This window comes from Arthrobacter sp. 05T45, from assembly GCF_056395875.1.
On the sequence record NZ_JBFTKI010000001.1, the window covers coordinates 1 to 112478 of the forward strand.

105 protein-coding genes, 1 tRNA gene and 1 pseudogene (1 of these 107 running past the window's edge) are annotated in these 112478 nt (G+C 68.3%); 56 read left to right on the plus strand and 51 right to left on the minus strand.

All coding sequences use genetic code 11. The features are described 5' to 3' along the window. The coding region (locus AC1DGD_RS00005; protein WP_476855499.1) for an enolase C-terminal domain-like protein at positions 1-351 on the plus strand (351 nt) is incomplete at its 5' end. 154 nt (positions 352-505) lie between these two features. On the opposite strand, the gene AC1DGD_RS00010 is transcribed toward AC1DGD_RS00005, so the two are convergent. From AC1DGD_RS00010 to AC1DGD_RS00020, 3 genes are all read right to left on the minus strand, one after another. After that, a complete protein-coding gene (locus tag AC1DGD_RS00010) occupies positions 506-715 on the minus strand; it encodes a hypothetical protein (RefSeq protein WP_028276129.1) in 210 nt (69 codons plus the stop codon). 202 nt (positions 716-917) lie between these two features. Beyond that, positions 918-2084, minus strand: coding sequence for a cyclase family protein (locus AC1DGD_RS00015; RefSeq protein WP_476855500.1), 1167 nt, complete (start codon positions 2082-2084; stop codon positions 918-920). Then, positions 2081-3739 (minus strand): purine-cytosine permease family protein, encoded by a 1659-nt coding sequence (locus AC1DGD_RS00020; protein ID WP_476855501.1) that lies wholly within the window; start codon positions 3737-3739, stop codon positions 2081-2083. The genes AC1DGD_RS00015 and AC1DGD_RS00020 overlap by 4 nt, the downstream gene beginning before the upstream one ends. Positions 3740-3973: 234 nt before the next feature. Here AC1DGD_RS00020 and AC1DGD_RS00025 point away from each other — a divergent pair, with 234 nt between their 5' ends. Further along, positions 3974-4756, plus strand: coding sequence for a phosphatase PAP2 family protein (locus AC1DGD_RS00025; protein WP_230007696.1), 783 nt, complete (start codon positions 3974-3976; stop codon positions 4754-4756). A 6-nt stretch (positions 4757-4762) separates the two neighbouring features. Here the strand turns inward: AC1DGD_RS00025 and AC1DGD_RS00030 are convergent, their stop codons facing one another. Continuing rightward, entirely contained in the window at positions 4763-5050 is a 288-nt protein-coding gene (locus AC1DGD_RS00030) for a MerR family transcriptional regulator (protein WP_028276131.1), read from the minus strand. Between the two features lie 140 nt (positions 5051-5190). On the opposite strand from AC1DGD_RS00030, the gene AC1DGD_RS00035 reads away from it, so the two are divergent. The 3 genes from AC1DGD_RS00035 (at position 5191) to AC1DGD_RS00045 (ending at position 6542) form a co-directional block, all read left to right on the plus strand. Then, positions 5191-5619, plus strand: coding sequence for an Hsp20/alpha crystallin family protein (locus AC1DGD_RS00035; RefSeq protein WP_290370254.1), 429 nt, complete (start codon positions 5191-5193; stop codon positions 5617-5619). A 65-nt stretch (positions 5620-5684) separates the two neighbouring features. Beyond that, positions 5685-6059, plus strand: a complete 375-nt coding sequence (locus AC1DGD_RS00040) for a J domain-containing protein (protein ID WP_476855502.1) — start codon at positions 5685-5687, stop codon at positions 6057-6059. A 93-nt stretch (positions 6060-6152) separates the two neighbouring features. Continuing rightward, positions 6153-6542 (plus strand): hypothetical protein, encoded by a 390-nt coding sequence (locus AC1DGD_RS00045; RefSeq protein ID WP_230007693.1) that lies wholly within the window; start codon positions 6153-6155, stop codon positions 6540-6542. A gap of 26 nt (positions 6543-6568) precedes the next feature. Here AC1DGD_RS00045 and AC1DGD_RS00050 read toward each other — a convergent pair whose 3' ends face one another. Continuing rightward, entirely contained in the window at positions 6569-7117 is a 549-nt protein-coding gene (locus tag AC1DGD_RS00050) for a TspO/MBR family protein (RefSeq protein ID WP_230007698.1), read from the minus strand. Between the two features lie 123 nt (positions 7118-7240). Here AC1DGD_RS00050 and AC1DGD_RS00055 point away from each other — a divergent pair, with 123 nt between their 5' ends. Beyond that, on the plus strand, positions 7241-8779 hold the full coding sequence (locus tag AC1DGD_RS00055) for a GH1 family beta-glucosidase (RefSeq protein WP_476855503.1): 1539 nt from the start codon (positions 7241-7243) through the stop codon (positions 8777-8779). 21 nt (positions 8780-8800) lie between these two features. Here AC1DGD_RS00055 and AC1DGD_RS00060 read toward each other — a convergent pair whose 3' ends face one another. Further along, positions 8801-9868 (minus strand): App1 family protein, encoded by a 1068-nt coding sequence (locus AC1DGD_RS00060; RefSeq protein ID WP_230010202.1) that lies wholly within the window; start codon positions 9866-9868, stop codon positions 8801-8803. A gap of 90 nt (positions 9869-9958) precedes the next feature. After that, positions 9959-10699, minus strand: a complete 741-nt coding sequence (locus tag AC1DGD_RS00065; protein ID WP_476855504.1) for a DUF72 domain-containing protein — start codon at positions 10697-10699, stop codon at positions 9959-9961. An 89-nt stretch (positions 10700-10788) separates the two neighbouring features. Between AC1DGD_RS00065 and AC1DGD_RS00070 the strand changes: the two genes are divergently transcribed. The 4 genes from AC1DGD_RS00070 (at position 10789) to AC1DGD_RS00085 (ending at position 14347) form a co-directional block, all read left to right on the plus strand. Beyond that, positions 10789-12576 carry a glycoside hydrolase family 15 protein gene (locus AC1DGD_RS00070; protein ID WP_476850261.1) on the plus strand — a complete coding sequence of 596 codons (1788 nt, stop codon included), beginning with the start codon at positions 10789-10791 and terminating at the stop codon, positions 12574-12576. Between the two features lie 154 nt (positions 12577-12730). Next, positions 12731-13036 carry a hypothetical protein gene (locus tag AC1DGD_RS00075; RefSeq protein ID WP_223913587.1) on the plus strand — a complete coding sequence of 102 codons (306 nt, stop codon included), beginning with the start codon at positions 12731-12733 and terminating at the stop codon, positions 13034-13036. Positions 13037-13099: 63 nt separating this feature from the next. Continuing rightward, complete coding sequence (locus tag AC1DGD_RS00080) at positions 13100-13417, plus strand: hypothetical protein (RefSeq protein WP_476855505.1); 318 nt, start codon at positions 13100-13102, stop codon at positions 13415-13417. Positions 13418-13585: 168 nt separating this feature from the next. Then, on the plus strand, positions 13586-14347 hold the full coding sequence (locus AC1DGD_RS00085) for an SDR family oxidoreductase (RefSeq protein WP_223913589.1): 762 nt from the start codon (positions 13586-13588) through the stop codon (positions 14345-14347). 60 nt (positions 14348-14407) lie between these two features. Here AC1DGD_RS00085 and AC1DGD_RS00090 read toward each other — a convergent pair whose 3' ends face one another. The 3 genes from AC1DGD_RS00090 to AC1DGD_RS00100 are packed head-to-tail and all read right to left on the minus strand — an operon-like array spanning position 14408 to position 17465. Beyond that, positions 14408-14824 carry a sterol carrier family protein gene (locus tag AC1DGD_RS00090; RefSeq protein ID WP_476855506.1) on the minus strand — a complete coding sequence of 139 codons (417 nt, stop codon included), beginning with the start codon at positions 14822-14824 and terminating at the stop codon, positions 14408-14410. Positions 14825-14837: 13 nt separating this feature from the next. After that, positions 14838-15854: an asparaginase gene (locus tag AC1DGD_RS00095; protein ID WP_079555582.1), complete on the minus strand. Its 1017-nt coding sequence runs from the start codon at positions 15852-15854 to the stop codon at positions 14838-14840. 36 nt (positions 15855-15890) lie between these two features. After that, entirely contained in the window at positions 15891-17465 is a 1575-nt protein-coding gene (locus AC1DGD_RS00100) for a molybdopterin-dependent oxidoreductase (protein WP_476855507.1), read from the minus strand. A 783-nt stretch (positions 17466-18248) separates the two neighbouring features. Between AC1DGD_RS00100 and purD the strand changes: the two genes are divergently transcribed. Next, positions 18249-19559, plus strand: a complete 1311-nt coding sequence (gene purD, locus AC1DGD_RS00105; protein WP_476855508.1) for a phosphoribosylamine--glycine ligase — start codon at positions 18249-18251, stop codon at positions 19557-19559. Continuing rightward, the gene (locus AC1DGD_RS00110) at positions 19556-20557 is read left to right on the plus strand and encodes a phosphoribosylaminoimidazolesuccinocarboxamide synthase (RefSeq protein ID WP_476855509.1); all 1002 of its coding nucleotides are present in this window, start codon (positions 19556-19558) and stop codon (positions 20555-20557) included. The genes purD and AC1DGD_RS00110 overlap by 4 nt, the downstream gene beginning before the upstream one ends. Before the next feature lie 33 nt (positions 20558-20590). On the opposite strand, the gene AC1DGD_RS00115 is transcribed toward AC1DGD_RS00110, so the two are convergent. After that, positions 20591-21856, minus strand: a complete 1266-nt coding sequence (locus tag AC1DGD_RS00115) for a helix-turn-helix domain-containing protein (protein ID WP_476855510.1) — start codon at positions 21854-21856, stop codon at positions 20591-20593. 131 nt (positions 21857-21987) lie between these two features. Here AC1DGD_RS00115 and AC1DGD_RS00120 point away from each other — a divergent pair, with 131 nt between their 5' ends. Continuing rightward, on the plus strand, positions 21988-22206 hold the full coding sequence (locus tag AC1DGD_RS00120; RefSeq protein WP_018776166.1) for a hypothetical protein: 219 nt from the start codon (positions 21988-21990) through the stop codon (positions 22204-22206). Positions 22207-22442: 236 nt separating this feature from the next. Here the strand turns inward: AC1DGD_RS00120 and AC1DGD_RS00125 are convergent. The 5 genes from AC1DGD_RS00125 to AC1DGD_RS00145 all read right to left on the minus strand — a co-directional run bounded on the left by AC1DGD_RS00125 (position 22443) and on the right by AC1DGD_RS00145 (position 29954). Next, positions 22443-22519: transfer RNA gene (locus AC1DGD_RS00125), tRNA-Pro, on the minus strand. 128 nt (positions 22520-22647) lie between these two features. Beyond that, complete coding sequence (locus AC1DGD_RS00130; RefSeq protein WP_476855511.1) at positions 22648-24573, minus strand: ABC transporter ATP-binding protein; 1926 nt, start codon at positions 24571-24573, stop codon at positions 22648-22650. Then, the gene (locus AC1DGD_RS00135; RefSeq protein ID WP_476855512.1) at positions 24570-26393 is read right to left on the minus strand and encodes an ABC transporter ATP-binding protein; all 1824 of its coding nucleotides are present in this window, start codon (positions 26391-26393) and stop codon (positions 24570-24572) included. The genes AC1DGD_RS00130 and AC1DGD_RS00135 overlap by 4 nt, the downstream gene beginning before the upstream one ends. A 318-nt stretch (positions 26394-26711) precedes the next feature. Beyond that, on the minus strand, positions 26712-27659 hold the full coding sequence (locus AC1DGD_RS00140; RefSeq protein WP_476855513.1) for a metallophosphoesterase: 948 nt from the start codon (positions 27657-27659) through the stop codon (positions 26712-26714). A 3-nt stretch (positions 27660-27662) separates the two neighbouring features. Further along, the gene (locus AC1DGD_RS00145; protein WP_476855514.1) at positions 27663-29954 is read right to left on the minus strand and encodes a transglycosylase domain-containing protein; all 2292 of its coding nucleotides are present in this window, start codon (positions 29952-29954) and stop codon (positions 27663-27665) included. 37 nt (positions 29955-29991) lie between these two features. Between AC1DGD_RS00145 and AC1DGD_RS00150 the strand changes: the two genes are divergently transcribed. From AC1DGD_RS00150 to AC1DGD_RS00160, 3 genes are read left to right on the plus strand one after another with little or no spacing between them, the layout of a single operon-like run. Then, complete coding sequence (locus AC1DGD_RS00150) at positions 29992-30147, plus strand: DUF4177 domain-containing protein (RefSeq protein WP_003797879.1); 156 nt, start codon at positions 29992-29994, stop codon at positions 30145-30147. A 2-nt stretch (positions 30148-30149) separates the two neighbouring features. After that, positions 30150-30740 (plus strand): RidA family protein, encoded by a 591-nt coding sequence (locus AC1DGD_RS00155; protein ID WP_476855515.1) that lies wholly within the window; start codon positions 30150-30152, stop codon positions 30738-30740. Between the two features lie 16 nt (positions 30741-30756). Further along, positions 30757-31668, plus strand: coding sequence for an NUDIX hydrolase (locus AC1DGD_RS00160; RefSeq protein WP_476855516.1), 912 nt, complete (start codon positions 30757-30759; stop codon positions 31666-31668). 419 nt (positions 31669-32087) lie between these two features. On the opposite strand, the gene AC1DGD_RS00165 is transcribed toward AC1DGD_RS00160, so the two are convergent. Then, positions 32088-32765, minus strand: coding sequence for a Crp/Fnr family transcriptional regulator (locus AC1DGD_RS00165; protein WP_011693220.1), 678 nt, complete (start codon positions 32763-32765; stop codon positions 32088-32090). Between the two features lie 215 nt (positions 32766-32980). Between AC1DGD_RS00165 and AC1DGD_RS00170 the strand changes: the two genes are divergently transcribed. Beyond that, positions 32981-34165: a MarP family serine protease gene (locus tag AC1DGD_RS00170; protein WP_476850249.1), complete on the plus strand. Its 1185-nt coding sequence runs from the start codon at positions 32981-32983 to the stop codon at positions 34163-34165. Positions 34166-34216: 51 nt separating this feature from the next. Here the strand turns inward: AC1DGD_RS00170 and AC1DGD_RS00175 are convergent, their stop codons facing one another. The 3 genes from AC1DGD_RS00175 to acs form a co-directional block, all read right to left on the minus strand. Beyond that, positions 34217-35410 carry a DUF2332 domain-containing protein gene (locus AC1DGD_RS00175; protein ID WP_476855517.1) on the minus strand — a complete coding sequence of 398 codons (1194 nt, stop codon included), beginning with the start codon at positions 35408-35410 and terminating at the stop codon, positions 34217-34219. A gap of 2 nt (positions 35411-35412) precedes the next feature. Further along, positions 35413-35889: a type II 3-dehydroquinate dehydratase gene (gene aroQ, locus AC1DGD_RS00180; protein WP_230009056.1), complete on the minus strand. Its 477-nt coding sequence runs from the start codon at positions 35887-35889 to the stop codon at positions 35413-35415. A 202-nt stretch (positions 35890-36091) separates the two neighbouring features. Then, positions 36092-38122 carry an acetate--CoA ligase gene (gene acs, locus AC1DGD_RS00185; protein WP_476855518.1) on the minus strand — a complete coding sequence of 677 codons (2031 nt, stop codon included), beginning with the start codon at positions 38120-38122 and terminating at the stop codon, positions 36092-36094. A gap of 431 nt (positions 38123-38553) precedes the next feature. Between acs and AC1DGD_RS00190 the strand changes: the two genes are divergently transcribed. The 3 genes from AC1DGD_RS00190 to AC1DGD_RS00200 all read left to right on the plus strand — a co-directional run bounded on the left by AC1DGD_RS00190 (position 38554) and on the right by AC1DGD_RS00200 (position 41570). After that, positions 38554-40026, plus strand: a complete 1473-nt coding sequence (locus tag AC1DGD_RS00190; protein ID WP_476855519.1) for a hypothetical protein — start codon at positions 38554-38556, stop codon at positions 40024-40026. Between the two features lie 96 nt (positions 40027-40122). Then, positions 40123-40893, plus strand: coding sequence for an endonuclease III (gene nth / locus AC1DGD_RS00195; RefSeq protein WP_230008030.1), 771 nt, complete (start codon positions 40123-40125; stop codon positions 40891-40893). Continuing rightward, positions 40890-41570 (plus strand): NUDIX hydrolase, encoded by a 681-nt coding sequence (locus AC1DGD_RS00200; RefSeq protein ID WP_230008029.1) that lies wholly within the window; start codon positions 40890-40892, stop codon positions 41568-41570. The genes nth and AC1DGD_RS00200 overlap by 4 nt, the downstream gene beginning before the upstream one ends. A gap of 85 nt (positions 41571-41655) precedes the next feature. Here AC1DGD_RS00200 and AC1DGD_RS00205 read toward each other — a convergent pair whose 3' ends face one another. Then, positions 41656-41979: a YegP family protein gene (locus tag AC1DGD_RS00205; RefSeq protein ID WP_476855520.1), complete on the minus strand. Its 324-nt coding sequence runs from the start codon at positions 41977-41979 to the stop codon at positions 41656-41658. A gap of 80 nt (positions 41980-42059) precedes the next feature. Continuing rightward, positions 42060-43802, minus strand: a complete 1743-nt coding sequence (locus AC1DGD_RS00210; protein WP_476855521.1) for a bifunctional 3'-5' exonuclease/DNA polymerase — start codon at positions 43800-43802, stop codon at positions 42060-42062. 134 nt (positions 43803-43936) lie between these two features. Here AC1DGD_RS00210 and ssd point away from each other — a divergent pair, with 134 nt between their 5' ends. The 8 genes from ssd (at position 43937) to AC1DGD_RS00250 (ending at position 51476) form a co-directional block, all read left to right on the plus strand. Then, entirely contained in the window at positions 43937-45046 is a 1110-nt protein-coding gene (ssd, locus tag AC1DGD_RS00215) for a septum site-determining protein Ssd (protein WP_476855522.1), read from the plus strand. Beyond that, positions 45043-46383 (plus strand): TadA family conjugal transfer-associated ATPase, encoded by a 1341-nt coding sequence (locus AC1DGD_RS00220; RefSeq protein ID WP_476855523.1) that lies wholly within the window; start codon positions 45043-45045, stop codon positions 46381-46383. Before ssd ends, AC1DGD_RS00220 begins: the two co-directional genes overlap by 4 nt. 161 nt (positions 46384-46544) lie before the next feature. Next, a complete protein-coding gene (locus AC1DGD_RS00225) occupies positions 46545-47279 on the plus strand; it encodes a hypothetical protein (protein WP_476855524.1) in 735 nt (244 codons plus the stop codon). Positions 47280-47295: 16 nt separating this feature from the next. Then, positions 47296-47907: a type II secretion system F family protein gene (locus AC1DGD_RS00230; protein WP_476855525.1), complete on the plus strand. Its 612-nt coding sequence runs from the start codon at positions 47296-47298 to the stop codon at positions 47905-47907. Between the two features lie 339 nt (positions 47908-48246). Beyond that, entirely contained in the window at positions 48247-49953 is a 1707-nt protein-coding gene (locus tag AC1DGD_RS00235; protein WP_476855526.1) for a hypothetical protein, read from the plus strand. Between the two features lie 253 nt (positions 49954-50206). Continuing rightward, entirely contained in the window at positions 50207-50533 is a 327-nt protein-coding gene (locus tag AC1DGD_RS00240) for a DUF4244 domain-containing protein (protein WP_476850273.1), read from the plus strand. Further along, on the plus strand, positions 50530-51000 hold the full coding sequence (locus tag AC1DGD_RS00245) for a TadE family type IV pilus minor pilin (protein ID WP_476855527.1): 471 nt from the start codon (positions 50530-50532) through the stop codon (positions 50998-51000). Before AC1DGD_RS00240 ends, AC1DGD_RS00245 begins: the two co-directional genes overlap by 4 nt. Further along, the gene (locus tag AC1DGD_RS00250) at positions 51000-51476 is read left to right on the plus strand and encodes an Rv3654c family TadE-like protein (RefSeq protein ID WP_476855778.1); all 477 of its coding nucleotides are present in this window, start codon (positions 51000-51002) and stop codon (positions 51474-51476) included. Before AC1DGD_RS00245 ends, AC1DGD_RS00250 begins: the two co-directional genes overlap by 1 nt. 178 nt (positions 51477-51654) lie before the next feature. Here AC1DGD_RS00250 and AC1DGD_RS00255 read toward each other — a convergent pair whose 3' ends face one another. Both AC1DGD_RS00255 and AC1DGD_RS00260 read right to left on the minus strand, forming a co-directional pair. Next, positions 51655-54081 (minus strand): DEAD/DEAH box helicase, encoded by a 2427-nt coding sequence (locus tag AC1DGD_RS00255; protein ID WP_476855528.1) that lies wholly within the window; start codon positions 54079-54081, stop codon positions 51655-51657. Positions 54082-54231: 150 nt separating this feature from the next. Then, positions 54232-54924, minus strand: coding sequence for a GNAT family N-acetyltransferase (locus AC1DGD_RS00260; protein ID WP_476850234.1), 693 nt, complete (start codon positions 54922-54924; stop codon positions 54232-54234). A gap of 117 nt (positions 54925-55041) precedes the next feature. Between AC1DGD_RS00260 and trhO the strand changes: the two genes are divergently transcribed. Then, positions 55042-55935, plus strand: coding sequence for an oxygen-dependent tRNA uridine(34) hydroxylase TrhO (trhO, locus tag AC1DGD_RS00265; RefSeq protein ID WP_028277710.1), 894 nt, complete (start codon positions 55042-55044; stop codon positions 55933-55935). Between the two features lie 34 nt (positions 55936-55969). Here the strand turns inward: trhO and AC1DGD_RS00270 are convergent, their stop codons facing one another. Continuing rightward, the gene (locus AC1DGD_RS00270) at positions 55970-56515 is read right to left on the minus strand and encodes a DUF6023 family protein (protein ID WP_476855529.1); all 546 of its coding nucleotides are present in this window, start codon (positions 56513-56515) and stop codon (positions 55970-55972) included. A 110-nt stretch (positions 56516-56625) separates the two neighbouring features. Next, on the minus strand, positions 56626-57084 hold the full coding sequence (locus tag AC1DGD_RS00275; RefSeq protein ID WP_476855530.1) for a hypothetical protein: 459 nt from the start codon (positions 57082-57084) through the stop codon (positions 56626-56628). A gap of 204 nt (positions 57085-57288) precedes the next feature. On the opposite strand from AC1DGD_RS00275, the gene AC1DGD_RS00280 reads away from it, so the two are divergent. Both AC1DGD_RS00280 and AC1DGD_RS00285 read left to right on the plus strand, forming a co-directional pair. Next, the gene (locus AC1DGD_RS00280; RefSeq protein WP_476855531.1) at positions 57289-58068 is read left to right on the plus strand and encodes a MerR family transcriptional regulator; all 780 of its coding nucleotides are present in this window, start codon (positions 57289-57291) and stop codon (positions 58066-58068) included. 91 nt (positions 58069-58159) lie between these two features. After that, a complete protein-coding gene (locus tag AC1DGD_RS00285) occupies positions 58160-59839 on the plus strand; it encodes a DUF7059 domain-containing protein (protein ID WP_476855532.1) in 1680 nt (559 codons plus the stop codon). A 117-nt stretch (positions 59840-59956) separates the two neighbouring features. Here the strand turns inward: AC1DGD_RS00285 and AC1DGD_RS00290 are convergent. Then, positions 59957-61216 (minus strand): annotated as a pseudogene (locus AC1DGD_RS00290) (MFS transporter); the annotation flags it as partial. Positions 61217-61295: 79 nt separating this feature from the next. Here AC1DGD_RS00290 and AC1DGD_RS00295 point away from each other — a divergent pair. The 7 genes from AC1DGD_RS00295 (at position 61296) to proC (ending at position 69729) form a co-directional block, all read left to right on the plus strand. Next, positions 61296-61997: an ArsR/SmtB family transcription factor gene (locus AC1DGD_RS00295; RefSeq protein ID WP_476855533.1), complete on the plus strand. Its 702-nt coding sequence runs from the start codon at positions 61296-61298 to the stop codon at positions 61995-61997. 236 nt (positions 61998-62233) lie between these two features. Next, positions 62234-64972, plus strand: a complete 2739-nt coding sequence (gene topA / locus AC1DGD_RS00300; RefSeq protein WP_476855534.1) for a type I DNA topoisomerase — start codon at positions 62234-62236, stop codon at positions 64970-64972. Between the two features lie 115 nt (positions 64973-65087). Further along, complete coding sequence (locus tag AC1DGD_RS00305) at positions 65088-65531, plus strand: SseB family protein (protein WP_028277718.1); 444 nt, start codon at positions 65088-65090, stop codon at positions 65529-65531. Between the two features lie 92 nt (positions 65532-65623). Then, positions 65624-66628: a Ppx/GppA family phosphatase gene (locus tag AC1DGD_RS00310; RefSeq protein WP_476855535.1), complete on the plus strand. Its 1005-nt coding sequence runs from the start codon at positions 65624-65626 to the stop codon at positions 66626-66628. A 114-nt stretch (positions 66629-66742) separates the two neighbouring features. Continuing rightward, positions 66743-67084, plus strand: coding sequence for a YciI family protein (locus tag AC1DGD_RS00315; protein WP_028277719.1), 342 nt, complete (start codon positions 66743-66745; stop codon positions 67082-67084). A 21-nt stretch (positions 67085-67105) separates the two neighbouring features. Further along, positions 67106-68407 carry an RNA polymerase sigma factor gene (locus AC1DGD_RS00320; protein WP_476855536.1) on the plus strand — a complete coding sequence of 434 codons (1302 nt, stop codon included), beginning with the start codon at positions 67106-67108 and terminating at the stop codon, positions 68405-68407. A 488-nt stretch (positions 68408-68895) separates the two neighbouring features. Then, complete coding sequence (gene proC / locus AC1DGD_RS00325) at positions 68896-69729, plus strand: pyrroline-5-carboxylate reductase (protein ID WP_476850224.1); 834 nt, start codon at positions 68896-68898, stop codon at positions 69727-69729. Between the two features lie 85 nt (positions 69730-69814). On the opposite strand, the gene AC1DGD_RS00330 is transcribed toward proC, so the two are convergent. Together AC1DGD_RS00330 and AC1DGD_RS00335 are read right to left on the minus strand one after the other, a co-directional pair. Further along, on the minus strand, positions 69815-70453 hold the full coding sequence (locus tag AC1DGD_RS00330; protein ID WP_374208249.1) for a potassium channel family protein: 639 nt from the start codon (positions 70451-70453) through the stop codon (positions 69815-69817). A gap of 40 nt (positions 70454-70493) precedes the next feature. Further along, a complete protein-coding gene (locus tag AC1DGD_RS00335; protein ID WP_028277722.1) occupies positions 70494-71924 on the minus strand; it encodes a TrkH family potassium uptake protein in 1431 nt (476 codons plus the stop codon). A gap of 118 nt (positions 71925-72042) precedes the next feature. On the opposite strand from AC1DGD_RS00335, the gene AC1DGD_RS00340 reads away from it, so the two are divergent. Further along, positions 72043-73266 carry an acetoin utilization protein AcuC gene (locus AC1DGD_RS00340; protein ID WP_476855537.1) on the plus strand — a complete coding sequence of 408 codons (1224 nt, stop codon included), beginning with the start codon at positions 72043-72045 and terminating at the stop codon, positions 73264-73266. 81 nt (positions 73267-73347) lie between these two features. After that, positions 73348-73911 (plus strand): ArsR/SmtB family transcription factor, encoded by a 564-nt coding sequence (locus AC1DGD_RS00345; protein WP_476855779.1) that lies wholly within the window; start codon positions 73348-73350, stop codon positions 73909-73911. 103 nt (positions 73912-74014) lie between these two features. Here the strand turns inward: AC1DGD_RS00345 and AC1DGD_RS00350 are convergent, their stop codons facing one another. Further along, on the minus strand, positions 74015-75361 hold the full coding sequence (locus tag AC1DGD_RS00350; RefSeq protein WP_476855538.1) for an alpha-hydroxy acid oxidase: 1347 nt from the start codon (positions 75359-75361) through the stop codon (positions 74015-74017). A 396-nt stretch (positions 75362-75757) separates the two neighbouring features. Between AC1DGD_RS00350 and AC1DGD_RS00355 the strand changes: the two genes are divergently transcribed. The 3 genes from AC1DGD_RS00355 (at position 75758) to AC1DGD_RS00365 (ending at position 77598) form a co-directional block, all read left to right on the plus strand. Continuing rightward, positions 75758-76873, plus strand: a complete 1116-nt coding sequence (locus AC1DGD_RS00355) for a 3-deoxy-7-phosphoheptulonate synthase (RefSeq protein WP_476855539.1) — start codon at positions 75758-75760, stop codon at positions 76871-76873. A 199-nt stretch (positions 76874-77072) separates the two neighbouring features. Beyond that, positions 77073-77294, plus strand: a complete 222-nt coding sequence (locus tag AC1DGD_RS00360; RefSeq protein ID WP_018775046.1) for a helix-turn-helix domain-containing protein — start codon at positions 77073-77075, stop codon at positions 77292-77294. 205 nt (positions 77295-77499) lie between these two features. Beyond that, a complete protein-coding gene (locus AC1DGD_RS00365) occupies positions 77500-77598 on the plus strand; it encodes a 30S ribosomal protein bS22 (RefSeq protein WP_003792170.1) in 99 nt (32 codons plus the stop codon). Between the two features lie 225 nt (positions 77599-77823). On the opposite strand, the gene AC1DGD_RS00370 is transcribed toward AC1DGD_RS00365, so the two are convergent. Further along, the gene (locus AC1DGD_RS00370) at positions 77824-78642 is read right to left on the minus strand and encodes an HAD family hydrolase (RefSeq protein ID WP_018775047.1); all 819 of its coding nucleotides are present in this window, start codon (positions 78640-78642) and stop codon (positions 77824-77826) included. A 131-nt stretch (positions 78643-78773) separates the two neighbouring features. Here AC1DGD_RS00370 and AC1DGD_RS00375 point away from each other — a divergent pair, with 131 nt between their 5' ends. Continuing rightward, the gene (locus AC1DGD_RS00375; protein ID WP_476855540.1) at positions 78774-79046 is read left to right on the plus strand and encodes a glutaredoxin family protein; all 273 of its coding nucleotides are present in this window, start codon (positions 78774-78776) and stop codon (positions 79044-79046) included. 74 nt (positions 79047-79120) lie between these two features. Continuing rightward, positions 79121-79816 (plus strand): redox-sensing transcriptional repressor Rex, encoded by a 696-nt coding sequence (locus AC1DGD_RS00380; RefSeq protein ID WP_079555510.1) that lies wholly within the window; start codon positions 79121-79123, stop codon positions 79814-79816. A 66-nt stretch (positions 79817-79882) separates the two neighbouring features. Here AC1DGD_RS00380 and AC1DGD_RS00385 read toward each other — a convergent pair whose 3' ends face one another. From AC1DGD_RS00385 to AC1DGD_RS00395, 3 genes are all read right to left on the minus strand, one after another. Next, positions 79883-80785, minus strand: coding sequence for a Yip1 family protein (locus AC1DGD_RS00385; RefSeq protein ID WP_476855541.1), 903 nt, complete (start codon positions 80783-80785; stop codon positions 79883-79885). 212 nt (positions 80786-80997) lie between these two features. After that, positions 80998-81735, minus strand: a complete 738-nt coding sequence (locus AC1DGD_RS00390; RefSeq protein ID WP_476855542.1) for a hypothetical protein — start codon at positions 81733-81735, stop codon at positions 80998-81000. Positions 81736-81953: 218 nt separating this feature from the next. After that, positions 81954-82502: a YceI family protein gene (locus AC1DGD_RS00395; protein WP_028278101.1), complete on the minus strand. Its 549-nt coding sequence runs from the start codon at positions 82500-82502 to the stop codon at positions 81954-81956. Between the two features lie 213 nt (positions 82503-82715). On the opposite strand from AC1DGD_RS00395, the gene AC1DGD_RS00400 reads away from it, so the two are divergent. Genes AC1DGD_RS00400 through ccsB form a run of 5 tightly spaced genes read left to right on the plus strand, consistent with a single transcriptional unit; the run spans position 82716 to position 87677 of the window. Continuing rightward, positions 82716-83381, plus strand: coding sequence for a histidine phosphatase family protein (locus AC1DGD_RS00400; RefSeq protein ID WP_230010601.1), 666 nt, complete (start codon positions 82716-82718; stop codon positions 83379-83381). A 2-nt stretch (positions 83382-83383) separates the two neighbouring features. Continuing rightward, positions 83384-84004, plus strand: a complete 621-nt coding sequence (locus tag AC1DGD_RS00405; RefSeq protein ID WP_476850216.1) for a TlpA family protein disulfide reductase — start codon at positions 83384-83386, stop codon at positions 84002-84004. Positions 84005-84016: 12 nt separating this feature from the next. Then, a complete protein-coding gene (locus AC1DGD_RS00410; RefSeq protein ID WP_028278104.1) occupies positions 84017-84772 on the plus strand; it encodes a cytochrome c biogenesis CcdA family protein in 756 nt (251 codons plus the stop codon). Beyond that, the gene (resB, locus tag AC1DGD_RS00415) at positions 84772-86559 is read left to right on the plus strand and encodes a cytochrome c biogenesis protein ResB (RefSeq protein ID WP_476855543.1); all 1788 of its coding nucleotides are present in this window, start codon (positions 84772-84774) and stop codon (positions 86557-86559) included. Before AC1DGD_RS00410 ends, resB begins: the two co-directional genes overlap by 1 nt. Further along, the gene (gene ccsB, locus AC1DGD_RS00420; RefSeq protein ID WP_476855544.1) at positions 86559-87677 is read left to right on the plus strand and encodes a c-type cytochrome biogenesis protein CcsB; all 1119 of its coding nucleotides are present in this window, start codon (positions 86559-86561) and stop codon (positions 87675-87677) included. The genes resB and ccsB overlap by 1 nt, the downstream gene beginning before the upstream one ends. A 905-nt stretch (positions 87678-88582) precedes the next feature. Here the strand turns inward: ccsB and AC1DGD_RS00425 are convergent. Together AC1DGD_RS00425 and AC1DGD_RS00430 are read right to left on the minus strand one after the other, a co-directional pair. Further along, on the minus strand, positions 88583-89521 hold the full coding sequence (locus AC1DGD_RS00425) for a hypothetical protein (RefSeq protein WP_476855545.1): 939 nt from the start codon (positions 89519-89521) through the stop codon (positions 88583-88585). A gap of 467 nt (positions 89522-89988) precedes the next feature. Next, entirely contained in the window at positions 89989-90417 is a 429-nt protein-coding gene (locus AC1DGD_RS00430; RefSeq protein WP_476855546.1) for a PLD nuclease N-terminal domain-containing protein, read from the minus strand. A 129-nt stretch (positions 90418-90546) separates the two neighbouring features. Between AC1DGD_RS00430 and AC1DGD_RS00435 the strand changes: the two genes are divergently transcribed. Continuing rightward, complete coding sequence (locus AC1DGD_RS00435) at positions 90547-90870, plus strand: DUF4229 domain-containing protein (protein WP_476855547.1); 324 nt, start codon at positions 90547-90549, stop codon at positions 90868-90870. 130 nt (positions 90871-91000) lie between these two features. Here AC1DGD_RS00435 and AC1DGD_RS00440 read toward each other — a convergent pair whose 3' ends face one another. The 6 genes from AC1DGD_RS00440 to AC1DGD_RS00465 all read right to left on the minus strand — a co-directional run bounded on the left by AC1DGD_RS00440 (position 91001) and on the right by AC1DGD_RS00465 (position 96764). Then, positions 91001-91882, minus strand: a complete 882-nt coding sequence (locus AC1DGD_RS00440; protein WP_028276409.1) for a 1,4-dihydroxy-2-naphthoate polyprenyltransferase — start codon at positions 91880-91882, stop codon at positions 91001-91003. 73 nt (positions 91883-91955) lie between these two features. Beyond that, positions 91956-93101: an AMP-binding protein gene (locus AC1DGD_RS00445; RefSeq protein WP_476855780.1), complete on the minus strand. Its 1146-nt coding sequence runs from the start codon at positions 93099-93101 to the stop codon at positions 91956-91958. Positions 93102-93124: 23 nt separating this feature from the next. After that, positions 93125-94093, minus strand: a complete 969-nt coding sequence (locus AC1DGD_RS00450; RefSeq protein WP_476850211.1) for a 1,4-dihydroxy-2-naphthoyl-CoA synthase — start codon at positions 94091-94093, stop codon at positions 93125-93127. Positions 94094-94114: 21 nt separating this feature from the next. Further along, the gene (locus tag AC1DGD_RS00455; protein ID WP_223913636.1) at positions 94115-94555 is read right to left on the minus strand and encodes a VOC family protein; all 441 of its coding nucleotides are present in this window, start codon (positions 94553-94555) and stop codon (positions 94115-94117) included. 39 nt (positions 94556-94594) lie between these two features. Continuing rightward, positions 94595-95824, minus strand: coding sequence for a S1C family serine protease (locus tag AC1DGD_RS00460; protein ID WP_476850209.1), 1230 nt, complete (start codon positions 95822-95824; stop codon positions 94595-94597). A gap of 178 nt (positions 95825-96002) precedes the next feature. After that, positions 96003-96764, minus strand: coding sequence for a CPBP family intramembrane glutamic endopeptidase (locus AC1DGD_RS00465; protein WP_459385540.1), 762 nt, complete (start codon positions 96762-96764; stop codon positions 96003-96005). 186 nt (positions 96765-96950) lie between these two features. On the opposite strand from AC1DGD_RS00465, the gene AC1DGD_RS00470 reads away from it, so the two are divergent. Together AC1DGD_RS00470 and AC1DGD_RS00475 are read left to right on the plus strand one after the other, a co-directional pair. Beyond that, on the plus strand, positions 96951-98633 hold the full coding sequence (locus AC1DGD_RS00470) for an ABC-F family ATP-binding cassette domain-containing protein (RefSeq protein WP_476855548.1): 1683 nt from the start codon (positions 96951-96953) through the stop codon (positions 98631-98633). Between the two features lie 269 nt (positions 98634-98902). Further along, positions 98903-100360 carry an amino acid permease gene (locus AC1DGD_RS00475; protein ID WP_476855549.1) on the plus strand — a complete coding sequence of 486 codons (1458 nt, stop codon included), beginning with the start codon at positions 98903-98905 and terminating at the stop codon, positions 100358-100360. 105 nt (positions 100361-100465) lie between these two features. Here AC1DGD_RS00475 and AC1DGD_RS00480 read toward each other — a convergent pair whose 3' ends face one another. The 6 genes from AC1DGD_RS00480 to AC1DGD_RS00505 are packed head-to-tail and all read right to left on the minus strand — an operon-like array spanning position 100466 to position 106972. Continuing rightward, on the minus strand, positions 100466-101293 hold the full coding sequence (locus AC1DGD_RS00480) for an aldolase/citrate lyase family protein (RefSeq protein ID WP_476855550.1): 828 nt from the start codon (positions 101291-101293) through the stop codon (positions 100466-100468). After that, a complete protein-coding gene (gene hpaH, locus AC1DGD_RS00485) occupies positions 101278-102063 on the minus strand; it encodes a 2-oxo-hept-4-ene-1,7-dioate hydratase (RefSeq protein ID WP_476855551.1) in 786 nt (261 codons plus the stop codon). The genes AC1DGD_RS00480 and hpaH overlap by 16 nt, the downstream gene beginning before the upstream one ends. 1 nt (position 102064) lies before the next feature. Beyond that, entirely contained in the window at positions 102065-103153 is a 1089-nt protein-coding gene (gene hpaD / locus AC1DGD_RS00490; RefSeq protein WP_028276400.1) for a 3,4-dihydroxyphenylacetate 2,3-dioxygenase, read from the minus strand. Between the two features lie 48 nt (positions 103154-103201). After that, complete coding sequence (gene hpaE / locus AC1DGD_RS00495; RefSeq protein WP_476855552.1) at positions 103202-104716, minus strand: 5-carboxymethyl-2-hydroxymuconate semialdehyde dehydrogenase; 1515 nt, start codon at positions 104714-104716, stop codon at positions 103202-103204. Positions 104717-104772: 56 nt separating this feature from the next. Beyond that, positions 104773-105474, minus strand: a complete 702-nt coding sequence (locus tag AC1DGD_RS00500; RefSeq protein ID WP_026537409.1) for a GntR family transcriptional regulator — start codon at positions 105472-105474, stop codon at positions 104773-104775. Beyond that, complete coding sequence (locus AC1DGD_RS00505) at positions 105467-106972, minus strand: fumarylacetoacetate hydrolase family protein (protein ID WP_476855553.1); 1506 nt, start codon at positions 106970-106972, stop codon at positions 105467-105469. Before AC1DGD_RS00505 ends, AC1DGD_RS00500 begins: the two co-directional genes overlap by 8 nt. Positions 106973-107221: 249 nt before the next feature. Here AC1DGD_RS00505 and AC1DGD_RS00510 point away from each other — a divergent pair, with 249 nt between their 5' ends. Beyond that, positions 107222-109135, plus strand: a complete 1914-nt coding sequence (locus tag AC1DGD_RS00510) for an FAD-binding monooxygenase (RefSeq protein ID WP_476855554.1) — start codon at positions 107222-107224, stop codon at positions 109133-109135. A 45-nt stretch (positions 109136-109180) separates the two neighbouring features. Here AC1DGD_RS00510 and AC1DGD_RS00515 read toward each other — a convergent pair whose 3' ends face one another. The 3 genes from AC1DGD_RS00515 to AC1DGD_RS00525 form a co-directional block, all read right to left on the minus strand. Further along, complete coding sequence (locus AC1DGD_RS00515; protein WP_223913646.1) at positions 109181-110038, minus strand: prephenate dehydratase; 858 nt, start codon at positions 110036-110038, stop codon at positions 109181-109183. An 88-nt stretch (positions 110039-110126) separates the two neighbouring features. Then, positions 110127-110900 (minus strand): dienelactone hydrolase family protein, encoded by a 774-nt coding sequence (locus AC1DGD_RS00520; RefSeq protein ID WP_476855555.1) that lies wholly within the window; start codon positions 110898-110900, stop codon positions 110127-110129. A 102-nt stretch (positions 110901-111002) separates the two neighbouring features. Beyond that, the gene (locus AC1DGD_RS00525; RefSeq protein WP_043435744.1) at positions 111003-111179 is read right to left on the minus strand and encodes a CsbD family protein; all 177 of its coding nucleotides are present in this window, start codon (positions 111177-111179) and stop codon (positions 111003-111005) included. A 175-nt stretch (positions 111180-111354) separates the two neighbouring features. Here AC1DGD_RS00525 and AC1DGD_RS00530 point away from each other — a divergent pair, with 175 nt between their 5' ends. Further along, positions 111355-111828: an SRPBCC family protein gene (locus tag AC1DGD_RS00530; protein ID WP_223913648.1), complete on the plus strand. Its 474-nt coding sequence runs from the start codon at positions 111355-111357 to the stop codon at positions 111826-111828. Then, on the plus strand, positions 111828-112478 hold the 5' portion of the coding sequence (locus AC1DGD_RS00535) for a pentapeptide repeat-containing protein (RefSeq protein ID WP_476855556.1). The gene runs 27 nt beyond the window's last position; 651 of the gene's 678 nt are visible here — the first part of the coding sequence; it begins with the start codon at positions 111828-111830; its stop codon lies beyond the right edge, outside the window. The genes AC1DGD_RS00530 and AC1DGD_RS00535 overlap by 1 nt, the downstream gene beginning before the upstream one ends.

The following is a 112478-nucleotide window of genomic DNA, read 5'->3' on the forward strand; positions in this document are numbered from 1 at the left end:
ACCCACTTCGGCGGGATCAGCCCGCTGAAGAAGGTGATGGACTACGCCGCGCAGTACCAGGTCAAGTCCGGCTTCCACGGCCCCACCGACATCTCCCCGGTCGGGTTCGCCGCGCAGCTGCACGTGGGCCTGGCGATCCACAACTACGGGATCCAGGAATACATGCAGCACTCGGATGCGACCAACGAGGTCTTCGAACAATCCATGACCTTCGTCGACGGCTACCTGCACCCCGGCGAGGCGCCCGGCATCGGCGTCGAATTCAACGAAGAAGCCGCCGCCGCGTTCCCCTACCAGCAGGCCTACCTGCCCTACAACCGCCTCGTCGACGGCACCGTCCATGACTGGTAACCCGAGGACCGGTAAACCGTCCACGACGGGTAACTGGCACTGACGGATGGCAGTGCCTTAAGCACCAAAAAGGTCCCGGGCGGCGAGTCGATGCTCAGCCGCCCGGGACCTGGCTCTTTTGAGTCCGGCTCTCAGCGTCCGGTTTGCTGGTTGCTTAGTGAACCTGTTCCCGGGTCATGCCGAAGGGGACCTGGTCGGAGAGGGCCGCGGTGTAGTGGCCCGGCTTGTGCCGCGTGAGCAAAATGCCGTGCGTCCCGGTTGTCATGGCGAGCTGCTGCAGCCCGCGGACGGCGTCGTTGAGTCGGTCGTCGAGCACGCGCCGGTTGTCGACCTGGATCTCAATGGGCTCGGTAATGGTGGTCATCGCTCTGTCTTTCTTGGAGTACTTCTAGTCGGCCCCAATGGATTCAGGAACAGTAACGTCATATTTATTGGCCCGTCAAATCACCACGCCGCATGTGCGCGTGGCCCGTGCGGACGCCAAATGCCCGCAGATTGCGGCCCGGGCGGCTGACCTGCAGATCCACCCAGGCCCGGGTGGTCCCAGTGAGTCTAATCACCCGGCATCACTGCGGGCAGGCCGAAAGATGCTCGTGGACGCAAACAATGCCTCCGTCGGAGGCGCGGGAGAAGATGATGGTCTCCCGTTCATCGCTCGTATCCCGGCCACCGTCCCGGTCAACCCGGACCGTCGTGGCCACGCGGTGCGAAAACACCGCGGTAGCACCGAGGAGCTGGATATCCTGCTCGCTGCTCCGGCATTCGAGCACACGCCAACCACCGGCGAGCCAGCTGTCCCAAAGGGTGCGGTAGGCGGAGCGGGACCCAAGGCGCCGGGCTTCCGGATGGAAGATGAAGGTCGCCTCCGGGCTGAAGGCCGCAAAGTAGGCCTCGGTGTCCGTGGCGGCGAAGGCGGCGACCAGGCGGCCGGCTGCCTCCTGGACCTCTTCGCGGCTGAGGGCGCGGGGCGCTGCCGGCTGCAGCGCCGCAGCCGGCAGCGGCCGGCCCACGGCCCGGATCGGGGCGCCGTCGGCCCCGGGGATATTGAGGGGAAAGAGGAAGAGCTCGACGTCGGATCCTGCGTCTGTGGCCCGCTGGACCTGCTCCAGTCCGGTGAGGTTTTCCACGATGATGCAGCCGTTTCCGGCCAGGATGTCGTGGGCGGGGAAGCCGCCGCCGGCCGGGTTGCCGTGCTGGTTGCCCTGCTGGTCGCCGTGCGTGGCGCCGGGGGAGGTTGGATCCACGCTGAGGGCATCCAGGCCTACGGCGCGGTAGCCGCGGTCCACGATCAGTTGCGCCGCCGCAGGCTCCAGCCATGGGTGCTTGAGGTACTCCTCCGTTCCCCACGCCGCTGCGCAGCCGGTGTGCAGCAGGAGGATCTTATCGGGATTGTCCGGATTTCCAGGTTCCGCAGGATTTCCGGCGGAGCCCGCCGGGGCGATCCCCGCCAGGTGCGCGGCGGTGATGGCGCCGCCGCGGGCCACGTCCCGGACATCCACGATTTCGGCGACGCCGCCGAAAAGGGACAGCGGCAATTCGTCCAAAGCTGCCCAGCCGTCGCCCACATGCAGGGGTGCGTCGGCGTGGGTACCCGAATGGGAGCCGAGCCCGAGCGAGAGCACGTTGGCGCCGTCGGCCTCCACGGTCAGTGCCGATGCGATCCGGACCTCCGGGTCGCCGGGATAGACAGGCATTCCGGTGCGCAGCGGAACGCTGAGATCGAACCACGTCACCGTTGGCCCACCAGTTCCGTGTCGAAGTCGCCGTGCAAGCCCGGCGCGGCTGCCTCCGGTGTTCCGGCAGCGACGGTGTTTCCAGCCGCATCGATGACCGGCGGCACCGGGGTGTCCTTCGAGGGGATCCAGCGCGGCCCGGCCGCCGGGAACACTCCGCGCGGCTCCGGGAAGATCCACAGCAGCCCGAGGTAGAGGACAGCGGCAAGCCCCAGCGATGCCGGCAGACTGATGTCCACACCGCCGGCCAGGTTGCCCAGGGGCCCCTGGAACTGGCCGGGCATGTTCACCATGCTCAACCCGGCGGCGGCGCTGACCAGCCAGGCCGTCATGCCGCGCAGGTTCCAGCCGTGGTTGAACCAGTACCGTCCGCCGGTGTGGCGCCGGTTGAACACCTGGAGGGCATCGGCGTCGTACCAGCCGCGGCGGGTGATGAAACCGATGATCATCACCACCATCCAGGGCGCGGTGCAGGTCACGATCAGGGTGGCGAACGTGGAAATGCTCTGGACGAGGTTGAAGGCGAAGCGGCCGGCGAAGATGAAGGCGATCGCCAGGACCCCGATGAACAGGGTGGCCTGGACCCGGTTGAACCTCGGGAAGACGCTGCTGAAGTCAAGGCCGGTCCCGTACAGCGAGGACGCCCCGGTGGACATGCCGCCGATCAGGGCGATGGCGCAGAGCGGGATGAAGTACCAGGCCGGGGAGACCGCCAGCAGGCCGCCGACGTAGTTCGGCGCCGCCGGGTCCATGAATTCCGGCGCCTTGGTGGCGATGATGGACGCCGTGGCCAGGCCAAAGACGAACGGAATAAGGGTGGCCAGCTGGGCCAGCAGCGCCGCGCCCATGACTTTGCGCTTCGGGGTGGCGGTGGGGATGTAGCGCGCCCAGTCGCCCAGGAACGCGCCGAAGGAGATGGGGTTGGACATGACGATCAGTGCCGCGCCGATGAACGCCGGGATGAACCCTGCGACGCCGACGCCGTCGAATCCGGTGCCGAAGGCACCCTCGAAGTTCAGGTTGAGGTCGCCCGCGAAGGCGATGAACCCGACAACGAACAGCAGGGTGGCCGCGGTGACGGCAATCTTGTTCACGAGCAGCATGAACTTGAACCCGTAGACGCAGACCACCAGAACGAGTCCACCGAAGAGGCCGTAGGCGACGGCGAACGAGCCCATGTCCTGCGGCAGGCCAACGAGCCGGTTCAGCCCGCCGACCAGGGCATCGCCGGAGCTCCAGACCGAGATGGAGAAAAATGCCAGCGCGGTCAGCAGTGACAGGAATGATCCGACCACCCGGCCGTGCACGCCCAGGTGGGCGGAGGAGGACACCGCGTTGTTGGTTCCGTTCGTGGGGCCGAAGACGGCCATGGGCGCCAGCAGGAGGGCGCCGACAACCAGGCCCGTCACCGTCGCGGCGAGCCCCTGCCAGAACGACAGGCCGAACAGGATCGGAAATGCGCCCAGGAAGGCGGTGGCAAAGGTGTTGGCTCCGCCGAACGAAACCCTGAACAAGTCAAAGGCGCTGGCATTGCGGTCCTTTTCGGGGATCCGCTCAATGCCGTAGGTCTCCACGTCGGTGACCTTGCCGCGGTTCCGCCTTGCGCCGGCGCCGTCAGGCTTTTCCTCGACCATGTTGTTCTCCATCCAGCTCATCATTGATTCCTAAGAGTTGCTTTATAAGCATCACAAGTTGTGTTGGAGGCTACACTGTGAAGCGGCTCACAGCAAGGCCCTGCCCTGTCCGGCCGGCGGGTTACGCAACCGGCCGCCGGCCCGGGACCATCCCGCGGGAAGCCCGGGCGGCCCATGTGCCCGCCGCCCGGTAAATAACAGGGATAATCTTCAACGGGGACCATCCACAACACGGCGCAAAGGCGGCACAGCGACATGGCACAGGCTCAAGCAGGCAAACCCCAGGGACGGTGGCGGACCTTCCACGAAAAGTTCGTCGTGGAGGAGCGCTTCATGAGCGTGACGGCGCGCCGGAATCTCTACCGGACCGCCGTCGTGCTGATGATCGCGGGCGCCGTGCTGTTCGTGGTAATCCTCGCCGGAGTCCTGCAGCACGCCGGCATCTCGGCAGCGGATGAGCCCGTGCGGACCTGGCTCCTGACCCTGCGCGCGGAACCCACCACCATCATCATGATCATCCTGGCGATCATCTTCGGCCCCATCGGCCTGCCAATCATCGTCCTGATCGTGACGGTGGCCTGGGGCCTGATCGCCAAGCATGCCTGGCGGCCGATGCTCCTGGCCGGTGCCATGCTGACCGGCGTCATTCTGGCGCAGATTATCGGCCACATCGTCGAACGCCACCGGCCTCCGATCGACCTCATGCTCTTCGGCGCAGACTCCACGTTCTCGTTTCCGTCCGGCCACGTCCTCGGCGCGTGCGACTTCCTGCTGGTGACCACGTACCTGGTCTTTTCGCGCCGGAAGAACCCCATGTCCGCTGTTATCGCCTTCATCGTGGCGGGGATCGGCATCTTCTTCGCCGCCGTCAGCCGCCTGTACCTCGGCTACCACTGGATGACCGATGCCCTGGGCGCCTTCTCGATCTCGCTCGTGATCCTGGGCGGCGTCATTGCGCTGGACACCTGGCGGACGGCGCGGATTCCGGGCGAACAGGTCACCGGGACGCTCTCCACCGCCGACACCAGCCAGGACTGAGCCCCGTCAGCGGCTGCGCGCCCGCTTGAGTTCGGCCCGCAGCCGGGCGTTGGCGGCCTCGAGTTCCATCACCTTGGCCACGCCGGCCAGGTTAAGCCCTTCTGCCAGGAGCTGGCCGATCCGCCGCAGCACCACAAGGTCTGCGTCGCTGTACTGCCGGGTGCCACCCGCGGTGCGGTCCGGCGCGAGGAGCCCCCGGCGCTCGTAGAGCCGGATATTCTGCTGCCCCGTGCCCACCAGCTGCGCCACGACCGAGATGGCGTACAGGCCTGAATTCGCGCCTCGGTCCGCCATGGTCTTCCTCCCGTTCCGGCCGGAAATTCCCTTGCATCAGTGTTTCACCGGTGCTATAAAAAATCTATACCCGCCACCACAGAAAACTTGAGGTGGGTTGTAGAAGGAATGCAGATCAAGTCTCGCTGAAGGAGTGGGAAATGATGTTGATTCGGACGGACCCGTTCCGTGACTTCGACCGGCTTGCCCAGCAGGTGTTCGGGACGGTGGCACGCCCCGCGCCCATGCCCATGGACGCATGGCAGGAAGACGGCGTATTCGTCGTCGCCTTCGATCTTCCGGGGGTCAATGTCGACTCGATCGGGCTCGACATTGAGCGCAATGTCCTGACGGTCCGGGCGGAACGGCGCGATCCGGCGCAGCCCGACGTGGAACTGATGGTCTCGGAGCGTCCCCGTGGAGTGTTCAGCCGCCAGCTGATCCTCGGCGACACCCTGGATACGGAGAACGTCAAGGCGAACTACGCCGACGGCGTCCTGACGCTCCGCATCCCGGTGGCGGAGGCGGCCAAGCCGCGGAAGATTGAAGTCACCCGTTCGCAGGACAAGATGCAGGAGATCGGGAAGTAGCCCCCGGGCCGGCGCGGCGCCCGCAGCGTCGCTCCGGCTCCGGCTCCATGCAACGGAGGCCGATCATGCCCGGCAGGAACCCTGATCCCCGAGGCTACTACGCGCTATTGCACGTCTCGCCGGAGGCGGGCCGGCAGGAGATTGGCCGCGCCTTCCGGGCGCTGATGCGCCGGCACCATCCCGACGTCGGCCAGTCTGACGTCGATCCTCCCGATGTCGGCGCCATTCTGCACGCTTTCGCCGTGCTGCGGGACGCCAGGAGCCGGGCGGAGTACGACGCCGGCCGCTGGCGTTCCGCCGTCGAGGCCGTCGAGGACGACACCTTCCAGCACCGGAACGACCATGCCGGCCAAGGCAGCCGCGACATCCCGGTGCGCATCATCCGGCGTCGGGATCCCCTTGTGCGCGTGCTCCCCGTCCGCTGGGAACCCGGGCCGTGACGGGGAAACTCTCCTGGCCAGGCCGCTGACCCGGGCAGGAACCCACCCAGCAGTTACATCCAGCAGCCCCATCCACTGAGGAGGAGACCAGCCATGAGCGCATGGCGCCGCTACGATTCGCACCTTATGCCGGTGTTCCACGAGCGCTTCGAAGCGCGCTGGGGCGAGGGAACGGCGCCGTTCCTGGACCCGGAGGCGCATGAGGCCCCGTTGCCCCGTGCGCAATGGATCAACATCGACACGGGTGCGGCGCTGGCGGTGGTCCCGGTCTGGACAGATGAAGACAGCCAGCACCGGTCCTTCGGCGTGTTCTACCTGCCGCCCGCGGGTGATATCTGGGTGCTGAGGCCCGGCTTCACGGAGTATCTGGAACCCTCGCTGGATGAGGCTGAGCAGCTCGTGACGCTGCGGAACGATGCCTTCCGCAAGGCCGTGGAGCACGCCAAAGTCTTCCTGTTCGGGCCGGAGACGTCGCTGTTCTGAACGGCAGGGACCAGCAGATGCCAGGATCAGTTGCTGGCGGCGGCATAGGCGTTCAGGCTCAGCGAGAACACGATCCAGGAGAGGTACGGCAGCATGAGCAGGCCCGCTGCCCGGCTGATCAGGCCGAACCGGACCACCGTGACGGCGGCGGCCACCGCATGGACGGCGATGAGCAGCAGGGCCAGCCAGAGCGCGGCCCCGCCGGCCATGGGGTACATGCCGAAGAACAGGGGCGCCCAGGCGAGGTTGACGAGCAGCAGGATGGCGTAGACGGTCATGGCCCCCCGGCCGCGCCCGGAGCGAAGTCCTGTTTCCCGGCGCCAGACGAGCCACGCCGCCACTGCCATTGTCGTGTAGAGCACCGTCCAGACCGCTCCGAAGGCCCAGCCCGGCGGAGTCCACGGAGCCTTCTCTGCCGCCGCGTACCAGCCGCCGGCGTTGCCGATAATGACCAGCGACGCCACGAAGGACACCCCATGGGAGACCGCCAGGAAGCAAAGGAGGGCTGCCGTCTGCCGGCCGGGGCTGGGCGGCGCCGATGGCGGCCGGCGGTTGACGCCTTGTTCAATTTTCACGTGCACCGATCAACAGTGGCCGTTGGCATCGCGTCCGTCAAACGGCCAGGGTCGTGGCGCTCACCCCCGGGGGAGCCTAAAATCAGTCAACCAACCACCGAAACTACATAGAGGTCCCCGTCGATGAACGCTTCCGCCAAGGATCTGGCTTCCCTTCTTCCGCCCGGCTTCACCCTGGGTGTAGCGACCTCCGCCTTCCAGATCGAGGGTGCACTCGATGAAGACGGCCGCGGCCCTTCCGGATGGGATGTCTTCGCCGCGAAGCCGGGTTCGATCGTGGAGGACCAGAGTCCGGCCGTTTCCTGCGACCACTACCACCGGATGCCCGAGGACGTGGCTCTGATGAAGGAGCTGGGGATCGACTCGTACCGGTTTTCGCTGTCCTGGTCCAGGATCCAGCCCGGCGGGAGCGGGCCCGCGAACCCTGCCGGGCTGGACTTCTACGACCGGCTGATCGACCTGTTGCTCGCCAACGGCATTTCCCCCATGGCCACGCTCTACCACTGGGACACCCCATTGCCCCTGGATGAGGCCGGCGGCTGGATGAACCGTGACACGGCCTACCGGCTGGGGGACTTCGCCGCCATCGCCGCGGCTGCCTTCGGGGACCGCGTGAGGCGCTGGGTGACTGTCAACGAGCCCGCCACAGTCACCACCAACGGCTACGCCCTGGGCATGCACGCGCCCGGGGAGGCCCTCATGCTCAAGGCCCTCCCCAGCGTGCACCACCAACTGCTGGGCCACGGCCTGGCGCTCCAGGCGCTGCGCGCCGCCAAGGTGCCGGGCGACATCGGCATCACCAACGTTTACTCACCGATGGTCCCGGCCACCGCGAACCCGCTGGACAAGGTCAGTGCCGGACTCATGGATGTGGCGCAGAACCGGCTCTACGCCGATCCGGTGCTGCTCGGCAAATACCCGGATGTCATCCGGGCCGCCACCTTCTTTTCGTCGTCCTTCAGCCCGTCCAGCGAAGACATGGAGCTGATTTCCCAGCCCCTGGATTTCTACGGCCTGAACTACTACATGCCCACCCTTGTCGGGGCGGGTCCGGGTGAGGGGGCCGTGCCGCCCGGCATGGCCGAGGCCATGGGGGACGACCTCAGTGGGACACCCGGTGCGCCCTTCCACATCGCGCAGTTCCCGGACACCGAGACCACGGCCTACGGCTGGCCGGTCAAGCCCCAATACATGTCCGTCGCCCTGGCCGAGATGGCCGACCGCTACCCGGATCTGCCCCCGGTCTTCATCACCGAGGGCGGGGCCAGTTTCGAGGACGTCGTGGTCCAGCCTGTCGGGGCGAACCAACGGATAATCCCGGACGAACGGCGCCTGCGTTACCTTGCAGACCACATCGGCACGGCCCTGGAAGCGACACGTCCCGGCGGCGCCGCCGAGGCCGTCGACCTTCGCGGCTACTATGTGTGGTCCTTCATGGACAACTTCGAGTGGTCCGCCGGCTACAAGCAGCCGTTCGGTCTGGTGCACGTCGATTTCGATACCCAGGTCCGCACGCCGAAGGCCTCCTACTACTGGCTCCAGGAGGTCATTGCGGCCCGAAGCTCGGCGTCCGCCGGAGAGCCCGGCAGCGCAGCGCAGCCCGGCGGCGCCGGCGGGCAGGACGAAACCGCCGACGTCGGAGAGCCGCACCCGGCGAGCTGACGCCCCTCAAACCGGGTCAACCTAGAGCAGATCCAAGTCCTGCAGGCCCTTGGCGAGCCCCGCGCCGTCGGGCGAATAGAACCACGGGACGGAGGACTCCGAGTGGTCTCCGGTGTCGGAGTGGCCGCCGGCGAAGACGGCCTCACTGGCCGAGAGCTGCCGGATGCCGATCGCGGCCACCTGGTCCGGGTGCTTCTGCGCGAAGCCGGAGTAAATCTCTTCATCGTGCTGGCCGTTGTCGCCGAACAGCAGCCAGCGCATGTTCGGGAACTCCTGGGCCAGCAGCTCAAGGTTCCGCCGTTTGTGTTCCTGGCCGCTGCGGAACCAGCGGTCGTGCGTCAGCCCCCAGTCCGTGAGCAGCAGCGCGCCCGAGGGATAGAGGTTCCGGGCGATGAAACGGGCCAGGGTGGGAGCTGCGTTCCACGGTCCGGTGGACAGATAGATCACCGGCGCCTCCGGGTGCTCCACCTTGAGCCGATCCAGCAGGACGGCCATGCCGGGTGTCGCCATCCGGGCCCGTTCGTTCAGGACGAAGGTGTTCCACAGCGCCAGGAAGGGCCGGGGGAGGGCGGTGACCATGATGGTGTCGTCAATGTCCGAGACGATGCCGAGCCTGGTGTCCGGCGAGATCACGAAAATCCTGGCCTCGACCGGTTCCGTTCCCTCGGCGCGCAGCACGGCCGTATGCCAGCCCGGGGTCAACGCCACGTGAACCAGGGTGTCCACCAGGCCGCCGCGGTCCGCATGCACGCGGGTGGTGACGCCGCCGATCTGGATCTCCACCTCGGTGAACTGGACCGGGACGCTCGTGAACGCCCGCCAGCCGCGGAAGTTCTGGTTGCCGTTCAGGGCCAGCCGCTCCGCCTTGCCGCCGGGCACCGGCCGGCTGGTGAGGACCACGCGGCCCAGTACCCTGACCCACTCGGTCGAGCCGTAGCCCTGATAGGCGACTGTCTGCGGGCTGAACTTCCAGCGCCGGGCCGTCTTGAGCCGGAACCCGTTGACGGTGTCCGACACCCAGTGGGCGAGCCGGAAGGCCCTGTTGCCGGACACGGGCAGCTGCTGCGCTGGTTGCGAGGCCAATTCCATGCCTCCACTCTCCCACAGTGCCGGGCTCCGGCTGTGCCGGCGGGGTCCCCGGACGCGGGCCCCCGCCACGCCGGATTACCAGCGTGGCGGCTAACCCAGCAGCCCGCGCAGTGTGGCGGCGTTGCGGACGGCGTTGCCGCCGCCGTCGTTGTTGAAGTACGCGTAGACGTCTTTCCCGCCGGCCTGCCACTCGCGGATCCGGTCCGCCCACCAGCGCAGGTCGTCATCGGAATAGGATCCGCCGTACAGGACGTCGTGGTCGGGGCCGTGCAGCCGGATATAGACGAACGCCGCGGTGGCGTGCAGGACGCACGGGAGCCCGGCGCCGCTCATGATGCAGTAGGCCGCGCCGTGACGTTCCAGCAGGGCGTACACGGCGTCGTCGTCCCAGCTGGGGTGGCGGAACTCCACACAGACACGGATCCAGCCGGGCAGAGCCGCCAGGAAGTAGTCCAGCCGGGCGTCGTCGCGCGCTAAGCCCGGGGGCAGCTGGACGAGCAGCACGGCCCGCTTGTCGCCGAGTTCGTGCCAGCACCGGGTGATCCGGTCCGCCCAGACCTCGGGGGCGTAAAGCTTCTTGGCGTGCGTCAGGCCGCGGGGCGCCTTGACGGACAGGGCGAAACCGTCGGGCAGGCGGCGGCGCCAGCTGGCGAATGAGCCCTCTTTCGGCCAGCGGTAGAAGCTGGCATTCAATTCCACGGTGTCGAAGCGGGCCGCGTAATATGCCAGCCTGTCCCGGGCCGGCAGGCCCGGCGGATAGAGGACCCCGTCCCAGTGGTCATAGCTCCAGCCGGATGTGCCGATCCGCACAGCGGCCACGTGCCCTGCCATGCCCCTTCCCCTTCCGCCGACGCCATGCTCCCTCCACCGTGCTCCCTCTACCGTGCCGGGGGCGACGGCGGTGTGGCACTGTAAGTGTCATGGTACGCATCGAGGATTACGCAATGGTCGGCGATCTGCACACCGCTGCCCTGATCAGCACCGAAGGCTCCATCGACTGGCTGTGCCTGCCGCGCTTCGACTCGCCGGCCTGTTTCAGCGCCCTCCTCGATTCCCCCGCGGCCGGCCGGTGGCTCCTGGCGCCGGCGGGCGGCGGGGAATGCACGCGCCGCCGCTACCGCAAGGGCACGCTGATCCTGGAAACCGAGTGGGATTTGCCCGAGGGCAAGGTCAGGATCATTGACTTCATGCCGCCCCGCGACGAGGTGGCGGATATCGTGCGGATCGTGGTCGGTGTCCGCGGCACGGTGCGGATGCGCGGCGAACTGGCGCTCCGGTTCGACTACGGCCATATTGTGCCGTGGGTCCGCCACGACGAGCTCGGGATCCACGCCGTCGCCGGGCCTGATGCCGCCTACCTGGTGACCGAGGCGCCCCTGCGCGGTGAGCGGATGCATACCGTCAGCGACTTCACGGTCAAGGCCGGGGAGCGTGTGCCCTTCGTGCTGACCTGGAGCCCCAGCCACCTCGGCCGGCCGCGGTCGGTGAACCCGGAAACGGTCCTGGCGTCGACCGAGGAGTTCTGGCTTCGATGGTCGGCGAAGTGCACGGTCACCGGGCGCTACCGCGACGCCGTCCAGCGCTCGCTGATCACGCTCAAGGCCCTGACGTTTGCCCCGACCGGCGGGATCGTGGCCGCCGTCACGACGTCCCTGCCGGAGGAGATCGGCGGTACCCGGAACTGGGACTACCGCTTCTGCTGGCTCCGCGACGCCACGCTCACGCTGCAGGCGCTGCTCGCCGCGGGCTACACGGAGGAGGCCGGCGCGTGGCGCGACTGGCTGCTCCGCGCCATCGCCGGGGACCCGGCGGATCTGCAGATCATGTACGGGCTCCACGGCGAACGCCGGATGCCGGAGCTCGAACTGCCGTGGCTGAAGGGCTACGAAAACTCCGCTCCGGTGCGGACCGGTAACGGTGCGGCCGGCCAGCTGCAGCTCGACGTCTGGGGCGAGGTCCTCGATTGCCTGTCCCTGACCCGGAACTCCCTGCTCAAGCACACCGACGACGCCTGGGACGTCCAGGTGGCCCTCATGGAACATCTGGAGACGGCCTGGCGCCAGCCGGACAACGGGCTGTGGGAAATGCGCGGCCCGCAACGCCATTTCACGCACTCCAAGGTGATGGCCTGGGTAGCGGCGGACCGCATGGTCAAGGGCGTCCGGGACTTCGGCCTGACCGGCCCGGCGGACCGTTGGGAGGAGCTGCGTGACGCCATCCACGCCGAGGTCATGGCCAACGGGTTCGACGCCGACCGCAACACATTCGTGCAGTCCTACGGGCGGCCGGAGCTGGATGCGAGCCTCCTGCTGCTGCCCCGGGTGGGGTTCCTCCCGCCGGATGATCCGCGCATCATCGGAACCATCGATGCGGTCCAGCGCGAGTTGACGCACGACGGCTTCCTGCGACGCTACCTGCCGGCACAGAGCGATGACGGGCTGCCCGGCGAGGAGGGGGTGTTCCTGGCATGCTCCTTCTGGCTGGTCGAGGCCCTGATCGGGGCTGGCCGGCGCCATGAGGCCCGGGAGCTGTTCGAGCGCCTGCTGGCGCTGCGCAACGACGTCGGGCTCCTCAGCGAGGAGTGGGGCGTCGAGACCGGCCGGCAGCTGGGCAACACGCCGCAGGCCTTTAGCCACTTCGCCCTCGTCATGAGCGCGCTGGAACTGCATGAAGACGGCGTCCGCCGCAGCGACACCCCGCTTCCGTGATCCCCGCCGCGGCGACCGCAGTGGCCCCCGCGGCCCCGCCGCGGCGACCGCCGGCGGACGAAGGGCGGGACCTTCAGCACTTTCCCCGCACCGTAAAATAAGTACACTTACTAATATCCCGGCGGGGGATACGAGGGAACTAGGAGTGTTGCAAATGGCGGGATATTTTGAGCTCGTGGACGCGCCCGAGGGCGGCTACCGCATTCGGATGATGGACGGGGCAGGGCAACTGATGGCAGTCTCAGTGACGTTTCCCACCAAGAAAGCCGCCGTTGCCGGCGTCGCCCAGGCAAGGGAAATCGCCGGAACCGGCCTGATCAGGGACCGCAGCGCCGATGGCCGGGCCGCCGTGCCCGGATCGTCCGCCCGGGTGATCAGGGGGCGGCGCGGCGGTGCCGGGCGCTCAAACTCCACCTTGGGGGGCTCGCTGGCGGGCAAGAGGGCGCAGGCCCGTACCTGACCTGATCATCGAGTAGGCCGTTTCCCCAGCCGGTTCGCCGCGCCGAACGGTTACAGTATGGCCATGGAGCCGCGGGGGAATCGGAACACCGGCCGTGCCCGGAAGAATCTGCTGGGCCGTGTGGCGGTGCCGCTCACTGCCGCGGCCATGCTGCTCGCCGGGCTGGCCCTTCTTGCCCAGCCGGTGACGCAGGAGGACTTTGGCTGGGTAGCGTATGCTCCGGTGGCCACGGGGCCCGTTGTGCTGCAGGGGCTCATGGTCATGGGCCCGTGGATCTGGGCAGGGGTCGCGCTGATCAGCATCGGGTTGCTCCTGCTGGCGTTCTGGTCCGGCTACCGCACGGGCCGGCAGGCCCGGGACCGCGGCGACGACTCCCGCTAGGCGGCTGCCGCTCGGCCGTCCGCCCCGCGGCCGGGCTGAAGCGCCGCCAGCCGCCAGCCGACGCCCCCGAGGAGACAGCTCGCGGCGTTCCGGACGCGAAACACTGCCGTGATGTGCCGTCTCGGCGGTACGCTGGCCGGGCAGCGCCTAACCGTCGAGGAGGACCTCATGAGCCAGCACCACACCCCCGGAAGGGTCGCCGTTGTCACCGGAGCCGGTTCCGGCATCGGCCGCGCAGTGGCCAGGCTCATGCTGGCCGAGGGCTACCGGGTGGTCCTCGCGGGGCGGCGGGAAGAACCGCTCCGAGAGACCGCGGCCGGCCACCGCCAGGCGCTCGCGGTCCCGTGCGATGTCACCGTCCCCGCCGACGTCGAACGGCTTTTCGCCGCCGCGCTGGGGCAGTGGGAGCGCGTGGACGTGCTCTTCAACAACGCCGGCGTGTTCGGCCCCGCCGCCGCGGTGGACGAGATCACCGTGGAGGACTGGGACGCGACCGTCGCCGTGAACCTCACGGGGTCCCTCCTCTGCGCCGCCGCCGCCGTCCGGGCCATGAAGGCCCAGTCGCCCCAGGGCGGACGGATCATCAACAACGGGTCGGTCGCGGCGCATTCGCCCCGGCCGCGGACCGTGGCCTACACGGTGACCAAGCACGCCATCACCGGGCTGACTAAAAGCATTGACCTGGACGGCCGGGGCTTCGGCATCAGCTGCGGACAAATCGATATCGGCAACGCGGCGACGGAACTCATGGAGGAGATCGGCGTCGGCTCCGGGACCGCCCAGGCAGACGGCAGCCTGCGGGCCGAGCCGACCTTTGCGGTGCAGGACGCCGCCCGGGCCGTGCTGCTGATGGCCGGGATGCCGGCGTCGGCCAACGTGGGATCCCTCGTGGTGACGGCTGCGGGCATGCCGTTCATCGGGCGCGGCTGAGGCACGGCTGCGGGCGCGGGCGCCGGCTGGTGGGTCCTGAGGGACGCCGCCGGGGGGGGCCTAGAGGGGCAGGAGGGCGGACAGGTCCGCGCGCAGTCCCGAGGCGGCAACACGGCCGGCGGCGACGGCGTCGGCCCAGCTCAATCGTCCGCTGACCATCGCCAGCCAGGTGTCGGCGTCGCACTCGATGACGTTTGGCGGGGTGCCGCGCGTGTGCCGCGGGCCCTCCACACACTGGGTGACGCCGAACGGCGGGACGCGCACCTCCACGGAGTTCCCGGGCGCCCGCGCGGTGACTTCCTCCAGGCAGTAGCGCACCGCCGTCGCGATCGTCGTGCGCGGGACGGCGCCGGGTCCTCCAGAGCCCGGGACCCCGGCCGGCACGTTCGGGCCCGGAGCGGGCGCGGTGGCTTCCTGCCACGCGGCGAGGGCCGCGCGGCCCTCGTCCACGGCGATTCGACGGCGCGATACAGCCACTTTCCCGAGTCTCCTAGTCCAGCAGTGCCGCGACGGCCCGCCCGAGCCGGATCTTGCCTACCGGGCGTCCCCCGCCCAGTACCGGGTCCACCACCTTGTCCAGGACGCTGGACACTTCAGGGATTTCGACGGCGCCGGAGGCCGCGAGGAGCGTCAGCCCGACCAGCGTGGTGGCCCGGATGTTGCCGTCGAGCATCTTGATGGCAACCGAGACGCCCTGGCGGGTGGCCATGACCAGGACGCCCTCGGCGCCGATCTTGGCCAGGATGCCGAGTTCGTCCATGACGATCGTGTTGGCCTGCCCGCGCCCCTGGACGGCCCACGGGTAGTCCAGCATGGACGTGGCAATGGTGGCTGCCCGCGCGTTCGAGTTCTTGTCGCCCGGGGCCTTGGCCAGCTTCGAGTAGGCCCGGGCCAGGCCGATCAGGGAGACGGCGGCAACCGGCGCGCCGCAGCCGTCGATGCCCAGGTGGGTGATGCGTTCGCCGCAGTACTCCTCGATCACGGAGCGGATGCGCTGCTGCAGCGGGTGGTTGGGTTCGAGGTAGCTGTTCTTGTCCCAGCCGTTCTCCGTGCACGCCCAAAGGAACGCGGCGTGTTTGCCCGAACAGTTGAAGGCCAGCCGGGACTTGCCCCGCTCGGTCTGGACGAGCCAGTTCCGGGCGGTCTCATCCTGGGGCCAGTCGGCCGGGCACTGCAGCTGGTCTTCCTTGGCCCCGGCCGCCTTGAGCATGCCCTCGACCACGTCCATGTGATCCAGGGATCCGACGTGGCTGCCGCACGCGATGGCCACCTGGGCGCCCCGCAGGGGCACGCCGGACTGCATCGAGGCCAGGGCCTGCAACGGTTTGAGCGTGGACCGGGCAAAGATCGGGGCGTTCACATCGCCGAGCTCGATCACTACCGTCCCGTCCGCGGCCAGCACCACGGCCGAGCCGATGTGGCGGGACTCCACGAAGCCGCTGCGTTCGATGACTGCCAGTTCGACGGCGGAGTCGACTGTGAATGTTGCATGCGGGTTCAAAGCCATGCTGCAAGTCTATGGTGCCCGGTGCTGATACCCCGGTTATTCCACGGTCACCATCACCGACTGCCAGCCGGAGGCGCCGTCCGGAACCGGATCCGCCCGCTTGTCCGTCTGGACCTCGCCCTTGCCGTCCGTGGCGCGCACCTTGATGTAGTGCGGGCCCGGCGTGGCATCCCAGTCCAGGGACCACTGCCGCCACGTGATGAGGGAGGCCTCGTCGGAGAGTACCGCCTCGGTCCAGGGCCCGCTGTCGATCTGCACCTCGACCTTGGTGATCCCGCGGGTCTGGGCCCACGCGGTGCCGCCGATGGCGATCTTTCCGGCGGGGACCTTGGCGAAGGACTTGGGCACCTCGACCCGCGCCATGGTCTTGATCGGGCCGCGTTCGGACCAGCCGCGCTGGGTCCAGTACGCCTTGCTGTCAGTGAACCGGGTCACCTCCAGGTCCACCACCCACTTGGTGGCGGAGACGAAGCCGTACAGGCCTGGAACCACCATCCGCACCGGGTAGCCGTGCTCGAGCGGGAGCGCCTCGCCGTTCATGCCGATCGCCAGCATCGCGTCGCGATCGTCCTGGAGGACCTCCAAGGGGGTGGAGGCGCTGAAGCCGTCAGCCGAGGTGGAAAGCACCATGTCCGCGCCCTGTGTGGGGCGGGCCAGCTTCAGGGCGTCGCGGATGGGCATGCCCAGCCATTTGGCGTTGCCGGCCAGGTTGCCGCCGACCGGGTTGGACACGCAGGTCAGGGACACATGGGATTCGATGAGCTGGGCGTCGAGCAGGTCCTGGAAGGTAAGCCGGACCTCCTGTTCCACGAGACCGTGGATGCGCAGTTCCCAGTCCTGGACGTTGATCTCCGGCACGCTCAGCGCCGTGTCGATCCGGTAGAAGTCCTTGTTCGGGGTCAGCCACGGCGTGACGCCGGGCGCCTTGGACTGGACCCCGGCCGGGACCGCGGCGGCGGCCTTGGCGGGCGCGGGCAGCTGCAGCGACTCGCGGGCCGCGGCCACGTTGCTGCGGGCCGCGCTCAGCAGGCGTCCGCCGGTGGCGGCGACGGCCGAGGCGGCCGCGGTGATGCCGGCGGCGGCGAAGAACCCGCGCCGAGTGGTCGCCGGACGCTCGGGTTCCTTCGCGGCGACGTCCGCGGCCCGGTCCGGCCATTCCTGCATCCGCCACAGCCGGGTGATCAGAAGCCGCAGCACCACCAGCCCGGCGACGGTGCCGATCAGGGAGGGAATGGCATCGATCGGCTTGACGCTGGCCCGCGTCACCACGCTGCCGACGATCACGGCGCCCATCAGCACCACCCCTGCCACCCCCAGGGCCCATTTCCGGTACGCCACGATGCCGAGCACGCACGCCAGGAGCAGGATCGTGACCGCCATGCCGACGAACAGCGCGGCCTTGTCGTTGGTGCCGAACGTTTCGACGGCGAAGTTCTTCATCCACAGCGGCGTGAAGTCGATGAACGTCGATCCCAGCGCAATCAGGGGCGTCGCCCGTGTGGTGAAAAACGCCCCGATCAGTTCCGCGACGGACAGGACGACGGCGGCCGCAGCCACTCCGGCCACCGCGGCCAGGGCTGTGGCGCCGCGGGACCGCTTGCTGGGCTTCATGCTGGGTTTGTTCATACATGCCATTCGTAGCCGCGCGCCCCGCGGATTGTCCGGCGCCGGGCCTGGTTCCGGGCGTGTGCGCATGCCCTCCTGCCGGACCCTGGCGTGGACATGCCCCGCGGTCCCCGGGACATGTCCAGTCTTGGGACCCGGGCGTGGGCATGTTTTCCGGTACCACGGGACATGTCCAGTCCTGGGACCCGGGCGTGGGCATGTTTTCCGGCACCACGGGACATGTCCAGTCTTGGGACCCGGGCGTGGGCATGGTGGCATTGTGCCCATTGGCCGCGGCCGGGGCAGGACATGTCCCCCGGATTGCCCGGCGCCCGTCGGAGCCGCGCTGCGGACTCAGATGCAGTCCCGCGGCTGGTGCCTGGGTCTGTGACAGGCGGCCGGGGACATGTCCGGCCGTAACTTGGCGCGTGCAACATGCTCCCCGGACCCAGTAGGACATGTCCAGCCTTGGCACCCCGGCAGGGACATGCTCTCCGGCACCACGGGACATGTCCAGCCTCGGGAGCCAGGCATGGGCATGGTGGCATTATGCCCAGTGGCCGCGGCCGGGACTGGGCATGTCCCGCGGGTTGCCCCCGGTCCCCGGCGCTGCTGAGCTCAGGATTGCCTGGTGCCCGGGACTGCCGGACTCAGGATTGCCGCCCTGCGCCGGGGGCGCCGCGCTCAGGATTGCCCGGCGCCCGCGAGGCGCCGCCGCGAAAATTGAGCATGTCCGGCGGCCGACACAGCTTAGGAGCCTGCGGGGTGCACCACGTACCCTTGGAGACTGTGAAGGTACTTGTCATCGGCCCCGGCGGCCGCGAACACGCCATTGTCCGATCCTTGCTTGCAGACCCGAACGTTTCCGAGGTCCACGCGGCCCCGGGCAACGCCGGCATCAGCGCGCTGGTCCCCACATATGCGATCGACGCGAACGATCCCGACGCCGTCGCGGCGTTGGCCCTCAAGCTCACCGTTGACCTGGTGGTGGTCGGTCCGGAGGCGCCGCTCGCAGCCGGCGTGTCCGACGCCGTCCGCGCCGCCGGCGTCCCGGTCTTCGGCCCCAGCAAGGCCGCGGCCCAGCTGGAAGCGTCCAAGGCATTCGCCAAGGAAGTCATGGCCGAGGCCGGCGTGCCCACCGCAATGGCCCGCGTTGCCTCCAACGCCGGGGAAGCCGCCGACGCCCTCGATACCTTCGGCGCCCCGTACGTCGTCAAGGACGACGGGCTCGCGGCCGGCAAGGGCGTCGTGGTCACCTCCAACCGGGACGAGGCCCTCGCGCATGCCCAGACCTGCTTCGACGCGGGCGGCACCGTGGTGATCGAGGAGTTCCTGGACGGACCCGAGGTCTCCGTGTTCGTCCTTTGCGACGGCACCAACACCGTGGCCCTGTCCCCGGCGCAGGACTTCAAGCGCATCTTCGACAACGACGAGGGCCCCAACACCGGCGGCATGGGCGCGTACACACCGCTGGAGTGGGCCCCCGAAGGCCTCGTGCAGGAAGTGATCGACCGCGTCGCCCAGCCCACGGTCAACCAGATGGCGCACCGCGGCACCCCGTTTGTCGGCGTCCTCTTCGTCGGCCTCGCCCTGACCTCGCGCGGCACGCGGGTCATCGAATTCAACGTCCGGTTCGGCGATCCCGAAACCCAGGCCGTCCTCGCCCGGCTCAAGACGCCCCTCGGCGGGCTGCTCATGGCAGCGGCCAAGGGCGAGCTGGACAAGGTGCAGCCCCTGCGCTGGTCCAAGGACACGGCCGTCGCCGTCGTCGTGGCCGCCGAAAACTACCCCGACACCCCGCGGACGGGCGACCGCATCCGGGGCCTGAAGAAGGTCGACGCCCTGGACGGCGTCCACGTGATCCACGCCGGGACCAAGCTCGACGGCGAAGGCAAGGTCGTCTCCGCCGGCGGCCGCGTCCTGGCCGTGGTGGCGCTGGGCACGGACCTCGTGGAGGCCCGGGAGCGGGCGTACGACGGCGTCGAGCTCGTCCAGCTGGACGGCAGCCAGTTCCGCACCGACATCGGCGGCAAGGCCGCCCGCGGCCAGATCCGGGTAGCCGGGCCGGGAACCGCGGCCGCGTCGAAAGCGAAGGCATGAACGTGACCGAATCCGCAGCGCCGACGCCCGGCACCCAGCCCGAGACCACGCCTGAGACCCCGCCTGAGACCCCGCCCAAGGGCGGGCTCGACACCGCTACGCAGGACCTGCCCGGCTGGCGGCACGTCTACTCCGGCAAGGTCCGCGACCTCTACGTCCCGACGGACCCGGCGCTCGCGGAACGCTTCGGCCAGGATTGTGTCCTGGTGGTGGCCAGCGACCGGATCAGTGCGTTCGACCACGTCCTGGCCAGCGAGATCCCGGACAAGGGCCGCATCCTGACCCAGCTGAGCCTGTGGTGGTTCGACCAGCTCGGCGTCGCGCACCACGTCCTCGCCTCCACGGCCGACGACGGTGTCCCCGCCGCCGTCGAGGGCCGGGCAATGATCTGCAAGAAGCTGGACATGTTCCCGGTCGAATGCATCGCCCGCGGCTACCTCACCGGCACCGGGCTCGCGGAGTACCGCGCGTCGGGCACAGTGTGCAGCATCCCGCTGCCCGCCGGCCTGGTTGACGGGTCACGGCTGCAGGAGGCGATCTTCACGCCGTCGGCCAAGGCCGAGGTGGGCGAGCACGACGAGAACATCACTTATGACGCCGTCGTCGGCCTCGTGGGTGCGGACGTCGCGGCGGACCTGAGCAGGCTGACCCTGGAGATCTATACCAAGGCCGAGGAAATCGCGCGCGGCCGCGGCATCATCCTGGCGGACACCAAGGTGGAGTTCGGCCTCGACGCGGCGACCGGCGTCATCACGCTCGGCGACGAGGTGCTGACCCCGGATTCCTCACGGTTTTGGGATGCGGCCACGTACCGGCCCGGGCAGGCGCAGCCGTCCTATGACAAGCAGTATGTGCGCGACTGGCTGACCTCGCCGGAGTCGGGCTGGGACAAGGCCTCGGACACGCCCCCGCCCGTCCTTCCGGCCGACGTTGTGGCGCGCACCCGCAGCCGCTACGTGGAGGCCTACGAGAAGCTCACCGGCCGGACGTTCGCCTAGCTGTGCCGTTCGCCCAGCCCGGTCCGGCCGGGGCTAGGCTTCCGCGGAAGCGGCCTCGGCCCGGCGCTGGGCGAGCTTGATCTCGAGCACGGCGTCCAGCGCCTGCTGGACCCGGTCCGAGGCGCCCGCCGCGCTGAACTCCTTCTGGGCTTCCTCGAGGTACACCAGCGCCTCCGCGGCCTCCCCGGCGGCCTTGAGCGCCTTCCCCAGGAGCAGGGAGACCTCGCCGGCCGTGTGCCGGGCCAGAGCCTCCCGCTCGGCATGGATCTCGCGCAGCTTCTGGACGGCGGCCACGATGTCGCCCGTGAGGTAGAGCCAGCGGGCCCGGATGAAGGCGACCTCCAGCTGGTCGGTCTTGTTGCCGCCGACAATCGACAGGGCCAGTTCGGCGCGCTCGATCGATGAGAGCGTCTCGGGTTCGACGATTCCCGAGGAGAGGCGGACGGCGGCGGAGGCCTTGTTGAACCGGGCCCACAGGTCGATGTCGTTGGCCGGGGAGAGCAGCCGGCCGGCCCGCTCGTGGTACTTGATCCCCTCGGGATAGTCGTGGCGCATGAAGGCCACGTTGCCGATCACCCAGGCCACCTCGCCGGCGAGCTGGGACATCGAGTGGTCGTCCATCTGGTCGTTCATGGCCTGGCAGTACTCCCAGGCCTCATCGAGCCGGCCGCTCTCGGCCAGGGCACCAATCAGGGCGCGGAGGGCGCCGATGATCATGGTGGAGCCTTTGGGCAGCTGTGCGCAGAGCCGCACCGCTTCCTGCGCATGCTCGACGGCGGCGGTCAGCTGCCCCTGGCCCTGCGAGGCTGCGGCGAGCATCTGCTGGGCCCGGACGCCGAGCCCGGCAGACTCCGCGGCCATCGGGTGCTCCAGGAGATTCTGGACCACGTCCTTGCACTCCTGCCAGAGGCCCTGCTTGATCAGGCACTCGGCCTGCATATAGGTCATGTTCCACCACGCGCTGGTGTTCTTGGCCTCCAGGGCGATCCTGGCGGCGGCGGCGGCGTGGGTGGCGGCCACGGGGTAGTCCCGGAGGTCCCAGGCCTGCCGGGCATACAATCCCGCGAGCACGTATTCGGCGTCGCTGACGGACACCGGCTGGCTCCAGGCCTCGAGCGCCTTGGGGGCCAGTTCAAGCCGGCGGGCAAGCTCCTCGATGACATCGGCGGTCGGCTCGCGGCGTCCGGTTTCCAGCAGAGAAATGTAGCTGGGGGAGTACAGGTCACGGCCCAACTCCGCCTGCGTCAGGCCCCGTTCGAGCCGTTCCGCGCGGAGCTTCTCCCCAAATCCGTTCCCCACGGATACCTCCTAATTCCGGACATTCTTTGTACTAAATGCTTGACAGTCTCTGTAGAAACCATTTTACAATGTGTGTCAACAAGGGTAGTGCTGACTTGGTTAAGGAACCCCAACCCATATTGAGGAAACTTATGTTGAAGAAGATTGCAGCCGGCGCCGTTTTGGCGGGCGCACTGGCATTCTCCGCCGCGGCCCCGGCCGTGCTGTCCGCTGCTTCACTTACCGATGTCTCAGACGTTGCCGCCGTCGGCAACTGGCCCGATCCCATGCGCACCGCCCAGGCGGTGGGCAACTGGCCCGACCCCATGACCCACTCGCTGAACGTCGGCAACTGGCCCGACCCGATGTAACAAGCCCGATGTAACAAGCCCGACACGGCAGGCGCGGCGCAGCAACGGCCGGCTGCCTGCGGCACGGATATCCGGCACAGCCCCGGGAGATTTCCTCCCGGGGCTGCGTTGTGTCCGGGGGGCAGGGGCCGGGCCCTGGCCGGGACGATCGCCGGTGCCGGTGTCATGAAATCGTGCCGGCCCTACCACCGGACATACAAAAGAGGACCCTCCATGTGGAGGGCCCTCTTTGTGTTTGGTCGGGATGACAGGATTTGAACCTGCGACCTCGTCGTCCCGAACGACGCGCGCTACCAAGCTGCGCCACATCCCGATCCGTTGCTTCAAAAGCAACTTCACAAGAGTATCCGATCATGGCCCCGGATGTGAAATCGGGCGCCGGCCGGGACGTGTCCCGCCGTCGTCCCGGCCCGGACGCCGACCGGTCCCGGCAGGCGCTGTTCAGACCAGCGAGTCTTTCCAGGCGCCGTGGAGCCGGGCGAAGGCGCCGCCGTCGCCGATCAGCTGCTCCGGGGTGCCGTCCTCCACGACCCGTCCGTCGTGCACCACCAGCACCCGGTCCGCCGTCTCCACGGTGGAGAGCCGGTGGGCAATGATCAGCGCTGTCCGCCCGGGACCGGGGGCCGAGTCCGGGCCGGGGGTCGAGTCTGCAACGGGCTGTCCGCCGCCCGCCTGTCCACCGGACGGCCGCTGGCCGGCCTCCCGGGTGCCGGCCTCCCGTGTCCCGCGCAGGAGCCCCGCGAGGCCCTGCTGGACCATGCGCTCCGACGGGATGTCCAGCGAGGACGTTGCCTCGTCCAGGATCAGCACGGCCGGGCGGGCCAGGAACGCGCGGGCGAAGCTGATCAGCTGGCGCTGCCCGGCGGAGACGCGGCCGCCGCGCTTGTTGACGTCGGTGTCGTAGCCGTCCGGCAGTTCCATGATGAAGGCGTGCGCCCCCACCGCCCGGGCCGCGTCCTCGATCTCCGCACGCGAGGCTTCGGGCCGGCCCAGGGCGATGTTGTCCGCCACGGAGCCGCTGAACAGGAAGGCCTCCTGGGTGACCATGACGACGTTCCTGCGCAGGTCCTCGGTGCTGAGCTGGCGCAGGTCCACGCCGTCGAGGGTCAGGGACCCGGCGGAGACGTCGTAGAAGCGGGCAATCAGCTTCGCGAGCGTGGATTTGCCGGCGCCGGTCTGCCCGACGAGCGCGACCGTCTGCCCGGCGGGGATGTGCAGGTCCAGCCTCGGGATGACCACCGGGCCGTCGCCGTAGCGGAATTCGACGCCGTTGAAGTCGATGCTGCCCCGCGCGTCGTGCAGGGCCGCGGGTGTTTTCGGCGGCCGCACGGTGGGGACCTCCTCGAGCAGGCCCGAGACCTTTTCCAGGGCCGCCTGGGCGCTTTGGAAGGAGTTGTAGAACATGGCCATCTGGTCCACCGGCTGGAAGAAGCGCTTGGCGGACAGGATCAGGGCCAGGAGCACGCCGACCTCCAGGTCGCCGCTGAGGACCCGGAAGCCGCCGGTGAGCAGCACGAGGGCCACGCACACGTTCCCGATCAGTACCAGCCCCGGCTGGAAGATGCCGTTGAGGTTGATGGAGCGGACGGTCGCGCGGCGGTAGTCCTCCGACAGTTCGGAGTAGCCCGCGGCATTCTCGCGTTCCTTCCGGAAGGCCTTCACGGCGCGGATCCCGGTCATGGTCTCCACGAAGTGCACGATCAGCCGGGCCGAGACCACCCGGGATTCGCGGAAGGCGATCTGGGAGTGCTTCTGGTACCAGCGGGCCAGGAAATACATCGGCACGCCGGCGGCCAGCACCAGCACGCCGCTGCGCCAGTCCAGGGCGAACACCGTCACGGCGGTAAACGCCATGAACAGCATTCCCGAGGCCAGCGAGCTCACGCCGGAATCCAGGAGTTCGCGAAGGGCCTCCAGGTCCGAGGTCTGCCGGGCGATGATGCGCCCCGAGGTGTATTTCTCGTGGAATTCCAGGCTCAGCCGCTGCGTGTGGCGGAAGACCCGGACGCGGAGGTCCAGCAGCATCGCCTGGCTGAGCCGCGCCGTCGAGGTCACGTACAGGGCGGTCAGGCCGGCCGCCACGACGGCCGCGGCAAGGTAGGCGACGCCGGTCAGCACCAGGGGCAGGTTGTCGCCGGCGCGCACGGCGGGCAGGGCGTGGTCGATACCGAAGGCGATCAGGGCCGGCCCGGCCACGCGGGCGGCCTGGGACAGCACGACGGCGCCGATCGTCAGCCAGAACCGGGCCCGGACGGGGCGGATCAGGGAGCCCAGGAGGGTCAGGGAGCGCCGCCGGACGGCCTTGCTTTCGTTCCTGCTGAGGTGCGCGTTGTCCTCATTGGCGGTGCCGAACGTTGCGCTGCTCATCGGGAAATCTCCTCGGACTGGTCCTCGAGGGCGGACAATTCTGAATCCAGGTCCCGCGGTTCCGGGTCCAGGCTGGCGATCACGTAGCGGTAATGGCTGTTCTTGGCGAGCAGTTCCGCATGGGTTCCGACGGCGGCGATCCGGCCGTCCTCGAGCAGGGCCACCCGGTCGGCCAGCGCTACCGTGGAAGGCCTGTGGGCCACGATCAGCGTGGTGGTGTCCGCGAGGACCTTGCGCAGCCGGGCCTCGACGAGGACCTCGGTGTTCACATCCAGCGCCGAGAGCGGGTCGTCCAGGACCAGCACGGCCGGTTTCGCGGCGATGGCCCGGGCCAGGGCGATGCGCTGGCGCTGGCCGCCGGAGAGGCTGAGGCCCTCCTCGCCGATCAGGGTATCGACCCCGTCCGGCAGGGAATAGGCGAAGTGGGCCTGGGCGACGTCGAGGGCTTCCTCCAGGGCCGCGTCGCGGCCCTTCGCCGATCCGGCGTCGGGCGCGCCGAGCAGGACGTTGTCCCGGACGGAGCTGGAGAACAGCGTGGTGTCCTCGAACGCCACGGAGACCACGGTGCGCAGGTCCTCCACCGCGAACTCGCGCAGGTCCACTCCGTCGATGGTGATGGCACCGCCGGTGACGTCGTAGAGGCGGGGGACCAGCTGGAGCAGGGCGCTCTTGCCGCCGCCCGTGATGCCCACGAGGGCCATGGTTTCGCCGGGGCGGATGTCCAGGGTGATGTTCTTGAGGATCGGCTTGTCCGGGGCGTCCTCGAACGCGAACGAGGCATTGCGGAAGCTGAGGGCACCCTTGAGGCCGGCCGGGCGGCGGGGCTGGTCCGGGCTGGTGATCGTGTTCTGCGCGTCCATGACCTCGAAGTGCCGGTCCACCGCGGACTTCGCGGTGAGGGCCATCGCCAGCAGCATGCCGCAGAACTCGACCGGCGCGGCGACCACGGCGGCGGTGGCGAAGAAGGCCACCAGGGACCCGATGGAGAGCTGGTCCGTGGAGGCCAGCAGGATGCCGACGACGAGGCCGGCGCCGAGCGCGAGTTCGGGCAGGAGCGTCACCACCAGGCTGAACGTGGCCAGGTGTTTGGCCTTGGCGATCTCGGTCTGCCGGAGTTCCTCGGCCTGTTCGTTGAAGTTCTCCAGGGCCTCCCGGCTGCGGCCGAAGGCCTTCAGGACGCGGATGCCGTGCACGGATTCCTCGACCGTGGTGGCGAGGTCCCCGGCCTGGTCCTGGCTGCGCCGGGCCACCTTGCTGAAGCGGGTGCGGAAGCGGAATCCGTAGATCATGATCGGCACGGCGGCGGCCAGGAAGATCAGGGCCAGCTGCCAGCTCATGGCAAACATCACCGCGACGCCGATCACCACGGTGAGCGTCGTGACCACCAACATGATGGCGCCGAAGGCCATCCAGCGGCGCAGGAAGTTCAGGTCCGTCATGGCCCGGGACAGCAGCTGACCGGAGCCCCAGCGGTCATGGAAGGAAACTGTGAGGTCCTGCAGATGCCCGTAGAGCGAGACCCGCATCCGGGTCTCGACGGTGGTGGCGGGATTGATGACGAACTGCCGGCGCAGGGCCACGAGGCCCGCCTCGGCGATGCCCAGGACCAGGATGAGGAGCGAGGCAGTCCAGACGGCTTCCGCGCTGCCGCCGGGGGTCAGGGACTCGTTGACCAGCACGCGCAGCACCTGCGGGATGGCCAGTGCCATGACGCTGGCCAGCAGCGCGCAGAGCAGGCCCATGACCAGCCGGGGCAGGATTGGCCTGACGTGCGGGTAGAGACGGCTGATGGAGGTGAAGAATGAGCTCTGCTTGGCCATGCCTGCTTCTTAAGACGCCCGTGCATAGATCGCACCGTTGAATGTAGTTTCCTGTAGCAACTACCCTAGGCCATCGGGTGACCGGATTCACACGTTGTTCAGCGCTCCCAGCATCTCGCCCAGTCATTGCGATCCGCAATAGGTGCGGGCGGCGGGTGGCCGCGGGACATGTCCGGTGGTGGCCGCAGCGGGTGGGCATTGTGGGCCTATGCCCAGTGCCCGCGACCAGGGGAGGGTATGTCCCGTGGGCTCGGGCGCCAGGGGAGGGCATGTCCACCGGCCAGGCCGGAGGGCGGGCAGCACTGGCCGCGGCCAGGCCTAGGCGCGGGAGGTCAGCGTGAGCAGAACGGCTTCGGGCCGGCAGGCAATGCGGACCGGGGCGAAGCGGGACGTGCCGATGCCGCCCGAGACGTTCACCGGCGTCGTCCTCCCGTTGCTCTCCCAGGTGTGCAGCCCCCGGGCCCGCCACGTGGGCAGGTCGCAGTTGGTGACCAGGGCCCCGTAGCCCGGGACGCAGATCTGGCCGCCGTGGGTATGGCCGGCCAGGAGGAGGTGGGCGCCGGCTTCGGTGAAGTGGTCGAGGACGCGCTGGTAGGGTGCGTGCGCGACGGCGATGCGCAGGTGCGGGTCGGCGTCCCGGCCCTTGGTCCCGCGCGGCCAGCCCGCGTACCGTTCGAGGCGCAGGTGCGGATCGTCAACGCCGGAGAAATCGAAGCGCATGCCCTTGAGCACGACCGACTGGCACCGGTTGGTCAGATCCACCCAGCCGGACATGCCGAACTCGGCACGCAGCCGGGGCCAGTCGAGCCTTTCCGGGTGCTTGCGCTCGCCCGAGGGCCCGAGCAAATATGACGCCGGGTTCTTCAGGCTCGGGCCGAAGTAGTCGTTCGAGCCGGGGACAAACACACCGGGAAATTCCAGCAGGGGCCGCAGGGCCGCTACGAGGGGGTCCACGCCCTTGGCATGGCTGAGGTTGTCGCCCGTGTTCACCACGAGGTCCGGCCGTAACTGCGCCAGGGAAGACAGCCACTGCGCCTTCCGGTGCTGGCCCGGAACGAAGTGGATATCGGACAGGTGCAGTATCCGGAACGGGCCGAACCCGGCCGGCAGGATGGGGAGGGTTTCCTCCCTGATCACAAACTGGTTCTTCTCCCACAGCCCGTAGCCGGTAGCGGCCGCCCCCGCCGCCGTCCCGATCGCGGCGGTCACGGCAAAGCCGCGTCCGATGCTTCGAACGCGGCTCGCCAGGTCATTGCCCAGGGTCATCGGCTACTTCTTGCCGGAGGACTTCGTAGGTGCCGGAGTCGGGTCGGCGGACGGTTGTGTGGCCGGCTCGGTGCTCTTGGCGGTCGGAATGGAGGTCCGCGGCGTTGAGATCGGGTCCGGGACCGGGGCCGGGGAGTACAGCATGTCCGACGGCGGGGCCGGGAACGGATCGGTGCCGTAGGCCGGTGCCACCTGGGCCATGTAGTTCGAGAACTGCGGCCCGGCGATCATGTAACCGTCGATGCCCTTGTAGAAGTTGCCGTTGATCGTGACGTTCTGCCCGGCGCGCTGCTGGTTGCCCAGGGGATCGCCAAACCACGTGGCCGTTGCCAGGCCGCTGGTGTAGCCCGCCACCCAGGTGGAGCTGTTGTTGTCGTTGGTGCCGGTCTTCGCCGCGATGGGGAACGTGGTCCGGGTCGAAATCCGGGGCTGGATCAGCGAGCCCGAGCCGCGGTTGAGCACTTCCTGCATGGCGTACGCGACGCCGTGGGCCACCTCGGGCTTGATCGCGTCCCTGCAGTTGGGTGACTGGGCCGGCAGCTGGGCGCCGGTCGCGTCCGTCACCGACTCGATGGCCATCGGTTCGCAGTACTTGCCGTTGTTGGCGAAGGTGGCGAATGCGCTGGCCATGGTCAGCGGCGCCGTCTGGCGGGCGCCGATCAGGCTGCTCAACCGGGTCATCGGAACCTTGGGGTTGGGATCGTCTCCGTTCGGGCTCGGCAGGCCTTCGTGGATACCGACGGCGTCCACGATCTTCTGGATCCCGCAGAGGTCCACCTGGGCGGCAGAGGCGAACGTGATGGTGTTGATGGAGTTCGCCAGGCCGTCAAGGACCGACATGTACTTGTAATGGTTCTCGTCCGCGTTCTGCAGGTCGTGGGTGCCGGCCGTGTCGTCGTACGAGTCGGTCGTCGGTGTGGGGCAGGTGTTCTTCCACGGGAAGCCGGGCGGGTATCGGCGCACGGCGCCGTTGAGCTGGGTGCTCATCGACTTGCCCTCGTTGAGCCACTCCGCGAACGTGAACGGCTTCATGGTGGAGCCGGGCTGGAAGCCGCCGAGACCGTTGAGGTCATTGCCCTTGGCGTCCTGCACGTCCACGTTGAAGTTCTGGGTCTGGTCGAACTTGCCGTCGGCCGGGAACCAGACGGTGTTCTGGGCCATGGAGACGATCTTGCCCGAACCAGGCTGCACGGACACCAGCGAGGCGCCCCACTTGTCCGGGTTCGCGCCGGCCGACCCGTCCACCTGGGCCTGGGCCACGGCCTGGGCCTTCGGGTCCAGCGTGGTCTTGATGGTCAGGCCGCCGCGGAAGATCTTCCGCTCACGCTCGGCAGCGTCGGCCCCGTACGCCGGATTGTTCAGGAGCAGGTGGAGCACGTAGTCGCAGAAGTACGGCGCCGTCTGCGAATACGCACAGCCCTGGCGGGGCTGGGTGACCTTGGTCTGCACCGGCGTCGCCACCGCGGCATCGTAGTCGGCCTGCTTGATCTTGCCCTGCGTCAGCATCGCGTGGAGCACGAGGTCGCGACGGACCTTGGCGTTCTCCGGATTGGTGATCGGGTCGTAGTAGGAGGGGCTGTTCACGACGCCGGCCAGCAGGGCCGCCTGCGGCAGGGTCAGGTCCTTGGCCGTGGTGCTGAAGAAGAACTTGGACGCGGCCTCGATGCCGTAGGCGTCCCGGTTGAAGAACACGATGTTCAGGTAGCCCTCGAGGATCTGCTCCTTGGTGAACTTCTTCTCCAGCGCGATGGCCAGCTTCATTTCACGGAGCTTGTCCCCGACGCCCTTGTTGACGCCATTGAGCAGGACCTCGTCGCCCTTGCCCTCGGCCTCCAGCGAGGAGTTGATGACGTTGTTGACGTACTGCTGCGTGATCGTGGACGCGCCCTGCTTGTTGCCGCGGGCGGTGCTCACGAGCGCGCGCAGGATGCCGGTGGTGTCCACACCGCCGTGCTCATAGAAGCGGCTGTCCTCGATGGCGATGATCGCGTCCTTGATGTGCGGTGACATCTGGTCCAGCGAAACACGGGTGCGGTTTTCCGCGTAGAGGTTCGCGATCGGGCTGCCGTCGGACGCCAGGATCGTGGTCGACTGGCTCGGCGGATCGACCTTCAGCTCAGCGGGGAGCGTGTCAAAAAACTGGATCGAACCGCTCGCCGCACTGCCCGAGACGGCCGCCGCGGGGACCAGGAGGCCCGCCACCAGGACACCGCAAATAGCGCTCACGCCCAGGAAAAGAAAGATCTTTCCGAGGGTGGTGGCCGTGTCGAATAAAGGGTTCTTGCCAGTCGCCATGTTTTCCACTTTACCGGCAACGACTAGGCTTTATGTCATGACCAAATGGGAGTACGCCACGATTCCGCTCATTATTCACGCCACAAAGCAGATCCTGGACCAGTGGGGTGACGACGGCTGGGAGCTCGTCCAGGTTGTTCCGGGACCCGATGGAAACGGCCTGGTTGCCTACCTGAAGCGGGAGAAGCAGTAGCCATGAACACCCCCTCAGAAGCCGCTCCGGCCACGCCGGCGGGCGCGGAAAACATCTCCGAAAACACGGCCGGCGCAGCGAGCCCCACGGCCGGTGCGGGCGCGTCGTCCGCCGTCGAACAGCGCCTCGCGGAGTTGGGCCTGACGCTGCCCGACGTCGCTGCTCCGGTCGCGGCGTATGTTCCGGCCGTGATTTCCGGCAACCACGTCTACACCTCCGGGCAGCTGCCGTTCATCAACGGCAAGCTCGAGGCCACCGGAAAGGTTTCCACCGGTTCGGCGGGCGCCTCCGACGAATCCACGGTGTCCCCGGAGGACGCGAAGGCCTACGCTGCCGTCTGCGCCGTCAACGCCCTGGCCGCCGTCAAGAGTGTGATCGGCGACCTCGACCGCATCACGCGGATCGTCAAGGTTGTCGGATTTGTATCCTCCGACCCTTCCTTCACCGGCCAGCCCGGTGTCATCAACGGCGCCTCGGAGCTGCTGGGCCAGGTCTTCGGCGACGCCGGCCAGCACGCACGTTCCGCCGTCGGCGTATCCGTTCTGCCGCTCGACTCGCCCGTCGAAGTCGAACTGATCGCTGAATTCGCCTAGTAGACCGGTTACTTCGTTGCCTCAGTTAGAACGCCGCCTGTTCGTCCTGCCCCCGGATCTTGAGGGAGCAGCCCGCAGCTGGATTGAACACGGTGAGCGGACGCCCCGCGCGCCCCGTTTGGCCTCCTCCGTGATCCTGCTGCGGGATTCGCCCACGGGCCTGGAGACCTGGCTCGGCTACCGCACGGGGTCCTCCCCGCTCGGTGTCCTCGCCTTCCCCGGCGGATCGCTGGAATCCACCGACGACGACGCCGTCGGCTGGCTGGGCCCCTCACCCCAGCACTGGGCTGAGCAGATGGGGACGTCCGACGTCGGGCTGGCGCGCCGACACGTCGTCGGTGCCATCCGTGAACTGTTTGAGGAGACCGGCATCCTGCTGGCCGGCCCCGACCTGTCCACCACGGTGGAGTTGACCTCCAGCGCCGACTGGATGCGCGCCCGCGAAGCCGTGGCCGAGCAGGAGAAATCCTTCACCGACCTGCTCGCCAAGCGCGGGCTCTCGCTGCGCACTGACCTGCTCAAACCCCTGGTGAACTGGCTCAGCCCCGACTTCGCGCACCGCCGGTTCAACACCCGCTACTTTGCCGCCACCGTGCCCGTGAACCAGCAGCCCTCGCTGCTGGCCAGCAAGGGCGTCTGGGGCCGCTGGGTGTGCGTCCGGAAAGTCGTGAGCGAGCGGGACAGCACCGTGCTGGGTGACGAGGTAGGGCAGGAGAACACCGTCGGCCGGACCCTGGGCGAACTCCTGGTCCCTGGCTCGGAGATCATGCTTGAGAAGATGGCCAAGGCCAACGGCTGCATCGCCTACCTCAGCTACAAGCGCAAGGCCCACGTCTACCAGCCGAAGCTGGTCGAGGAAGACGGCCGGCTCATGCTTGAAGTCGAAGCAGCCAAAACGATCGCCGGCGAACCGCAGCGGGAACGCTAGGCCCGGGGAGCGCCGACGCCACGGAAGGCTGACTCCATGCGGGCAGCCTGTTAGGGCTTGGCTTGGGCGGGGACCGGGCGGGGGCCGGGCGATTCCCGGGACATGCCCGGGACATGCCCCGCCCTGCTCCTGAGCACTGGACATGTCCCTTCGTGCCGCGTGCCGGCCCGGGACATGCCCTCCGGTGGACCTGACAGGTGGACATAGTGGCATTATGTCCAGTCGTTGCAGCCGGGGCGGGACATGTCCCTTCGTGCTGCCTGCCGGCCCGGGGACATGCTCCGCCCCGATCCGCACCAGTGGACATGTCCCGCGGACAACCAGCCCGAAACCGCCACCGCGAATTAACGGCAGAAGATTAACGGCAGAAGGCCGGTCCCGTTTCCGGGGCCGGCCTTCGTGGTTGCTGCTGGGGATCCCTAGCGGGAACGCTGGCGCAGGCGCTGCATGTCAAGGATGACGACGGCGCGCGCTTCCAGTCGCAGCCAGCCGCGCTGCACGAATTCTGCGAGGGCCTTGTTGACCGTTTCACGGGAGGCGCCAACCAGCTGTGCGAGCTCCTCCTGCGTCAGTTCGTGGGCGACCAGGACGCCGTCGGTCGCCGGGCGGCCGAAGCGGTCGGCCAGATCCAGCAGCGCCTTGGCCACACGGCCCGGCACGTCGGAGAAGACGAGGTCGGAAAGGGAATCGTTGGTGCGGCGCAGGCGGCGTGCCAAGGCCTGCAGCAGCTGGGCCGAGACCTCGGGGCGGGTGCGCAGCAGCGCGTTGAGGCTCTCGTTCTTCAGGCCGGCGAGACGCGTCTCGGAAACGGCAGTTGCCGTGGCCGTGCGCGGGCTGGGGTCGAACAGCGCCATTTCGCCGAAAAGTTCGCCCGGGCCGAGGATGGCCAGCAGTGATTCGCGGCCGTCCGGCGACGTGCGGCCGAGCTTCACCTTGCCGGAGACGATGAAGTAAAGCTGGTCACCCTGGTCGCCTTCCCGGAATACCGAGGCACCGCGTGAAAGGTCCACCTCGGTAAGTTCGTCCGTCAGCAGACGGAACGCCTCGTCGTCGAGCGTGGCGAAAAGGGGTGCGCGGCGCAATACCTCGATATCCATGAAATCTCCTGACTAGCTGTGTCGGCTGGGGCGCTTCAGCCATTCTTTCAGAATTTTGGAGCTTCTGTGACGTAGTTGGCACGGAAACGCCCGAAGGGGCCGAAAGCGAACGGCTCGGGAAGTCCGCGCAGATCCCTGTGCAGGCTGGCGGCCGGTCGGCAAACGTTCAGCTTACACCGGTAGAATCGTCGCTGAACTGTCTGTGAGGAGCCCCGGTGTTTGGCTTGACCATTTTGGACCTGCTGTTGGTTGTGGCGCTCTTGTCCTACCTGATCCACGGTCTTCGCAACGGCTTCCTTGTGACGCTCGGAGGCATCGCGGGATTCGCGGCAGGCGCCGTCGCCGCCTTCGTCTCCGTGCCCATCGTCAGCGGCCTCGTGGAGGACAGCGGCTGGCGCCTGACGGCGATCGTCGCCACGGCGGTCCTTCTGATGATCGTGGGCAACGGCCTCGGCACCATGATCGGGCGGCGAATCCGCAGCGTGGTCCCGTTCAGCCCCCTGCGGGCGGCGGACCGCCTCGTGGGCGGGGGCGTGAACGTGGTGGTGTCCGCCCTTGTGATGTCGATGCTGGCGTTCAGCATCGGGGCCCTGGGTGTGCCGTTCGTGTCCCAGCAGCTCGCGGAATCCAAAGTCATCAGGTTCATCGACGGCGTGACGCCGATGCCGGTCAAGGCATCAATGGCGCAGCTGCGTTCCGCCGTGATCGGCGAGGGAATCCCCACGCTGCTGGACGGCTTCGGCCAGAGCCAGCCCGTTGCCGTTCCGGACACCAGCACCGACACGCCGGCGCTGAACAAGGCCGCCGCGTCCGTGCTCAAGATCGCCGGAACCGCCTACCAGTGCGGTCAGAACCAGACGGGAACAGGCTTCGTCGTCGCCCCCGGGCGCGTGGTGACCAACGCCCATGTGGTCGCCGGGGTCGACGAACCGGTGGTGGAAACGCCCGGTGGCCGGGCACTGCCTGGGCGCGTCGTGTACTTTGACTCCCAGCACGACCTCGCCGTCGTGGCCGTTGACGGTCTGCGCTCGGAACCCCTGGCGCTGGCCGCCGACCTGCCGTCCGGCAGCGCCGCGGCCTTTGCCGGCTATCCGCACGGCGGGCCTTTCCAGTCCAAACCGGCCACGGTGCAGGACATCGCCACCGTGCTGGTCCCGGACATCTATGGCAAGAATGCGTCGCCTGAGGACGTCTACCGGCTGGCCGGCGACGTGCAGCCGGGCAACTCCGGGGGTCCGCTCCTGACCATGGACGGGCAGGTGGCTGGGGTGGTCTTTGCCAAGGCCACAACCGAGTCCTCGCTCGGATTTGCGATCACCATGAATGACTTGAGCCCCGTGGCGGCTCAGGCGCCGGGTCTGGGCAGTGCCGTTTCGTCCGGACAGTGCATCAAGAAATAACCGGACGGCCACGCAGGCCCTAGCCACAGCCAGGCCGGAGCCGCACGCAGGCTATAGCCACTCCAGGCTCTGCCCGTGCGGGCCCGTGATGGCTGCCGGCTGGCCGTCCTGCAGCAGCAGGAACCGCCCGCGGAGCCGGGCGTCATCCATTTCCGGGACCACACTGGACCCGTCTGCCTGCACCACCACCATGTGGCCTTCGTTCGAGAGCCAGTAGCAGCCCCGCTCCGCGGCAAGATCCGCCATGGTGCGCCGGAACCGGGAGCGGCCGCCGGCATCCAGGTACGCCATGACGGCGCTGTGGAATACCACCAGGGCGGCGTCGGCCGGGGCGCGGCCGGCGAGTTCCACAAGTTGTTCGTTGAGGTCGCCGGCCACCAGCAGCGGCGGCCGTTCCCTGGCAATGGCGATCGCCTGGCGCAGCCGTTCAAGCCGGAACTCCTGCTCCGGCCAGACGAGGGCTTCTAGCCAGGCGACGTCGGCCGGGTCACGCACGTCCAGGGGGTTGAGGTCGATCCCGGCACGCCATGCCACCCGGGGAATTTCCGCCGGCAGCGGCACCGGGCCCGAGGTGAGGCAGCGCAGGACCGGAAACGTGCCGGGCCGGGCGCCATCCGGAACCAGCCGCGTCGTCCTTGCTTCCGCCGCCGCCGGGTCCGCCGCCGACTCATCCCGTGCCCCCGCCCCGGTGTCGACAAACTCGTAACCGTAGCGGTCAGGGAACAGTGCCAGCCCCGCCGAGGCGCCCACCTCGATGAGGGCCAGCGGCCGGCCCTCTGCCGCGGATATCTGCGCGAGTGAGGGCAGCAGGGTGGCGCAGCGGCCGGCCTCGTTCGTCTGCGTGGACCGGGACAGCACGATTTCCGAGACCGCGTCCCAGTGATGGTCCAGGAACCTCCGGAAATCGCGGTAAGGGCTGATCTGCGCGCCGAGGAACCGGGCCGCGGCGAGGATCAGCAGCGGCTGGCGCTTGTTGTGCGGCCACTGATCAATCCGCCGAATCACCTCGGCGTCCCCGGCGATCCCCACGGACCACGCGGCATAGCAGGGGGAGGAGCCGGGGGCGTCGACCGTGCCGAAGTGCCGGTACCACTGCGCTGTGTCTGTGTCCGTGTCCGTGTCCGTAGCCGTAGCCGTAGCCGTAGCCGCGCCCGGTGCTGTGTCCGAGGCGGTGCCCGTGGCAGGGTCCGGAGTTGCGGACGGTTCCCCGGATGCTCCCGCCGCCGCGGGTTCCACGGGGGACATGCTCAGTCCCCGGCCGCGTGCAGCCCGGCGAGGTATTCCACCGCGAAGCGGTAGCCCAGGATGCCGGCGCCGGCGATCACGGCCTTGCTGATGTCCGAAAGGTAGGAATGGTGCCGGAAAGGCTCGCGGGCGTGAACATTGGTGATGTGCACCTCGACCGTCGGCAGGGCAACAGCGGAAATGGCGTCCCGGATGGCCACGGACGTGTGCGTGTAGGCGCCGGCGTTGAGCACGATTCCCACCGCCTTCCCGCGGGCGGCGTGGATGGCGTCCACGAGGGCCCCTTCATGGTTGGACTGGAAGCACTCGACGTCCAGGCCGTGCGCGGCACCGGCGTCTTTGGCGAGCTGTTCGACGTCGGCCAGCGTCGCCGTCCCGTATTTCTCGGGCTCGCGGGTGCCAAGCAGGTTCAAATTGGGTCCGTTGAGAACCAGGATGGTGCCGCGGCCGGCAACGGTGGCGGAGGTGGCTTCAGTCATGTCTGCAAATCTATCGCGCCGCGGCCCGCGCGCGCCGTTCGTTACTGCCGCATTCTTCGCTGCTGCGGATGTTCCCGCCGCGGCCGCGTCGACAGACAGGACCAACGACGACGGCGGCGCGGCCCACCACGGTGGGCGGCGCCGCCGCCGGACAAACAGGCCAGCCAAACACAGCCGACGAACCCTTATCGGAACGAGCCGGCTATTTCTTCAGCGACTGCGCGATCTGGGCCATGACGGTGTTGTCCGCCAGGGTGGTCGCGTCGCCGACTTCGCGGCCTTCGGCGACGTCCTTGAGCAGGCGGCGCATGATCTTGCCGGAGCGGGTTTTGGGCAGTTCCGGGACCACGAGGATGGTTTTGGGTTTGGCGATCGGGCCGATTTCCTTGCCCACGTGGTTGCGGAGCTCCTGGACGATCGCGTCGCCGGTGTCCACGGCGTCGGCGCGGAGGATCACGAAGGCGACGACGGCCTGTCCGGTGGTCTCGTCCGCGGCTCCGACGACGGCGGCTTCCGCCACCGCGGGGTGGGACACGAGTGCGGACTCGATTTCGGCGGTGGAGAGGCGGTGGCCGGAAATATTCATCACGTCATCGACCCGGCCCAGCAGCCAGATGTCGCCGTCCTCGTCTTTCTTGGCGCCGTCGCCGGCGAAGTACATGGTCTCGAAGCGGGACCAGTACGTTTCCTTGAACCGCTCCGGGTCGCCCCAGATCCCGCGCAGCATGGCAGGCCACGGTTCGCGGATTACGAGGAAGCCGCCGTGGCCGTTGGGTACGGATTCGCCGAGTTCGTCCACGACGTCCACGGCGATGCCCGGCAGCGGGACCTGGGCCGAGCCGGGCTTGGTGGCCGTGACGCCGGGCAGCGGGGCGATCATCTGCGCCCCGGTCTCGGTCTGCCACCAGGTGTCCACGATCGGCGCGGAGTTTTCCTTCCGCTCGCCGTTCTTGCCGGCGTTGCCGCCGATGACCTCGCGGTACCACATCCAGGCCTCGGGGTTGATGGGTTCGCCGACGGAACCGAGGACCCGGATCGAGGAGAGGTCGGACTTGGCCGGGATGTCCTTGCCCCACTTCATGAAGGTGCGGATCGCGGTGGGGGCGGTGTAGAGGATGGAGACCTTGTACTTCTCCACGATTTCCCACCAGCGGCCCTGGTGCGGGGAATCCGGGGTGCCCTCATACATGACCTGGGTGGCGCCGTTGATGAGCGGGGCGTAGGCGACGTAGGAGTGCCCGGTGATCCAGCCGACGTCGGCGGTGCACCAGTAGACGTCGGTCTCCGGGTGGAGGTCGAAGACCGCCTTGTGCGTGTAGGCGCCCTGGGTGAGGTAGCCGCCGGTGCTGTGCAGGATGCCCTTGGGCTTGCCCGTCGTGCCGGAGGTGTAGAGGATGAAGAGCGGGTGTTCGGAGTCGTGCCCGACGGCGGTGTGTGTGGGGGACGCGGCGCCGACGGTGTCCGCCCACCAGTGGTCCCGGCCCTCGTGCCAGTCCACGTTCTGGCCGTTGCGCTTGACCACCACGACGTTCTGCACGGTGTGTCCGGTGCCGTCTCCCTCGTGGGACAACGCGTCGTCGACGGCCGGCTTCAGCGCGCTGGGCTTGCCGCGGCGGTAGGTGCCGTCGGCCGTGACCACGAGCTTGGCCTCGGCGTCGTCGATCCGGGAGCGCAGGGCTTCGGCGGAGAAGCCGCCGAAGACCACGGAGTGGATCGCGCCGATCCGGGCGCAGGCCAGCAGGGTGATGACGGCCTCGGGGATCATGGGAAGGTACACGGCCACACGGTCGCCCTTGGCCACGCCGAGGGACTCGAACGCGTTCGCGGCCTTCTTCACCTCCTCGGTCAGCTGCGCGTAGGTGTAGGTGCGGGTATCTCCCGGCTCACCCTCGAAGTAGATCGCCACCCGGTCCCCGTTGCCGGCCTCGACGTGCCGGTCCAGGGCGTTGTAGGCGGCGTTGACCTCGCCGCCGACGAACCACTTAGCGAACGGCGGGTCGGACCAGTCCAGCGCCTGGGTGAAGTCCTTGGACCAGCTCAGCAGCTCCCGGGCCTGCTTCGCCCAGAACGCCGGACGGTCGGCGTCGGCCTCCGCGTAATCGGCGGCGGTGACCACTGCGTTCGCGGCGAACTCGGCCGAGGGCGCGAAACGGCGGTTCTCCTGGGACAGGTTTTCGAACGCATCGCCCTGGGGTGTCTGCGTGGCCGTGGAGCCGGGTGTCTGCTGGGACATGGTGAACCTCATCATTCATCGATCCGGGCTGCGCGGCCGTGCTCGCCACCGTCGCGCCGGGCCGCATGCGCGACGTCGGGCGGCGGCAGACGGCGGCAGTGCCGCTAGCGCTGTCTGGAATCAACACTAATACTTGGGTCCGACCAAACGTGCGCCCCGTCACAAACAGCACCGTGAGCGGTGTTCGTTAAGCGCCGAGTGGTCTGTCCCCGGCGCCGGACGGCGGGCCGGGGCAAGCGTCCGGGATTCGGAAATCTGGGGAATTCTGCTGCGTCCGCCCACGGCTTGTCAGCTAGTGATCGGCCATTCACTTGGCTAGGCTGAGATGAAGTTGTGACATCCGATGGAGGCGACAGGACCGCTGGCGGTCCTGTCCTTGCCTGCCGTTAGACGGCGCTGTCCAGGGCGCCGCCATGCTAAGGAGATACGGAATGAACGAGCAAGACAACGGGCAGCTCCGGGCGCCCGCCCAGAACCAGGGTGGAACGGCGCAGCCGGGGCCCGCCGGGTTCGGGGATGCGCCACGCTTCACGGTGGACAAAAAGACCGGGAAGAAGAACGAAGCCGTCCTCGGCCCGTTCACCATCCGTGACCTCACCGTTTTCGGCTCCACGCTGCTTCTTTTCATCGCCTCACTGATTCCTATGTTTGCCTTCGCCTACAACCTCTGGAACCTGGGCAGCCTCTTCTTCCTGGGCCTGGGCATCGTGCTGCCCCTCATTGTCACCGCGTTGTTTGTGGCCCGCCGCCTCAGCCCGTCGACCAAGATCCGGATCGGATCCCTGTCGATCGACCAGTTCGCGTCCGTTGTAGCGTCCTTCACGCTGGCCTTCTTTTTCCTCGCCGCCGCCGGGGCGTTCGTGCCGAGCATGCTGATCGCGCTCCTGGGCGCTTTGGGGCTCTTCGCCGCCACGGTGCTGGGCCGCTGGATCCCGTTCTTTGCCGGCGACTTCCTGGGCCGGGAGGACGCGCCTGCCCACGTGGTTGCCCGCGAAGCTGTTGTCCCGGTGCGAAAGCCCCGGGCACCGAAGGCGCCGAAGCAACCGAAGCAACCGAAGGAATCCAAATTGACCAAGGACGCTGCGGGTGCAGGCGCAGCCGGGGCGGGCGCCTCTCTGGCGGCCGCATCCGGCCAGGTTGCGTCCGGCCAGGTTGCGTCCGGCCAGGCCGCTTCCGGGGAGGCCGCGGGCTGGGCCAAGCGTCCGGCCACCGGCAGCCAGACGGCCACGCCGGCGGCAACCACACCTGCCGGGGCATCTTCGGCGGGTGCGGCGTCCGCCGCGGCCCCCAGCGCTGCGGCCCCCGGCGCACCGGAGACCCAGATCTCGGGCGTGGTGCCAGCCGCCGGCGCGGCTGCCCCGGCATCTACGGATTCATCGGCGGCCCCGACGCAGGCCCCGGCTCCGGAGTCTGCTTCGTCCGCCGCGGACAAGACCCGGACCGCGGGCGTCCCTGCTGCAGCCGGTGCCGCCGCCGCTGGTGTCGCCGCCGCTGGTGCCGCTGGTGCGGCTGCACAGACCGCTCCCGCCGCGGAACAGACCCAGGCCGCGGAACAGACCCAGGCCGCCGGCGTGCCGGCCGCCACCGGCGGCAGTGCCCCCACTACGGTCAACCCCCAGGTCCGGCCGCAGGAACAGGCCCGGCCGCAGGAACCCATCGGCGCGACCGTTGATCCCGCCAGCCGGCCCGCGGAGGATGATGTCCACCCCGTGCACGAGGCCTTCTGGTTCGCCGTCGCGCAGCCCCGCACCGCCGTCGATGTGCGCACCGGTGCCCCGGCGTTCGTCATTGAACCCGGCGGCTGGGTCCTTGCCCTGGAGGACCGCGGCAACGAGTTCCTGGTCCAGCACACCGACGGCCGGCTCGGCGTTTTGCGGGACCTCAGCAACATCGAACGCGGTTAGTCCGCCGCCGTGACCACGGAATCCGGCGGCTCGGAACCCGGCAACCCGATCCCGGGGAGCGCCAAGCCGGGTGCGCCGCGGGCGTCGGGGGAGTCAATGCTGGCGCTCAAGCGCCGCGCGCGCCGGATCAACCGGGAACTCGCGGAGCAGTACCCCTATGCCCACGCGGAGTTGGACTTCCGCACGCCGTTCGAGCTCGTGATAGCCACGGTGCTGTCCGCGCAGACCACGGACGTGCTGGTCAACCAGATCACGCCCCTGTTGTTCGCGCGCTACCCGGATGCGCGGCGGATGGCGGAGGCGGATCCGGCCGAGCTGGAGGCCATCATCAAGCCCACCGGCTTCTTTCGCGCCAAGGCCAGAAATCTTCTGGCGCTGTGCACCCGGCTGGTGGACGAGTACGACGGCGAGGTGCCGGGCCGGCTCGCGGACCTGGTGACGCTGCCCGGCGTCGGGCGGAAAACCGCGAACGTCGTGCTGGGCAATGCCTTCGGCATCCCGGGCATTACGGTGGACACCCACTTCGGCCGGCTGGCCCGGCGCTTTGGCTGGACCGAGTCGGATGATCCGGTCCGGATCGAGTCGGACGTCGCTGAGCTGTTCGAACCGAAGGACTGGACCATGCTCTCGCACCGCGTCGTCTTTCACGGCCGCCGTGTCTGCCATTCCCGGAAGCCGGCGTGCGGCGCCTGCGCGGTGGCCAATTGGTGCCCCAGCTACGGCATGGGGGAAACCGACCCGGAGAAGTCAAAGAAATTGCTGAAGTACGAACTCGCCCCGGGCCAGGAGCAACTGCTGGCCCGGCTGCTGGCCGAGACGCACCGCGCCGCGGAAATCCGGATGGAATCGCAGAGGAAACAGCCGTGACCGCGCGCCAGGACCTCGTCGAGCTCGTTGCCGCGGTGGAGGCGGGCACGGCGCCGGCCCCGGATCCGCGCTGGCGGGAACTCGCCGTCGAACCCGGCGAGCGGGTCCGTAGGGCGGCGGTGCTGATGCTCTTTGGTGCGCTCGACAACGTCCCCGCTGTGTCCGAGAAGTTGCTGGCTCCGGCCGATTTGGACGTGCTGCTGCTGCAGCGGGCCCAAACGCTGGAGGACCATCCCGGGCAGGTGGCGTTTCCCGGCGGCGGCATCGATCCGGGTGAGTCCGTGGTGGACGCGGCCCTCCGCGAGGCGGAGGAGGAGACTGGCCTGAACCCTGCGGGGGTGGACGTACTCGGCGTGATGCCTGAACTGGCCCTGCCCCGGGGCAATTTCCTGGTGACGCCGGTCCTGGCCTGGTGGGCTGCCCAGTCGCCGGTCCGGGTGGTTGACTACGGTGAATCCGCGCAGGTGTTCCGGGTCCCGGTCAGGGACCTGCTGGACCCGGACAACAGGGTGATGGCCACGGTCAGCCGGGCCGGCCAGACATTCCAGAGCCCAGCCTTCACCGTCAACGGCGTCGTGGTGTGGGGTTTTACCGGGATGATCCTGAACCAGCTTTTTGAACAGCTGGGCTGGGCCGTGCCGTGGGACCGCGCGCGGCTCTACGGGATTGATGTGTGAAGGCCGCACGGCGCCGGCCTGCCGGCCGGTCCGCTGGCTGTCAGCCGCCGGGCTGCCTGCCGGGCAGCAACGGGGTTGCAGCCATCTAGCCGGCAGCCACCGGGCTGCCTGCCAGGGGAGCCATCGCCCGTCCTCCCGACCTGCTGGAGGCGACCCGCCGGTGAGCGCCGGAATGATCCACAACCAGGCCGGTCGCGGCGTTCTCGCGCACGGCGTTGATGCCCGCCGCCGCGCTCTTGATGGAGCTGAAGAGCGGGGACACGGCCACTACCGTGCCATCCGCCGCCGTCAGCCTGAAGAAATAAGCCTTGTCGCCAGCTTGCGCGATCTCAAAAATGCCAGCCAAACCTGTGCCTCCCCAATATCCTTGCGTCGTTGCAATAGCCGGCGGTTCGTACGGGAAATTCACCGGCCTTTCCGAGGGTAGCCCGGTGACGGAGCGCACACAACGCTACCGACGGGTACGTTACAGGCGGTGACTTCGGTCACTCATTTGGCATTGTCGTACGAATCGACGACGGCCACGCTGACCGGAAATTCGACCGGAATGCGGCCGAACAAGAGCTCCTTCGCGGCATTTGCGGAGTCCTCGATCGCCTTGATGCTATCCCCGACGGCGGATTCGGGACAGTGGACCATCACCTCGTCGTGGAGGAAGAACACCAGTTCGCCGGCGGCTGCGCCGTCCGACCGTATGGCGCGAAGCCTCCGTCGCAGTTCCGCGAGCCAGCATGCCGCCCAGTCAGCGGCCGAGCCCTGGACCACAAAGTTCCGGGTGAAGCGGCCGCGCGAGCGTGCGATCGAGTCCGCCCGGCGCTGCTCTTCCGCGGTGGTGGAGTGCTGGCTCTGCAGCCAGCGCTCCGACGGCGGCGGGCTGCTCCGGCCCAGGCGCGAAGTCACGGTCCTGCCGGCTTCGCCGTCGCGGGCAGCCTGCTCGACGAAGCCCACGGCGCGGGGGTAGGTGCGGGCCAGCTGGGGCATCAGCCGGCCGGACTCGCCCGTGGTCGCCCCGTAGATTGCTCCAAGGAGGGCCACCTTCGCCTTCGCCCGGTCGCCGCCGAAGCCTTGGGCGGCAATGCCGGCGTAGAGGTCCTTGTCCCGGGCGGCTTCGGCCATTCTGGAATCCTGGGCCAGCGCCACGAGCACGCGCGGCTCCAGCTGCGAGGCGTCGGCAACGATCAGTTTGTGGCCGGGATCGGCGTGGACCGCGCCGCGGACCTGGCGCGGGATTTGCAGCGCCCCGCCGCCCCGCGACGCCCACCGGCCCGAGACCACGCCGCCCACCACGTACTCAGGCTGGAACCTGCCGTCCTTCACCCAGGTATCAAGCCACGCCCAGCCGTTGGCCGCGTGGAGACGGGCCAGTTTCTTGTAGGCCAGCAGCGGCACGATCACGGGGTGGCTGGATTCTTTCAGCTCCCATTGGCGGGTGGTTTTAACTTCGATGCCGTTGCGGTGCAGGGCGCGCATGAGCTCCTGCGGCGAGTCCGGGTTCAGCGCGGGCGACTTCAGCAGCAGCCTCAGTTCGGCCGTGAGCGATTCGAGTTTGGCCGGACGCTGACCGGGAGCCGGGCGGGGTCCGAGGTGTTCTGCGAGAATCTGCTCGTGGAGTTCCTCCCGCCACGGGACGCCGGTGTGCTGCATTTCGGCGGCGATCATGGCTCCGGCGGATTCCGCCGCGAGCAGCAGCTGGAGCCGTTGGCGCCGGCCGGCGTCAGGGACGACGACCGTGCCGGAGGCCGTTCCGGGCGCAGGTCCCGCCTGGCGAAGGGCCTCCTGCTGCGCGGCGTACTCGGCGCGGAGAGCCTCAATGGATTGGCCGGGACGCCGGCCGGAGGCCGGGGCATCAAACAAGGCCCCTTGTTCCGGCGGCGGGGCAGGAGGCTGCAGCCCCCGCGGGGGCTGGTTCAGCTCGTCGTCCTGGGTCAGCTTCTCCGCCGCCTGCGCGTAGCCGGTGTGGGCGGTGAACTCCGAGTGGGCCAGGATCGAACCGCACAAGGTGAGGTCGTAGCAGCGCTCGAGTTCCACCCCGGCGCGCAGCAACGCGGGATACCAGTCCTGCGTACGGTGCCAGATCCAGCGCGGGTGCCGCTCCTCAAACTCGCGCACAATTCCGGCGAGGTCGCCGGCCCTGACCACACGGGGTTCCGGATTGGAGGGTTCGGGGGCGCCATCGGCCGTGAGCTGCTGCAGTGCCGCGCCGTCGGCGTGGGCAGCGAGCAGCAGATACATAGGATCAATTCTGCCCTGCTCCGGGACGTGGTCTGTGCTCGGTCCCCGGCCGCGGTGCAGGAAAGACGCCGGACTTGTCCACATAGCCCACGACGGCGGTTCCGCTGCGGTCCCGGCCCGGGCACAGTGGCAGCATGAACAGGCACCAGGACCGTGGCCCAGGCTCACCGCCACCGTGGGCGCATGAGCCCTGGACCCCCGGGGATTCCGCGGAAATCCTGCTCGTAACCGGCGCCGATGTGCTGCGCAGCGAGGTGGAACGCATCGTCGCAGCAGCCGGGGGCCAGCTGCGGACGGTGCAGGACGTTGCCGAGGCCGCGCCGTTCTGGGACGCCGCGGCCGCCGTGCTGGTGGGCAGCGACATCCGCGGGTTGCCGCCCCGGCGGAGGACCCCTGCCGTGATGCTCGGCCTCGAAGGTGACGGAGAAGGGTTATGGCATCTGGCCGCCGCCGTCGGGGCCGAACGCGTCGCGGTGTTGCCGGACGCGGCCGCCTGGCTGGCGGAATACCTGAGCCGGTCCCGCGCCCCGGAAGCCGGCGGCCTGGTGCTGGGTCTCACCGGCGGCTGCGGCGGTGCCGGGGCCACGACCGCCGCCATCTGGATCGCGCAGGCCGCCGCCGGGGCCGGGATCCGGGTGCTGCTGATCGACGGCGACCCCCGGGGCGGAGGCCTGGAACTTGCGCTGGCCGCCGAGGAAACCCACGGGCTCCGCTGGCCGGATCTGGCCGGGGTGAGCGGCAGTATCGACCCCGCCCAGCTGGAGGAGTCGCTGCCGGTCGCCGGCGGATTCTCCTTCCTGTCGTGGCCGGGAACCCGTGACCAAGCCGCCGGGGTGGACGCGACCACCGTGGCCGCGGTTCTTGACGCCGCACGCCGCGGCTGCGAATTGGTGGTGCTGGATATCGGCCGGGAACGGGAGGCCCTGCGGGCCTTCGCCGGCGAATGCGACCGGATCATCGTCGTGGCGCCCGCCCGGCTGCGGGCCGCCGTCGCCACGGCCTGGCTGCTGCAGGAGCTTCCACCCGTGGACACCGCGCTCGTGGTCCGGGCCAGTCGCGGCGCCGCTTTGGATGCCCCGCTGATCGCCGGCTCCGTGGGGCTTGTCCTTCAGGGCATCATGCCGGACATCAAGGATCTGGCCGGGGCAACGGAACTCGGCCGCCTTCTCGAAACCGGCCGGCAGCGCGCCGTCCGCCGGTTCGCGGCCGGACTCCTTGAGCTGAACGGCGGAGACGGCTCATGAGTGCCCACGCGGCCGTAGAACCGGCCGGACCGGAACGTCCGGCCCGGCGGGCACCGGGCCGCCGCCGCTCGCAGGGATTTCTCGACCAGACGCTGCTGGAGTCCGTGCGCGAGTCCGTCATGGCCGATGCCTCCCCGGTGACCCCCTCAAGGGTGGCGGCTGCGGTCCAGGCGAGCGGGCGGCTGCTCGGCACGGCCGGCGCCCTGGCCGCAGTGGAGAGCATCAGCGCGGAATTGAACGGCCTGGGCCCCCTGCAACCGCTCACCCGTGATCCCGCCGTGACAGACATCTTTGTCAACGGGCCGGACTCGGTCTGGTTGGACCGCGGCCGCGGTCTGGAAAAGGCGCCGGTCGTCTTTTCCGGGGAACCGCAGATCCGGGCCCTCGCCGCGAGGCTGGTGGCAGCCGGTGGCCGCCGCCTGGACGACGGTTCGCCGTGCGTCGATGTCCGGCTCGACGGCGGCTACCGGGTGCACGCGGTGCTGCCGCCCATTTCCACGGCCGGGACCCTCCTGAGCGTGCGAATCCGCCGGGCCACGGTCTTCTCCATGCCCGAGCTGAAGCGCGCCGGCATGTTCGGGGCCGGGACGCCCGGGAGCCTGGTCCAGTCCGTGCTCGAACGCATGGTGGCGGCCAGGCTGAGCTTCCTCATCAGCGGGGCCACCGGTTCGGGGAAGACCACGTTACTGGCGACACTGCTGGGATTGTGCCACCCCGGGGAGAGACTCGTCCTGATTGAGGACGCCGCAGAACTGAATCCCGTCCACCCGCACGTCGTCTCGCTGGAATCCCGGCACGGAAACCTGGAAGGCGGTGGCGCCGTCGACTTGGGCGAACTGGTCCGCCAGGCCCTCAGGATGCGGCCGGACCGGCTGGTGGTGGGCGAATGCCGCGGCGCCGAGGTCCGCGAGCTGCTCTCGGCGATGAACACCGGACACACCGGAGGCGGCGGGACCATCCACGCCAATGAGGCGGTGGCTGTGCCTGCCCGGCTGGCGGCCCTCGGTGCGCTCGCCGGCATGGGCCAGGACGCGGTACGGCTGCAGGTCGCCAGCGCGATCGACGTCGTCGTGCACGTCGAGCGGACCGGATCGGGCCGCCAGGTGGCGAGCGTTGGAATCATGGAGGTCCAAGACTCGGGCCTGGTTGTCGCCGCCGCACTGGAGATCCAACAGGGCGAGCTCCGCTTCGGCGGAGCGTGGCCGCTGCTGGCGCGCCGTCTCGGCCTGGATCCCGGGTTGGCCGGGGCGGACCCCTCCGGACTGCAGGCGGCGCCGCCGGCAGGACGGCCGCCGGGTTCCGGCCGCGAATCCCTCCAGCCCTGGACGCAGCGATGACCGTCTTCCTCATCGTCGTTTTGGTCCTAGCCGTGTGGCTGGCATTTCCCACCCCGCGCGCGGCCGGCCATCGTACCCGCAGGGCCTTGCACGCCGCGGGCACGCGAGCTCCCGCGGCCTACGGGTCCCCGGGATCCCGCCCAGGACGGGCCGTCGGGGGCATGACCCGTTGGCGCGGCAGGGGAGCCGCCGATGCCGGGCCCGTCCCCATGACAGTCCTGGTCCAGCAGTTGGCCGCGCTGCTGAAGGGAGGGCGCATCCCCGCCCGGCTGTGGGATGAACTGTGGGCTCTGTACGGCGGTGACACCGCGCGGGACGGGCCGGCGGCCCAGGCCGCAGTTCACAGCGCCGGCCAGCCCCGCACCGCAAACGGCGCCGGCACGGTCCTCGGCCCGGAGTCCCGCAGGATCCTCGCAGCCGCGCGTGCCGCCGCCCGGCGCGGGTCTTCCGTGGCCGCGGCCATCCGCCGCGAGGTCTCCGCGGTCACTGCCGGTGCGGGCGCCGTCGTCACGGTCACCACGGGTGCCGTCGGCAACAGGGCCCGCCGCGACGTGCGTGTGTGGGGCGAGCTCGCCGCATGCTTTGACACCGCTGAAGCCAGCGGTTGCCCCCTGGCCGATGTCCTGGCGCGCTTTGCCGCCCACCTTGAAACGGAGGACGACGCCGAGGCAGCGCGGCAGACGGCCTTGGCGGGCCCCCGCGCGACCGTTCGTCTGCTGACCTGGCTGCCCCTGTCGGGCCTGGGTCTCGGCCTGCTGCTCGGCGTGGACCCGGTGGCGACACTGCTGGGAACTCCCTGGGGCCTCGCGGCGTTGGCCGCAGGCGTGGCGCTGACCGCCGTCGGCCGGTTGTGGTCCGCAAGGCTCGTCCGCGCCGCGGCGGAAGCACCAACGTGACTCCGCGGTGGTCGCCGTGAGGCCCGAACTTGCCGGATTCGTGATGGCAGCGAGCCTTGCCGGGGCAGCCGCAGTCGTCCTCGCCCGCCCGGGCCGTGTCCGCCGGCGGCTCCGGCGCCAGCTTCGGGCCCCTGCTGGCGGGGCCGCCCGGCGCCCGACGGTCCACGACGCCGGCCGGCACGGACGTCACGGCCTCCCGGGCCTGCGGGACACCGCCATGATGCTGGAACTGATCGGCGCCATGCTGGATGCGGGAGCCGGACTTGGCCGGTCCCTCGACCTCGTGGCCGCCCTCATGCCACCGGAACTCGGGCGGCAGCTTCGGCCGGTTGTGTCAGCCCTCGCGATCGGTGCGGACTGGGGCACGGCATGGCGCAGCTCCGGTGCCCGGGCGCCCCAACTTCAGGCCCTGCGCGACGCTCTTTCCTTCGCCGCGCTTACCGGCGCCCCCTCCTCAGCGCTCCTCTATGCCCAGGCGGCCCGGCTCCGCCGTGAACGCAACAGGGCCGCCGAGCAGCGCGCGGCCACGCTCGGGGTGAAGCTCGTGGTGCCGCTGGGCCTGTGCTCCCTGCCGGCTTTCGTCTGCCTCGGCGTCGTGCCCGTGCTGCTGGGGCTGCTGCGGGCGTGATGCCGGCAGCCCGGGGATCACCCCGGGCCCAAGGTTTATTCAAGTTGCTGGGGGATACCTTTGGGGCAGGCACCGTCGGAGTATGAGCGGTCTCGTGCGTCGGCTTCTCACAGCACCTCCTTGGCGCCTCGAATCCCGGAGTATCTGGGGTCTCGTACTAACTGGGAGCCATGCCAGGGGGGCAGATCAATGATTCGACTGTATAAAGCGGGCGTGATTGCAGCGCTCAACCTACTAGTGTTGACCGGTTTGGCGGTCGGTGCCAGTCCGGCGTCCGCCGCCGTACCGACCTGTCAGCCGGGAGCACCCCAACCGACCAACCAATACCCTGGCACAACGGTGATTGCCACGAACTTCGAGTCCGGAAGCCTCACCACCGCAGGCTTCGCCGCCGCATTCACCGCCGGGACAGGCACGGCCGATGTCTCCTCGGCCCAGCAGCACTCGGGCCGCTGCTCAGCCTTTGTTCACGTCACCACGGATGCCGGGTCGGTGGCCAATTTTTCCGCACCACTTCCTGCCGGAAACAATGAGGTCTACGCCGACGGCTGGTTCAACATCACCAAAGAGGGCGTCGCCGGCAACAACGTCCCGTACTTCCGCTTCTTCAACGGGACTACCCGGTTTATAGACGTCTACCGATCCAACGGCGGCGTCGGCCCGATGTGGCTGCGGGTCGCGGCGCCCGACGGAACCCTCCGCTACACCCCGATGAAAGTCAATGTCCCTCTCGGCACCTGGCACCATATCGTCACGCACGTCGTCGCAAATGGGGCCTCCTCCACGGTCGAGGTGATCTTCGACGGCAAACTCCTGTATTCCAGCAAGCAGATCGCCACGGGTTTTACCGCGGTCACCAAGATGCAACTCGGTGCCGAACACCGGCGGCAGGCAGGCGACAGCTTCATTGACGACGTCGTTATCAAGGCCGGAAAGGCGGCCGCCCAGCTGCCCGGAACGTTTGCCCCGATTGCCCCACAACGGTTCCTCGACACCCGGAAAACGGTGCCCGTGGGTGCCGATAAGGCCGTCTCCTTCCAGGTTGCAGGGGCTAATGGGATCCCGGCAAATGTCGCGGCGGTCGTCTTCAACCTGACCGTCACTGAAGCAAAATCCATTGGTTACATCACCGCCTACCCCTCCGGGACAACAAAGCCGGATGCATCCAATGTGAACTTCCGTGCCAACCAAAACGTGCCCAACCTGGTAACGGTCAAGGTGGGTGCGGACGGAAAAGTGGCGCTGTTCAACAGATCCTCCGGCACAACCCACCTCATCGCCGATGTCACCGGCTACTACGTCACGGGGACGCCAGCGACGCCGGGGGCCTTCCAAAGCCTCGCGCCAAAGCGGCTGCTGGACACCCGGTCCACGACGGCGCTTGCAGGGGATTCCACCGTGTCCCTGCAGGTTGCGGGGACCAACGGCATACCGGCATCTGCCGCTGCTGTGGTCTTCAACCTCACCGTGACCGAGCCAACAAGGATCGGCTACATTACGGCCTATGCTTCGGGATCGGCGCGTCCGGACGCGTCTAACCTCAACTTCAACGCCGGACAGACAGTGCCGAACCTGGTCACGGTCCCCATCGGTCCAGACGGAAAAGTCACACTGCTCAATCGTTCGTTCGGACGTTCGCACCTGATCGCAGACGTTGCCGGCTACTACCTCGGCGGCACGCCGTCAGCCACCGGTGCGTTCAAGGCCACGGGTCCATCCAGGATCCTCGACACCCGAAACGCAACGGCTGTTCGCCCGGACTCCACGGTGTCGTTCCAGATTGCCGGCGCCAACGGCATCCCCTCGAGCGTCCTGGCGGCTGTCTTCAACCTGACGGTCGTGTCGCCCCAGTCCATCGGCTACATCACCGCCTACCCCTCCGGTTCCACCCGTCCGGACGCGTCCAACCTGAACTTCTCCGCCGGACAGACTGTGCCGAACCTGGTCTCGGTCCCCGTCGGCTCAGACGGAAAGGTGACGTTGTTCAACCGGTCCTCCGGATCCTCACACCTCATCGCCGACCTCGCGGGATACTTCCTGCCTTAGGAACGCGGGTGACCCGCACCAACTGAACCCGAGGGGCTGTCGTCGCAGTGCGGACCGCAGCCCCTCGGGTTCAGCCCTGTCTTGGCCCGGGCGAAACGCCGGCGGACCAGGGCTTTGCGTTTGGCGGCCGTTGGCCGCCCGGAAAGGGCCAGACTCTTCTCCTCCACAGGCCGCCACGACGGCATCTTCGGGCACGTTTTCCACTTAGCTGCCATCGGGGCTTATGGCGCGACGTGCAAGCCGGGAGAGTCGAATCAGCCGGCGATCACGCCGGTGTCCCGTGGAAGGAAAGCAGATGTCAACAAATCAGGACACTCCCGCTGCACGTCGCATTGAAGCAGGGGAGGGCGGCGTTGCGGAGGTCTATGAGATCTACCCCGGCGCCAGCTCGGTTGTTCCCGTTCAACCGCGGGGCCGCACAGGGCCGCCGGCCGCGCAGGCGGGAATGGCTACCGCTGAATATGCCATCGCAACCCTGGCCGCCGTGGGTTTCGCCGGGGTCCTCGTGTTCATCATGCGCAGCGATGAGGTCCGCGGGTTCCTCCTGAACCTCATCCGGACGGCGCTCACGTTGCCATGAACGGACTCTGGCGCGCCCGGGGGAGCGGCGGCCGGGGGGAGCCGCCGCGGTCGGGGGAGTGCCGCGGGGCCGTCACTGCTGAGTTCGCCGTCGCGCTGCCCTCGGTCGTTCTCCTGCTCTCCGTGCTGCTCGCGGGTTCGGCGGCCGGGGTGATGCAGCTGCGGGTTGAGGAAGCGGCCCGCGGCGGTGCCCGGGCGGTGGCGAGGGGAGCCGCGGCAGGCGAAGTCGGTGAGATTGTCCGCCGTCTCGCCGGCGACACGGCGGACTGCGAGGTGACGCACGACGGCGAGTGGCACAGGGTCACCGTTTCCGGCCGGGTCCCCGGGGCCGTTGGCTCCGTGGTTCCCTGGGCCCTCAGCGCCAGCGCGTGGGCGCATGCGGAGGCCCCCGGCGCGGCACAACGGCCCGGGCTGGACAAGCCCCACCTGAAAGGCGTCTCCCGTTCCCCGTGGCAGGGCGGCACATGATGTCGCCTGCACCTGCACCTGCACCTGGACCTGCACCTGCACCTGTCCGTGTCCGTGCCCGCGGGCCGCGACCCCGGAGCCCGAAACCCGCCCACCCCCGGCACCGGTGTACGTCGTCAGAGCGGGGGTCGGGGACCGTCCTGGCCCTGGGACTCGGGCTGGTGGTCATCATGGCGTTGGCCCTGCTGCTTCTTTTGGCCGAATCGGCCGTTGCGGCATCGAGGGCTGCGGCGGCCGCCGATCTGGCAGCGCTGGCTGCGGCGGATGCCGCGCGGGGCATCACGTCCGGCGAACCCTGCGCTGTGGCTCGAGAGGTCGCAATGAAGAACAACGCCACGCTGGCTGCCTGTGCCCAAGGACCGGACGACACCGTTCAGGTGCGCACCGAGTTCAGCGCCGGACCGTTCCTCGGGGCGGCCACGGGACTGGCCAGGGCCGGACCGCCCCCTGCGGCCGGGAACGGGCCGGCACCGTGAAAGATGCACCAACTCCGGCGGTCGCCAGAAGCCGTGCATCCGTCTGCGGCCTGGCGTGCAGCCCTGCCGCCGCCCGGTTCCGAACCTGCCTGCCGCCCGGCTCACACGAACGTACCGCCCTGCCGCCCCGGCTCCGAACCTGTCGGCCGCCGCCCACGAACCGGCCGCTGAGACGTGGTCAGGCGCGGAGCGGCTGGGCGGGCTGATCGTCCGGGGTCCCGGCCGCGGCGGCCGTTGTTCCGGGATTGCCGGCGTGCATGAGGTCGGTGGCGTCTTGGAGCAGCACATCGATCAGTGTGACGGCAGCGTCCTTGTCGAGCGGGTTGTTCTTGTTGCCGCACTTGGGTGACTGGACGCAGGAGGGGCAGCCGGACTCGCATTCGCAGGCCTTGATGGCGTCGCGCGTGGCGGTCAGCCACAACCTCGCCTTGTCGTAGCCGCGTTCGGCGAAGCCGGCCCCGCCGGGATGGCCGTCGTAGACAAAGATGGTGGGCACTCCGGTATCGGCGTGGATGGCCGTGGACACTCCGCCGATGTCCCAGCGGTCGCTGGAGGCCACCAGCGGAAGGAGTCCGATGGCCGCGTGCTCGGCAGCATGCAGCGCTCCGGGGAACTGTGCCTCGATCAGCCCAGCGCCGGTCAGCGAGCGGTTGTCCATGACAAACCAGACCGCCTTGGTAAACAGGTCCCTGGCGCCCAATTCCAAGGGTTCTTCGCCGAGGATCTCGTTCGAAATTAACGCCTTGCGCTGGAAGGAGACCACCTGTGTTGTCACTTTCACATCGCCGAAATGCACGGCCACATCGCCCCATTGGGTGGTGCGCTGCGTTTCAAGGACCTCGATCTGGGTCACGTCCCGGGCGGTCGTGTAGTAGTCCGGGTTCGCCCGCCGCACCACCACACAGTGATCGTCCTCATTCAGGTCTTCGACCACGTAGCTGTCGCCCTGGTGGACATAGATGGCCCCTGTGTGGGCCTGGTAATGGGTCTGCGGCGAATCCATGGTGCCGAGCAAGGAGCCCGTCTCCGCGTCCACTATGCTCACCGGACCTCCGCCGTCGGCCCGGAGGTTCACCATGGCTGCGGCATTTTGCGGATGGGTCCAAAACCATCCTGCCGGCCGTTTGCGCAGGTAGCCCTGCAGGACCAGGCGGTCCAGCAGCTTCTCAGCGGTGGCCCCGAAGAGCTCCAGTTCGGCGAACCCGAGGGGCAGTTCCGCGGCGGCGGCGCACAGGTGGGGGCCCAGAACGTATGGATTGGAGGGATCGAAGACCGTGGCCTCCACCGACACGTCGAAAATCGCCTCGGGGTGGTTCACCAAGTAGGTGTCCAGCGGGTCGTCGCTGGCCACGAAGGCCGCGATCGCGTCCTGGCCGGCGCGGCCCGCGCGGCCGATCTGCTGGAACAACGACGCGCGGGTGCCCGGCCAGCCTGCGACCAGGACTGCATCGAGACCGGAAATGTCAATGCCCAGCTCCAGCGCGGACGTGCTCGAGACGCCCAACAGTTCACCGGAGCGCAGCGCCTTTTCCAGGGCCCGCCGCTCCTCCGGCAGATAGCCCGAGCGGTACGCGGCCACACGCTGCGGCAGGCTGGGATCCACCTCGTCGAGGAGGCGTTTGGCGATGGAGGAAATCGACTCTGCCCCGCGCCTGGACTTGATGAACGCAATGGTCCTGGTCCGGGAGGACACCAGGTTGGCCAGCAGGTCGGCGGTCTCGGCGACTGCAGTCCGGCGCTCCTTGGCACCGTTTTCGCCCCGGAGTTCGGTCAGTGCCGGCTCCCAAAACGCCACCGTCGTAGACCCGTGGGGCGAACTGTCTTCGGAAACGGCCCGCACGGGCGCGCCGATCAGCCGGCCGAAGGACTGCCCGGGTTCAGACGCCGTGGCGGACGCCGCGATGAACACCGGTCCGGGATGCGAGCCGCCCGGGCTGTAGTAGGCACAGATCCGACGCAGCCGGCGCATGAGGTTTGCCACATGGGAGCCGAAGACGCCGCGGTAGCTGTGGGCTTCGTCCACTATCACGTAGCGGAGGCGCCGGAAGAACCTGGCCCACCAGGCATGGTTCGGGAGAATGCCGAAGTGCAGCATGTCCGGGTTGGCGAGGATGAAGTTCGCGTGGTCCCGGATCCAGCGCCGGGACGCGGGATCGGTGTCGCCGTCGTAGGTTTCAGCCCGGACTGTGGGGAGCTTCAGTGCCCTGATCGCCGCCAACTGGTCGGCGGCGAGCGCCTTGGTCGGGGACAGGTAGAGGGTCACGGCCCCGTCGTCGTGGATTTTCCCGGGATCGGACAAGACCCTGAGCTCGGAACGGTGGATCGCGTCCAGGGCCGGCAGCTGATACGCCAGGGACTTGCCGGACGCGGTGCCGGTGGCGATGACCACGTTCTCTCCGCCGTGGGCCAGTTCGGCGGCCCGGACCTGGTGAAGGTAGGGCTCGTGGATGCCCAGGGAACCGTAGGCTGCCACGAGATCCGGGTGCGACCACTGCGGCCACGGCGCATTGACGGCCTGGCGGGCGGGGATCGTCCGCACATGACGCAGCTGTTCCGGGTCCGGACCTCGGCCCAGCAACGGAATCAAGGACTCATGCGGGTTCACTCACATATTCTTTCATCCGCCCTCAAATCGCCCATGCCCGGCAGACAGCCCGGCAGCGCCGCGGGTTCGGCACGGTGGCTTCGGCGCGGCTGCCCGGCCAACGCGTTGCCCCGGGCGCAGGCCCGCCGGACGGCCGGCGCTCGCGGCGCCTCAGCCCACGGACAGGTCGGCCCCTTCGTCTGACGTCGACAACATCAGGACGTGGCACACCTCGCGCCAGCCGAGGTGCGAATAGAGTTTTTGGCCGTCCAGCGAGGCGAGCAGCAGCCCGGAGTCGACGTCGTGTTCGAACGCCTGGGCTGCCAGGGCCTTCATGATGAAGCTGCCCAGCCCCCGCCGCTGGTAAGCCTCTGACGTCACGATGTTGTCGAAGATGGCGGTATGTCCCACCACAAACACGCGTCCGCTCGCGGCGACGTCCTCGCCGGCGCTGACCACCGCGTGGTGGACGCCGTCGGTCCGGGACGTCTCGAGCCTGAGGTCGTCATCCGAAAGCCAGGGGTCCTCCGAATCCTGGGTCTCCATGTCCACGATCATCATGGTTTGGGAGGCCGAGGTGACATGCAGCCCATTCCGCTGCCCCAGCATGGTGAATCGGGCCACATCGTTGGTGAGGATGGTGAGGACCCGGGCCGGCGCTTCGGCCGTCTTTGCCGCCAGCGCCTCGAACTCCGCGTCGGACGGATCGTAGGCGAAGTACTCCCATTCGTGGGTGGTGTCACCGCGAAAGGCCGCGGGGAACCTGCCCTCCCTGCGCGTCTCATATCCGCGGCAGCCGGCCCATCCGGCAACCCAGATTTCCAGCAGGTGAGTGGTGTCTTCAACCATGGCGTCAAGACTCATGTGATGAGCGTATTCCAGCAGTGCCACAAGCAACAGGGGCCGGGTCGGGGGAAGCCGCTTGCTTATCCAATTGTGACTGTCGCCCGGCCGCCCGCCCCAGCAAGTACCCTTAAAAGCGTGGCTTTGAACAGGATTGTCCTCTTTTACGGATTCACCCCCCTGCCTGACCCGGACGCCGTCCGGCTCTGGCAGCGCGCCCTGTGCGAAAAACTCGGACTAACCGGCCGCATCATCCTTTCCAAGGACGGCATCAACGCCACGGTCGGCGGAGAACTGAACGCCGTGAAGCAGTACGTCAAAACCACGCGCGAGTACAAGGGCTTCCAGGGCATCGACGTGAAGTGGTCCGATGGCGGCGCGGCGGACTTCCCGCGGCTCAGCGTCAAGGTGCGGGACGAAATCGTCTCCTTCGGCGCCCCGGGCGAACTCAAAGTCGACGCCGGCGGAGTGGTGGGCGGCGGAACCCACCTCAAACCCGAGGAACTCCACGAACTCATTGAAGCCAAGAAACAGCAGGGCGACGAAGTCGTGTTCTTCGACGGCCGGAACGGGTTCGAGGCCCAGATCGGCAAGTTCAAGGACGCCGTCGTTCCCGATGTCGCCACCACCCACGACTTCATCAAGGAACTCGACTCCGGCAAATACGACGCCCTCAAGGACAAACCGGTTGTCACCTACTGCACCGGCGGCATCCGCTGCGAGGTGCTGTCGAGCCTCATGGTGAACCGCGGGTTCAAGGAGGTCTACCAGCTCGACGGCGGCATTGTCCGCTACGGCGAGGCCTTCAAGGACCAGGGCCTGTGGGAGGGCTCCCTGTATGTGTTCGACAAGCGCATGCACGTCGAGTTCAGCGGGGACGCCAAGACGATCGGCGAGTGCGTCCGCTGCTCGGCACCCACGAGCAAGTTCGAAAACTGCTCGAATCCGTCCTGCCGGACCCTGACGCTCTATTGCGCCGGGTGCGCCGCGAGCCCCGACACCCTGCGGTGCCCCGAGGGCTGCGCCGCCTGAGGCGCGAGCCGGACATTTGGCCGGCCGGGAACCCTCAGATGCGGCTCACCCGGTACGCGAAGTTTGCCGGTGCGTTCGCATCCACTTTGATGGAGAGCGACGCATCTGCGGCCAGTTGCACCACGTTCACCCTGGACGTCCCGCACCGGAGGCTCAGGTCCACGAGTTCGTTCTCACCGTTCTCGATGGAAAAGGACACGCGGCGGGTGCTCCGGCAGGCCAGGGTCAGGGCGTAAGTACCCTTGGGCAGCTGGGCTGTAGTCTCCTTGCGCTCCTCGTCCGCCTCCAGCGTCCCGAAACCCGTCTGGAAGACCTGCCCCTCGGCGTCGGGCAGTACGGCATCGACCCAGTCATCCAGCTCCTCGCCCGTCACCGGCTCGTTGAGATGGGGGTCCTGGGGCAGGGCGGCGTCAGTGGTCGGCGGAGCGGCAGCCGAGGTCGATTCATCGTCCCAGTGGTCGGCGCTGTATTCATAGGCGCAGCCGGACAGGGCTGCCCCGAGAAATACCGCAACTGAAAGCACCACGGCGGCCGCCGGGGTGCGCCGTCGCGGCACCCTGCTCGCCGGCACAGTTGGCATACTTTGAGATTAGGGCGGCCCGGAATCAAACGCCAGAGGCCAAAGGTCCGGGTCGGACAGGCCTTCAGGGGGCGCCGGGCCGGTCGCCGCGGACCGGGCTGCGGCGGGTGCTACTCGGACGACGCCAGGTGGTACGCGTAGAGAAGCGGGGCATCCACACTGGACGTGCTGAGCGTGATCTTGCCCGCGGCGGGCACTTTGATGCGGGCGGTTTCGCGGCTGCCGTTGCAGGCGGCTCCGGCTTCGGCGAGCTGGCTGCCGTCCAGGCTGACGGCGAAGAACGCCTTCCCGCCGCCGTCGCAGGTCATGGTCAAGGTGTAGGTGCCGGCGGGCACGCCGGACGCGGTCCGGACGATCGGATCCCGGTTCAGGATTTTTCCGGCATCTTCCAGCACTGTTCCCGGGGCGGAGGGCAGCGCGGTGGCCTTCCACGCCGGAACATCGGCGCCCTCAATCGAACCGGCCGGGGAACATGCCGCTGCAGCCAGTACGACGACGGCGGCGGCCACACCGGTGAGCGTCCGCCGGGCCAGACGGGCGGCCGGGACGTGGGAGGAAGGGAAAACCATGCCTCAAACTTACCGTCTCGCAGGATCCCCTCCGGCCGCGCCGCCGTCCCGGGCGCCCTCTCCCTGCGGGCCCTTGACTTTGACGCTGCGTCAAAGTTTAGAGTCGAAGCGATGGCCGGCAGCGATGGCCGGAAGCAGCCGGTCGGCACGGTAACAGCGGGGGTCCGAGGAACGCGGGCCTCGAAGGAGCAGAAGGGTGGAGGCATGGACTGGTCCGTTCAGCAGATCGCGAAATTGGTCGGCACCACCGGCCGGACTTTGCGTCACTACGACGACATTGGCCTGCTCAGGCCGAGCCGCACCGGCAACAACGGCTACCGGTACTACGGCCAGGAATCCCTGGTCCGACTGCAGCGGATCCTGCTCCTGCGCGACCTGGGGCTCGGGCTGCCGGCGATCGCGGACGTGCTCGGCAACGAGGCGGACGCGGAGCATGCACTGGGCCGGCACCTGGCGTGGCTGCTGCAGGAACAGGACAGGCTGGGGCGGCAGATTGCCGCGGTCCGTCACACCATTGAGGCATTGCAAACGGGAGGAAAGATCATGGCGGAGGAAATGTTCGACGGTTTCGACCACACCAAGTACCAGGAGGAAGTCCAGCAGCGGTGGGGCAAGGACGCCTATGCAAAGTCCGACGCCTGGTGGCGCAGCATGGGGGCCGGGGAGAAGGCTGCCTGGACGGAACAGTCCCGGCAGCTCGGTGCCGAGTGGACGGCTGCTGCGGCGTCGGGAGTCCCGGCGGACAGCGCGCAGGCGCAGGACCTGGCCCGGCGCCACGTCGAATGGCTCAGGGGAATCCCCGGCACGCCGGCGTCACCCGCAGCGGGCGGCAGCCCGGCGGCAGGTGGTGGCATCAAGGGGTACGTGACGGGGCTCGGCGAGATGTACGTGGCCGATCCCAGGTTCGCCGCCAACTACGGCGGTGAGGACGGCGCCGCCTTCGTCCGGGACGCGCTGAAAATCTATGCCGAGAACGAGCTCTAGCCGGACCCGCACGCCCCAAGCCCAGCCCCGGCGCTGACGGGCCCAACCCAGGTCCCACCCCATGGCCCGGCCCCCGGACTAAACTTGTCCGGTGACTTCCTCAGCGCAAGGCCCCGCCGCACCCTCCCGTTCAACGCAGGCTCCCGCAGCCCCGTTCACGGCCGGCAACACCCCGGACGCTCCGCGCAGCGACCTCGCCGGCCTCCTCGAGGCCCTGGCCGCGGACCTGCGTGCGATTGGCTACACCGTGGACGGGGTTGCGGAGCTGCTCGGCGAGGCCGCGCACTCGGCCCTGGGCCGGGACCAGCTCATCCCGGCCCTGATCGTCACCGGGCGTTCCCTCGGGGAGCCGGCGACGGCGGCGCTCGCCGTCGTCGTGCGTCTCTGGCTTCTGTCCGAGCCGCAGCCCGCGGCGACGCTCGACGCCGCCCTCCCCGGCATCCGTACCAAGGGGCTGGTGGAACTTGGGCTCGTGGAGCCTGCGGGCGGGGACCTGGTCCAGGCCAGGGTGGACCTCAGGCCGTACGGCTGGGACCCGACAGTGGGGGAAGACGGGACCAGCGCCGGCGGAGCAGACCTCTGGGTGGCCAGCGACCTCGCGGCCCACCAGCGCGCCGGCGTTCTTCGTCACGACCATGTCCTGGGGATTGGGCAGGCCTCCACCACCCTGGTCCAGGTCACCGCCCGCCGCCATGTTGCCAAGGCCCTCGATCTCGGCACCGGCTGCGGGATCCAGACCTTCCACCTGCTGCACCACGCCGAGCACGTGACAGCCACGGACATCTCCGAACGCGCCTTGGCGTTTACCCGGTTCAACCTGCTGCTCAACGCCGCCGAGCTGCACCTGGACCCGGCCGACCTTGACGCCCGCGTCAGCCTGAGGCTCGGATCCCTGCTGGACCCCGTCGCGGGGCAGGAGTTCGAGCTGGTGGTCTCCAACCCGCCCTTCGTCATCACCCCCCGCAGCCTGGGCGAGACCGCCACGGACCAGTTCACGTACCGCGACGGCGGCCTGCCGGGGGACGAGATTGTGTCCTCGCTGGTCCGTGCGCTGCCCTCGGTCCTTGCCCCGGGCGGAACGGCCCAGCTTCTGGGCAACTGGGAGATCACGGCCGGCGCCGGCTGGGCCGACCGGCCCCAGAGCTGGGCCGGCCCGGCCACCGACGTCTGGTTCATCCAGCGCGAGCAGGTGGGCCCCGAGCAGTACGCCGAGACCTGGCTGCAGGACGCCTCGGAAAGCCGCGACCGCCGGCTCTACGCGGACTCGTACGCGGCCTACCTGGACGACTTCGCCTCGCGCAATGTGGCCGGAATCGGCTTCGGCATGATCTGGCTGCGAAGGCCTGCCGACGGCGCCGGGCGGGTCCTGTCGCGCTTCGAGGAGATCACCTACCCGATCGAACAGCCCGTAGGGCCACACCTGGGCGCCGCCGTCGAGCGTGCCGACTGGCTGGCCGGCCATGATCTGGCCGCCGCCCACCTGCTGGTCGCGGAGGACGTCACCGAAGAACGGCACCAGCGCCCCGGTGCGGAACACCCCGGCGTCATCCTGCTGCGGCAGGGTGCCGGGCTGCGCCGCACCAACCTGCTCAGTACCGAGCTGGCGGGCCTGGTCTCAGCGTGCGACGGCGACCTGTCCGTCGGGCAGATCATCGGCGCCCTCGAGGCGCTGCTGGGCGGCTACGAGGGGTTTGGCAGCGCGGAGTTCCGCGCCGGCCTGCTCGAGGAAGTCGGGAACCTCGTCCGCGACGGCTTCCTGCTGCCTGCCTGATACCGTCGCGGCCGCGCCCGCCAACAACGGTTCGGCCGCGTCCTTGGCCGGCAACGCCGCGTCCGCCGCTGCCCCGGCCGCCGCCTTGGCCGCCGCTGGAGTGTTGGCGGCGGTGTCCTCCCGGCCGAACCGCGGCAGGACGTACGCCGTGAGGGCGAGGGCCACCAGGGCCCCGACGGCGCCGGTGAGCACGAAGCTGACGCGGACCGGCACCAGGGCGCCCAGGAGACCGCCCAGGGCCAGCGCGCCAATGGAGACGGCACGCGTCATCCCGCCGACAATCGCCATCGCCTGGCCGCGCCCGCTTTCCGGAATCCGCAGGATCGCGATGGCCCCGAAACAGGCGTTCAGGACGCCGCAGGCCACTCCCGTCCCTGTGTAGGCCGCAAAAAGCAGTTCCACGCTCGGGACCATCCCGGTGAGGACCAGGCACGCCGAGGCTCCGGTCATGGCGGTCAGCAGCACGCGCAGGCGGACCCGCGGCGTCCTGATCCTGCCGGCCATCGCGGCCCCGGCCGCCATGCCGAGGCCGAAGGCTGCGGACAGGAGGCCATACTGGATTTCGGTGGCGCCAAGCTCGTTGCGGGCCAGGAACACCTCGAGCACGTTGGTGGCTTCGCCGACGACGATGAAGAACATCGCCCCCAGGACCAGGGCCCAGACCAGGCTGTCCCGGCGGATCAGGCGCAGCCCGTCCAGCAGCGCGGGCTTCGCCTGGCCGGCACGTTCGGCCGCCGTGCCGCGCCGGGTCCGGATCAGCAGCGCGCCCAGCCCCATGGCGACGTAGCAGCCGCTGGCCACGGTGAACACCAGCCCGGTCCCGCCCCAGCCGCTGAGCAGGCCGCCCGCGGCGGGTCCTGCCATCCCCGCGATCATGATGGTCGCCTGCATGGTCCCCATGGCCCGGGGGGTGCGGTCCTCTCCGACGATCCGCGGCAGCAGGGCCTGCCAGGTGGGGCTGGCCACGGACTGGGCCGCGTCGAGCAGGAACGTCATGGCAAACAGCACGGGCAGATAGTTCTCCAGGTACTGCATGCCAAGCCCCATGCCGGCGACGGCGGCGGCGCTGACCGCCGAACTCGCCGTCGCCAGCGTGCGCGAATCCATGGTGTCGGCGAGCCGGCCGGCCCACGGGGCCAGGAGGACCAGCGGCAGCGCTGAGCACAGCAGGTACGCGGCCACGAGCCAGGGCCCGGCGACAGGAGTTTCGCCGGCGGCGGCCGCGTTCTGCAGATGCAGCATCACGCTGACGACGACGGCGCCCATCCCCGCCGTCGCCACGAACCGGGCGGTGCCGGCAATCAGGAAGTCGCGGTTGCGCCACAGGGGCGGCACGCCGGCTGCGGATGCCGGCAATTTATGAAGTGTATGTTTCATAAAAAGGAACCTAGTCCGGCGGCAAAACAAATGTCAAGCATTTCTTTCATAGTTTGGCGGGGCTGGATACACTGGAGGAGTGAACGCAGAAACCCCGACGGCGGAGTCAATGGCTCCGCCGGCCACCAGGCGCCGGCACCGTCCGGAGAAGCAAGTGGAAATCACCGACCCGAAGGCGATCCGTGCCTTGGCCCACGCCGCCCGGCTGGAGGTCATTTCCGAGCTGTATTCCACGCAGGTGAGCCGGACGGCCACCGAGCTTGCCGCGCAGACCGGGCTGACTCCCAGTGCCATGAGCTACCACCTGCGGGCACTGCAGAAGTGGGGCATCGTGATTCCCGCCGCCACCGCGGGGGATGCCCGGGAGCGGCGCTGGCAGGCCGCCGGTACAGATTTCACCATCCACTCGCTGGGGGGAGTGGCCAGCCCCGAGCTCGCCGTCCTGGACCTCGAGCTCGACGCCTACCGCCGCCGGGTCCGTGCCTACGCCACGGCCCGCAACGCCCGGCGCGAGAGCGGCGACACCGCCGACGGGCCGTCCTCGGTAGTACTGGCCAGCAATCTGCTGTACCTGACGCCGGACCAGCGGGCCGAACTGACGCGGCGGATCTTCGACCTGCTGCGGGACTACGAACTGGAGGATCCGGACCACCTGCCCGAAGGTGCCGAACGCATGGCCACGATGTGGTCGATGATTCCGGACGACCGCGGCCCGGCGGCCGCCGCAAAACCCGCCGCCGCAAAACCCGCCCCCGTCAAGCCCGCCGCCGGCAAGGGCTGAGCCGCCGCCGGGGAGGGCTGAGCCCGCCGCCGGGAAGGCCTGAACCGGTCGCGGGCACGGCGCTGAACCGCATCCGGAGTGCGCTCAGGGGCCGGCCGGCACGTGGCCCTATTGCGGCCGGAAGCCGCATCCGCCGGGCCGTCATTTCCGGCCGGATGCGCGGGATTCTGCAAAATATGGTGAACTAGGCGGGTATGGGCGCATCTGCCCGAGCCACCTTTTTCTGTAGGAGCACCGTGCCAAGCAAGGCCAAAACCGGCAAGAAACTCGTGATTGTGGAGTCTCCCGCCAAGAGCAAGACCATCGCCAAGTACCTCGGCGAAGGCTTCATTGTGGAGGCCTCCATCGGTCACATCCGCGACCTCCCGCAGCCCTCGGAGCTCCCCGCGGAACTGAAGAAGACCCCGCTGGGCAAGTTCGCCGTCGACATCGACAACGACTTCAAGCCTTACTACGTGGTGTCCTCGGACAAGAAGAAGAAGGTCGCCGAGCTCAAGGCGCAGCTCAAAGACGCCGACGCTCTCTATCTCGCAACCGATGGGGACCGCGAGGGCGAGGCCATCGCGTGGCACCTGCTCGAAGTGCTCAAGCCCAAGGTTCCCGTCTACCGGATGACCTTCGGTGAAATCACCAAGGAAGCCATCCACCGCGCCATGGACAACCTGCGCGATGTCGACCAGGACCTGGTGGACGCCCAGGAGACCCGGCGCGTCCTGGACCGGCTCTACGGTTATGAGATCTCCCCGGTGCTGTGGCGCAAGGTGGCCCGTGGCCTCTCCGCCGGCCGCGTGCAGTCCGTCGTCACCCGCATGGTGGTGGACCGCGAACGCGAGCGGATGGCCTTCAAGGCCGCCTCCTACTGGGACCTCACCGGCCAGTTCGGCGCCGGCGCCGGCTCCTTCAAAGCCAAGCTCGCCGCCGTCGACGGCGCCAAGGTCGCCAGCGGCCGGGACTTCAACGACAACGGCGAGCTCACCTCCCGCAACGCCGTCCACCTCAACGAGGAACTCGCCACCTCGCTCGCGGCGGGGCTGCAGGACGCCGACTTCCGCGTCCGCTCCGTCGACACCAAGCCGTACACCCGCCGCCCGGCGGCACCGTTCACCACCTCCACCCTGCAGCAGGAGGCCGGCCGCAAGCTGCGCTTCTCCTCGAAGAGCACGATGCAGGTGGCCCAGCGGCTCTACGAAAACGGCTACATCACCTATATGCGTACGGACTCGTCCGCGCTGAGCAACGAGGCCGTCACGGCCGCCCGGCGCCAGGCCTCCGAGCTGTACGGCCCCGAGTACGTGCCGCAGTCGCCGCGGGTCTACAGCGGCAAGGCAGCGAACGCGCAGGAGGCCCACGAGGCCATCCGTCCCGCCGGCGACTCCTTCCGCACCCCGGCCCAGGTGGCCCAGCAGCTCTCCGGCGACGAATTCCGCCTCTACGAGCTCATCTGGAAGCGCACGGTCGCCTCGCAGATGGCTGATGCCAAGGGCTCCACCGCCACGATCCGTCTCGGCGCCGTCACCGTTGGTGACCCGGCCGACCGCCGCGACGCCGAGTTCTCGGCGTCGGGCACCGTCATCACCTTCCCCGGCTTCCTCGCCGCGTACGAAGAAGGCAAGGACGAAAGCCGCGGTGACGACGAGTCCGAGGAAGCACGCCGGCTGCCCAACGTGGCCAAGGACGACGCGCTCACTGCCAGCGACATTGTCGCCGTCGGCCACGAAACCTCGCCGCCGCCGCGCTACACCGAAGCCTCGCTGACTGCGGAGCTGGAAAAGAAGGGCATCGGCCGCCCGTCGACCTATGCCTCCACCATCTCCACGATCCAGGACCGCGGCTACGTCCGGAAGCAGGGCTCCGCGCTGGTCCCGAGCTGGATCGCGTTCTCCGTGATCCGGCTCCTCGAACAGCACTTCCACGACTACGTGGACTACGAGTTCACGGCCGACATGGAAGCAGACCTGGACAAGATCGCCAACGGCCAGGCGGCCGGACCCGCGTGGCTCAAGCACTTCTACTTCGGCGAGGACTCCGAGCCCGGCCTGCTGAGCATCGTGAACAACCTCGGCGAGATCGATGCCCGCGAGATCAACTCCATCCCCATCACGGACGCGATCACCCTCCGGGTCGGCAAGTTCGGCCCGTACCTGGAAAGCTCCACCGCGACGGTGGATCCCGAGACCGGCGAAGTGGTGGAGGCGGCCCGCGCCAACGTCCCCGAGGACCTGGCCCCGGATGAGCTCACGGCCGCCAAAGCCGTTGAACTCATGGAGACCGCTGCCCCGGAGGAGCGCGTCCTCGGCGCGGACCCGCACACCGGGCACACGATCGTGGCCAAGAACGGCCGCTACGGCGCCTACGTCACCGAGATCATCCCGGAGATGACCGAGGAACAGCTGGCCAACCAGCCCGTTGAGTACTACAAGAACGGCAAGCCCAAGCCGCCGAAGAAGCCCGTCAAGGCCAAGCCGCGCACCGGGTCCCTGTTCGCGTCCATGAGCGTGGACACCATCACGCTGGACGAGGCGCTGCAGCTCATGAGCCTGCCCCGCGTGCTTGGCCAGGACGCCGACGGCAACCCGATCACGGTGCAGAACGGCCGGTTCGGCCCGTACCTGAAGAAGGGCACGGACTCCCGCTCCATCGGCTCCGAAGAGGAGATCTTCACGATCACGCTCGAGGCGGCGCTGGAGATCTACTCGCAGCCCAAGCAGCGCGGCGCCCGTGCCGCCGTGCCGCCGCTGGCCGAATTCGGACCGGACCCGGTCTCGGAGAAGAACATCGTGGTGAAGGAAGGCCGGTTCGGCCCGTACATCACCGACGGCATCACCAACATCACCGTGCCGCGCACCACCTCGATCGAGGAGCTGACCCGGGAACGCGCCGTCGAACTCCTCGCGGAGAAGCGGGCCAAGGGCCCGGTCAAGCGCACGACGACGGCCCGCAAGGCGCCCGCACGGAAGGCCCCGGCCAAGAAGTAGGCAGCACGCCGAAATCGCCGGAAACCTGCCGATTCGCCGGAAAATACCGGCGAATCCGCAGGTTTCCGGCGATTTCGCGTTTGCGGACCGGCCGTGGACGTGATCGAGTAGGAATATGACTGAACAGCCCGCACACCTGGACAACCAGCCGCTGAACGAACTCGAGGAGCAGCTCGCCCGGGGGGAGCAGCCGGACGCCAACCCGGTGGACGTGATCCTGGCCTTCCTCAACAACGAGGTCTATGTGGTCAGCTCCGACGCCCTCGAGGGCCCCGACTCGCAGGTGGAGCCGCTGGTCCTCGCCAACTCCTCCGGCAAGCCCGTTCTGGCCGTTTTCTCGCACCCGAGCCGCGTCACCGAGCAGTATCTCGCCGCCGCCCCGAACGTGCTGGGCACGCAGGGCGCCGCGATCATCGGTAACCTCGGCGCCGAGCTCGGCATGGTGATCAACCCCGGCGCCGCCTACGGTTTTGAAATCGACCCGGAGGGCGTGGCCAACATCCGCCGCGACTTCAAGCCGACGGACGAGCCCGCTGACGGCACTGCCGACCCGGCTTAGGCCCGTAATCGGCCAGACTGCGACGGCGCTATTCTTCGCGAATACCCCCGTCGCAGCTAGGCCGGCCGCTCCGTGGGGGGAATAATGGCAGCATGCGTCTAGGCGTCCTCGACATCGGGTCCAACACTGTCCATCTCCTGCTGGTCGACGCCCATCCCGGCGCCCGCCCGGTCCCCTACGCCTCGCATAAGCGGCGGCTGTCGCTCGTGCAGTACCTCGACGACGACGGCAACATCGACGACGACGGGCAGCATGAACTGGTCGAGTTCGTCCTCGAGGCGTGGGAATTCGCGGCCAAGCACAAAGCCGACGACCTCCTCGCGTTCTGCACCTCGGCCATCCGCGAGGCCACCAACGGCGCTGACGTCCTGGCCCGCGTCAAACATGAAACCACCGTCACCCTCCGGGAGCTCACGGGCAGCGAAGAGGCGTCCATGACCTTCTTCGCCGTCCGGCGCTGGTACGGCTGGGGTGCCGGGCCCATCCTGAACCTGGACATCGGCGGCGGCTCCTTCGAGATGGCCCTCGGACAGGACGAGCTGCCCGAGCTGGCGATGTCCGTTCCGCTCGGCGCCAGCCGGCTGACGCGCGACTGGCTGCCCGAGGACCCGCCCTCGGCCAAGAGCATCAAGGAGCTGCGCCGCTACATCCGCTCCACGCTCAAGCCCGCGGTGCGCAAATTCGAGAAGCTGGGGCCGCCCAACCTCGTCGCGGGCACGTCCAAAACTTTCCGGTCCCTCGCCAGGATTGCCGGGGCTGCCCCCAGCGGCGCCGGGCCCTACGTCAAGCGGGAGCTGCTGGCCCTCGACCTCGGGCTCTGGGCGCAGCGGATCTCGGCCATGGAGATAGAGGACAGGCTCCACCTGCCCGGCGTCTCCGAGGCCCGCGCGCCGCAGGTCCTCGCCGGCGCCCTCGTCGCGGAAGCGGCACTGGAAATGTTCAAGTTCGACAGCATGGTGACCTGCCCGTGGGCCCTGCGTGAAGGACTCATCCTCCGCCGACTGGACCAGCTGGTGTTTGAGGGGCCGATCGATCCCCCGCCGCATGTGGCAGAGCAACCGCCGGCGCGGCTTCAGTCGCCGGAAAAGGCTCTCTGAGACGGCTTGGACCAGCGGCGGGTGTCGAGACTGTGTCGATCCGGAGCGTCCTTGATCGTGTAAGTGCTGAGAGGCCGGCACGGCGCCGGCCGATTCGACAAGGAGGCACCCGAAATGACGCAGTACCTGCTCAGCATTTACCAGCCGGACGGCCCTGCCCCGGACCCTGAGTTCCTCGAACCCATCATGCGTGACCTGGCGGCCCTGAACCATGAAATGCAGGCGGCGGGGGCCTGGGTGTTCGCCGCGGGTCTCCACCCGGCGGAGTCCGCGACAGTCCTGCGGCCCAACGGTGGCGAGATCCTGGTGACCGACGGGCCGTTCACCGAAGGCAAGGAGCACCTCGGCGGATTCACCGTGATCGAGGCCGAGGATCTGGACGCGGCCCTTGGCTGGGCAAGGAAGCTGGCCGGCGCCACCACACTTCCCGTCGAAGTCCGTCCGTTCCAGCACTAGCCGCCGGTCGGGGGTGCTGGTGTGGGTGAGCGCCGTGGACATGAGGCAGCGACCGAGGCGGACATCGCCCGGGTGTTCCGGCGCGAGTACGGGCGCGCCGTAGCCGTTCTGACGCGGACGTTCGGGAACATCGATATTGCCGAGGACGCCGTCCAGGATGCTTTTGCCGCGGCGGTCCAGCACTGGCCCTCGGCCGGCATCCCGCCCAGCCCGGCTGGCTGGATCATCACGACGGCACGGCACCGGGCGATTGACCGGCTGCGGCGGGAAGCCTCACGCGAGGACAAGCACGCACAGGCGGCCCTGCTCGCGGCGGCGCGGTCCGGGGCCGGACCCGCGCCGGCCGCCGAAGAGCAGTTCCTGGCGGAACAGTCAGGGGTCGAGGACGTGGACGACGATACTTTGCGGCTGATTTTCACGTGCTGCCATCCTGCCCTGGCCGGGTCCGCCCAGGTGGCGCTGACGCTGCGGCTTCTGGGTGGATTGACGACGGCGGAAATCGCCAGGGCCTTCCTGGTCCCGGAAGCGACCATGGCGCAGCGGCTGGTCCGGGCCAAAGCGAAAATCCGGGATGCCAAGGTCCCATACCGGGTCCCGCAGGGCGCCGACCTGCCCGAACGGCTGCAATCGGTGCTGGCGGTGGTCTACCTCATCTTCAACGAGGGCTACACCGCGGGCCCCGCCGACGGCCCGGAACGTACGGAGCTCTGCACGGAAGCCATCCGGCTCGGCAGGCTGTTGGCGTCGCTGATGCCGGACGAACCGGAAGCGGCGGGACTGCTGGCGCTGATGCTGCTCATCGAGTCCCGCCGCGCCGCGCGATTCACGCCCGACGGGGGACTGGTGCTGCTCGCGGCCCAGGACCGGGGGCACTGGGACAGCGCCCGGGCCGCCGAAGGCCGTGAGCTGGTGCGCCGGTGCCTGCGCCGGAACCAGCCGGGACCATATCAGCTCCAGGCGGCGATCAACGCCGTCCACAGCGACGCCGCGGCCGCCGGGGACACCGACTGGGCGCAGATCCTGCAGTTGTATGACCAGCTTCTGGCCGTCGCGCCGGGTCCTGTCGTGGCGCTGAACCGCGCCGTGGCCCTGGCAGAGCTCCACGGGCCCGTTGCCGGGCTGGCGGCGGTCGAGGGCCTGGGACTGGACACCTACTACCTCTTCCACGCCGTCCGCGCCGACTTCCTGGTGCGTCTGCGCCGCTATCCGGAGGCCGCCGAAGGCTACAGGCGGGCGCTGGCGCTTGCCGGCAGCGCCGCGGAACGCCGGTTCCTGGAAGGCAAGCTCCGCAGCCCGGTGTTCGGCGGGGCCGCAGACGGTTAGAAAGCAGACGGCTGGAAACCTGGGCCGGGCCGCGCCCCGTGGCGGGCCCGTTCGCGCCGGTTAAAAGAGTAGGGCCGGGCGATCTGGAGCAGGACTTGGGGGAACTCTGCTGCAAATCGCCCGGCGCACCGCCGGCTCCGGGGGAACCGGCTATCATCACTCGCACCTGTTGAGGCACTTTCCAAGGTAATGGCCGATCATGGGTGCGCAGCGAGTTTTCCCTGTGTGTTCGCTGGCAATCCGACGGCGTCCCCGGGATGGTGGCCGGCTCCGCCGCGGGGGCTTTAAACGGCAAAGGCACCGGCGGCCCGCTGCGGGAAAATGGGAAAACCCGCTGCAACCACCGGTGCCGCGCAGGCATCCGCATGCCTGCTGCATCACTCGCACCCTCAATGAGGTAGTTACAACGTTAGGTTCCAAAGTTGTGCGCTGACTGCGCTGAAGGTGGGAGCTGGCTGGGAATCACGTCAGACTGCAATGATGGGGACATGAGCAACCGAATCGCATTCCTGGGCTGTGGGTCAATGAACGAGGCAATTATGGCGGGGCTGATCGACGGCGGCGTCGACCCGGGCGACATTGTCGCAACCGTCCGCCGGGCCGGGCGCGCGGCCGAGCTGGCCCAGCGCCACCCCGGGATCACCGCCATCGCGGGCGAAGAAGAGCCGGACAACAATAAACAGGCCGCCACCGGCTCCGCCGTCGTGATCCTGGGCGTCAAACCCGTGGGGATCGCGGACCTGGCCCGGGAAATCAGCGGATCCCTTTCACCGGGCACGATCGTCATCAGCGTTGCGGCCGCCGTGTCACTGGAGCAGCTGGAGGCGGCGCTGCCGGCCGGCCAGCCCGTCATCCGCACGATGCCGAACACGCCGGCGAAGCTGGGCCGCGGCGTGGTCTCCGTCTCGCCCGGGACCAGCTGCTCCGCCGGGCAGCTCCAGCGCGCCAAGGACATCCTCGCAGCCGCCGGCACGGTCGTGGAGATCCCGGAAGAGCAGGTGGACGCCCTCTCCGCGATCAGCGGCTCGGGCCCGGCCTACGCCTTCTACCTGGCGGAGGCCATGGCCGAGGCCGGGGCACGACTGGGCCTGGACCCGGAGCTGTCGCTGTTGTTGGCCCGCGAGACCGTCGCCGGGGCGGGCTTCATGCTGGCTGAGCCCGGCGCGGATCCTGCCGCATTGCGCAAGGCGGTCACGAGCCCGAACGGCACCACGGAACGGGCCATCGCCACCTTTGACGAGCGCGGACTGCCGGCCATCATTGCCGACGGCGCCCGCGCGGCGGCTGAGCGCGCCGCGGAAATCACCCGACAGCTCGCCTGAGCCGGCCCGGGCGGGCCCCGGAGCCGCAGCCCTGGAGCCGCAGGCCTGGAGCCGCAGCCCTGGAGCCGCAGGCTCCGGTTGCGGCCTAGGGGCGGGCAGCGAACCGTTCGAGCAGGTCCACGTGGCCCGAAACGATGAGCATGTCCCGCGAGGAAACCTTGGTTTCCGGCCGCGCGTAGGTGAAGTCCTCGCCCGGGGACTTCACGCCCACAATCGTGACGCCGTACTTGGACCGGACTTTGGACTCATCGAGGGTGAAGCCCACGGTCTCGCGCGGCGGGTACATCTTGACGATCGCGAAGTCGTCGTCAAACTCGATGAAGTCCAGCATGCGCCCGGAGACCAGGTGCGCGGCGCGGACACCGGCGTCGGCCTCCGGGTAGATGACGTGGTTGGCGCCGATGCGGGTGAGGATCTTGCCGTGCGAGGGCGTGATCGCCTTGACCCAGAGGTGTTCGATTCCCAGGTCCACGAGGTTCACCGTGATCAGCACGGAGGATTCGATCGAGGTGCCCACGCCCACGACGGCGGAACTGAATTCCTGGGCGCCGAGCTGGCGAAGGGCATCGATGTTGGTGGCGTCGGCTTCCACCACGTGCGTCAGGACGCTCGCCCACTTCTGGACGAGGGCGCGGTCGCGTTCAATGGCCAGGACCTCCCGGCCCTGCTTGACCAGCTGTTCTGCGGTGGATGCACCAAAACGGCCCAGCCCGATCACCAGCACGGGGGCGTTGTGGGCGGGGCGGTTGACGGCGCCTGAGGAACTAGCCAATGATCGGTCTCTCTTCCGGGTAGTGGTACAGCTGGCTGCGCTGGCGCAGGGCCAGGCCGGCGGCAAGGGTGACCGTCCCGACGCGCCCGGCGAACATGAGCAAAGCGAGGACGTAAACCCCCTCCGGCGGCAACTCTGCACTGAGGTTGGTGCTGAGGCCCACGGTGGCGAAGGCGGAAATGGTTTCAAACAGGACCCGGTCCAGGGATGCATGGCTGATATGCAGGAGCAGGAGGGCCGAGACCGAGACGAGGGTGGCGCCGGCGACGATCACCGAGATGGCCACGCGCATGGTGCCCTCGGGGATGGTGCGGCCGTAGATCTTCACGTCCGCGTCGCCGCGGGCCTCGGCGGTGATCGCCAGGAACATCACGGCGATGGTGGTGACCTTGATGCCGCCGGCCGTGGATGCGGAACCTCCGCCGGCGAACATGAGGGCATCGGAGAGCAACATGGTGGTGGACTCCATGTGGTTCTGGTCCACGAGGTTGAAGCCGCCGGAGCGCAACATGACTGAGGCAAAGAGCGCATGCGTGATCTTGTCGCCGAGGTCCATGTCCCCGATGGTGCGCAGGTTGTCCCACTCCAGGAAGCCCCACAGGACCGTGCCGGCGGCCAGGAGTATGAAGGACACCTGGATGGTCAGCTTGGTGTGGAGGTTCCATTTCTTCCACCGCAGCCCGTTCTGGTGCAGCACCATGACCACAGGGAAGCCCAGGCTGCCCAGGAACACGCCGAGCATGAGCGGGACCAGGATCCAGAGATCGGTTTCGTAGGGGACGATTCCGTCCGAATGCGGCGTGAAACCGGCGTTGTTGAACGATGAAATGGCGTAGAAGACCCCGTGCCAGAGGGCCTGGGGGAAACTCTCCCCAAGGAGCAGGAAGCGGGGGATCAGGGTCACGGCCAGGGCCGCCTCGATCACGACGGAGGTCACGATCACGATCCGGAGCAGCGTGCCGACTTCGCCGAGCCGGCCGGCGTTCATGGCCTCTTGGGCGATCAGCTTGCCGCGGACACCAAGTCTCTTGCTCACCATGAGCGCCAGCAGCGACGCGAGGGTCAAGGTGCCCAGGCCGCCCACGAAAATGCCGACCAGGATTACGAGCTGGCCGAAGAAGGACCAGTGCACAGCGGTGGAGACCACGGTCAGGCCCGTGACGCAGACAGCTGACGACGCGGTGAAGAACGCCTGATGCAGCGGTGTGACCTGTCCCGTCGCGGAAGCTAAGGGCAGCGAGAGCAAAGCGGTGAAGACCAAGATCACGACGCCGAACGCCGAGAGCGCCAGGCGGGCGGGCGAGCTGTTCGCGATGCTGTCAATGAAGTCGCGCAGGCGTGTGAAGATCCACAGGCCTTCCCGCTCCGGCATGCCTGGCTGCCAGCTGGCCGGGCTCGTGGACCTCGACTGGCTTTGCGTCATGTTCTTCCTCGGTTGAAACTTCTTCCCCAAGTAGTAAACCACTAAACACCGGGTAATGGCCGGGGGAACGCCCGTGCGCGCGCGGGAAGCCGGGGACCGCTCGGGTAGCCTGTGATTGATGACATTCCTGCCCGGACTCGCTCAGACCGCGCTGCCAACGACGGTGGTGTGGGCCCCAGCCATGACTGCCTACAACTTTGGCCACTCCCACCCGATGGCGCCGGAGCGCATGGAGCTCACAGCGAAGCTGGCCGGCAGCCTTGGACTGCTGGATCTGGACCACGTCACGGTAGCGGCTCCGGACGTCGCCACCGACGCGGAGCTGGGCGCGGTCCACAGCCCGGAGTTTGTGGCCGCCGTGCGGCGCGTGAGCGCAAACCCGGACACGTCCGACCACGCCAGGGGTCTCGGAACCGAGGATGACCCCGCTTTTGCCGGCATGCACGAAGCCAGTGCCCGGCTGGCCGGCGGCTCCCTGCTGGCGGCCGCAGCTGTCCTGGACGGCAGCGCCGTGCGGGCCGTGAACTTCGGCGGCGGGATGCACCACGCCTCCCGGGACCGCGCGAGCGGTTTTTGCATCTACAACGACGCCGCCCTCGCGGTCCAGCGGCTGCTCGACGGCGGCGTCCGGCGGGTGGCCTACGTCGACGTCGATGCGCACCACGGCGACGGCACGCAAAGCATCTTCTGGGACGATCCGCGCGTCCTGACCATTTCGCTGCACGAATCCGGACTGACCCTCTTCCCGGGCACCGGGTTTGCCAACGAGATCGGCGGACCGAACGCGCAGGGCAGCGCCGTGAACGTCGCCCTCCCGGCCGGCACCGTCGACGCCGGGTGGCTGCGGGCCTTTCACGCCGTCGTGCCCCAGCTCATTGGCGCGTTCGAACCGGAAGTGATCGTCAGCCAGCACGGCTGCGACTCGCACCGGCTTGACCCGCTCACCCACCTGAACATCAGCGTGGACGGCCAGCGCGAGGCCGCCACGGCGATAGGAAACCTCGCCGCACGCTACTGCGAGAACCGGTGGATTTCCACCGGGGGCGGCGGCTACAACGTGGTCAGCGTGGTGCCGCGGTCCTGGAGCCACCTCATAGCCATCGCCGCCGGCCGCCCGGTGCCGCTGCGCACCCCGGTTCCGGAGGATTGGCGCAACTACGTCAAAGACAAATATGGCGCCAGGTTCGGCGTGGAGCCCCCCGAGACGATGGGCGACGACGTGGACCTCTGGTGGCGGTCCTGGGAAGTGGGTTTCGACCCCAACGACGAGGTGGACCGCACCATCATGGCCACCCGCAAGGAAGTGTTTCCCCTGCACGGACTGGACCCCTGGTTCGACTGAATCCGGGCCGGGCTTGGGGGCTTGCACCAACGGAACAATTCGTGGATGCCATCTGGCGTATATGTCGCTAGTGTGGAGGGCATGGTGACAGACGACGTATTTGCCGTCATTGCTGAGGCAACCAGGCGTGACATTCTGATAGCCCTCCGCAAGGGGGACAAAGCGGTGGGGGAACTGGTCCAGGAGCTTGAAGCAAGCCAGCCCACCATTTCCAAGCATCTCAAAGTCCTCCGGGAAGCGGACCTGGTGAGCATGCGCGCCCAGGGCCAGAAGCGGTATTACACGCTCAACCCCAAGCCGCTCACCGGGATCGCCACCTGGCTGCAGGCGTTCGACGTCGGCCCCGCCGCGACGGCGGACGCGGCCGCCGCCCTCCACCCCGAAGCCGGCCCCGCAGCCGTCCCGGAAGGTCTGGCCGCCGCCGCTGTTCCGCAACCAGCCGTCCCACAACCGGTCGCCGCGCAACCCGCCGCAGCACTGGCGGGCCGCCCTGCCGGCAGCCCACTGAGCCCCGCCGTCGTCATCCCGGTGGGAACGGCGGGGGAAGACAAGATGCCCCAGCAGATCGGGCGGACCGTGGGCCGGGCCGCCACCAGGGCCGCCGATCTCCTGGCCAACCTGCCCAAATTCGGCCGCAAGAAGTAGGCTTTCCTGCCCCGCGTATGCCGCCCTGGGTATGAGCGCGGCCATCCGCCCCGCCCAAAGGCACCTAGCCGATCTTTCGGGCGCCAGGGGCTTGTCAGAGGTGCTAGGTGCGGAGGATCCGCACGTGCTCGGGGGTGAGGTCCGCGAGCCGGCTGACGCCCAGCAGGGCCATGGTGCGTTCCATGTCCTTCTCCAGGATTTGGAGCGCACGGTCCACACCGGCCCGACCGCCGGCCATGAGCCCGTACAGGTAGGCACGGCCGATCAGCGTGAAGTCGGCGCCCAGGGCGAGGGCGGCGATGATGTCCGCGCCGCTCATGATGCCGGTGTCCAGGATGATCGCCGCGTCGCTGCGGTCCGCCTTCAGCGCGGCGGAGACCTCGGGGAGCAGGTGGAACGGGACCGGTGCCCGGTCCAACTGGCGGCCGCCGTGGTTGGAGAGCACAATCCCGTCCGCGCCGTGGTCCACCACCCTGCGGGCGTCGTCGACCGTCTGGATGCCCTTGACCACCAGCTTGCCCTTCCAGGTCTCGCGCAGCCAGTCGAGGTCGGCGTAGGTCAGGGTGGGGTCGAACATGGAGTTGATGAGGTCCGCGACCGTCCCCGTGTAGCGGGACAGCGACGCGAAGGTCAGCGGCTCGTGAGTGAGGAAGTTGAACCACCAGGCCGGCCGGTAGGACGCATCCAGGACGGTCTTGAGCGTCAGCGCGGGCGGGATGGTCATGCCGTTGCGGACGTCGCGGAGCCTGGCGCCGGCGACGGCGGTGTCCACCGTGACCATGAGGGTGTCGTTTCCCGCGGCGGCGGCACGCTGGATCAGTTCCAGCGAACGGTCCCGGTCCGTCCACAGGTACAGCTGGAACCAGTTGCGGCCGGTGGGTGCGGCGGCGGCCACGGCCTCCAGGGACGCCGTGCCCATGGTGGAGAGGGTGTACGGAATGCCGGCGGCTGCGGCGGCCTGGGAGCCGGCGTATTCGCCCTCGGACTGCATCATCCGGGTGAAGCCGGTGGGCGCGATCCCCACCGGGAGCCGGGACGGCCCGCCCAGGATGACGGTGCTGAGGTCGATGCTGGAGACGTCCCGCAGGACCCCGGGCCGGAATTCGATGTCCAGGAACGCCTGGCGGGCGCGGCGGAGGGAGATTTCGGCCTCGGCGGCGCCGTCCGTGTAGTCGAAGGGCGCCTGGGGTGTGCGGCGCTTGGCCATGTCCCGCAGGTCCCAGATGGTGCTGGCACGGCGCAGCCTGGCGGCCCGGCTGAATTCCGGCTTCTTGAACTGCATCAGGGGAGCAAGGTCGGCGTACTTGGGCACGCGGCGCTTCAACGCGGCAGGGAGCCCGCCGGCGGCCGCGGCTGTGTGGTGCCCGGATGCGGAGACCGCAGGGCCAGGGGCCGTGGCCGCGGGAGTGGTCGGAGCCTCGGGGTTGCCGGGCGGGACGGTGTGCGTCATGGCTGCCTCCATTTGCGGATCGGATGCTGTGCTGGGTTTCCTCACACTCTAGGTGGTGCCGGTGTGCGTCGAGATGTCATTTCGCGGCAGTGCCGGCGAACACCGCCGCGACGTGCCTGCCCGGCGACCACGGACCTGGTCCTGGCCGCCCGGAACTGGCCGCCGCGGATTGTTACGTCCGGCGTTTGCTCCGGCCGCGGCTCCGGGGCTATGGTCAACGCTATGACTAACCGTTGGTATGCGTATTTTTCGTTGGCTCTGGAGGGGCCCGCGTCTAACTGACACGCATCCAACTTTCCTTCAGAGCCAACAGGGCAGAGATTATTCTCTGCCCTTCGCCATATCTTCGGCGGGTTCTGACCAGGGCCCGCTCCGCACCCGGAACAGGACCCGAATATGAGCATCGAAGCAGCCACCGGCCCCCAACACTCCACCTCGAACCTGCGCGTCAGCGAGTTCACCCCGCTGCCCACCCCGCAGGACCTCATGGCGGAACTGCCCCTGGAGGCCCGCCTGGCCGAGGTGGTCGGGCGGGGCCGGGACGAGGTCCGGGCAATCATGGACGGTGTGGACGACAGGCTGCTCGTCATCGTGGGCCCCTGCTCCATCCACGACCCCAAGGCGGCCCTGGAATACGCCCGCCGGCTGGTCAGCCAGGCAGAGAAGCACCGCGAAGACCTGCTGATCGTCATGCGCACCTACTTCGAGAAGCCGCGCACCACGGTGGGCTGGAAGGGCCTGATCAACGACCCCCGGCTGGACGGCAGCCACGACATCGCCGCGGGCCTGCGCGCGGCCCGGTCCTTCCTGCGCCAGGTCACCGCCCTCGGCCTGCCCACCGCCACCGAGTTCCTTGAGCCAATCAGCCCCCAGTACGTCGCGGACCTGGTCGCCTGGGGCGCGATCGGCGCCCGCACCACGGAGAGCCAGATCCACCGCCAGTTGGCCTCCGGGCTGTCGATGCCGATCGGCTTCAAGAACGGGACCGACGGCGATCTCCAGGTGGCGCTGGACGCGTGCAGCGCCGCCGCTGCCGCCCAGGCGTTCCTCGGGATCGACGACGACGGCCGGGCGGCGCTTGTGGCTACCGCCGGCAACCCGGACACCCACGTCATCCTCCGCGGCGGACGCAAGGGCCCCAACTACTCAGCCGCCGATGTTGAAGCGGCCTCAGCGAAACTCGCCGCGAAGCAGCTCAACCCCCGTCTGATCGTCGACGCCAGCCACGCCAACAGCGGCAAAAACCACCACCGCCAGGCCGAGGTCGCCCTCGAAATCGGTGCGCAGCTGGAAAATGCCGGAGCCGCCGCCGGGGCCATCGCCGGCGTCATGCTCGAGAGCTTCCTGGTGGGCGGGGCCCAGAACCTTGATGTCAACGCCGCTACCGGCTCCGGACGGGACGGGCTGGTCTACGGCCAGAGCGTCACTGATGCCTGCATGGACTGGGACGTGACGGCGTCGGTACTGGGCCAGCTGGCCGCCTCGGCCCGCACGCGGCGGACCCGGGCCTGAGGGAGGAGCAGGCGGAGGAGCGTGCCGCGGGATTTTCGAGATTCCTGCGGAAATCGTGCGGGGATTCCTGAGGAAGTCTTTCACTTTGGCACCATGAGCAACTAGTGTTGCTAACACATGGTTGTTTGATGGCTCAGCATCGGCACACCGCCATGTCAACAGGTGGGGCTGCCGTTCGCTTGAGCAAAGGAATAGGGAAATGTCTACGGAGGCCAACTTCTCCAAGGCCCGTTTTTTGACCGTGGCCGAAGTCGCGGAACTTATGCGGGTATCGAAAATGACTGTGTACCGTCTTGTGCATTCGGGGGAGATGCCGGCCGTGCGGTTCGGCCGCTCCTACCGCGTGCCGGAAAACGCCGTCGAGCAGTACCTCAAGGGTGCCGTCGTCGACCGGAATGACGGCCACGCCGGAACTGGCTGATCAGTCAGCGGCAACAATCACAGCGTGAATCGACTGCTTTGGGTCCCGCACGGGGCCCGCGGTCGTGGGGTGCCTCGCAGAGGCGGTACCCTGTTAAGGAACGTTTTACGTCATTGTAAGAACCTGTCAGTTGTTTCAGTCTGCTGCTTAGCCCGCGGACCCTTCCCAACAGGCAGGTACTGCATCTAGCCGGTAAGGAACTTTCGTGGGTTCAGTTATTAAGAAGCGTCGCAAGCGTATGGCCAAGAAGAAGCACCGCAAGCTGCTTCGCAAGACGCGCCACCAGCGTCGCAATAAGAAGTAGCAATACTTCGAAATGCATGAAATGCCCGTTGCCTTCCAGGCGACGGGCATTTTTCTTGCCTTCGGCGGTTGATTTGCGTTGGGGCCAGCCGGGGCGAACCGGGGAGACGCCGAGGAGGTGGCGCGTAAATTCGCACCGGCTTCGGACGCGGGCTGCGGAATCAGAGGACGGCGGCCCTGATCCGCGCCGCGCCCGTCCGAATCCGCAGCGGAAGCCGCGGGCGGCCTAGCGGCTGGGGCCGCGGAAGCGGGAGAACCCCCGCCACAGGCCGTAGATGGCCCCTCCGACCGTTGCGGCCTTGAAGCCCAGAGTGGCGGCGCGCCGGCCTGCACGGAAGTCGTAGACCGGCCAGTTGTGCTCGCGGGCGTAGCGGCGCAGCTTGGAGTCGGGATTGATGGCAACGGGGTGCCCCACCATGCTCAGCAACGGGATGTCGTTGTGGGAATCGCTGTACGCCCAGCAGCGGCTCAGGTCCAGACCCTGCTCCTCGGCAATTTGCTGGACTGCGACCGCTTTGGCCGGTCCATGGAGGATCTCGCCCACAAGCCGTCCCGTGTACGAGCCGTCCATGATCTCGCCCACTGTGCCCAGCGCCCCGGTCAGGCCCAGCCGGGCGGCAATGACAGTGGCCACCTCGATCGGCGTCGCAGTGACGAGCCATACCTTGCGCCCGACCCGAAGATGCTGCTCGGCCAAGGCCTTTGCCCCCGGCCAGATCCGCGACTCAATCATTTCGTCGTAGACCTCTTCGCCCAACGCCTCGATGTCCTTGGCCGTGATGCCGGCGGCCAGGGTCAGGGCGGAATCGCGGACGGCATGGACGTCATCCATGTTTTCGCCGCGCAGCACGAACATGAACTGCTTCCAGGCGAACCCGGCAGCCTGCGGCAGGGTGAAGGCGCCACGCTGGTGAAGCTTGCGGGCGACATGGAAAAGGCTTGCGCCCTTCATGAGGGTGTTGTCGACGTCGAAAAATGCGGCCTCGCCGTGCTGCGTCGATGCAGCAGGCTCATTGGCCACAATGACGTATTTCTCCTCGGGCATGCCACGAGTCTAGTCAATGACGGGCCCCCGGCCGCCCGCGGGACGCGCGACGCGACGGCAGGACGGCCCCGGACCCGGGCGGACTGCTCCGCGCGTCGACGCCGAAGTGGCCGCCGGGCTACGGTGGATGCATGGCCAAACCCGCACACTTACCTGCTGTAGTTCTGATCACCAAGGCTGACTGTCACCTGTGCACCGAGGCGCGTGCCGCCGTCGGCCGGGTCACCGCTGCGCTCGGACTAGATTGGTCGGAAAAATCGGTGGACGACGACGCCGGGCTGCGGGAACGCTTCGCCGAGGAGATCCCGGTGGTGCTGGTCGACGGCGTCCAGCGGGATTTCTGGAAGATCGACGAGGCCCGCCTGACCCGGACCCTGCAACGGATCCTCGACCAGCCCTCCTGACGGCGGGGTGCTTTGTTGCGTGATGCGCGGGGGCTCTAGAGTGGGAAGCACAACGCGACGCAATGGAGCAGATAGTGACTTCGCTGGATTCATCTCCCGGGCCTGTCCCCGGGGGAGCCGGGACTGCGGCCAAACAGATTCCGCCCGCGGCCGTGGCCCGGCTGACCATCTATCTGCGCGCCCTGACCACGCTGCTGGCTGACGGGGTGGACCGGGTCTCGTCCGAGTCGCTGGCCGAGGCCTCCGGAGTCAGTTCCTCGACGCTGCGCAAGGACCTCTCCTATGTCGGCTCCTACGGAACCCGGGGTGTCGGTTATGAGGTCCAGTACCTCAACCGCAACATCGCCGCTGCCCTCGGGCTGACGCACGACTGGAAAGTCGCGATCGTCGGTGCGGGCAACCTCGGCAAAGCCCTGGCCCGGTACGGCGGATTCGAGTCTCGAGGCTTTGACATTGTGGCGATTTTCGACGCCGACCAGATGGTGGTGGGCAGTGAAGTCGGGTGGCTGCGGGTCAGCGACGCCGCCGACCTTGAGCCGGTACTGCAGCGTACCGGTGCCAACATGGTGGTCCTCGCCTTGCCCGCGGCGGTGGCCCAGGACGTCTGCGACCGGGTGATAGCCGCCGGCGTGCGGAGCATCCTCAGCTTCGCGCCGGTGATGCTGCAGGTCCCCCCGGGAGTCAACCTCCGCAAGGTGGACATGGCAACGGAACTGCAGATTCTGGCCTACCACGCACAGAGGGCGCAGGACCCGGAAGACGCCGACTAAGATCGGCCAGCCCTCCGGTTCCCGCGCCCGCTGAGTGGTACCCCACTGGGTGGGTTCCTGGCGAAGCTACTTCCCGAAGGGGGCTCCGGGCTGTCCATAGGGGTTGGCAAAGGGCTGCCGCTTCTGGAAATACGGCGCTGCCGCGGGCAGGTAAAGCAGCACGATAGCCGCAATGCCCACGAGTGCCGCCAGGGTGGCGAGGCTGAGCGGGATGATGTTGAAGACCGACAAGGCCGCGAACACGGTGCCCAGGATGCGGGCCCAGTTCTTGCCCTTGCGGACATTGAATGCCACGAGGGCGTACAGCCCGGCGCTGATGGCGGCAAACACCACGATCGTGCCGATCAGGACACCCTTAATGGATTCGAAGTCGACGCTCGTGCCGCTCGCTGCCATCTGCTGCTCGAACATGTCCCTGACGGCAGGGGTGTCCAGGGTTCCCAGGGATACCAGCATGGAGATGACCCACAAGGCTCCGGCTGCGATGATCAGCCAGAACGACGTATTGACCAACTGGGGAACCGCGCCCGGAGCCTGCGGCTGTTGGGACGGGTACTGGGCGTAGGGGGACTGGCCGTACGGCGACTGCGGGGCGTTCTGGCCGTAGGCGGGGGGTGGCTGCTGGCCGTACTGCGGCGTCTGGGGGGCGTTCTGGCCGTAGGCGGGGGGTGTCTGCTGGCCGTACTGCGGTGCCTGCGGGGCGTTCTGGCCGTAAGCGGGGGGTGTCTGCTGGCCGTACTGCGGTGCCTGGGGGGCGTTCTGGCCGTAAGCGGGGGGTGTCTGCTGGCCGTACTGCGGTGCCTGGGGGGCGTTCTGGCCGTAGGCGGGGGGTGTCTGCTGGCCGTACTGCGGTGTCTGCGGTGCCTGCGGGGCGTTCTGGCCGTACTGCGGTGCCTGCGGCGCCGGAGTGGATTCCCCGCCCGGCTCGGAGCCGTTGCGAGGCGGGGGCTGGACTGGGGGATTGCTCATGAAGCGGTCCTTTGCGTGTCGATCGAATCGGCCACCGGGATCAGAGATCCTGCCCTGCCCCCAGCATGGTTTAGCTCAACCGTACCGCGGCCCGGCCGCCGTGTGGATCATTCCTGAGAGGTATTCTCAAGCCTCTTTCGATGGCCGGCGCGTGGCGGCGGGGGAGCCCTGGCGCTGCCACGAATCCGCGGGTGCCCTGTGCGGCGGCAGGCCTAGATTCGGCCCCGGTTGGCGGCAAACCAGGCCTGTGCATTCGGCAGCCACATGAGCACGGTCGCCACGAGGCTGATGAGGAAGCCCGGCAGGCCTCCGCCCGCCCGGCCGTCGGCGATGCCGGAACTGATGAGTGTCAGCACCAGGGAGATGCCGGCAAGGATGGTGAGGGCGAAGCGGGCCCATTCCCGGCCTTCCTTCATCTTCATGGCCAGGATGATCTGAGCGGTTGCCAGTGCGAGCGCCACGATCACGAGCAGCAGCACCAGGAGCCCGATCGCCGGCGCGAAGGCGACCAGGACGAAGGACCCGAACAACCCGATGACTCCACCGAGGAGGCCCAGGAGCCCGCCGATCAGCCAGATCCAGTAGGAGACCTTCAGCTCGGTGGGCATTGCAGCGACCTTGAACATGCCGGAGAGCCCGCCGGCAGGCAGTGCATCGCCGAAGTTCCTGGGGCGGTCGGTGGGCATCTCGAAGCGGAATCCGCCGGCCGACGCCGGCTGGCCCTGGTACCCCGGCGGCGGTGCCTGGTACCCGGGAGGCGGTGCCTGGTACCCGGGAGGCGGTGCCTGGTACCCGGGAGGCGGTGCCTGGTACCCCGGCGGCGGTGCCTGGTATCCGGGAGGGGGCGGCGGGTTGGCGGGAAGCTGCGGTGGGCCGGCGGGCGGGGCGCTGCCCGACGCCGGCGGCTGGGCGCCCGGCTGCTGCGGAGGTACATCACTCGGGTTGCTCATGGCTCTCACTGTAGACCGCCGATTCCTTGTTATCTAGGGAATCTGCAGCCGCGTCGCGGTGCCCGACGGCGGCGCCCAAGAGGGGCAGGCAGCAGCGGCGAAAAACAACAGCGCCCCGCTTCATCGCGAAGATGAAGCGGTGCGCTGTTGCCGGCTGACCGGCGTCGGCCCTCAGGCGCGGACGGGAGTGACCGGGCCGCGACCGTACTGGATGCTGGCTACGCTGCGGGAGCGATGAAGGCCAGTTCCAGGTTGATGGCAACCTTGTCGCTGACCAGCACGCCGCCGGCTTCGAGGACGGCGTTCCAGGTCAGCCCGAAGTCCTTGCGGCTGATGGTGGTTTCGGCGCTGAGGCCGGCGCGGGTGTTGCCGAAGGGATCGACGGCCACGCCGTTGAATTCGGTCTCGAGGGCCACGGGGCGGGTGATGCCCTTGATGGTGAGGTCGCCCTGGAGCTCGTAGGCGTCGCCCTTGGGGACGATGGTGTTGGAGACAAAGGAGATCTCCGGGAACGTCTCGACGTCGAAGAAATCTTCGCCGCGGACGTGGCCGTCGCGGTTGGCGTCACCGGAGTCGAAGCTTGCGGTCTTGATCGAGGCGTTGACCTTGGAGTCGGTGACGTTCTCGGCGAGGTCCAGGGTGGCGGCGGCGTCGGTGAACTGACCGCGGACCTTGCTGATGCCGGCGTGGCGGACGGTGAAGCCGATCTCGCTGTGCGACGGGTCGAGGGTCCAGGTGCCGGTGGTGACGTTTGCGGGAAGTGCCATGGTGGTTCTCCTTGAGTCGGGTTGGTACTGCGGTGGTTCGTCTGATCGCCAGTTGAAGCATCATTGGTTGAAATCTCAACTAACTGCTTCACCCAGTATAAACATGCATTTGCATCTTTTATTCCAACTCCGGGGAACATTTTTCCAAACTCATCAGTTCTACCTCCCGTAGAAGATTTCAGATCGACCGGCATCTTTGAGAAACTGGTAGACATGCCCCAAGCCACTGTTCATTTGCTCCGCCACGGCGAGGTCCACAATCCCGATGGTGTCCTGTACGGCAGGCTGCCGGAATTCCACCTCTCCGAACTCGGCCGGGAGATGGCCCGCACCCTGGCGGAACACTTCAGGGAGCGGTCCGCGCAAGGGGCCAGGATCGTCCACCTCGCCGCGTCCCCACTGACCCGCGCGCAGGAGACGGCGCAGCCGATCGCCGACGCCCTGGGCCTGGAGATTGCCACCGAATCCCGCATCATCGAGGCCGCCAACTACTTTGAGGGCCTTCGCGTCTCGAAGGCGGAGCTGCTGCGTCCCAAACACTGGGCCCGGCTGTACAACCCGTTGCGGCCCTCCTGGGGTGAGCCGTACAAGGAGCAGGCCGCGCGGGTCATCGCGGCCGTCCAGGACGCACGCATCCGTGCCATCGAGCTGGGCGGCAACGGGGCCGAAGCCATCCTTGTCAGCCACCAGCTGCCCATCTGGGCCACGCGGCTCAGCGCCGAAGGCCGGCCGTTGTGGCACGACCCGCGCAAGCGCGAATGCACCCTGACGTCCCTGACATCCCTGGTGTTCGACGACGCCGGCGGCCTCGTGCGCGTCGACTACAGCGAGCCCGCTGCCGCCCTGCTGCCCGGTGCCGCCAGCACCCCGGGAGCCTGACCATGGCCGCGAACCGCCGCGAATACATGCCTTTGTCCCGCCGCAGCGTCCTGACCGCCGGCGGGGCCGCGCTGGCCGCGGTGTTCGGGCTCTCCGGCTGCGCCCAGGACGACGCCCTCGCCAAACAGGCCAAGGCCGGAGACAACAAGAACTACGTGGCCGGCGACGGGTCCGTGACCGAGTTCGCCGTCGCGGACCGCAAGAGCCCCGTGGCGCTCAAGGGGACGCTGTTCGACGGCACGGCCGTCACGTCGGCGGACTTCCCCGGCAAAGTCACCGTGCTGAACTTCTGGTTTGCCGCCTGCGCCCCCTGCCGGGTCGAGGCGCCCTCCCTCGAGGCGCTGAACCAGGAATTCAAGACCAAGGGCGTACAGTTCTTCGGCGTCAACCTGCGCGATGAGAAGGCCACGGCCGACGCGTTCGACAAGACCTTCAACCTGACGTACCCGAGCTTCAATGACAAGGACGGCGCCGTGCTGCTGGCCGTCTCCGGCCTCGTGCCGCCCGGCGCCGTGCCCACCACCCTCGTGCTGGACAAGCAGGGCCGCGTCGCCTCCCGGGTCCTGGGCGAAATCCAGCAGGGCACCCTGAAATCCCTCATCGCCGCCGCCGTGGCCGAGTAGCGCGGCCCCACCGTGAACAGCCCCTTCGCCGAAGCCATCCTGAACGGATCGCTGCTGCTTGCCATTCCCGTCGCGCTGCTGGCCGGACTGGTCTCCTTCCTCTCGCCCTGCGTCCTCCCGCTGGTGCCCGGATACCTGGGCTACGTCACAGGGCTGACCGGCGTCGACCTGCAGAAGCAAAGGCGCGGGCGCATGCTGGCCGGCATCGGGCTGTTCGTCCTCGGTTTCTCCGTGATCTTCGTGCTGCTCGGCGGCGCCTTCGGGCAGCTGGGCAGCTTCATCACGGGCTCGCAGAACATGTGGATCACCCAGCTGCTGGGCGTCCTGGTGATCGTCATGGGCGTGGTGTTCATGGGCGGCTTCGGCTGGCTCCAGCGCGATGCCAAGATCCATGCCAAACCCCCGGCCGGTCTCTGGGGCGCGCCCTTGCTGGGCATCACCTTCGGGCTGGGCTGGGCACCGTGCATCGGTCCGACGTATTCGGCCGTCCAGCTCCTTAGCCTCTCCGGCGGCTCCTCGGCGGCCAAGGGGGCGTTCCTGGCGTTCGTCTACAGCCTTGGGCTGGGAATCCCGTTCCTGCTGATCGCCCTGGCCGTGCGCCGCGGCATTGGCGTGATGTCCTTCTTCCGCAACCACCGGCTCGCCATCCAGCGCACCGGCGGCGGCATCCTGATCCTGCTTGGGATCCTGATGGCGAGCGGTGTGTGGGGCACCTGGGTCTCCGGGTTGCAGTACTGGTTCCAAACCGATGTGAATTTGCCAATCTGATGAGCGAGCGCGTGAACGAAAAGAAGAAGTCCCCGAAGCCCGAGGCCGTCCTGCCCACGCTGGGTCCGTTGGGCATGCTCCGGTGGGCGTGGACGCAGCTGACCAGCATGCGCACAGCCCTGTTCCTGCTCTTGCTGCTGGCCGTCGCCGCCGTGCCCGGCTCGCTGTTCCCACAGCGCCCGGCCAACCCGGCGATTGTCACGCAGTACATCAAGGACCACCCGGACTACGGCTCGATCCTGGACTCGGTGCAGCTCTACGACGTCTACTCCTCGGCCTGGTTTTCCGCGATCTACATCCTGCTGTTCGTCTCGCTGATTGGCTGCGTGATCCCGCGCGCCATCGCGCACTACAAAGCGATGCGCTCCCAGCCCCCGCGCACCCCCGCCCGCCTGTCCAGGCTCCCCGAATACGGCACCCTGGTGATTCCGGCCGACGCCGGGATCCCGGCGTCGGCCGCCATCACCGACGCCGCCGAGCTGCTGAAAAAGCGCGGCTACCGCGTCGACGTGCGGGACCGCGACGGCGCCCGCCCGTCCTTGGGCGCGGAGCGCGGCTTCCTGAAGGAAGTCGGCAACCTCGTCTTTCACACCGCGCTGATCGGAGTGCTGGTTTCGGTGGCGGCCGGCGGCCTCTTCGGCTACAGCGGGCAGCGTATCCTGGTGGAGGGCGACACGTTCGTCAACACCCTCGTCGGCTACGACCAGTTCACCCCGGGCACCAATTTCCAGAGCAGCCAGCTGCAGCCCTATTCGGTCCAGCTGGACAAGTTCGACATCACCTTCGACCGTGAATCGAAGGGCAAGTTCGGTCAGCCCATCGACTTCACCGCCGCCGTGACCACGAAGGAAAACCCGGACGCACCCGCCAAGAAGGAGGTGCTCAAGGTCAACGACCCCCTCAGCCTCGGCGGCACCAGCGTGTACCTCACCGGCAACGGCTACGCTCCCGTCGTCACGATTCGCGACGGCGCGGGCAATGTTGCCATGCAGGGACCCGTGGTGGCCAAGCTCCAGGGCGAGAACTACTACTCCTCCGTGGTGATCAAGGTTCCGGACGCCAAACCCGAACAGCTCGCCTTCGCCGGGTTCTTCCTGCCGACGGCGTTTGTCACCGACAAGGGCGTGTCCTTCAGCGGTGATCCGGAGCTCATCAACCCGCAGCTGACCCTGAATTCCTACTTCGGCGACCTCGGCCTGGACGCGGGCTCCCCGCAGAACGTCTTCGAGCTCGACGTCAAGAAACTGACGCCGCTCAACGCCCGCAACCTGGACACCAAGGGCATCGTCCTAGCGCCCGGGAGCAGCTACACGCTGCCGAACGGCAAGGGTTCCATCAGCTTCGACGGCGTCAAGCGCTACATCGGCGTGGACATCCACCACAACCCCGGCCAGCTGTACGCCCTGATCTTCGCGCTCCTGGCCGTGGCCGGGCTTGTGACCTCGCTCTATGTGAACCGCCGCCGTGTCTGGGTCCGCACCGGCACCCACGAGGACGGCCGCACCATGGTGGAGTACGGTCTCCTGGCCCGCGGTGAGGACCACCGCCTGGCCGGGGAGGCCGCGGCAATCCGCAAACTCCTTTCCGACGATTGGCTGTTGGGCGATGAGGCCGCGACAGGCTCCCAGCCCGCTCCCAGCGCAACAGCGGATAATGACCGGGCGGATACCGCCAGCACGGCAACAGGCAGCACCGGTGCCAGCGGCATGCACGCCGCTCCTGAACAACCCGCAGAAGACTTCATCCAGTCAACAGCCGGCTCTTCCGAGTCGAAGAAGGATCAGTAATGCCGTTCTCGATCAACGAAACCATGGGCCAGTACAGTGAGCTGTTCATGCTGCTGGCCGCCGGCACGTACACGGTGGCGTTCATCGCCTTCGCCTGGGACCTGGCCAAGAGCAGCAAGACGCTGCGCGCGGTGGATCTCAAGGCCGCGGAGCTCTCCGGCGCGGCGGCCGAGGCCAATGCCGCGCGCGTTCCCGTCGGCGTCGGTGCGGGGGCCGCCGGAGCCGACGCCGCCCGCTCCGATGCGGACGTCAGCGGCCCGGCAGGCCGTGCCGAGCGTCCGACGTCGGCCACCTCCCGCCCCGGCACCGCCGCAGGCGCGGGCCAGACCGCCGACGGCAGCATGCGCTACGCCGGCGAGCGGCGTGCCCCCGCCCGCGTCGCCGTCGCGCTGACCGTCCTCGGCGCCGCGATTCATGCGGCCGGCGTGATCACCCGCGCGCTCGGTGCCGGCCGGGTGCCATGGGGCAACATGTACGAATTCCTCACCACGGGCGCGTTCGTGGCCGTGGCCGTCTTCCTGCTGGTGCTGATCCGCCGCGACCTGCGCTTCCTGGGCACGTTCGTGATCGGCCTGGCCATCATCATGCTGGTTGCCGCCTCCATCGCCTTCTGGACCCCCGTGGGCCACCTCGTGCCGGCGCTCCAGAGCTACTGGCTGATCATCCACGTTTCCATCGCGGTAATGTCCTCGGCCCTGTTCACCCTGACCTTCGCAATGTCCGCGCTGCAGCTCGTGCAGTCGCACCGGCAGAAGACCATCGCCGCCGGCGGAGCCGACAAGCTCGGGTTCATGCGCCTGGTCCCGAACGCCCTGAGCCTGGAGAACCTGTCCTACCGCATCAACGCGATCGCGTTCGTCGGCTGGACGTTTACGCTCATGTTCGGCGCCATCTGGGCGGAGAAAGCCTGGGGCCGGTTCTGGGGCTGGGACACGAAGGAAGTCTGGACGTTCGTGATCTGGGTCGTCTACGCCGGATACCTGCACGCCCGCGCCACCCGCGGCTGGACCGGAACCCGTGCTGCCTGGCTGTCGATCGTCGGCTACCTGTGCGTGGTCTTCAACTTCACGATCGTGAACCAGTTCTTCAACGGCCTGCATTCCTACTCGGGACTGTAAGCCGCACCCCGGCCCATAACCGCACCCGGGCCCATAACCGCACCCGGGCCCATAACCGCACCCGGGCCCATAACCGCACCCGGGCCGGGTGCTTCCGGGTCCTTCCAGGACTGCGCGGGCCCGCGCTCTCTCGATTTGCCACAGATGGCCGCTAAGCCGATGCGCTTAGCGGCCATTCGCGTCAGATCGGTACGCTGCACGGGGGTTGGGCGGTGCGGCATGGGGGGGTGTGAGGGCACGGCTGCCGCGGCCGTGGGCTGGGGCCGGGCGACTGGGCGCGGGCCCGGAGGTGGCTGCGCGGGCCCGCCCCATCGATTCGCCGCAGATGGCCGCTAAGCCGATGCGCTTAGCGGCCATTCGTGTCAGGTCGGTACGCTGCACGGGGGTTGGGGCAGTGCGCATGGCATGACGGTGCCAGGGTGGTCTGCCTCGGCCGCGAGCTTGGGACGGCGCGTCTGGGCGCGGGCCCGGAGGTGGCTGCGCGGGCCCGCGCTCTCTCGATTTGCCACAGATGGCCGCTAAGCCGATGCGCTTAGCGGCCATTCGCGTCAGATCGGTGCGCTGCACGGGGGTTGGGCGGTGTGGCATGGCATGAGGGTGCCAGGGTGCGTCTGCCTCGGCCGCGAGCTTGGTACGGCGCGTCTGGGCGCGGGCCCGGAGGGGGCTGTGTGGGCCCGCGCTCTCTCGATTTGCCACAGATGGCCGCTAAGCCGATGCGCTTAGCGGCCATTCGTGTCAGGTCGGTGCGCCGCACGGGGGTTGGGGCAGTGCGCATGGCATGGGGGTCTCAGGGTGGTCTGCCTCGGCCGCGAGCTTGGGACGGCGCGTCTGGGCGCGGGCCCGGAGGTGGCTGCGCGGGCCCGCGCTCCGTCGGTTCGCCACAGATGGCCGCTAAGCCGCTGCGCTTAGCGGCCATTCGTGTCAGATCGGTGCGCCTGGGGGCGGGCACTGTGACGTTGCCCGGGCTTCGGGCCCGGGCCGGGAGTCCAGCCGCGCTCCAACAGCGCCGCACGCACCCGGGTAACCGCGGCCGGCTCCATCCCAGGGCCGGGCGGGGTCAAGTGCCATTGGGTCAATACGACCACGCGCCACCCGGCGTCCCTGGCGTTCTCATCCCGGAAGATGTCGCTGCGACGCTGGGCCGGACTGGCGTGATGCCCGCCGTCGTACTGAATCGCGATCTTTTCTTCTTCGTAGGCGAGATCCGGGTCCTGGATCCAACCGCCGGTCTCATCGAACATGGGCACGTTGATTGCGGGTTCGGGCAGGCCATGCCGAATCAGGAGCAGCCCGAGTTCGGTCTCCTTGGGGGAGTCCGTGTCGGCGCGTATCAGGGACCGGGCCTGCATAGCCCGCCGGTAGCCCGCTCTGCCTTGCTTCCCGGCCAGGAACGCGTCCAGCTCCTGGATCGTGGTCAATGGATTTCTCCGCCGCAGCAGGAAGTCCCCGGCGATCACCAAGTCATCGAGGCCTAGTATGCCTGCGAGATCGAACCACGTCCGCAGTGGGGAGGTGCAGCTAACCCTCACCCCAGCTACGATCTCCTCCGGTTCGAGTGCCTGCTGATGGCCCACCACATTCTTATGCCGCACCGCCCGCTGGCCCGGCCGACTCGTCAGATGGATGACAGCCAGGTTCTCCAAGGCCTGCGGCAGGGGAAATCCCCACAGCACTGCCGCTGACAGGTGGCTCACGATTGCGCCCGTCACGGCCGTCAGGGCATGCACACGTTTCACCAAACTGTCCGGGGTGGCGGCGGTCGCGCGCACCCCGTAACAGGGGCTGACGAGATCCCTGGCCCGGGTCCGTCGTCGCCCCACCCCGGCAGTGCGGGCCTCGGCCACGGTGAAGGGCTGGTTTCGAAGATGCGGGGGGAGCTCACTGGGCGGGCGCATACGGGCATTCTGCGCCCGCGCCGATGGGGCTTGGAGGTTATCCACAGCGCGGGCAGGGTGTGGGGGAGAAGTGGGCGGTGTGGGCAGCCAGGCACGGGCGCGGATGCGTGGCGGCCGTTTGCCGGAGGTGGCCGCTTGGAGCGTGGGATTCCGGCCATCTGCGGCGAACGGCCGCAGATGGATGCCCGGAACGCCCGGGGTGACGGCGGGACGGGGGACCGCCGGAGATGGGAAGGGGCGTCTTGGCCCGGTGCGGGGACACGATGGCCCGAGGCGGTGTGGGCAGCAGGGGCGGGCGCGGATGCGTGGCGGCCGTTTGCCGGAGGCGGCCGCTTGGAGCGTGGGATTCCGGCCATCTGCGGCGAACGGCCGCAGATGGATGCCCGGAACGGTGCTACTGGACTGCTACGTGATTGTTACTTGACCTCGTCGGTGCCGGGCGTTCCGGCGTCGCCGGGTTCGTGGGCACCGCCGGCGCCTTCGCTGCCGCCGGCTTCCGCGTTGCCGGAGTCGTTCTTGCGGTCCTTGGCGTCGAGTTCTTCCTTGAGCTTCTTGAGCCTGTCGGCCTCGGCCTGGTTGCGGTGGCGGATCTCAAGGTTGCGCAGGAACTCGGGGTCGTCATCTGGCGCTACCGGGTGGCTGTAGGCGACCGGTGCGGTGTCCGTGGCGCGGGGGCGTCCCATGAGAAACCACAGCGTGGCGCCGACCACGGGGAGGAGGACCTGCACGAAAATCCAGGCGGTCTTGGAGATGCCCCTGGTCAGCCGCGCGTCAGTGCGGATGAGGTCCACCAGTCCATAGACAAACACGGCCAGTATGACGATCGGAACCACTACACGGAGCATACCTTCAGTCTAGCCGTCGGGCGCCTCGACGGCGCCGGTCACTATGCCCGGGTGCAGGCTGCCGGCACCGCGGACGAGGGGAGCGGGATGGCCGAAGCAGCGCGCCGTCCTGGCGGCTAAACTTGAGGCGTGGCTTTCCTCAAATACACCCTTATTCGACTGGCGCTGTTTGCGCCCTTGTTTGCGCTCTTTCTCTACCTGCAGCTGGGGGTGCTCCTGGCCGCCCTGTGCGCCGGAATGATGTCCTTCGCCGTCAGCTTCCTGTTCTTCCAGAAGCAGCGCGACGCGGCCACCGCAACGCTCCACCACCGGTTCTCGGGCAAGGCCAAGCCGATGCGCGGCGCAGGAGAGGTGGCCGACGCCGAGGCCGAAGACCGCCTCGTGGACGAGAACCCCGACATTGCCGTCCGCACGGACGACCGCCCCAAAGATTCCCGGCAACCGGGGGCCTGAGCCCGGGTTGGTCCCCTGAAGCCCTGGAAGCCCCGGGAAACCGCGGCCCTGAGCCCCCGGGCTGGTCCCCTGAAGCCCTGCAAGCCCCGGGAGCCCGCGGCCCTGAGCCCGCGGCCTAGAAGCCCGCGGCTTAGAACCCGTGGCTGAGGACGAGTCCGATTGAAAACAGCGCGGCAAAGCCGAGGTTGATTAGTCCGGTCTGCTTCAGGACCGGGATCAGGCTCTTGCGGCGCCGCCCGGCGATCATCAGCCAGGACGGCATGAGGCTGGCGGGGATCAGCAGGAGCACGATCAGCATCCAGGGCCGGGCGGGGGCCAGGACGATGACCAGCAGGATCGCGACGGCCAGCATCAGCACATAGCTTTCGCGCGCATGCTTGTCCCCGAGCCGCACGGCCAGGGTCTTCTTCCCCGCCTTCCTGTCGGTCGGGATGTCGCGGACGTTGTTGGCCATCAGCAGGGCGCACGCGATCAGCCCCGTGCCGATCGCCCCAATGATCGCGGCCAGGCTCAACTGCCCCGCCTGCGTGTACGTGGTGCCCAGCGTTGCGACGAGGCCGAAGAACACAAACACGAAGACGTCGCCCAGGCCGAGATAGCCGTACGGGTTCTTGCCGCCGGTATAACCCCAGGCGGCCAGCACGCAGCCGACGCCGACCAGGATCAGCCACCAGGCCTGCGTGATGATCACGAGGATCAGGCCGAACAGCATCGCCAGCCCGAAGGCTGCGAACGCGGCCCGTTTGACGTGCTCCGGGCTGGCCGCCCCCGAGCCCACCAGCCGGAGCGGACCCACCCGGTCCTCATCCGTGCCCCGGATCCCGTCCGAGTAGTCGTTGGCGTAGTTGACGCCGATCTGCAGGAGCAGGGCGACCAGGGCGGCCAGCACGGCGTTCAGCAGGATGAACGAATCCATCTCGTAGGCGGCTGCGCTGCCGATCAGCACCGGTGCGATTGCGGCCGGCAGGGTGCGCAGTCGGGCGCCTTGGATCCATTGTGCGGCTGTGGCCACGGTCAGTACCTCGTTGGTTGGTTGAATGCTCGTTGGTGGTTTGAGTTGCCGGCCGGAAGCCGGAAGCGCTTGTCTATTTTCCCTGATGGAGGGCGTCCAGCCGGACCGTCATGCCCAGCCGGTCCGGTTTCCCGTTGGGCAGCATGAGCAGTTCCGCGGCGGGCAGCACGGTTTTCGGGGCCAGTGCGCCCAGCGACGGTGCCCAGGTCTGGTTCCGGCGGTCGGCGAACGCCGCCAGCCCTTCCGGGGAACTGTCGGCCACTGCGACGTACGCGGCCAGGGCGTGGCCCCACTCCGCGGACGGCACACCGGCGACAAAAGCCGCCCGCACGCCGTCGAGCTTTTCCAGCTCAGCCTGGACATGGGCGGCGGAAACTTTGACGCCGCCGGTGATGACGACGTCGTCGGCCCGGCCGAGCACGGTGAGCCGGCCGTCGGAGTCCAGTTCGCCGAGGTCATTGGTCCGGTACCAGCGGACGCCGTCCGCTTCGATGAACGCCGCTGCCGAGAGCTCTGGGGCCTGAAGATAGCCGGCGGCAATGGTTGCCCCGCCCAGCAGGATGCGGCCGTCGTCCTCCACCCTGACCAGGACGTCCTCGAGCGGGAAGCCGTCGTACACGCACCCGCCGCAGGTCTCGGACGAGCCGTAGGTAGTCACCACCCGCACGCCGGCGTCCCGGGCCGCGTCGAGCAGCTGCGCGGACGCGGGTCCGCCGCCGAGCAGGATGGCGTTGAAGCGCCGCAGCACCGCCAGCGTCTCGGCGGAGGGCGCGTCCAGCAGGCGCTGGAGCTGGGTGGGCACCAGCGAGGTGAAACGGAGCTTGTCCGTGAGCTCCAGCGCCGCGGCGGTGAAGGCCTCCGGCGTAAAACCGCCGGAGAGGTCCATGGCCCACGGGCGGGTCCCGGCAAAAAGCGAGCGGACCAGCACCTGGACGCCGGCCACATACTGGACGGGAAGGGCCAGCAGCCACTGGCCCTCGCCCTTGAGCGCAAAGGCGGTCGCCACAGACGAGGCCGCCAGGGCCTCGACGGTCAGGACGGTCGCCTTCGGCGTGCCGGTGGACCCGGAGGTCCGGACCACGACGGCCGCGTCCTCGATGCCGGCCGTGTCAGGGAACCCCAGCACCGGCGAACCGTCCGGCCCGGCGGAGAGTTCGACGGCGGGTCCCTCGCCGTGGAGGGCAGCAGCCAGCGCCTTGAGCGCAGGCTCGATGTTCATGGCTCCGGAAGTCACAGCGCGCCTTAGAAGTAGTACGGGAAAGCGGACCAGTCGGGATCGCGCTTCTCGAGGAAGGCTTCCTTGCCCTCCACGGCCTCGTCCGTCATGTACGCCAGACGGGTCGCCTCGCCGGCGAAGACCTGCTGGCCGGCCAGGCCGTCGTCGGCGAGGTTGAACGCGAACTTGAGCATGCGGATGGCCTGCGGGGACTGCCGGGCAATGTCAGCGGCGTACTCCAGGGCGACCTCCTCGAGGCGTCCATGGTCCACGGCCTCGTTCACGGCGCCCATCCGGACCATGTCCTCGGCCGAATATTCACGGGCCAGGAAGAAGATTTCCCGGGCGGACTTCTGGCCGATCTGGCGGGCCAGGAGGGCCGAGCCGTAGCCGGCGTCGAAGCTTCCCACGGTGGCGTCGGTCTGCTTGAACTTGCCGTGCTCGCGGGAGGCGATGGTGAGGTCCGAGACCACGTGGAGGGAGTGCCCGCCGCCGGCTGCCCAGCCGTTGACGACGGCGATGACCACCTTGGGCATGGTGCGCATGAGCCGCTGGACTTCCAGGATGTGCAGCCGGCCGGCGCGGGCGGGATCGATGGATTCCTTGGTCTCGCCGTCAGCTGAGTTTTGTACTACGTACCGGTACCCGTCGCGGCCGCGGATCCTCTGGTCCCCGCCCGAGCAGAACGAGTGGCCGCCGTCCTTGGGGGAGGGGCCGTTGCCGGTGAGCAGGACTGTGGCCACGTCCGGGGTCATCCGGGCATGGTCCATGGCGCGGTAGAGCTCGTCCACGGTGCCGGGCCGGAAAGCATTGCGGACCTCGGGGCGGTCGAAGGCGATGCGGACGGTAGGCAGGTCCCGGACCACCTCCCCGTCGGCGGAGCGCTCCACCTGCCGGTGGTAGGTCATGTCCTGGAAGTCGTCGAAACCGGACACGGTGCGCCACCGGGAGGGGTCAAAGACGTCGGATACCTTGGCGGGGATTTCGTTGCTCACAGTCCGAGTCTAGTAATCGCGTCAGCTGATGCAGAACTCGTTGCCTTCCGGGTCCGCCATGGTGTGCCAGGAATGCGGTCCCTGACTGGCGGACCAGAGGAACGTGGCGCCACGCGCTTCAAGGGCCGCCCGCACGGCATCCTTGTCCCCTCCCGCGAGCCGCACGTCCCAATGGACCCGGTTCTTGACCGTCTTTTCCTCCGGGACAATCTGGAACAAAACGCGGTGGGCGGGCGCCTTGGCGTCGAGTTCCTCGGGCGGGCGGATCGCGGCACCCTCGCGCCACACGAGCTTGCCCCGGTGCGTGGTGGTCTCCGCCTCCGTCGCGAAGCCCCGCTCGATCATGGAGTGGATGAAAACCTCATCCTGCGGCTCCACGGCCCATTCCAGGGTTTCGGCCCACCAATCGGCGAGCTCGTGCGGGTTTTTGCAGTCGACGACTATCTGGATTTTCAGTGTCATGGGAAGAACCTACGACGTCGCGGCCCGCGGCGGTAGGGTTCAGGCGCCGCAAGGCACCGGAGGCCCTTGCGGCGTAAGGGAGTCCGCGATCCGCCAGATCGATCCATCCCAGGTCATCAGGTAGTCGAGCTTCCATTCCGAGCAGGACTGCCCGTCGGGACCGTGCTGCGCGTCCTGAACGGTCCTCAGCCGGACGGACGCCGTGAGATCGGGTCCGGCAGCGGATACGTCCTCGACCTCCAGCGTGCGCCAGAAAGACGAGCCGAGCCCCTCCCGCCATGTCTCGAGTCCGCCCATCCGGTCCTGCATCTCGGGTGTCAGTATGGCGAACGCGAGGTCGTATGCGCCGCGGTTGATGGACTGGCCATGAAATACCAGGCTCTGGGTGATGTTGGCGGCCTGCGGGTGATCGGAATTCACCGTAACGTCTATCGCGCTGGTGTCTGCCGGTGCCGGAAGGCCGCAGCTTGTCGGGGACAGCGAAGTGGTGCGGTTCTTCCAGCTCTCGACGGCGAGGACAGCCTTGCGGGCATCCACAGCGAAGGCCGTGCCCTCGGCACTGTAGTTGCCTTCGCTGCCTGCACCGAAAACCCAGGCCCGCTTGGAGCTCACGACTCCTGCCACCTTGCCGTCCATGGTCAGCAGCGGGCCGCCGCTGTTTCCAGGATTGATGGCGGCGTCGGTCTGGATCAGGTTGCTGACCGTCCTTGTGCCGATTGTCTGCTCCCGGTTCAGTCCGCTGACGCGTCCCGCGGTGAAGGTCAGGTCGGCGTCCAGGGGAAAGCCCAGCGCCGCCACGTCTTCGCCCAGTGCCGGGGGAGCGCTGACGAAGTCGAAGATGTGGCCGCTGACCGGGCGGGCGGTGCGCAAAAGAGCAAGGTCGGCCGCCTCATCAATACCGAGTACCTGCGCGCTCGAGATCTCTGTTCCGAGGCTGATGCTGATGGCGGCTTGGTCCTTCACGACGTGTGCGGCGGTGACGATGAGGTCATTCTCGATGAGGAAACCGGTACCGACGCCGCCTGCGTCGCACAGCGTGACGTTGATCTTTGCTACTCCGGAGCGGACACTCGCGACGGTGCCGGCCCACCCGCCCGGCTGTCGGCTTCCGGTAGCGACCGGGTCTGGTGCTGTGACGGCCGCCTGGCTGGTTGGCGGCGGGGTCGCCGGCGCTGCAGACGTGGCCGTTGGGGTGGCCGGTGCAGCCGGTGCAGTCGGTGCGGCGCCGGGAAGGGACACGCAGCCGCTCAGCGCGAGAAGTGTCGTCATCGCCGCAGCTGCCGGGAGTGCGAACATTCGGTGGGCGTGGGCTTTCATGGCAGTCCTCCCCAATACAAGGTTGCCGCTCCAGCCCTCCCAAACCATCGCGAAGTGCCCTCAAGATAACGCATGCGCCGGCGAACAACCAGAGGGGAGCCGGGTGCCATGCGTCGCCGCCTTGCTTCGGTTACCCCTGCACTTGCTGCAGCTGTTCAAGCACCTCGGGCGGAATGGCGTAGATGAAGATGACCGCCAGGAGGTTCTTGGAGGCGTGGACGAAGTAGGAGAACATCACGTTCTTCCCGGTCCAGACGTACACGAACACCAGGACGGCGCCCATGGCGAGGTACGGCATCAGCACCTGCAGGGTCATTTGCTCCTGGCCCACGATGTGCAGGGCCGCGAAGAGGACCACGGACATGATGCAGCAGACCCAGAGGTTGACCCGGCGGCTCAGTTTGCCGATCAGCAAATGGCGGAAAATGTACTCCTCGACGAACGGGCCGACCAGCACCAGCAGGGGGACCATGAGCCAGACCGGGACCTGCTGCATGAGCGCCTGAAGGCCGGCCTGGTTGGCGGAGGTCTGCACCGGTCCGCTGAGGGCCACGAGAACCGCGGTGAGGATGAGCATCGCCACGACGGTCAGCGGCACCATCAGGGCCGTGAACCAGGGCCTTGTGGCAAGGACGCGGAGATCGCGGACCGCAACATGCCGCGCGGCGGTCAGGGCAAGGGCGCCGACCGTTGCATAGAAGATCAGGTTCACCGCGTAGGACGCCACAGCAGGATTGGGCGATATCTGCAGCAGCAGCGGCTCCAGCAGGCTGCCCGCCACGGCGAATAGACCGGCCACGGCAACATAGAGTCCAACAGTGATGAAATCCAGCCGGGAGAACCGGTAAAGCTCCGGCTGCGGCGCGGGTGGTGTACGGAGAGCTGTGCCCATGCCCCCCAGCCTAGCGCCGAGGCAGGAGGACGCGGTCCAGCTGATCCGCGGCGCCATCGCAGACCTGACGCCCGACGTCGGCACCCGCCTCGGTGCCCAGGGCCTCAGTGCCCAGTGACGGCCGGCGGTGCCATACTGAGGACGCAAGCCGCCGTCGGGCAGGCTGGCACCTACTGCGAGGACTCCTTGAGCGAACATCTCCGCCTTTCGGGCGTATCCCACGGCTATGGGGACCGCCAGCTCTTTGCCGGCGTCGACGTTGCCATCACGGCTGGCGAACATGTGGCGATCGTCGGCGAAAACGGCGCGGGCAAATCCACACTGCTGCGTATCCTGGCCGGTTTCGAGGCCCCGGACGAGGGCACGTCCGTCAGCCACGGCCGCGTGGGCTACCTCGCCCAGACCCATGGCATGCCGGAGCAGTTCACTGTCAGCGACGCGATCGACGCCGCACTGGAATCACTCCGCGCGCTGGAGGCCGAGCTGGACCGCCTGGAGGACGGGCTGGCCGGCGCGGAAGCGGACGAACTGGAGCGCTACGGAAACCTGCAGACGCAGTACCAGCTCCGGGAAGGCTACGCCGCGGAATCCCGGGTGGAAGCGGCGCTGGACAGGCTCGGCCTGGGCGGGCTGGACCGGATGCGGACACTGGGCTCGCTCTCCGGCGGGGAACAGGAACGGGTGGCGCTGGCCTGCGTTCTCGCCGATCCCGCCGACATTTTGCTCCTGGACGAACCCACCAACCACCTGGACGCGTCCGGCACGGCCTGGCTGGAGGCGCGGCTGGCCGCGCACCGCGGCACGGTGGTGGTGGTCTCCCACGACCGCGTGCTGCTGCGCAAAGTGGCCTCAACCGTGATTGAGGTCGATGCCGAGCGCCGGTCGGTCAACCGGTATGGCAACGGCTATGAAGGCTACCTGCGGGAGAAGGCTGCCGAGCGCCAGCGCTGGGCACAGCAGTACCACGGGTGGCTGGACGCGATGGCGGCCGAACGGCTCCAGGCGGACACGGTTGCCGGCAAGATGGGCTACGCCCGCCAGCGCGACGGCGACAAGATGGGGTTCGACTTCAAGGCCGGCACGTGGCAGAAGGCGGCCACCAGCAAGGTCCGCAACGCCCAGGAGCGTCTGCGCCGGCTGGAGGCAAACCCCATTGACCGTCCCCCGGTGCCCCTGAAACTGGCAACGGATCTGCGGGCGGACGTAGCTGTTGGCCCGGCGCTCGAGGCGCAGGGGGTCGCGGTGCCCGGCCGGCTGGAACCCACGGACTTCCGGGTGGAAGCCGGCCAGAAGATCCTCATCACGGGCCCCAACGGTGCCGGGAAGTCCACGCTGCTCTCCGTCCTCGCCGGCACACTGGAACCGGCCCAGGGCAAAGTGGTGAGGCACGGCCGGATCGGCTACCTGCAGCAGGAGTTGGAACTCCCGCAGCGCCCGGGACTGCGGCTCCTGCCCGCCTTTGCCGCGGGCCTGGGCGGCAATATCGATGAGCACGCCGAGGCGCTGCTGCGCCTGGGGCTCTTCCGGACCAGCGAATTCCACGTGCCGGTGGGCAGCCTTTCCGCGGGGCAGCAACGCAGGCTGGCGCTGGCCCGGCTCCTGCTGGGCGGGTTCGGGACGATGCTGGTGGACGAGCCCACCAACCACCTGGCGCCCGTGCTGGTGGAACAGCTTGAAGCGGCCCTGTCCGAGTTCGCAGGGACACTGGTCATGGTCAGCCACGACCGCGCGCTGGGTGAGTGGTTCAGCACCTGCGCTAGGCGAGGGACGAGCCGAGAAACAAGGCACGGCGCCAGGCAGGAAACCGGGCACGGAAACGGCGCCGGTAACTGGCTCCGGTACTCGATGCGGGACGGCGCCCTGGCGTAGCAGAACGATTCGCCGGAGCCAGCGCGGACAAAATAGAACATTATTCTGCTATTTGGCAGATTTGGTGTCATTAATTAGGCATAGCGCCCGACTGCTGTTGCCCGCGTCACGGCCGGTCCGGGAATTCCAGTACGATGGATGAGCCGCGCGAGGGTTTGACTCCTTGTGAGGTTCGGTACATCTTGCTGTCCCACCGGGCCGAAACCCGAATGGAATGTAACCGAATCCCGGTCCCGTCCCGGCCATAATCCGACCTACAAGGAACCGTTGTGCCATCAATTACCCCCACAGAACTCCAGAGCGCGCCCGCGGAAACCGCCGTCGACTCGACCCTCAGCGCCGAGGGCTATAAGAAGACCCTGAGCGGGCGCCACGTGACGATGATCTCGATGGGCGGCGCAATCGGCGTCGGCCTGTTCATGGGCGCCGGCGGACGCCTGGCCTCCACGGGCCCGGCGCTGATCTTCTCCTACGCCATCGCCGGCGTGATCGCCTACCTGCTCATGCGGGCGCTGGGCGAGCTCATCATGTACCGCCAGACCTCGGGCTCCTTCGTCAGCTACGCCGGCGAAATGTTCGGCAAGAAGGGCGCCTTCCTCTCCGGCTGGATGTACTTCATCAACTGGGGCATGACCGGGATCGCCGAACTGATCGCGATCGGCCTGTACTTCCAGTTCTTCTTCCCCAACGTGCCGGTGGAAGCCTCCGCGATTGCCGCCCTCGCGCTGCTCGTGGCCGTCAACCTGCTCAGCGTCAAGGCGTTCGGCGAGTTTGAATTCTGGGCGTCCTGCCTCAAGGTCGGCGCCATCCTGATCTTCCTGGCCGTTGGCACCTTCATGGTGGTCACCAACGCCAAGGTCGGCACGGGCCACGCCTCCGTGACCAACCTCTTCGCCGACGACGGCGGGATGTTCCCCAAGGGCGCCCTGGTGATGGTCCTCGTGCTCAACGCCGTGATCTTCGCCTACAACGGCATCGAACTCGTCGGTATCACCGCCGGTGAGATGCAGAACGCCAAGCGCGAAGTGCCCAAGGCGATCCGCGCCGTCGTACTGCGCATTGTGGTGTTCTACGTCGGTTCCGTGCTGCTGCTGGCCATGCTGCTGCCCTCGGACCAGTACAAGGCCGGCGTGTCCCCGTTCGTCACCGTGTTTGGCCAGATGGGCCTCGGCTGGGTGGGCGACGTGATGAACATGATCGTCATCACCGCCGCGCTGTCCTCCTGCAACTCGGGCCTGTACTCGATCGGCCGTGTCTTCCGCACGATGGCCAACAACGGGCATGCCCCGCAGTGGCTCACCAGGATGTCCAAGCGCCACGTGCCGTACGCGGCCATCCTTGCGATCGCAGCTTTCTACCTCGTGGGCATCATGCTGAACATCTGGCTCGGCGGCTCGCACGCCTTCGACCTCGCGCTGAACACCGCCTCGATCGGTGTGATCTTCACGTGGGGCGCCATCTTCGCCAGCCAGATCGCGCTGCGCCACCAGAAGGGCCGCGTCTCCAGCCTGCCCATGCCGGGCTCGCCGTGGACCAGCTGGGCCGGGCTGGTCGCGCTGCTGGCCATCACCGTGCTGATCGGCTTCGACACCATGACCAGCAAGACCGGCGAGGTCTTCCACCTGGGCCTGTGGACCCTGGCGACCGTTCCGTTCTTCGCCCTGGTGCTGTGGCTGGGCTGGCAGAAGGTCAAGAACAACGCGCCCAAGAGCGAGCTCTACAGCTAGGACCCACCGGTCCCGACGCGCGGCACGCAGAAACGCGACGGCGGCAGCCACCTGGCAAGGGTGGCTGCCGCCGTCGCGTTTAACAGCGTTTAAAGCGGAGGGCACTCAGTAGCTGGCGGGGGTGCCGCCGGGCTCAGCCGCCGCGTCCGGTGGGATGTAGTCGGCGGCAAGGGCCTCGGAGCCGCGGGCCAGGATGGACACATCGGCCCCGACCAGCACGAACGCGGCGCCGGCGGCCAGGTACGCGCGGGCCGTTGCCGGGTTGAAAGCGTTCACGCCGGCGGGTTTGCCGGCCGCTGTGGCGGCGGCAAGGCAGTGTTCGACGGCGGCGCGCACCCGGGGGTGTTCCTGCTGGCCCAGCAGCCCCATGGAGGCGGCGAGGTCGGAGGGCCCGAGGAAGATCGCGTCCACGCCCTCCACCGCCAGGATGTTCTCCACAGCGGCAACCGCGGCTTCGGATTCAATCTGGACCGTGACGCTGACGGTCTCGGAGGCGCGGGCGAGATAGTCGGGGATCCGGTTCCAGCGGGCGGCCCGGGCAAGGGCCGAGCCCACCCCGCGGACGCCGTGTGGCGGGTAGTGGGTGGCGGCCACGGCGGCCTCCGCCTCGGCTGCCGAGTTCACCATGGGGATCAGCAGGTTCTGGACGCCCAGGTCCAGGTACTGCTTGATGAGCACCGTGTCATTCACCGGCGGCCGGACCACCGGATGGACCGGGTAGCCGTGCACGGCCTGCAGTTGGGCCAGGATGGATTCGAGGCCGTTCGGGCTGTGCTCGGCGTCGATCAGGAGCCAGTCCAGACCGGACCCGGCGCAGATTTCGGCCACGAGCGGGCTGCCGGAGCAGACCCACATCCCGGCCAGGGGACGGCCGGCAGCGCCGGTTTGGTTGCGCAGGGCGTCCCGGAACGTGTCTTTTAGTCGAAGCGGCATGTGATGCTCCCCAGCGGTCCGTAGTCGGCGTGCACGGTGTCACCCTTGTAGACCCAGAGGGGCCGGGTGAAGGAGCCGGCGAGGATGATGTCGCCGGCCTTCATCCCGTCGCCGTGGGCGGCGATCTTGTTGGCCAGCCAGTGCACGCCGTTGGCCGGGTGGTCCAGGACGCCGGCGGCCACGCCGGTTTCCTCCACGGTCTGGTTCTTGTAGAGGATGGCGGAGACCCAGCGCAGGTCCACGGCGTCGGGACGCACGGGGTTGCCGCCGATCACCATGGCGCCCATCGCCGCGTTGTCCGCGATGGTGTCCACGATGGTCCGGCCCTCCATTTCGATCCGGGAGTCCAGGATCTCCAGGGCCGGGACCACGTAGTCCGTGGCGTTCAGGACGTCGAAGATGGTGCAGTCGGGACCGGCGAGGTCCTTCTTCAACACGAACGCGAGCTCCACCTCCACCCGGGGATGGGTGTACCGGTCCCAGTCCACGGAGCAGCCGGTTTCCAGCACCATGTCATCGAAGATCGCGCCGTAGTCCGGCTCGGTGATGCCGGTGGCGGCCTGCATCGCCTTGGACGTGAGGCCGATCTTGCGGCCCACGAGGGTCCGTCCGGCATCCTCGTGGCGCCGCCGCCACAGCCGCTGGACTGCGTAGGAGTCCTCCACCGTCATCCCCGGGTAACGGGTGGTCAGGCGGGGGACCGGAGTACGGCTGCGGCCGGCTTCCAGCAGTTCGTCTGCGATGGCCTCGATCGTCGCGGGATCAAGCACGCTAAACCTGCGCCCCGAGCTTGAAGCCCGTCGCTTCTCCGGCGGAGCCGTCCTCTTCCTTGCGGGTGTAGGAGAAGCCGTCGGCGCCCACGGTCACGGCCATCTCGCTCTTTTCCTCACGGACGATCACGGGCTGCGGGTTGCCGTCGAGGTCCAGGACCAGGGAGGCCTCGGTGTACCAGGAGGGGACCACGGGGTTGCCCCACCAGTCGCGGCGCTGGTTGTCGTGAACGTCCCAGGTGATGGTGGGGTTGTCCGGGTCGCCGGTGTAGTAGTCCTGGGTGTAGATCTCGATGCGGTGGCCGTCCGGGTCCAGGATGTAGAGGTAGAAGGCGTTGGAGACGCCGTGCCTGCCAGGGCCGCGTTCGATCCGGTCCGAGATGCGCAGGGCGCCCATCTTGTCGCAGATCTGGATGATGTTGTGCTTCTCGTGCGTGGCGAAGGCAATGTGGTGCAGCCGCGGGCCGTTGCCGCCGGTCAGGGCGGTGTCGTGCACGGTCTGCTTGCGGTGCATCCACGCGGCGTACGTGACGCCGTCGGAGTCCTTGATGTCCTCGGAGACGCGGAAGCCCAGGTCCTCGAGGTACGCCCGGCCGCGCGGGACGTCCGGGGTGACCTGGTTGAAGTGGTCCAGCCGGACCAGTTCGCCGGCGGAGTAGAGGTCGTAGCGCTGGGTAAGGCGCTCGACGTGTTCGGTCTCGTAGAAGAATTCGTAGGGGAAGCCCAGCGGATCCTCGACGCGGACGGCGTCGCCGATGCCCTTGGTGAAGCCTTCCTTGCGGCGCTCGGTGCGGCAGCCCAGTTCCTTGTAATAGGCCTCGGCCGCGTCCACCTCGGCCGGCGACTTCACCCGGTAGGCGAAGGCGGCCGCAGCGGCCACGGGCCCCTTGCGCAGCACCAGGTTGTGGTGGATGAACTCCTCGAGGGAGCGCAGGTAGATGGTGTTCTCGTCTTCCTCGGTGACGTGCAGGCCCAGCAGGTCCACATAGAACTGGCGGGACTTGGCGAGGTCCGTGACCACGAGTTCCAGGTAGGCGCAGCGGACGATGTCCGGGGCCGGGACAGTGGGGGTGGGGACGAAGTTGGTCATGGTGCTCTCTCTTCTTTGAAAGGGGTCTGGGTGGCGCCGGCGGGAAACTTAGGCGCCGAATTTGGGCGTATGAACGGTGCCCAGGGTGATGTGGACGGCCTGCTGGTCGGTGTAGAAGTCGATCGAGCGATAGCCGCCCTCGTGACCCAGGCCGGAGGCCTTGACGCCGCCGAAGGGGGTGCGGAGGTCGCGGACGTTGTGGCTGTTGAGCCAGACCATGCCGGCCTCGACGTTTTGGGAGAAGTTGTGCGCGCGGGTCAGGTTCTGGGTCCAGATGTATGCCGCGAGCCCGTACCTGGTGTTGTTCGCCAGGGCGAGGGCTTCGTCGTCGGTATCAAACGGTGTGATGGCGACGACGGGGCCGAAGATCTCCTCCTGGAAGATCCGCGCGTCCGGGGCGACGTCGGCGAACACCGTGGGGGCGATGTAGTTGCCCTCGGGCAGGTGCTCCGGGCGGCCGCCGCCGGCCAGGAGCCGGCCCTCGGACTTGCCGATCTCCACGTAGGAGGCCACCTTGGCGTAGTGCTCCGGGTGGACCAGCGCGCCGACCTCGGTCTTGGGGTCGTGCGGGTCACCGACCACGATGTTCCTGGCCCGGGCGGCGTACTTGTCGCAGAATTCCTCGTACACGGCGCGCTCCACCAGGATCCGGGAGCCGGCGGTGCAGCGCTCGCCGTTGAGCGAGAAGACGCCGAACAGGGCGGAGTCGATCGCGGCGTCGAGGTCGGCGTCGGCGAACACGACGCACGGTGACTTGCCGCCGAGCTCCATGGAGAGGCCCTTGAGGTTGGCCGCGGCGTTGCGGAAGATCGTCTGGCCCGTGGTGGTCTCGCCGGTGAAGGAGATCAGCGGGACGTCCGGGTGCTTGACCAGGGCGTCGCCGGCTTCCTCGCCGAGGCCGTTGACGAGGTTGAAGACGCCGTCGGGGAGCCCGGCGTCCTTGAAGATCGTCGCCCAGAGCGAGGCCGAGAGCGGGGTGAATTCGGCCGGCTTGAGGACCACGGTGTTGCCGGTGGCCAGGGCAGGGGCGAGCTTCCAGGACTCGAGCATGAACGGAGTGTTCCACGGCGTGATGAGCCCGGCGACGCCGATCGGCTTGCGGTTGACGTAGTTGATCTGGGCGCCGGGGACCTTCATGGCGTCGTCGAACTGGGCCACGATCAGGTCCGCGAAGAAGCGGAAGTTCTCAGCCGCGCGCAGCGCCTGGCCCTTGGCCTGGGTGATGGGCAGGCCGGTGTCGAAGGTTTCGAGCTCGGCCAGGCGGGCCTCCTGGGCTTCGACGGCGTCGGCGATCCTGTTCAGGACCCGGGCCCTCTCACGGGGCTTCATCTTCGGCCACGGGCCGTTGGTGAACGCCTCGCGGGCCGCGGCGACGGCGAGGTCGATGTCTTCCTTCTGGCCGGCGGCGGCGGTGGCGTAGTTGGTGTTGGACACCGGGTCCAGGACATCGAAGGTCGCCCCGCCCACCGAATCAACGAATTCGCCGTTGATGTAGTGCTGGATGTGGTTGGGAAGGCCCTGCGGAACGTAGTGGGCGGTGGTTTCTGCGGCAGTAAACGTCATTGTTTTTCCTTACTGATAGTGCAACGCGGGGTCACTTACGGCCCATGCCGGGCGCCTTAATGGGCGCTAAGTGACCCCGCGTTGGTTTGGGCGAGGTACGCGTCCAGGGTGGCGCTGCGGTGGCGGCGGGCGGCCTTTTCGATGTCATCCGGGCTGGCGCCGGATTCGATGAGCTGCAGCAGCGCCTCGTGCTCGTCGACAGATTCGTGGGCCCGGCCCGGGACGAAGCGGAACGTGGAGGAGCGCAGTGACGCCAGCCGGTTCCAGCCCCGGTGGACGAGGTCCAGGATGTGCGGGTTGGGGCAGTGCTCGAACAGGACGCTGTGGAAGTCCTGGTTCAGCCGGGTGAACCGGACGGGGTCGAAGTGCTGCAGGCATTCGCGCATCTCGGCGTTGACTGCCCGGGCGCGGGCCACGTCCGCCGCCCCGATCAGCGGGGCCGAGAGTGCCGTTGCGGCGCCCTCAACGATGCTGAGGGTCTGCATCGTGTAGAGGTATTCGGTGGGGTCGATCCCGGACACAGTGGCGCCGACATTCCGCTCGAACTTGACCAGGCCCTCGGCCTCGAGCCGGCGGATCGCTTCGCGGACCGGCACCACGCTGACGCCCAGGTCCTCGGCGATCTTGGCCAGCACCAGCCGGTAGCCGGGGGAGTAGGTCCCGTCCACGATCCGGGCCTTGACGGCCGCATAGGCCTGCTCGGATTTGCTGCCGGAGGTCGCGGCCGGCGTGGCTGCGGCCCTGGCTGTCTCAGTCATGGGCCTTGCCTGCTTCCCATTCCTGGTACCGGGTCCGCCAGGCGGCGTTGAGCGGGTAGAGACCGTCCACGCTGTGGCCCTGCTGCACCATCTCGGCGATGAAGGTTTCCTCGCGTTCCTGCGCGATGGAGTCGTCCGCGAGCTCGTCGGCGAGGGCCGGCGGGATCACCAGGATCCCGTCGGCGTCCGCGACGATGATGTCGCCGGGCTGCACGGTGGTGCCGCCACAGGCGATGGTGATGTCCGTGTCCCAGGGGATGTGCCGGCGGCCCAGGACGGCCGGGTGCGGGTTGGCATAGTACGTAGGCATGTCCATGGCGGCCACGGCGGTGAAGTCGCGCACGCCGCCGTCGGTGATGATGGCGGCGGCGCCGCGGACCTGGGCGCGCAGGGCCAGGATGTCGCCGATCGTGCCGGTGCCCTTTTCGCCGCGGGCTTCCATCACCAGGATCTCGCCCTCGTTGACGGAATCGATGGCCTTCTTCTGCGCGTTGAAGCCGCCGCCGTGGGTCGTGAACAGGTCCTCGCGGTTGGGCACGTAGCGCAGGGTCCGGGCCCGGCCCACGATCCGCCGCTCCGGGCGGGTGGAGGACAGGCCGTCGATGCTGACGTTGTTCAGGCCGCGCTTGCGCAGCTGGGAGGACAGGGTGGCCGTGCAGACGGACTCCAGTTTGGCCTTCAGCTCCGGGGACAGGCCCGGCATCCCTGCCGGCTGGGCGGCGGAGAGGCCTGCCGCTTCACGGGAACCGTAGGCTTCCTCCCGCTGGAGATCATCGGTCTTGGGCCGGGCTCCGAAGTCCGCGAACGGCGTCGTGCCTTCCTCCACCCGGGTGACCAGCCGGCCGGTGGTGAGTCCGCCGCCGGCGGCGCCTCCCGTCGTCGCGCTGACTTCCACCTCGACGACGTCGCCCGGCGTGGCCACCGACGCCCCGGCGGGGGTGCCGGTGAGGATGATGTCGCCCTCTTCGAGGGTGAGCAGCTGGGACAGGTCGGCCACGAGCCGGGCGAACGGGAAGAGCAGGTCCACGGTGGTGTCGTCCTGGACCAGTTCACCGTTGTGCCACGTGCGGATCCGCAGTTTGGCGGGGTCGACGGCGTCTGCCGCGATCAGGCCCGGGCCCACGGGTGTGAAGCCGTCGCCGCCCTTGGAGCGGAGGTTGGAGCCCTTGTCCGCGTAGCGGAGGTCGTAGACGCCGAGGTCGTTGCTGGCGGTGACCCATTCGACATGGCTCCACGCGTCCTCGAAGCCCACGCGGCGGGCGGTCTTGCCGATGATCAGGGCGATCTCGCCCTCGTAGCCGAGGAGTTCGCAGCCGGCCGGGCGCTCCACGGTTGAAGGCGCTGATGCAGAACCGAGAGCCAGCGACGAGGACGGCTTCAGGAAGTAGGAGGGCTGCTCGGGTGTGCGGCCGCGCTGGGCTGCCCGGCTGGGGTAGTTGATATGCACCGCGATGACCTTGCGGGCCGCGGCCAGGATGTGGTCGGTGACCTGTTCCAAGTGTTACTCCTCATCGAGTACGAAATCGTATACGAAACACTATGGCCCGGAAGCCGGGGAGCGTCAACCCCTTGCGCGGGGATGTTTGCCGGGGCATTTGCCGGGGCCTTTGGGGACACTTGTAACCTGCGTCATATCTGACGTACAGTTTTGGATCAGGGACCGAAATTCTATTATCGAACGTCACGTTCTAATATCGAACACGCTAGGCCGTTGACAGGCCGCCACACAACGAAGTGAGGAAAGCCCGTGCATTTCCACCACCACGGCTACGTATCCGGTGACCCGCGGGTCCAGCCGGCCGCCGGCGCCGGCATCGACCGGCCCACACGCCTTCCCGACGAGGTAGATGTGCTGATCGTGGGCTCCGGCCCCGCCGGCATGCTCGCCGCAGCCCAGCTGTCCCAGTTCCCGGGCGTCACCACCCGGATCGTGGAACGCCGGCCGGGCCGGCTCGCGATCGGCCAGGCCGACGGCATCCAGGCCCGCAGCGTCGAGACCTTCCAGGCCTTCGGTTTCGCCGAGCGGATCATCGCCGAGGCGTACCGCATCACGGAGATGGCGTTCTGGAAGCCGGATCCCGCGGACCCCTCGAACATCGTCCGCAGCGCGCGCACCCTCGATGACCCGGGCGGGATCAGCGAGTTCCCGCATCTCATCGTCAACCAGGCCCGCGTGCTCGACTACTTCGCCGAGTTCATGGCCATGTCCCCGAGCCGCATGAGCCCGGACTACGGGCTGGAGTTCCGCGGCCTGGAGGTCACCGGCGAGGGCGAGTACCCGGTCGCCGTGACGCTGGCGCACACCGCCGGTCCTGACGAGGGCCGGGAGCGCATCGTGCGGGCCAAGTACGTGGTGGGCGCGGACGGCGCCCGCAGCAAGGTGCGCGACTCGATCGGCTGCACCATGGCGGGCGACCAGGCCAACCACGCGTGGGGCGTCATGGACGTGCTCGCCTCCACGGATTTCCCCGACATCCGGCTCAAATGCGCCATCCAGTCCCACGACGGCGGCAGCATCCTGCTGATCCCGCGCGAGGGCGGGCATCTCTTCCGCATGTATGTCGATCTCGGCGAGGTCGCCGCGGACGACCGCGGTGCGGTCCGCAAGACCACCATCGAGCAGATCATCGCCAAGGCCAACGCGATCATCCACCCCTACACGCTTGACGTGCGCAACGTGGCCTGGCACAGCGTGTACGAGGTGGGCCACCGCCTCACCGACAGGTTCGACGACGTCCTCCCGGAGGAGCTGGGCACCCGCACGCCGCGGGTGTTCATCACCGGCGACGCTTGCCACACGCACAGCGCCAAGGCCGGCCAGGGCATGAACGTCTCCATGCAGGACGGCTTCAATATCGGCTGGAAGCTCGGCCACGTGCTGGAGGGACGCAGCCCGGAGAGCCTGCTGTCCACGTACTCGGCCGAGCGGCAGGTGGTCGCGAAGAACCTGATCGACTTCGACAAGGTGTGGTCGACGCTCATGGCGAAGAAGCCCGAGGAGTTTGAAAACCCCTCCGAGCTCGAGGACTTCTACGTGCGCACCGCCGAGTTCCCTGCCGGCTTCATGACCGAGTACTCGCCGTCGATGGTCGTCGCCGAGGCCACGCACCAGCAGCTGGCCACCGGCTTTCCCGTCGGCAAGCGCTTCAAGTCCGCGCCGGTTGTGCGGGTCTGCGACACCAACCCGGTCCAGCTCGGCCACCAGGCCACGGCGGACGGCCGCTGGCGCATCTACGTCTTCGCGGACCAGGCGGCGCCAGCACAACAGGCGGGGGCCCCGTCGCCCGCCGCGGACCTCGCCGCGTGGCTGGCCAGCGCGCCGGACTCGCCGCTCGCCGCCACCCCCGCGGGGGCCGACCGTGACGCCTGGTTCGACGTGAAGGTGATCTACCAGCAGGATCACACTGGCATCGACATCGGCAACGTCCCCGCGGTGTTCAAACCGGAGGTGGGGCCGTTCAAGCTCCCCTACCTCGAAAAGGTCTACGGCACCGACCCGGCGGCGGACATCTTTGAGTTGCGCGGCATCGACCGCGGCGGCGTCATCGTGGTGGTGCGCCCGGACCAGTACGTGGCCACCGTCCTGCCGCTGACGGCGACGGCGGAGCTTGCCGCGTTCTTCGCACCCCTGTTGCGGGCAGGGCGGCCCGCGGCGGTGTGACCGCGTGGAGTTGGCCTTCTTCGCAAGGTTTGTCCGGGCTGGCGGTCAGAGGCCGGCTGCCTGCCTGGACCTGTATTCCGCGGCGGGGTAGACGCCAAGGATGCGTACCTCTGTGGTGAAGAACTCCAGTTCCTCCAGCGCCAGTCTGAGCGGCAAATCCTCGGGGTGCCCCTCGACGTCGGCCATGAACATCGTGGCCGCAAATTCATTGCCTACCATGTAGCTTTCCAGCCGCGTCATGTTTACCCCGTTCGTGGCGAATCCTCCCAGCGCCTTGTAGAGGGCTGAGGGGACATTCCGGACACGGAATACAAAGCTGGTGACGGCCGGTCCGGACAGGATGTCCCGGGCCGGCAGAGGCTTTTCCCGTGCCAGAACCACGAACCGCGTGGTGTTGGAGGGGTCATCCTCGACGGCGGAGGCGAGCACCTCCAGGCCATAGAGTTGAGCCGCGAGTGGAGGAGCAAGCGAGAGTTTGGTGGGATCGTTCCAGTCGCGCACTTCCCGGGCGGACCCGGCAGTATCGCCGGCGATCACGGGGCGCAGGCTGGCGGAGCGGATCAGACGCCGGCACTGCCCCAACGCGTGGAGGTGGCTGTGGACCTCGGTGGCTGCCTCGATGGTGCTGCCCGGGATGCCCAGCAGGTCGAAGTGGATGGGCAGAAAATACTCGCCGACGATCTGCAGCCCGGACTGGGGCAGCAGCACATGGATATCGGCCACCCTGCCGGCAATGGAGTTTTCGATCGGAATCATGGCCAGGTCGGCGGTGCCGACGGCCACCAGTTCAAAGGCGTCTTCGAAACTCGCGCAGGGAACGCTCTCCAGTTCGGGGAACATCTGCATGCACGCAATATTGGAGTTGGCGCCCGGTTCACCCTGGTACGCAATCTTCTGGGCCATGCTCCGTATGGTTTCACGCCGGGCGCCCGTTCACCCAAGTAAGTCGCGGCAGGGCCGTTTGAGAACCAAAAACGGTCCCTGCTGCGACTCAGCTGGGGTTCAGATGCTTGGCGAAGTGGTCCTCGATCCGCTGCCAGGCTTCCGGGGCCGATTCCGGATCCGGGCCGATGCCCATGACCCGCATGAGCGGCCGCAGCACCTTCGGCCCGGTCTCCACATCATTGAGGAAGGCGTGCCCGGCGTGCGGGAACTCCTTCACGTCGTTCTCCACGCCCAGCCCGTCGAGCAGAGCCGCGAGTTTCGCCGCTTCGCCGGGCAGGGTGCGGTCCCGGCCGCCGAAGTTGGCCACGATCGGGCAGGCGCCGGCGAGGGCCTCCCCGGGGTCTTTCGGGCGCCGTCCGTAGTTGACGGCGGCGGCGTCGAAGCCGTCATTGGCCAGCAGCAGGGCGAAGCCGCCGCCCATGCAGAAGCCGATGACGCCGATCTTGCCGGTGGTCCGGCCGGTTTCGCGCAGCCAGTCCCGGGCGGCGGCCAGATCGGTGAAGGCCCGGCCCTCGCCCGCGGACAGCGCGCGCATGGTGGCGACGAGGCAGCGGCGCGCCCCGCCGTCGCTGTACAGGTCTATGGCCAATGTCAGGTAGCCGGCCGCCGCCATCCGGTCGGCGTGGCGGACGGTGATGTCGTCCAGGCCAAACGCCTCATGGACCATCAGGACCGCGGGAAACGGCCCCTCGCCCTGCGGCGTCGCCAGGTAGCCGCGCAGCGCCGGCGAACCGCCAGCGGCGGCGCCGGACCGGCCTAGGTCGGTATTGCTGAGATCCCGGGTGGCGGGCTTGCCGCGTCCTGCGTGTGTCCGTGCCATGCTGACCCCTCCGTCGGCTGTGGGGCCATTCTTGCACGGGCGCAAAAAAGCGGCGCCGGAGATCCCCCAAAGGAAAATCCGGCGCCGCCAACGTCCTAAAGACTAGTCCTTCTTGAAGGCGTCCTTGACGTTTTCGCCGACCTTCTTCGCGTCGGCTACAACCTGGTCCTTCTGGCCCTCGGCGCGCAGCTGGTCGTTGCCAGTGGCGTTTCCGGCAGTTTCCTTGGCCTTGCCGCCGAGGTGCTCTGCTTCGTTCTGAATCTTGTCTCCGACACCCATGGTGTTGGCCACCTTTCGTTCCGGTTGAAAATACTGTCCGATCAGCCTAACACAAAGCATGCTTACTAATTCAAGGGGTCTCGCGGGGTAATTCTCCGCAGCGTCGTCCGCGGCAGCGGCGGGGCGGTTCGCGAAAGGATGAAATCCCCCCGGCCCGCGGGCTAGGCTCGAGGTCATGGACCACAAGACCACTCTCACGCAGCACATCAATGCTCCGGCGGACGCGGTCTGGGCGGTGGTGTCGGACATTCCCGGATCTGCCGCGACCCTCTCCGGCGTCGATTCGATCCAGATGCTCACCGACGGACCCTATGCCGTGGGTACCCGCTGGAAGGAGACCCGCACCATGATGGGGCGCGCGGAAACGGTGGAGATGTGGGTTGCCCAGTCCGAGGCGCCGTCGAACGGCCGGGGCGGCAGCACCACCGTGAAGGCCCTCCAGGGCGGCGCCGACTACACCACCAGGTTCGCGCTCGCGGAGCGCGGCGGGGGAACCGACCTTACGCTGACCTTTGGCGCCGAAGTCATCAAACCGACCCGGTTCAGCAGGATCATGCTCACCGTGTTCGGTCCGCTCGGGATGCGCATCACCCGCAAGGCGCTTGCAAAAGACCTGGCGGACATCGCGGCCAAGGCCGAGTGCCAGTGATGGTCCGGCGCACTGCGGCTGAGAAAACCCCCAAGGTCACCGCCCCCCGGCTCGCGCCGGTCCGTCCCGGGGATCTGCAGGACGACCCTGCCCCGGAGTTCCGGCGGGGTGTTCGGTACGACGGCGTCCGCTACAGCCGCGCATCGGCAGACGGTCTGGACCTGGGCGGTACGGACTTTGCCGAGTGCGAATTCACCGGGGTGTCCTTCAATGAGACGCAGCTGCGGGGCGCGACTTTCCGTGACTGCATCCTGACCGAGACGTACGCCCCGGTGCTGATGGCGGCCCGGACCAGCCTGCGGGATGTCGAGATCGGCAACCCCCGCTGGGGATCGGCGGAGCTCTATGAAAGTGGCTGGCAGTCCGTGCGGATCGACGGCGGCAAACTTGACTACGTGAACCTGCGCGGATCCAAGCTCACGGACGTGCAGATCAGCGACTGCATCATTAACGAGCTGGATCTGGGCTCCTGCACCGCCACGCGCGTCGCCTTGAAGAACTGCACGATCGGCACCCTCGATTTCACCGGAGCCCGGCTCAAGGACTTCGACCTCCGGGGCACCGACTTCCGCACCGTCAGCGGTCTGGGCAGTCTGTCCGGCCTCGTCGTCGACGATCACCAGCTCACCCTGCTCGCTCCATTGCTCGCG

Bases quoted from the DNA above. Each gene is read 5' to 3' on its own strand.
- AC1DGD_RS00245 (WP_476855527.1), top strand. From the start codon at position 50,530: ATGAACGGACTCTGGCGCGCCCGGGGGAGCGGCGGCCGGGGGGAGCCG.
- ccsB (WP_476855544.1), top strand. From the start codon at position 86,559: ATGCCGTTCTCGATCAACGAAACCATGGGCCAGTACAGTGAGCTGTTC.
- AC1DGD_RS00340 (WP_476855537.1), top strand. From the start codon at position 72,043: ATGACATTCCTGCCCGGACTCGCTCAGACCGCGCTGCCAACGACGGTG.
- AC1DGD_RS00355 (WP_476855539.1), top strand. From the start codon at position 75,758: ATGAGCATCGAAGCAGCCACCGGCCCCCAACACTCCACCTCGAACCTG.
- AC1DGD_RS00060 (WP_230010202.1), bottom strand. From the start codon at position 9,868: ATGGAATTGGCCTCGCAACCAGCGCAGCAGCTGCCCGTGTCCGGCAAC.
- AC1DGD_RS00465 (WP_459385540.1), bottom strand. From the start codon at position 96,764: ATGGGCACAGCTCTCCGTACACCACCCGCGCCGCAGCCGGAGCTTTAC.
- AC1DGD_RS00070 (WP_476850261.1), top strand. From the start codon at position 10,789: ATGGTACGCATCGAGGATTACGCAATGGTCGGCGATCTGCACACCGCT.
- AC1DGD_RS00390 (WP_476855542.1), bottom strand. From the start codon at position 81,735: ATGAGCAACCCGAGTGATGTACCTCCGCAGCAGCCGGGCGCCCAGCCG.
- AC1DGD_RS00155 (WP_476855515.1), top strand. From the start codon at position 30,150: ATGAACACCCCCTCAGAAGCCGCTCCGGCCACGCCGGCGGGCGCGGAA.
- AC1DGD_RS00190 (WP_476855519.1), top strand. From the start codon at position 38,554: ATGAACGAGCAAGACAACGGGCAGCTCCGGGCGCCCGCCCAGAACCAG.
- AC1DGD_RS00100 (WP_476855507.1), bottom strand. From the start codon at position 17,465: ATGAAGCCCAGCAAGCGGTCCCGCGGCGCCACAGCCCTGGCCGCGGTG.
- AC1DGD_RS00460 (WP_476850209.1), bottom strand. From the start codon at position 95,824: ATGACGACACTTCTCGCGCTGAGCGGCTGCGTGTCCCTTCCCGGCGCC.
- AC1DGD_RS00385 (WP_476855541.1), bottom strand. From the start codon at position 80,785: ATGAGCAATCCCCCAGTCCAGCCCCCGCCTCGCAACGGCTCCGAGCCG.
- acs (WP_476855518.1), bottom strand. From the start codon at position 38,122: ATGTCCCAGCAGACACCCGGCTCCACGGCCACGCAGACACCCCAGGGC.
- AC1DGD_RS00360 (WP_018775046.1), top strand. From the start codon at position 77,073: ATGTCTACGGAGGCCAACTTCTCCAAGGCCCGTTTTTTGACCGTGGCC.
- AC1DGD_RS00275 (WP_476855530.1), bottom strand. From the start codon at position 57,084: ATGGTTTTCCCTTCCTCCCACGTCCCGGCCGCCCGTCTGGCCCGGCGG.
- AC1DGD_RS00010 (WP_028276129.1), bottom strand. From the start codon at position 715: ATGACCACCATTACCGAGCCCATTGAGATCCAGGTCGACAACCGGCGC.
- AC1DGD_RS00525 (WP_043435744.1), bottom strand. From the start codon at position 111,179: ATGGGTGTCGGAGACAAGATTCAGAACGAAGCAGAGCACCTCGGCGGC.
- AC1DGD_RS00480 (WP_476855550.1), bottom strand. From the start codon at position 101,293: ATGCCGCTTCGACTAAAAGACACGTTCCGGGACGCCCTGCGCAACCAA.
- AC1DGD_RS00165 (WP_011693220.1), bottom strand. From the start codon at position 32,765: ATGGATATCGAGGTATTGCGCCGCGCACCCCTTTTCGCCACGCTCGAC.
- resB (WP_476855543.1), top strand. From the start codon at position 84,772: ATGAGCGAGCGCGTGAACGAAAAGAAGAAGTCCCCGAAGCCCGAGGCC.
- AC1DGD_RS00370 (WP_018775047.1), bottom strand. From the start codon at position 78,642: ATGCCCGAGGAGAAATACGTCATTGTGGCCAATGAGCCTGCTGCATCG.
- AC1DGD_RS00225 (WP_476855524.1), top strand. From the start codon at position 46,545: ATGACCCGTTGGCGCGGCAGGGGAGCCGCCGATGCCGGGCCCGTCCCC.
- AC1DGD_RS00130 (WP_476855511.1), bottom strand. From the start codon at position 24,573: ATGAGCAGCGCAACGTTCGGCACCGCCAATGAGGACAACGCGCACCTC.
- AC1DGD_RS00520 (WP_476855555.1), bottom strand. From the start codon at position 110,900: ATGGCACGGACACACGCAGGACGCGGCAAGCCCGCCACCCGGGATCTC.
- AC1DGD_RS00150 (WP_003797879.1), top strand. From the start codon at position 29,992: ATGACCAAATGGGAGTACGCCACGATTCCGCTCATTATTCACGCCACA.
- AC1DGD_RS00210 (WP_476855521.1), bottom strand. From the start codon at position 43,802: ATGTATCTGCTGCTCGCTGCCCACGCCGACGGCGCGGCACTGCAGCAG.
- AC1DGD_RS00025 (WP_230007696.1), top strand. From the start codon at position 3,974: ATGGCACAGGCTCAAGCAGGCAAACCCCAGGGACGGTGGCGGACCTTC.
- AC1DGD_RS00095 (WP_079555582.1), bottom strand. From the start codon at position 15,854: ATGGCTTTGAACCCGCATGCAACATTCACAGTCGACTCCGCCGTCGAA.
- AC1DGD_RS00305 (WP_028277718.1), top strand. From the start codon at position 65,088: ATGACTGAACAGCCCGCACACCTGGACAACCAGCCGCTGAACGAACTC.
- AC1DGD_RS00375 (WP_476855540.1), top strand. From the start codon at position 78,774: ATGGCCAAACCCGCACACTTACCTGCTGTAGTTCTGATCACCAAGGCT.
- hpaE (WP_476855552.1), bottom strand. From the start codon at position 104,716: ATGACGTTTACTGCCGCAGAAACCACCGCCCACTACGTTCCGCAGGGC.
- aroQ (WP_230009056.1), bottom strand. From the start codon at position 35,889: ATGACTGAAGCCACCTCCGCCACCGTTGCCGGCCGCGGCACCATCCTG.
- AC1DGD_RS00250 (WP_476855778.1), top strand. From the start codon at position 51,000: ATGTCGCCTGCACCTGCACCTGCACCTGGACCTGCACCTGCACCTGTC.
- AC1DGD_RS00515 (WP_223913646.1), bottom strand. From the start codon at position 110,038: ATGGCCCAGAAGATTGCGTACCAGGGTGAACCGGGCGCCAACTCCAAT.
- AC1DGD_RS00030 (WP_028276131.1), bottom strand. From the start codon at position 5,050: ATGGCGGACCGAGGCGCGAATTCAGGCCTGTACGCCATCTCGGTCGTG.
- AC1DGD_RS00400 (WP_230010601.1), top strand. From the start codon at position 82,716: ATGCCCCAAGCCACTGTTCATTTGCTCCGCCACGGCGAGGTCCACAAT.
- AC1DGD_RS00045 (WP_230007693.1), top strand. From the start codon at position 6,153: ATGAGCGCATGGCGCCGCTACGATTCGCACCTTATGCCGGTGTTCCAC.
- AC1DGD_RS00260 (WP_476850234.1), bottom strand. From the start codon at position 54,924: ATGAGTCTTGACGCCATGGTTGAAGACACCACTCACCTGCTGGAAATC.
- AC1DGD_RS00395 (WP_028278101.1), bottom strand. From the start codon at position 82,502: ATGGCACTTCCCGCAAACGTCACCACCGGCACCTGGACCCTCGACCCG.
- AC1DGD_RS00040 (WP_476855502.1), top strand. From the start codon at position 5,685: ATGCCCGGCAGGAACCCTGATCCCCGAGGCTACTACGCGCTATTGCAC.
- AC1DGD_RS00310 (WP_476855535.1), top strand. From the start codon at position 65,624: ATGCGTCTAGGCGTCCTCGACATCGGGTCCAACACTGTCCATCTCCTG.
- AC1DGD_RS00055 (WP_476855503.1), top strand. From the start codon at position 7,241: ATGAACGCTTCCGCCAAGGATCTGGCTTCCCTTCTTCCGCCCGGCTTC.
- AC1DGD_RS00220 (WP_476855523.1), top strand. From the start codon at position 45,043: ATGAGTGCCCACGCGGCCGTAGAACCGGCCGGACCGGAACGTCCGGCC.
- AC1DGD_RS00085 (WP_223913589.1), top strand. From the start codon at position 13,586: ATGAGCCAGCACCACACCCCCGGAAGGGTCGCCGTTGTCACCGGAGCC.
- AC1DGD_RS00280 (WP_476855531.1), top strand. From the start codon at position 57,289: ATGGACTGGTCCGTTCAGCAGATCGCGAAATTGGTCGGCACCACCGGC.
- AC1DGD_RS00335 (WP_028277722.1), bottom strand. From the start codon at position 71,924: ATGACGCAAAGCCAGTCGAGGTCCACGAGCCCGGCCAGCTGGCAGCCA.
- AC1DGD_RS00120 (WP_018776166.1), top strand. From the start codon at position 21,988: ATGTTGAAGAAGATTGCAGCCGGCGCCGTTTTGGCGGGCGCACTGGCA.
- AC1DGD_RS00035 (WP_290370254.1), top strand. From the start codon at position 5,191: ATGATGTTGATTCGGACGGACCCGTTCCGTGACTTCGACCGGCTTGCC.
- AC1DGD_RS00135 (WP_476855512.1), bottom strand. From the start codon at position 26,393: ATGGCCAAGCAGAGCTCATTCTTCACCTCCATCAGCCGTCTCTACCCG.
- AC1DGD_RS00530 (WP_223913648.1), top strand. From the start codon at position 111,355: ATGGACCACAAGACCACTCTCACGCAGCACATCAATGCTCCGGCGGAC.
- AC1DGD_RS00110 (WP_476855509.1), top strand. From the start codon at position 19,556: ATGAACGTGACCGAATCCGCAGCGCCGACGCCCGGCACCCAGCCCGAG.
- AC1DGD_RS00345 (WP_476855779.1), top strand. From the start codon at position 73,348: ATGGTGACAGACGACGTATTTGCCGTCATTGCTGAGGCAACCAGGCGT.
- ssd (WP_476855522.1), top strand. From the start codon at position 43,937: ATGAACAGGCACCAGGACCGTGGCCCAGGCTCACCGCCACCGTGGGCG.
- proC (WP_476850224.1), top strand. From the start codon at position 68,896: ATGAGCAACCGAATCGCATTCCTGGGCTGTGGGTCAATGAACGAGGCA.
- AC1DGD_RS00080 (WP_476855505.1), top strand. From the start codon at position 13,100: ATGGAGCCGCGGGGGAATCGGAACACCGGCCGTGCCCGGAAGAATCTG.
- AC1DGD_RS00315 (WP_028277719.1), top strand. From the start codon at position 66,743: ATGACGCAGTACCTGCTCAGCATTTACCAGCCGGACGGCCCTGCCCCG.
- nth (WP_230008030.1), top strand. From the start codon at position 40,123: ATGCTGGCGCTCAAGCGCCGCGCGCGCCGGATCAACCGGGAACTCGCG.
- AC1DGD_RS00075 (WP_223913587.1), top strand. From the start codon at position 12,731: ATGGCGGGATATTTTGAGCTCGTGGACGCGCCCGAGGGCGGCTACCGC.
- AC1DGD_RS00500 (WP_026537409.1), bottom strand. From the start codon at position 105,474: ATGACTGAGACAGCCAGGGCCGCAGCCACGCCGGCCGCGACCTCCGGC.
- AC1DGD_RS00350 (WP_476855538.1), bottom strand. From the start codon at position 75,361: ATGACGCACACCGTCCCGCCCGGCAACCCCGAGGCTCCGACCACTCCC.
- AC1DGD_RS00270 (WP_476855529.1), bottom strand. From the start codon at position 56,515: ATGCCAACTGTGCCGGCGAGCAGGGTGCCGCGACGGCGCACCCCGGCG.
- AC1DGD_RS00405 (WP_476850216.1), top strand. From the start codon at position 83,384: ATGGCCGCGAACCGCCGCGAATACATGCCTTTGTCCCGCCGCAGCGTC.
- hpaD (WP_028276400.1), bottom strand. From the start codon at position 103,153: ATGACCAACTTCGTCCCCACCCCCACTGTCCCGGCCCCGGACATCGTC.
- AC1DGD_RS00140 (WP_476855513.1), bottom strand. From the start codon at position 27,659: ATGACCCTGGGCAATGACCTGGCGAGCCGCGTTCGAAGCATCGGACGC.
- AC1DGD_RS00445 (WP_476855780.1), bottom strand. From the start codon at position 93,101: ATGAACATCGAGCCTGCGCTCAAGGCGCTGGCTGCTGCCCTCCACGGC.
- AC1DGD_RS00145 (WP_476855514.1), bottom strand. From the start codon at position 29,954: ATGGCGACTGGCAAGAACCCTTTATTCGACACGGCCACCACCCTCGGA.
- AC1DGD_RS00175 (WP_476855517.1), bottom strand. From the start codon at position 35,410: ATGTCCCCCGTGGAACCCGCGGCGGCGGGAGCATCCGGGGAACCGTCC.
- AC1DGD_RS00455 (WP_223913636.1), bottom strand. From the start codon at position 94,555: ATGACACTGAAAATCCAGATAGTCGTCGACTGCAAAAACCCGCACGAG.
- AC1DGD_RS00065 (WP_476855504.1), bottom strand. From the start codon at position 10,699: ATGGCAGGGCACGTGGCCGCTGTGCGGATCGGCACATCCGGCTGGAGC.
- AC1DGD_RS00430 (WP_476855546.1), bottom strand. From the start codon at position 90,417: ATGCTCCGTGTAGTGGTTCCGATCGTCATACTGGCCGTGTTTGTCTAT.
- AC1DGD_RS00020 (WP_476855501.1), bottom strand. From the start codon at position 3,739: ATGAGCTGGATGGAGAACAACATGGTCGAGGAAAAGCCTGACGGCGCC.